A 113,799-nucleotide genomic window follows, 5' to 3' on the forward strand; every position below is an offset into this window, starting at 1 on the left:
CAAAACAGAGGGCGAAAGCGTCAAATACGACCTTAAGTGTCGCTTACACAACAGGCATTACTGGGCGGGTGTGGGCGTGACTTCGTATCCGGCCAGGAACAGGTCAATGGCGGACTCGATCACGCTGGCCTGGTTGGCGGCGTCCAGGGTAGGTTGGCCGAGGGTAATTTGCGGCCAGAATGCGAAGGCTTTGAGCAGACTTTGGATCTGATGGGCGGCAAATGCCGGGTCGGTGCAGGAGAGACGGCCGTCTTCCTGGGCGGCGCGCACCCACTGGGTAAAGCCTTCTTCGCGCTGGCTCAGGCGGGTAACCATGTCTTGCGCACGTTCCGGCGAATGAATGGTAGCCGCGATGGCGACTCTGGCGAGATCGAGGAAGTTGGCGTCCGACATCATCTTCATCTTTGCCTCCAGCAATCCGCGCAATTGCTCACGCAGCGGGCGGTCGCTGGCATAGCAGACGTCAAGCTGAGCGACGCTGCTGGCCCAGAGCTGGTGGAGAATCTCGGCGAACAACTCTTCCTTGCTGGGAAAGTGGTTGTACACCGTGCGCTTCGAAACGCCGGCGGTGGCGGCGATCTTGTCCATGCTGGTGACCTCGAAACCGTTATCGCGAAACTCAGCGATGGCAGCAGCCACGATGGCTTGGCGTTTACGGTCGGTGAGGCGTTGAGGGGCAGTCATGGATGGCGCTCAGCTCTTGAAGGAAAATTACACTCGGTAGTTTACTTGCTCCCTGTTTTGTTGCAATCTTGAAACTACACTGTGCAGTGTAATTTATGAGCGGACCGTAGGAGTCACTCTGCAATGGCCACCATCTCACCCCGCGTCGACCGCACGTCTGCAGCGCTCAAGCCAGCAGAGCAGGGCAAGGCGCACTTCAGCAACGACGCCCCTGTGCAACATGGCGGGCTTGGCAAAACGCTGCGTATTTTTTGGAACATGGTGTTTAACAAGCCGCGCACCACGCGACCGGTGGGGGCGATTCCGGTAGAGCCGCTGACGCGCGAGCAACTGTTGGCGGCGCCTGATCACAGCGTATTTCGCTTGGGGCATTCCACTGTATTGCTGAAAATGCGCGGTAAGTTCTGGGTGACCGACCCGGTGTTCGCCGAGCGTGCCTCCCCATTCAGTTGGGCCGGCCCCAAACGCTTCCATCAGCCGCCGATCAGCCTTGAAGAGCTGCCTGATCTCGAAGCGGTGATTCTTTCCCACAACCATTACGACCATCTGGACCGCAAGGCTGTCGTCCAATTGGCCAACAAGACCCGTCATTTTCTAGCACCGCTTGGCGTGGGTGACATTTTGATCAAGTGGGGTGTCGACGCCAGCAAGGTTCGCCAACTGGACTGGTGGCAGGGCACCGAGGTAGACGGCATCCGTTTTGTGGCCACGCCGGCGCAGCACTTTTCCGGGCGTGGCCTGTTTGATGCCAATCAGACCCTATGGTGTTCGTGGGTGATGATCGACGGTGCGCGGAGGATTTTCTTCAGCGGTGACACGGGTTACTTCGATGGCTTCAAGCGCATCGGCGAGCAATACGGCCCGTTCGATCTGACGCTGATGGAAACCGGTGCTTACAACGTTGACTGGCCCCATGTGCACATGCAGCCGGAGCAAACCCTACAAGCGCACATCGACCTCAAGGGCCGCTGGTTGCTGCCGATCCATAACGGTACCTTCGACCTGGCGTTTCATGCCTGGCATGAACCGTTTGACCGCATCATGGCGCTGGCTTGGGAGCGTAATGTGTCGATCACTACGCCACCCATGGGCCAGGCGTTCAGCTTGAATCAGCCTGAGCGTGGGTATGCATGGTGGCTGGAAGTTGAAACTCAAAAAGATGTACAAGAGCAGCTTTTGAGCTGATGGAAGAGGTGTGGGAAAAAGGAGTTTTCATGTTGTTTCAGGGCTGCGACACACGCCAGTGAAGGATGCGATGATCCCCGGAAAATCACGGTTCAGGGGGTAGTTTTGGTGGAAAAAAATGCAGTAAACATCCGCGAACAGAGGCGGTTTGCCAGTTAGGGCAGCCGCTGGCTGCACTCATGGATATAGCCGGTCGGGCAACGTCGTGCCACGCTCCGTCCTCTGAGCAGCCCCCTCCCCGCAACATCGCTTTTTGTGGCGATCCACACGTTCAAGTCCATCCCAGGGATGGCGTCCTGATCCCCGGATATAACGCGCCGGCCCTGCCGATAAAACCCGTGCGTGACCCCTCATTGACGCTGATTGCCTTGAGCGGCATCGAACCCGAGGGACCGGTGATGGTGGAGGTGCCTCTGGTGCAGAACAACAGCACTTTTACTGCCCTCAGCATGCTGGCTGGCCGGCGCGTAGGTTTTGCCGACCGATATGAGCGCAACGGTGATCAAGAACCCCTCAAGCATCGGGCGCCGTTCCTGCGAGCGTTGGAGCAATTACGACAGGCCGGGGCGCTCCTTGTACCGGTGTCTGCACAACAGGTCGATGGCTCGCTGCAATTCGACCTCCACACGCGTAATGAAATCGACGACCTTATGACTGAGCATCGGCTGGATGCGCTGGTCTCGGACAGTCAGAGTGCCGCGTTCCATCAGGCGTGTTGGAGTGGATACCCAAGGCTGGGCGAGCCTTTGGGAGCCGGGGCTACGTTGTGGTTCTACGGTGCAAGATGGTCGAAGGATTCACTGGCAGTCCTGGTGCAGGGGTATCGCAGTGTTCGTGGCCATGCAGATGCACGGTAGGGGCTGACTGTGGCGTCGGGCAATCCAACTCGTTGATCTCCCTACGTAGCGCGCGCCGGCATGAGACCTGGTTAAAGGTGCCGGCTGGTCCGCTGACTTGGATAGGCTTTACGCACCATTCGGCTGGGCATTGGGAGAGTCTATTGATACGGTGGTTGAGCCCATCAGCCGAGACATGATGCCCTGTGCCGCGGGTTCAGGTGGCGTGATATCAAGGCGGCGCGCACTCATTCCCCAGCCCGGCGCAAAGCCTGGGAAAAATACCAGCCCTTCAGCCTCCAGCCGAAACGCCAGCGCCAGGCGCGTTGCATCATCGCTGTCACCCTGGCTTTCAAACCGTTGAATAGCCTCCACCGCCACACCGACATGACGGGCCAGGTCTTCCCGACTCCAGCCCAGCATCGCGCGGGCCTGTGCGCTGTGTTTGGCGGTGAATTGGTGCAGGACGATCTGCTGTTCTACGAAAGAGCTCATTGCCAGAGAGGACATGGGGTTTCTCCAGGGTTCGACGGGGGAGGACAAACTATACTGTGTTTTTGTACAGTTGTTTTGACCGCTCATCAACTGGATTTTTTCGATGGCTTTTTACCACTGACTATTCCAACCCCGGCGCCTCCCGAATAATCAGGTGATCCAGGTTCTCGATATCCGCGCTGAACACCCCGAACGTTTGCTCGGGATTCTTCTTGCTGGGCACATGCTTGAGCTCTGGCGTCACCCCGTAGAAGAAGCAATACAGCGCACGCTCACTGTCCACTGCCGCCTTGATCTGTTCTAGGAACGCCGTGCGCTTGCGGTAGTTTTCGATGAGTTTTTTGCTCAGATAAACGTTGACCGAGTAGGGCTTCTTGTCGAGCCACACCTTCTTTTCGAAGTCGATGCGAAAGCTGCTGGTGTAGTCCTTGATCGCCTTGATCTTGCCCCAATAGATCAGGCCCTTGCTGTCTTGCAGGTATTCGATCTTCTTGAAAAACGTCCAGTAGGTCGCGGTGTGATCGCCGATTTTCAGCGGCATGCGCTTGAGCGTGTCCTTGTCGTCGATGTTGGACACGTAACATTCCACCGGGTGGGCGAATACGCTGGTTTTATCCGGGGTGGTGTCGCTGGAACTGACGGACGTGCTGGTTCGGTTTGAAGGTGTTTTCGCAGGTGACGCTGGGATTTGAGCTTCGGCACCGGTCACCGGAGTGTTGCGCGGGTACGTTCGTCGGGTCAGTACAAATTCCGACGGGAAATGGTCTTCGCGCTCGTCTTCAGTTTCCCCCGCAGCGCCCCTGTGCGTGCTGGCATAGCGGCAGCCCTCGATATGCTGGGTGCTGGTTTTGTTCTTGAAGTGCGGCGTGCGCACATAGTTGACGTTTTTTGCATTGAATGTGCTCAACGCATTGCCCGTATCGAACGTCCCTCGGCACGCATCGTTGGGGCAGAGGAAATGGTCAGTGTCGGAGTCGTATACGGTAGTTTCGTCGAAATTCAGGTCACGCACGTCGTAGATCGACAGCTTGTCATCGAGACTCAAACTGTAGGCCGTGTCGAATTTCATGAGGCTCGGGTCCGTGAGAAGTTTCGCTATTAATAGCGGGATCCCATGTAAATATCAGCAAGAACCTGCAACCCGCCGCCCACTCAGGAAACACAAGGTGCCACCCACAGCTGTCAGTGCGCCCAAGGCATAGAACATGCTGGTGGGCGCCGCATTGATCAGCAAGTACCCACAAATCACCGGGCTCAACGCTCCGCCAAAGGCGGCCAGGTTCTGTGCACCGTAGTAACTGCCGCGCAGGGTGTCGGGGGCGATGGTGTCGATGAACAGGAACTCCGAGGGGTAGATGATCATCTCGCCCAAGGTGAATACAAACATCGCCAGGCACCAGGTGACCAAGCTGTCCGCCAGGCTGAAACCGATCAACCCGGCAATGAACAGCAACGTCCCCAGCACGATCCAGTAGCGCAGTTGTTCACGCTTGAGAAACCGGCCTATCTGGTACTGCATCAAAATCACCGTAATGGCATTGCATGCCAGCACCGCCGAGAGAATCTTCAGAGCCTGCGCAGGCTTGTAGGCCACCAGCAGAAATTGTGACAGATACAGGGTGTAGCGCCCGTGGACAATGGTGCTTAACAGGCTGCCACCGGTGAACAGAATCAATGTACGGTCGCTACGCAATGTGCGCAGGGTGCTGAGAAAGCTCAGCGGTTTGTTGCTTTCGTCCCGTTGAGTCGGTGGGATGCCGATCATCAGGAACACACTGCAGAAGGCAATTGCGCTGGCGATCAGGAACGGCGCCAACTGCATGTGCCCCGCAATTACTACACCCACCATGGGGCCCGTGGCGTAGCCGACGTTGGTAAGGGTGTAGCGCAGGGAAAACACCTTGGCACGCTCACCCACTGGCAGGTTTTCGCTGATGATCGCTTTGGAGCCAATCAGGAACAGCGCCGACGCGGCTTCGGTGATTACCAGGGTCAGTGTGGTCAGGTAGAGGTTGCTGGCAAAGGTCAGCAACAGAAAACCGATGGCGCTGGAGAGCATGGCCAGGATCAGCAGCTTGCGCTTTTCCAGGCGGTCGATGATGTAGCCGCCGTACAGGCCCAGCAGCGTGGCGATAAACACGGCGACCCCCATCAGCAGACCGATGTCCTGCTGGTTGAGGCCCAGTCGCGTGCTCAGCAGCAGGGCCAGTAATGGGCTGGTCATGGCGCGGCTGACCACGATGGTCACCGAGCAAATCATCAGGCGGCGGATTACCAGGGAGTAGGTGGCCACGGTGGGGCGGATGTCCTTGTTATCTTTTTTGAACAACAAAAATCCAGTGTGGGAGGGGGCTTGCCCCCGATAGCGGTGTACAGCCAAGCATCAGGTGACAGAACCACCGCCATCGGGGGCAAGCCCCCTCCCACATTTTTTTAGACCGAGTTATTGGCCAGCGTTAATGGTGATCTTCTCGACCGCCCCTTGCTCCAGATCCCACTTCTTCAAAATCTTGCCGTAGGTCCCATCATCAATCATGCCCTGCAGCGCCTCACTGATCGCGGTCACCAGTTCAGTGTTGCTTTTCTCGATCCCCAGCCCGGTGAACTGCTTGGAAATCGCCAGCCCAACCGGCTTGTACTTACCTTTATCCAACGACATCAGATAAGGAATCGTCTCGCTGCCCTGCATTGCGGCATCCAAACGGTTCTGCTGCAACTGCGCCCGCGCATCCGCCGAACCTTCAGTCCCGATCACCACGATTGCCGGTTTACCCGCCGCTTCGCAGTTTTCCTTGCTCCACGCGGCAATTTCCGACGGCCAAGTAGTCCGGCGACTGGTGCCGACTTTTTTACCGCACAGGTCAGTCAGTTCCTTGATCTCTTCACGCTTGGCCAGGGTGTACAGCTGCGGGCCACTGGTGAAGTAGTCGACAAAGGTTACGGATTTCTGGCGTTCGGCGGTGTCCGACATGCCCGACAGCACGATGTCCACGCGCTTGGTGGTCAGGCCGCTGAGCATTTGCTCGAAGCCGGTTTCCTGCCACTTGATCTTCACGCCCAGGCGCTCGGCCAGAGCGTTGCCCAGGTCGAAGTCAAAGCCTGTGAGTTTATTGGTGGCCGGGTCCTTGAAATCCATCGGCGGGTAGTTCGGCACGATAGCCGCGCTGATCTCACCCTTGTCCTTGATGGCCGCCGGCAAGGCCGCGAATACACAGGTGGAGGCCATCAGGCCTGCGAGCATCGTTGGGATAAACAATTTTTTCATGGGGGCGTTCTCGTTAGTTTTTTAGTTAAGTGCGAACGGCAGAAATAAAGCTTTGGGTACGCGGGTTTTGTGGGCTTATTAGAATTTCTTCGGGGCTGCCGGCTTCCACAATCTGGCCGGCGTCCATAAACACCATGCGGTTGGACACTTCACGGGCGAAGCCCAATTCATGGGTGACAACGATCATGGTCATGCCGGTGGTGGCCAAATCGCGCATCACCGACAGCACTTCTCCTACCAGCTCCGGGTCGAGGGCTGACGTGGGTTCGTCGAACAACATCAGCTTGGGACGCATCGCCAGCGCACGGGCAATCGCCACGCGTTGCTGCTGGCCGCCGGATAATTCCACCGGATAGGCATTGCGTTTGTCCGCCAGGCCCACGCGGGCCAGCAGTTCCAACGCATCTTCGATGGCTTCCTTAGGCGAGCGCTTGAGCACCTGGCACGGGCCTTCGATGATGTTTTGCAACACGGTCATATGCGGGAACAAATTGAAGCGCTGGAACACCATGCCGGTGGCCAGGCGCTGTCGGGCGATCTGCGATTCGTTCATCTCATGCAGCTTGTTGCCGACGACCCGGTAACCCACCAGTTCGCCGTCGACCCACAGGCCGCCCTTATCGATTTTTTCCAGTTGGTTGACGCAGCGCAGCAGCGTGCTTTTACCCGACCCGGACGGGCCGATGATGCACATAACTTCGCCTTGCTCGACTTCGATATTGATGTCGCGCAGCGCGTGATACTGGTCGTAATACTTGTTCAGGTTGACGGCCTTGACGATGCTTCTCATGGGGCAAATCTCCTCAACCCAAACTTACGAACGCTTGCCGGCGCCGCGAGCGAAACGACGCTCCAGACGGCTCTGGCCAAATGAAAGAACAGTCACCACCGCCAAGTACCAGATACCGGCAACGATCAGCAGCTCCATGACCCGGGCGTTGGCGTAGTAGATGTTTTGCGCGTTGTGCAGCAGCTCCGAGTACTGGATGACGCTGGCCAGGCTGGTCATTTTCACCATGCTGATGAACTCGTTGCCTACAGGCGGAATGATCACGCGCATGGCCTGCGGCAGAATGATCCTACGCAGCGCTTGCAAGCTCGGCATGCCGATGGACTTGGCGGCTTCGTACTGGCCCGTGTCCACTGACAGCAAACCGGCGCGCACCACTTCGGCGGTATAGGCACCCTGGTTGATGCTGAGGCCGAGCAGGGCGGCCACGAACGGCGTCATCAGGTCAACGGTGTCGATGCTGAACAGGCCGGGAATCGCGATTACCGGGAAAATCAGCGCCAGGTTGAACCACAGCAACAGCTGCAAAATCAGCGGTGTACCGCGGAACAGCCAGGTGTAGGTGATGGCCACATAGCGCAGGATCGGGTTGGCCGACATGCGCATGATTGCCGTGATCACGCCGATCACCACACCCAGCGCCATCGCCAGAATCGACATGACGATGGTATTCACCAGGCCCCATAGAATGGCCTCAGACGTGAGGAACTGACCGATGTAGGACCATTCGATCTGGCCATTGGCGAAGGCGCGCAACAGTGCGGCCAACACAATCACGATCAACGTGGCAAACAACATCCGTCCGTAATAGCGGCGCGGCACGTGTTCGTACTGGGTTATGTCGAACTGGTTCTCGGACAGCTTGCGCTCTATTTCCAAGCGCTCGGCCGGGGTTTGGTTCATGGTGATTCTCCAAAACTGATGACGCTACTACTGATGTACTCGGTCCAAATGTGGGAGCGGGCTTGCTCGCGAAAGCGTCAGCCCCCGCACCACACCTCTGACAGGCTTAAATCCGAAAGCCCTGATAGCTCTCAGCCCACTGCTGCTGAGCCGCCAATGCAATCTTCAAACGCCCAATCTGCTCTCGAACCCGCTCCGGTGCCGTCCCACCCCAGCCACTGCGTGCCGCAATCGCCGCTTCCAGGGTCAAGCAATCCCGCACCTCAGGCAGCAGCCGAGCATCCACCTCGGCCAACATCGCCGGTGAGGCTTCCCACAACTCAATCTCATGCTTCTCACAGGCTTGTACCAACGCGCCGGTAATCTCATGGGCCTCCTTGAACGGCACACCACGGGTGGCTAGCCAATCCGCCACCTCGGTCGCCAAGGTAAAACCCATCGGTGCCTGGCGCCGCAGCTCGTCCACCTGGACTTTCATGGTCGCCACCATCCCCGCCATGGCTGGAAGTACCAGCAGCAACGTGTCCACGCTGTCCAACACGCTGTGTTTGTCTTCACTCAAATCGCGGTTGTACGACAGCGGCAAGGATTTGAGCGTCGACATCAACCCGGTCAGGTTGCCAATCAAACGCCCAGCTTTGCCCCTGGCCAGTTCGGCAATGTCCGGGTTCTTTTTCTGCGGCATGATCGAGCTGCCGGTAGCGTAGGCATCGTCCAACACCACCCAGCGAAACTGCCGCGACGACCAGAGGCAAAACTCCTCCGACAGCCGCGAAATATTCACACCCAGCATGCCCGCCACAAACAGGAACTCCGCCACATGGTCGCGGCTGGCCACAGCGTCGATCGAGTTTTCACACGGCCCGGTGTAGCCCATTTCCTTGGCCGAATGCTCCGGCCGCCGCGCAATCGCCGAGCCCGCCATGGCTGCGGCGCCCAATGGCGACAACGCCGTACGTGCATCCCAATCCACCAGACGCTGCACATCGCGCAGCATCGACTGGGCGTGAGCCAGTAAGTGGTGGGCGAACACGATGGGTTGCGCCTGCTGCAAATGGGTGAAGCCAGGGCAGATGCTCTCGATATGCTGCTCGGCCTGTTCCACCAGCGCCTGCTGCAAACCCAACACTTCAGTGGTGATGGTGCGTGCATGGTCGCGTAGGAAAAGGCGCAAATCGTTGGCGGTTTGATCATTACGCGAACGCCCGGCGCGCAGCTTGCCGCCCAAGGCGCCCAGGCGTTCGGTCAAGACGCGTTCGATAAAGGTGTGTACGTCCTCGTCATCCTGGGTTGGATGCAGGCGGCCAGCGGCGAAGTCTTCACCGATGCGGTCCAGGGCTTCGAGGGTGCGCAAGGTCTCCGATTCATCCAGCAAACCGGCGCGCTGCAATTCACGGGCATGGGCACGGGAGCCGGCCAGGTCGTAGGGCGTCAGGCGAAAATAGCGCTCTGGGCAACGCGACAACGCGGCCAACGCAGCAGACGGACCGGTCTTGAAACGAGCGCCCCAAAGGCGGTCGGTGGGCTGAGACATGGGTATTCCTCACGCTTGTTTTTAGAAGAGTCGGAGGCAGTAAAAAAAGGTTTTCAACTAAACTGAATCAGCGTCTGACGCGCCGTATTCAAGGTTGCCAAGGGCGGATGTTTATGTTCATTATCGCCGCCTGGCTATGTTCAAGGATTGGGTTGAAGCCTGTTGAATATGGTACTTGAGGTCAACGCGTATTATGGAAACTCCACTTTCCACTTCTGGAAACCTGCCACCCAAACCGGGCACAAGACCACCGCTGCAACTGAGCGGACTGGACTTCAAATTGCTGCGGGTATTCATGGCCGTGGTCGAAGCCGGCGGCTTCAGTGCTGCGCAAAACGAGCTGAACGTGGGGCTGGCGGCCATCAGTAAACAGATCTCTGACCTCGAGATTCGTATCGGCATGCGCCTGTGTACACGGGGTCGAGAAGGCTTCGGGCTGACCGAAGAAGGGAAGTTAGTGTATCAAGCGTCCATCGAGTTATTTACCTCGGTGGACAGTTTCAGAGACAAGCTTAGTTCGGCGCAAAACGAGCTTATTGGTGACCTTAGTGTCGGGGTTATTGATAACACCGTGTCGGATGTTAATTCCCCGCTTATTACCGCATTGGGGAAATTACATGGCGAATCACCAAAAATAAGATTGCGCCTACAGGCTTCACAGTTGGACGAAGTTGAACGCGGCGTGGTGGAAGGCCGGTTAATCGTCGGTATCGTTCCCGTGTACCAGCGCCGTGAAGAGTTCGATTACTTCCCGCTGTACGAAGAAAAGGCTCACGCCTACTGCGCCGTAGGACACCCGCTTTTTACTGCGAGCGACATTACGCCGGAGGTGCTGCGCCAATATGAAGTGGTCAACCATCGTTATGCGATCCATCGCGACAAGACTAACTTCGTCAATTACGACAGCCAGTCCGCCTCCGCCTCGCAAGTCGAAGCCGTCGCGATCCTGATCCTTACTGGCCGTTTCCTCGGTTTTTTGCCCGAACACTACGCCAAGCCCATGGTAAGAGAAGGGCGCCTTCGCGCACTGTGCCCGGAGCAAGTTCACCTGAGCACCGCCTTCAACCTCATCCTGCGCCACAACGCCCCGCGCAGCCCGATGGTAAAAGCCTTTGCGACGGCGTTGGGCGTAGACCTCAAAACCTATGTCTGATCAACCTGTGGTGAGCGGGCTTGCCCCGCGCTGAGCTACGCAGCAGTCCCAATAAAAACGCCGCATACTGTCAGACAGCATGCGGCGTTTGGTTTTAGGGCCGCTACGCGCCCCAGCGCGGGGCAAGCCCGCTCACCACAATGGTCAGCACAGCGCTTTCGTCCGCTTCTTCTTCGCATGAAAATGCCGAAACACCCCGCGCAGCCCGATGGTAAAAGCCTTTGCGGCGGCGTTGGGCGTAGACCTCAAAACCAGTGTCTGACCAACCTGTGGTGAGCGGGCTTGCCCCGCGCTGGGCTGCGCAGCAGTCCCAATAAAAACGCCGCATGCTGTCAGACAGAATGCGGCGTTTGGTTTTAGGGCCGCTACGCGCCCCAGCGCGGGGCAAGCCCGCTCACCACAATGGTCAGCACAGCGCTTTCGCCCGCTTCTTCTTCGCATGAAAATGCCGAAGCGTCCCACGCAGCCCGATGGTAAAAGCCTTTGCGACGGCGTTGGGCGTAGACCTCAAAACCTGTGTCTGATCAACCTGTGGTGAGCGGGCTTGCCCCGCGCTGGGCTGCGCAGCAGTCCCAATAAAAACGCCGCATGCTGTCAGACAGAATGCGGCGTTTGGTTTTAGGGCCGCTACGCGCCCCAGCGCGGGGCAAGCCCGCTCACCACAATGGTCAGCGCAGCGCTTTCGCCCGCTTCTTCTTCGCATGAAAATGTCGAAAATGCGCATCCTGCGCCGCCGCCAACAACTCCCGGTCCCCGCGCGTATCTCCCCAGGCCCGGAGCCGATACTCCCCCAGGTCTCCGTACACCGCCTCAAGCCGCAGCACCTTGTTCTCACACCGGCAGTTATTTCCAGTGAGCTTGCCGGTCAACACCCCGTCGACTACCTCAAGCTCGGTGCCAATCAACTTGATCCCAAGTCGATTGGCAAACGGCTGCAACACTAACGCAGGCGAAGCCGAACACAATGTCACCTCCGCGCCGGAGCCCAACTCCTGCTCCACCGACAACACCCCGGCCGGGCGCATCAACCGCGCCCAATTGCGCTGGCAATACTCCTCGGCCTTCTGTTGCACCCACGTCTTCTCCACCCCTGTCATAAACGTGCGGATCAACTGCGCTTTCAACTCATCCCGGCTGATCTGCCGAACCAAAAAGCGCAGCCCGGGCACCGCCAGCTTGACCATCCGGCCATAGAACTCGCCGGTACCAAAGGCAAACTTGAGGAAGGGCACGAAACTGTCGTGGTGGGTCAGGGTGCCGTCGAAGTCAAAGACGGAAAGTACTTTGGCGTCAGCGGGGCCGGCTTCGAGCATGTCTGGGTTCACGGGTTGGCCTCGGTCCTATCTAGTATTTTTTTGAGCGTGCATCAGGTGTGACAGCAGGAGTTTACTCCCGTGCCAATCTTCCGACCTTGGCGTAAAGCCCCTCGGTGAAAGCCTCCCGGTCACTCGACCGGTGACAACGCTGATGGCAATTGGGGCACAAGGCTACAGCATTGGTGATGCGATCCGAACCCTTCTGGGCTAGGTGCTTGACGTGATGTACTTCAAGAAATGGCAAACCGTCGACCTCAAACGGCGCGTTAGAGCCGCAGCCTTCGCAGACGCCCTCGGCCTCTTTCAGTACCCAAGCGCGTACCTTTGGGTCTCGAACAAAAGCGGTGCTGACGGTCGAGACCTTCTGCGGCTGGGCAATGCCGTCCGGTCGCTGAGTGAAAGGTTGCTGCTGCAGTTTGGACGCACGACGGATAAGCGTTTGCTCGTCTGCTGTTTGGGCGGCGTCTTCGGATTCGAATACACCCTGCGCGGCAAGTGCTTGGCGGATGCGTTGCTCCACGCCTGTGCCCACGTTCTTCGCAGGCTTATAGCCTTCGATGCGGTCCCGGCCCATACGCACAAGCAAGGTGGAGATGTTTTGCATGCGGAGTTCGATGTAGCCCTTTGCACGGCCTGCCACTGGGCCTTCGCGCAGGAGGCGGTTTTCGAGGGCTTTGTTGAACGGTTGGCCGCTCTTTTCCCAGGCCAGCATCTTCAAGTACGCCTCGACCGCAGCTGCCAACTCCGCGTCGCTCCAGTCCGTTTTGTCTTTCGTAATGTCCATACAACCGCCGAGGGTAGAAAACCCTCGGACGATACTGAGTAGCCATTATTGCGTCTACGAAATTTCCTACGAGCCAGAAGGATTTGGCGGTTAGCTACTTTGGTAAATTCGCTGCTTTGTAAGGAGAGTCTTTAGTGAGCTCGCATAAAAAAGCCCCGAACAAGTCAGGGCTTTTTGGTGTTGCTGTGCTAAGGAATCAATCCCAGCTCAGCGCACCGCCAGTCTGATACTCGATCACACGGGTTTCGAAGAAGTTTTTCTCTTTCTTCAAGTCCATGATTTCGCTCATCCACGGGAACGGGTTAGTGGTCCCTGGATACTCTTCTTTAAGACCGATCTGCGACAGACGACGGTTCGCGATGAACTTGAGGTAATCCTCCATCATCGCCGCATTCATGCCCAACACGCCGCGAGGCATGGTGTCGCGCGCGTATTCGATCTCCAGCTGGGTCCCTTGCAGGATCATCTGGGTCGCTTCTTCTTTCATCTCGGCATCCCACAAGTGTGGGTTTTCGATTTTGATCTGGTTGATCACGTCGATACCGAAGTTCAGGTGCATCGACTCATCGCGCAGGATGTACTGGAACTGTTCCGCCACGCCGGTCATTTTGTTGCGGCGGCCCATGGAGAGGATCTGGGTGAAGCCGCAGTAGAAGAAGATGCCTTCCAGCACGCAGTAGTAAGCAACGAGGTTGCGCAGCAGTTCTTTGTCGGTCTCAACGGTGCCGGTTTCGAACTTCGGATCGGAGATCGAACGGGTGTACTTCAGGCCCCAGGCTGCCTTTTTGGCGACCGATGGAATCTCGTGGTACATGTTGAAGATCTCGCCTTCATCCATGGCCAGCGATTCGATGCAGTACTGGTAGGCGTGGGTGTGGATTGCTTCTTCGAAGGCCTGGCGCAGGATGTACTGGCGGCACTCCGGGTTGGTGATCAGGCGGTACACGGCCAGCACCAGGTTGTTGGCAACCAGGGAGTCGGCCGTGGAGAAGAAGCCCAGGTTACGCATGACGATACGGCGTTCGTCGTCGGTCAGGCCTTCGGGGTTTTTCCACAGGGCGATGTCGGCGGTCATGTTGACCTCTTGCGGCATCCAGTGGTTGGCGCAGCCGTCGAGGTACTTCTGCCAGGCCCAGTCGTACTTGAAGGGCACGAGTTGGTTGAGGTCGGCGCGGCAGTTGATCATGCGCTTTTCGTCAACGGCGACGCGGGCAGAGGCGCCTTCCAGCTCGGCGAGGCCTTCGGCGACGTCGAGTTTGTCCAGGGCAGCCTTGGCGCGCACGATGGCGGCGGAGTCACTGGCGGTGACGGCGCGTGCTTCGATGGCGGCAGCTGCGCCAGCACCGTCGAGGCGGTCCATGTTGGCTTCGGTGGCGTGGCCGGCGTTGGCGCCTTTGGTGGCTACTTCGCCTTCTTCTTCTTTGTCGAATTCGTCCCAGCTCAGCATGACGTGTCGTCTCCTGCGTGAGGGCTCAAAGGTGCCCGTGTGAAACCGGATGGTTGGGTGTTCACACGGCCCTAGGGCCGCGGTGGATCTTAAGGAATCGTTTGTTGCAGCAGCTAGCGCAGGCATTAAACGGAATAGGGTTACGGGTACTCTGCTTGAGGCTTGAGGTGCGCAGCGGTAGGTGCAAGCTCGCGCGGAGGCCTCAGGTCTGGCTCTTCGTCCCAGTGTAAAGGGATATTGCAGGCCCGATTTACCCGCGCATTATAGGGAAAAATTCGGTTTTGTGTTGCGGTGGATGGTCACGGGCGAGGGCCAAAATGGCGTGGTTTTCGGCCAAAGCGTGTGTTTGCGAGGCTTTGCTGGGGTTGGTTTTTTTTGAGGAGCGATGAGCGGCTTTTTGCGGGTGGGGGCAGGGGACGGGACGTAGGGCGTAATAGAGAGGTGCGGCGGTTGACGCTATCGGGAGCAAGCTCCCTCCCACACCTGGACTGCGTGGTGCCTCAAGCCGGTTCTTTGCCGCAAGAACGATTTCTTGCGGCGAATAAGATCTGGGTGTTTTCTAACTGACTAAGTTGTTAGCCGTTAGAGCAACCGTTGCCCATAATCTTGTAATTAAGAATATGGCGTTGACCCTGGGAATCTTCATATTCCATCTTCGCAGGTACAACTTCACATACATTCGGAACTTCGCTCATGGACAATACTTTGGCAACGTCCAAGTGGGTGCTGTAGGTGTAATCTTCAACAATCGGGGCGTTCTGGCCGGCCAGCTCGGTCGGGGCTTCGTCGGCCAGGGCGGCGGTGGCGCACAAGCTGCTGAGGGCCATAACTACGAGAGCTTTCATTTCTTTACTTACCTTCTTCAGGGCGAAAGGGGTCACGGGGCCCTTGTGAGGCCACGTGTGTAACTTAGGATTGGTTAGTTCGGATTAACGTTGCCTTCGTGGGGGCTGTTACGTTGTTAATCACTGCCGTGTAAACCACGGCGTCGTGTTGACGGAGTTGATTTTAGGCCTGCGGGTTATATTCATATACCCGTGCTTTTGATAAACACTATTGGCGGTTTTTGTAACAATCCCTTGGTAAAGGTTTTTTCACACAGCGCCAGAAGCCTTGCAGCCCTTGGCCCAGAGCCCTGTCAGCCGATACCAGGGCAATGTGTAGGGGCTTGTTACTACCATCGTCGAATGGTTCTATGGGATCGCCCCGGCTACAACAGGGCATACAAAAACAACTATTGTCACCGAGGTAAGAAAGATGAGTGCGGCTTCCCTGTACCCCGTTCGCCCCGAAGTAGCAGCCAACACGCTGACCGATGAGGCGACCTACAAGGCCATGTACCAGCAGTCGGTGGTCAACCCCGACGGTTTCTGGCGTGAGCAAGCCAAGCGTCTTGACTGGATCAAGCCTTTCACCACGGTGAAGCAGACCTCGTTCGACGATCACCATGTCGACATCAAGTGGTTCGCCGATGGCACCCTGAACGTGTCCTATAACTGTCTGGACCGTCACCTCGCCGAGCGTGGCGACCAGATTGCGATCATCTGGGAGGGCGATGACCCTGCCGAGAGCCGCAACATCACTTACCGCGAGCTGCATGAAGAAGTCTGCAAGTTCGCCAACGCCCTGCGTGGCCAGGACGTGCACCGCGGCGACGTGGTGACTATCTATATGCCGATGATCCCCGAAGCCGTGGTTGCCATGCTGGCGTGTACCCGCATCGGTGCGATTCACTCGGTGGTGTTTGGTGGTTTTTCGCCGGAAGCCCTGGCCGGTCGCATCATCGACTGTAAGTCGAAGGTGGTGATCACTGCCGACGAAGGCATTCGCGCCGGTAAGAAGATTCCGCTCAAGGCCAACGTCGACGACGCACTGACCAACCCGGAAACCAGCAGCATCCAGAAGGTCATCGTATGCAAACGCACCAATGGCCAGATCAAGTGGAACCAGCATCGCGACATCTGGTACGAAGACCTGATGAAAGTGGCGGGCACTGTATGCGCGCCAAAAGAAATGGGCGCCGAAGAAGCCCTGTTTATCCTCTACACCTCCGGTTCCACCGGTAAGCCTAAAGGCGTGCAGCACACCACCGGCGGCTACCTGCTTTACGCCGGCCTCACCCACGAGCGCGTGTTCGACTATCGCCCGGGCGAAATCTACTGGTGCACTGCCGACGTCGGCTGGGTCACCGGCCACACCTATATTGTCTATGGCCCGCTGTCGAATGGCGCGACCACGGTGTTGTTCGAAGGCGTGCCTAACTACCCGGACATCACTCGGGTGGCGAAGATCGTCGACAAGCACAAGGTCAACATCCTCTACACCGCGCCGACCGCCATTCGCGCAATGATGGCCTCCGGCACCGCAGCCGTTGAAGGTGCTGACGGCAGCAGCCTGCGCCTGCTCGGTTCCGTTGGCGAGCCGATCAACCCGGAAGCGTGGGATTGGTACTACAAGAACGTCGGTCAATCCCGTTGCCCAATTGTCGACACCTGGTGGCAGACCGAGACCGGCGGCAACATGATGAGCCCGCTGCCGGGCGCCCATGCGCTCAAGCCAGGCTCGGCTGCACGGCCGTTCTTCGGCGTGGTGCCGGCGTTGGTGGATAACCTGGGCAACCTGATCGAAGGGGCTGCCGAAGGCAACCTGGTGATCCTCGATTCGTGGCCGGGCCAAGCGCGTACGCTGTTTGGCGATCATGACCGTTTCGTCGATACCTACTTCAAGACCTTCCGTGGCATGTACTTCACCGGTGACGGCGCGCGCCGTGACGAGGACGGTTACTACTGGATCACGGGGCGTGTGGATGACGTGTTGAACGTTTCCGGCCACCGCATGGGCACTGCCGAGATTGAAAGCGCCATGGTTGCCCACCCTAAAGTGGCTGAAGCAGCGGTGGTTGGGGTGCCGCATGACATCAAGGGGCAGGGCATTTATGTGTATGTCACCCTCAAAAATGGCGAAGAGCCAAACGAAGCGCTGCGCCTGGAGCTGAAAAATTGGGTGCGTAAAGAAATCGGGCCGATTGCTTCGCCGGACGTGATCCAGTGGGCTCCGGGCTTGCCGAAGACCCGCTCGGGCAAAATCATGCGCCGTATCCTGCGCAAGATCGCCACGGCTGAGTACGACGGGTTAGGCGATATCTCCACCCTGGCGGATCCAGGTGTAGTGGCGCATTTGATTGAAACCCACAAGACCATGAACGTCGCTTAAGGCGAGGTTGGTTGGACAAAGCCCCATTTGGTGTGAGCCGAGTGGGGCTTTTTTATGTTCGCTTCGAGCCGGTGGGGATCCAGTGTGGGAGGGGGCATGCCCCCGATTGCAGTGGGTCGGTGAATACAGCTGTCAAGGGTCTACCGCCATCGGGAGCAAGCCCCCTCCCACGTTTGGATCTGCGCCACCCGAATAAATATCGGTTTATCGCGTAGGAGGTTTCTGAATGTTACCGAGCGGGGCAAATGTGTAACCCCATGTCCACACATGAGGCAAAGCGCTACGCCCGTGCCCCGAAAAACCCCATTCCAGACACCCCAAGAAATAAGATTAAACGCCAGACTTGCCGTGCCAGAAGGGTTTGCGAATAATAGGCCCGCAATTTGCAGCGTCTACAGGTTTAATGTCTTTTGTCTCTGCATAAAATCCAGGGGCTGTCAATGAGCTGGAACCGCTTTCTCTGTGCTTCTGTAAATTGTTGTCGCATTGAGGAAATATCGGCTTCCGGCCTGTCGTTAGAATGCCGATCACTCGCTCGTCGTCGCCGATGTTGAATTGGTGTCGGACGCAGCACCGCTATTCGGTTTCACCTTCGCCGCATCGTGGGCCATGGCTCATACTGCTGTTTTGCCCTATACCGATGGAGTCCCAAGATGAAGAAACTCGTGCTGTTGGGCGCCCTGGCGCTGTCCGTGCTGTCCATGCAGGCCTTCGCTGAAGGCAAGCCTCTGAAAATTGGTATCGAAGCGGCTTACCCTCCGTTTGCCTCGAAGGCGCCGGATGGCAACATCGTTGGTTTTGACTACGACATCGGCAACGCCCTGTGCGAAGAGATGAAGGTCAAATGTACGTGGGTCGAGCAAGAGTTCGACGGCCTGATCCCTGCGCTCAAAGTGCGCAAGATCGACGCCATCCTGTCGTCCATGTCCATCACTGAAGACCGCAAGAAGTCCGTTGATTTCACTAATCGCTACTACCTGTCCCCAGCACGCCTGGTGATGAAGGAAGGCACCGCTGTCAGCGACAGTCTGGATGAATTGAAAGGCAAGAAGATCGGCGTGCAACGTGGTTCGATCCACGACCGCTTCGCTCGTGAAGTCCTGGCTCCAAAAGGCGCTGACATCAAGGGTTACAGCACCCAGAACGAAATCTACCTGGATGTGGCCGCTGGCCGCCTCGACGGTACCGTGGCCGACGCCACCCTGCTGGAAGACGGTTTCCTGAAGACCGACGCTGGTAAAGGCTACGCGTTCGTTGGCCCATCCTTCACTGACGCCAAATACTTCGGCGACGGCATAGGCATCGCGGTACGTAAAGGCGACAAGGAAAACCTGGACCGCATCAACGCTGCTATCGCTGCGATCCGTGCCAACGGCAAATACAAAGAAATCGAGAAAAAGTACTTCAACTTCGACATTTACGGCCCAGAAGCCCAGTAAAACGTCGCAGCGGTCTGTCCTAAATGGCGCAAGCAACAGAATTCCTGCGGTTTGCGCCATTTTTTCATCCCCCTTTTCGAGGACCTGAATCATGTTGAAAGGCTACGGGGCCGTCATCCTCGATGGCGCATGGTTGACGCTTCAGCTCGCCTTGTCGTCCATGGCCTTGGCCATTGTTCTGGGTCTGATCGGGGTCGCGTTACGCCTGTCGCCGGTGCGCTGGTTGGCCTGGCTGGGTGACTTGTACTCCACGGTGATCCGCGGGATCCCTGACCTTGTGCTGATCCTGCTGATTTTCTACGGCGGCCAGGACTTGCTCAACCGCGTCGCGCCGATGCTCGGCTACGACGACTATATCGACTTGAACCCTTTGGCCGCCGGTATCGGCACTCTGGGGTTCATCTTTGGCGCCTACCTTTCGGAAACTTTCCGTGGCGCCTTCATGGCCATCCCCAAGGGACAGGCCGAAGCCGGCCTTGCATATGGCATGAGCAGTTTCCAAGTGTTTTTCCGGGTGATGGTGCCGCAGATGATTCGGCTGGCGATCCCTGGTTTCACCAACAACTGGCTGGTACTCACCAAGGCCACCGCGCTGATCTCGGTGGTAGGCCTGCAAGACATGATGTTCAAGGCCAAGCAGGCGGCAGATGCCACCCGCGAGCCTTTTACCTTCTTCCTCGCAGTGGCGGCGATGTACCTGGTGATCACCAGCGTATCGTTGCTGGCGCTGCGCTATCTTGAGAAGCGCTACTCGGTAGGCGTAAGGGCGGCTGATCTATGATCTTCGACTACAACGTCATCTGGGAGGCCATGCCGCTGTACCTTGGCGGCCTGCTGACTACCCTGAAATTACTCGCCATCTCGCTGTTTTTCGGCCTGCTCGCCGCCTTGCCCCTGGGGTTGATGCGTGTGTCCAAGCAGCCGGTCGTGAACGGTGTGGCCTGGCTCTACACGTACGTGATCCGCGGCACGCCGATGCTGGTGCAACTGTTCCTGATCTACTACGGTCTGGCGCAATTCGAAGCGGTGCGCGAAAGCTTTATGTGGCCCCTGCTGTCCAGCGCCACGTTCTGTGCGTGCCTGGCCTTTGCGATCAACACCAGCGCCTACACCGCCGAGATCATTGCCGGTAGCCTCAAGGCCACGCCCAATGGCGAGATCGAAGCGGCCAAGGCGATGGGCATGTCGCGCTATAAGCTGTACCGCCGCATCCTGCTGCCGTCGGCCTTGCGCCGTGCGCTGCCGCAGTACAGCAACGAAGTGATCATGATGCTCCAGACCACGAGCCTGGCCTCCATCGTCACCCTGATCGACATCACCGGCGCCGCACGCACGGTGAACGCCCAGTTCTACTTGCCGTTTGAAGCCTATATCACCGCTGGCGTCTTCTACCTGTGCCTGACCTTTATCCTGGTGCGCCTGTTCAAGTTGGCCGAGCGCCGCTGGCTGAGCTACCTGGCTCCACGGAAGCACTGATATGGAACGTATCGACCACCTGTTGCCCTGGGGCCACCTGGGCTGCGAGCGCCAACTGAGCGTGTTCCGTTTCGGCAGCGGCGAGCGCAAGGCCTATATCCAGGCCAGCCTGCACGCCGATGAACTGCCCGGCATGCGCGCCGCCTGGGAACTGAAAAAACGCCTGACAGAACTGGAACAGCAAGGCGCCCTTAACGGGGTGATTGAGCTGGTGCCGGTGGCCAATCCGATGGGACTGGGCCAGTTGTTGCAAGGCAGCCACCAGGGGCGTTTCGAAGTAGGCAGTGGCAAGAATTTCAACCGCGATTTCGTCGAGTTGAGCGAACCGGTTGCCGCATTGCTTCAAGGCAAGCTGGGGGATGATCCCCATGCCAATGTGCGCCTGATCCGTCAGGCCATGATCGATGCGCTCAGCGCCTTGCCCGAGCCGAGCAGCCAGTTGCAAGGCATGCAGCGCGTCTTGCTGAGCCACGCGTGCACCGCCGATATCGTCCTCGACCTGCATTGCGACGCCGAAGCCGCGCTGCATATGTACGCGCTGCCCCAGCATTGGCCCCAGTGGCGTTCGCTGTCGGCGCATCTGAATGTGAAGGTCGGCTTGTTGGCGGAGGATTCCGGTGGCAGCTCGTTTGATGAAGCCTGCTCGCTGCCATGGTTGCGCTTGTCCCGGATGTTTCCGGACGCTCAGATCCCGTTGGCGTGCCTCGCGACGACGTTGGAACTGGGCGGTCAAGCCGACACCGGGCGTGATGAAGCAATCTTCCACGCCGAGGGCATCCTCGCATTCCTTGCCGAGCAAGGCCTGATCAACGGCGAATGGCCGGCTGCGCAACACGAAGCGTGCGAAGGCATGCCGTTTGAAGGCACCGAGTTGCTCTTCGCGCCCCACGCCGGTGTGATCAGTTACCTGCGCAAAGCCGGAGACTGGGTGGACGCCGGCGAACCGATTTTTGAAGTGATTGACCCCCTGCAAGACCGCGTGAGCGTTATCTGCGCCGGTACGTCGGGGGTGTTGTTTGCCGTTGAACGGCTACGTTATGCCCAAGCGGGTTTCTGGCTGGCCAAGGTGGCGGGGCGCGACGCGCTGCGACACGGGCGCTTGCTCAACGACTGACCACCTGTTTTTGTGAGAACCGACCGCATGTACAAACTTGAAGTCCAAGACCTGCATAAACGCTATGGCAGTCATGAAGTGCTCAAAGGCGTTTCCCTGGCCGCTGCGGCCGGTGATGTGATCAGCATCATCGGTTCCAGTGGTTCGGGCAAAAGTACCTTTTTGCGCTGCATCAACCTGCTGGAGCAACCCCACGCCGGCAAGATTCTGCTCAATAACGAAGAGCTGAAACTGGTGGCCAACAAGGACGGCGCCCTGAAGGCCGCTGATCCCAAGCAGCTGCAACGCATGCGTTCGCGCCTGTCCATGGTGTTCCAGCATTTCAACCTGTGGTCGCATATGACCGCGCTTGAAAACGTGATGGAAGCCCCGGTGCACGTGTTGGGCATGTCGAAGAAAGATGCCCGTGAAAAGGCCGAGCACTATCTGGCTAAAGTCGGCGTGGGCCATCGTAAGGATGCGTTCCCTGGCCATATGTCCGGCGGCGAGCAGCAGCGTGTGGCGATTGCCCGTGCCTTGGCGATGGAACCTGAGGTGATGCTGTTTGACGAACCGACTTCGGCGCTGGACCCGGAACTGGTCGGCGAAGTGCTCAAGGTGATGCAGGACCTGGCCCTGGAAGGCCGCACCATGGTGGTGGTCACCCACGAAATGGGCTTTGCCCGCGAAGTGTCGAACCAGTTGGTGTTCCTGCACAAAGGGATTGTTGAAGAACGCGGCAACCCGCGGGAAGTGCTGGTGAACCCGCAGTCCGAGCGGTTGCAGCAGTTCCTGTCCGGCAGCTTGAAATAATTCCTCCCACATGGATCTCTACATTGGGGTTCTACAGTTGGATCTTTATCGTTTTTAAGCTTTGTGTTGGTTTACGGGCTAGCATTGGCCCTTGTCTTCATTACTGTTACAGGCTTCGGATAGCACTCCATGACCGCCCATAAAATTGGTTTCCTGATTTGGCCCAGCACAAAGGCACTCACGCTTGCGCTGGCTGAGGAGGCCTTACGCGTTGCTCAGCGGGTGCATCCGGATGTGGTTTACGAGCTGTCGTTTTTGCTCGCGGAGCCTGCCACCGAAGGCGCCTGGCAATTGCCGGGCGAACCTTGGGCCGGCAAGCTCGAAGGCTTTCAGAAACTGTTTCTGCTGGCCGACGAGCCGCCAACGGTTATTGCCTCGCAACTGAGCACGGCCCTCAAGCAATTGGTGCGGGCCGGGTGTGTGATCGGTGGTTTGTCGGCCGGCGTGTACCCGTTGGCCCAGCTCGGTCTGCTCGACGGTTATCGCGCCGCCGTGCACTGGCGCTGGCAGGATGACTTCGCCGAACGTTTTCCCAAGGTGATCGCCACCAGCCACCTGTTCGACTGGGACCGTGATCGCCTGAGCGCCTGCGGTGGCATGTCGGTACTCGACTTGCTGCTGGCGGTACTGGCCCGCGACCACGGCGCCGAACTGGCGGGTGCAGTCTCCGAAGAACTGGTGGTGGAGCGCATCCGCGAAGGCGGCGAACGCCAGCGGATTCCTCTGCAAAACCGCCTGGGTTCCAGCCATCCTAAGCTGACCCAGGCCGTGTTGCTGATGGAAGCCAATATCGAAGAACCGCTGACCACTGACGAAATTGCCCAGCACGTCTGTGTGTCGCGACGACAACTGGAGCGGATCTTCAAGCAGTACCTCAACCGAGTCCCCAGCCAGTATTACCTGGAGCTGCGTCTGAACAAGGCCCGCCAAATGCTGATGCAAACCAGCAAGTCGATCATCCAGATCGGCCTGTCCTGCGGCTTCTCCTCAGGGCCACACTTCTCCAGCGCCTACCGCAACTTCTTCGGCGCCACCCCGCGTGAAGACCGCAATCAACGGCGCAGCAGCAGCCCGTTCGAGTTGTCATCGGTGCCGTCCGAACGCGGCTGAAACCGGGTTGTCACGAACAGGTACGCGACTGTCTCACTCCTCCATGGGTTCCGGTGTGCCGGGCGGGGTTATGTCCTCCATGTTTTCGTCGTATGTCGCTTCCTCCACCCCCAACTCATAACCCGTCTGCCGGTAATAGGTACGCAAGATCGTCAGGCTTTCGGGAGACAGGGGGTTGCCGCTCACATCCGAGTCATCGTCGAGCGGCAGTGGCATTCCCAGCAGGTCGTCCGGCAAGTGCTCGATCAGGTTGTCGCTCAGGTCTACGGCCCGCAGGCGCGGTAGGCTGAAGATCCCCGTGGGTATGTCGCGCAGCCTGCAGTTGTGCAGGTACACCATCGTCAGTCGCGTCATGTTGCGCAGGTCCGGCGCTTGGGTGAGGGTGTTGTCGCTCAGATCCAAGTAAGTGAGCTCCGTCAGGCGTGATAGCTGCTCGATGCTGTTCGGCGTCAGGCGGATCTGGTTATTGCTGAGCTTGAGCAGGCGCAATTGCTTGAGTTCGAACACTCGGTCGGGAATCCGCTGCAGGGCGTGCTGCTCCACTGTAAGCGCAGTCAGGTTTGGGAACGCCTGCAGGAATTCGCCTACGCGAACATGGCGCTTGTCGCCCGTCAGTTCCATCAGCGTCACATGTTCCAGGCGCGCATTCAGGGCTGGCAGATCTCCGGAAAGCTGGCCGTTGAAGATCAGCTTGTGAGTGTTTCGGGCGGGCCATTCGTTTTCATCCAGATCGGTTTCTCTGCGCCAGCAGCGCAGTATCAATTCCTTGAATGCCAGGCGACGCACCTGCTCCTCGGCGCGGGCATTTTCAATCAGCAGGGGGTTGGCCAGTTGGTCCATGGCGGGGACGTTGAGTACCCATTCCTCCAGGTCGCTGTCGAGCCGCTCGTATTCGGCACTCAGGCGGCTGATTTGCGCGTCGGCTTCCTCCAGTTCGCCGGGTAGCTCAAAAAAGATGCGCTTGGTGTCTCGCTCCGTGAGGCTGGGGTAGAGCGCGTTGATGCGCTGCAATTGTGCATCGGGAATGCTGGCATTCCAGTGTTCGCCCTTGGCTTGGCAATAGCGCTTGATCGCGTGCAAGGTCGAGGGCGACAACGGGTTGGCCGACAGGTCGAATGCGTTGCTGGCCGCCCGCGGCAGTTCGAAGGCCTCTTCAGGCAGCTCGCGCAAAGCGTTCTGGCTCAAGTCCACGCGGGCACGCAATACCGCCGGCTGAATCAGCGAGCGGGGCAGTTCGCTCAAGCCAGTGTTACGCAGTGACAGGCTGACCAGGTTGGGCAGCTGGTTGAAATCCGGCAGTCGCGCCAGCGGGTTGTTATCGAGGTTCAGGTGCTTGAGCTCACGCATGCCCTGCAAGGCTTGCTGCGCGGATGGCGACAATTGCAGCGTGCAGCGGTCCAGCACCAGGTACGACAGGTTTGGCAGGTGGCCGAGTCGCGGCAGTTCACTCAGTGCATAGTTTTCGATATGCAGCGCAGTCAGCGCCGGGAAACTGCGCAGGAACGCATCCAGACCCAACGGTGAGCCCAAGCCCTTTAAGGCGAGCACGGACACATGATTGAACGAGGTGCGCAGGGCGGGCAAATCGCCGCTCACCGGGAGGAAAAGGCTGAATTCGTAGCTGAGCATCGGCAGCCCGAAGTTGACATCGCCCGAGGTGATATCGCGTCGCCAGCCTGCCTCAAGGGCAGCGATAAATCGGTGGCGCAGGGCTTGTTCCTCGGCGGTGACGCTGCTGTCGTTGGCCCAGCCAAGGCAATCCTGACGGATGGTGGGAAATTCGTTCTCCAGCCGACTCATCTCGACGCGACCGGCTGCCAGGTCCCCTGGCAGGCCAAAAATGAAGCGGTTGATTTGGTCACCGTTGAACGAGGGGAACAGTCTTTTGGCCTGCTCCGCGTCGACCCTGGCCGGGATCGCTTCCAAGTAGTGTTGGGTACGCTGGAAGTAGGCTTTGACGCGCTCCAGTGTCGGCTCGGACAACGGGTTGTTGGACAGGTCGAAATGCCGAGTGATGTCGACGGGCAAATCGAACAGGGCGGCAGGCAACTCGCTGATCCTGTTATTGGACAGCATCGCCAGCGTCAGGTGGCTGCGACTTAGCAATCCTTCGGGCAGTTGCTCGATGTCGGTGTTGGCCAGGTCCAGGTATTGCAACTGCGGCATCTGTTCCACATTGGGAGTCAGCGTCAGGGGGTTGTTGTACAGGTCAAGGGTCAACAGGCGCGTCATGTTGTTGATGACCGCATGGCTTTGCTCGGTGAGGCGGATGTTGCAGCTACTCAGGATCAATTCGTTGAGCGTGTTCATCGAGGCCAGGCTGGGCGGCAGTTCGTCCACGGCAAGATTGCGGATGTTCAGCCGACGCAAGCTTGGAAAAAGCTGCAGGAATCCGTCGATTTCCATGCGTTGGTGCGCACCCTGCAATTCCAGGTGAGAGACATGTTCGAAGCGTGCACTCAGGGTGGGCAACTCACCCAGCAGGGGGGCTGACAGTCGCAGGATATGACCGTTGATGGCTGGCGGCTCATAGAAGTTATCGAGCTCGGTTTCCTGGCGCCAGGCTCGCCGTAGTTGGTGGGCGAACAAATTGCGGTCGCGCCGCAGGTATTCATATTGGAGCGCGCTCAGCGTAGCGCCGGTTGTGGGGTGTACACGGGGTGTCTGGGATTCCCATACCACCAGGTTCAGGTCCAGTTGGATGTATTCGTTGCGCAACCGGGTTAAGGCCAGTTGTGCACCGCCGGGGGTATTTTGCAGGGCGGCGATCATGTCGCGGATTCTTGCACGCGACAGTTGCGGGCGCAGCGTCTGCAGTTGTTGTTCGAGCGAGGGGCCGCGGCTGGGTCCCGGCACCTCGGGAATGGCTGGCGGGTAACCGTCCATGCCGCCGCGCAAACGCATGACATTGGGGTCGTAGCTGGGTTTGTTGTGCGGGTCGCTCTTTAATATGTCGCGCAAGGTAGGGCGATCCACCGGGGCATCGCCGATCGCCTGCTTGAGGCGTGGGCCCTGGCCGATATGAAGTTGCAGCGCATTGCGCGCACTGTCAGGCAGGGCCTGCAGGACGGCGGTGTAGAAATCGGTGCTGCCAAACAGTGCGGTCTGGCCGTTCTCGGGGATGAATTGGCCGTCCGGTGTGGCCACCAGCGTACGTTTGGTCGGCGCGTAAGTAGGCCCGATGGCGTCGAGCAACTCGCCGTCAGCGCGGTATTGGCGCAGTTCCAGACGAATCCACTCGGGCCAGCCATTGAGGTTTTCCAGCGAATGCAGCGCCAGCCGGCAAGTGTCCGGATTTTCCACAGCGTCCAGATACAGGCCTTCATAGGCGCGTGTGGTGCGCACTTCATGCAACGACCATTCGGCCAGTTCGGTCAGGCGCGTTGGTACGTTGCCAGCGTCGATCGACTTGAGCTCCTCGCCACTGGCACCGGCCAGTAACTCCTCGGCAACCGGCGTCGGCAGGCCGGGGCGCGAGGCACTGTCGATGAGCTTTTGCACACGAGGGTCGCTGGTGCGGTCCTGGCCGCGGTAGCGTGAGTCGAACAGTGAGAAGCGCTTGTCCTGGGCAATACGCGCAAGTTTCTTGCGCAACGCGGCTGCGCGGGTGCGGCTGGAGGCGGGAGGCAGGCCGAATTCTTCTTCCAGTAGTTCCTTGCGCTCCGGCTCATTCAGGCTGTCGATCAGGGTGGGCAGCAGGTCGCCGTTGCGCAATTGCTCCTCAAGTACCTGCACAGTGCTGGCCCCGGATTCTCCGAGGAACTCCCACAGGGTGTTGCCGCTGGCATCCACCACCCGCAAGGTCTTGCCGGAGGGCCACAGGCCATAGCTGATCAGCAACTGCAATTGGGTCTGCGGATCGGCCTTGGCGTAGATCGCCGGGTCGTCGCTGTTCATCTGTGTCACAAACTCCTGCAACTGCTGGTCGATCTTGAAGCGCTTGAGGGTGTCGGCCAGTAGCGGTGGTGGCGGCTGCTGGGTGCTGTGCGTTTTGCGCAACGTGTTGTCATGGGTAGCGCTGCTGTCGCGGACCTGCGCTAATTGCGCGTCGCTCAACGAATCGGTCTGGTAACCGAGGCGGCGCATCAGCGTAGTGCTATCCCAGCTCAAGGGGTTTTCCAGCTCGGTGACCCAGGCGCCCTGTCCGTTGGTCATCACGGCCGGACGGTAAGCCGAAGGTCGCGTGGGGTGCTGGATGAAATAGCGGTCGGCGTCTTTCTGCACGTGATAGCGCTCGCCATTGAGGCTAAGGATGTTTTTGTCTGCGTGCAGGTGCAGGCCTTGCGCGTCCGGGCGTGCCTCGGCGGGCAGTGTCACGTCCTGGCGATAGGGGCTGAGGTCGGGTTGCCACAGACGGCGCTGACTGTTGGGCCGCTCGACCGGTTGCAAGCGCTCGATGAAGGCCAGCAGCTGCGCGGGCAATGCTTCGCGCACCAGTCCTTCGATGATGGGCAATCCGGTGGCGAACAGGCCCAGTTGGACCATCTGCTCCAGCAGGCCCAAAGCATGGCCAAGGGCTTCATGTCGCAGGCCCTCAGCCCAGTCGATGATGCCTTCGAAGGCCTCGTCGAGCACCTGATAGGCGGTATACGCCAGCATCAGTGCGCCCAGCGGCGGCACGAACGGCAGTGCCACGAAGGCAACGATCTGCAGCAGGGTATCGCCGATTTTTTTCAGGAATTCCCAGCGTTCCCAACGTGCGTTCTGGTCGACCTTGGCGGTGGAGACCGCGCGGCTCTGCGCGTCTGCCAGCAGCTTGCTCAGGTGCATCTGGAATAGATGCGCGAAGAGGTCACCGTTGATCCTGAGGCTGCGAAATTGCAGCTGGGGGCTCTGGGTCGGGGTGTCACGCCAACTGGGCAGTGGATCGCCCTGTTTATGCGCATGCCAGGTGACTTGGCTGAGGCGTTGATTGAGGTTGGCGAAGAACACCGCAGCGTCTTCATGGCGGACAAAACGGCTGAAGAACCCTTGAAAGTCCTTCGAGCGCAACCGGGCGACCAGGCTCTGCATGAACGCGGCACTGCTGGGGTAGTGTTTGATCGGGTGTTGCGGATCGTCGGGGATATAGGCGATCAGCGGGGCTGTATCGCGGCTGTTCTCCAGATCCGGAGCGAACAGCACCACGCCAGTGAGGCGACAATCCATGATGAATAAATCATGGGCCATCAGCGGCGGGCAGCCGTTGTGCGTGGCGTCGCCGTTTTCGATCAGATTGAGTACCGCGGTGTGGCTGGCGGCGGGCAGCTCGTCCTTGAGCAAGGCCATGTACAGAGCGAATTTCAGCGCGCTCAAGTGGCTTTGTTTGAGCCAGTGCTCCAGGGCGTTGCGCGCCACGGGGTTGCCCAGGTCGAGGTACTCGTCCAGGTAGCGTTGGTATTGGCCGCCGATGTCCAGGCGCCGGCAGAGCTGGGTGAATTGCGCGACGCTGATCTTCGCGTCGAGGTCGGGCAGGGGGCTGAACTGCCCTGTGGCCGTGGGTTGCGTGCTGAAGCCGGAGTGCTGCGCGTAGGTCTCGTCGGCTTCGAAGTTGTGCAGCGCCGCTTCCAGCAGTGAGACCGACCAGGTTCTGGCCGCGCCCTGCTTGACGGTAAAACCGACAACGGTCAACGGGACGTACAGTTGCAGGTAGGTGTTGCGCACATCAGTGTCGATGCCGAACTCGTCCTTGAGTGCCGCGTGCAGGCGTTCGGCGCCGAACTGCTCCGGGCTTTTCAGTGCCGCCAGAGCCTTGTCCACGAGGTTCTGCGCGGTCCAGGCGGCGGCGTTGAGTTCTTTGAGCTGTGCATGTTGCGACTCGGTTGCACGGGTATACCAGTCGGCAATCAACGGCGTGCAGGCTTTCAACGCCACGCGCTTGGCGGCACTGGCCGTGCCCAACCAAGGAGGGATAGCGTCGCGGAGAATGTCGAGGTGTGGTGTTTGGGTTTCAGGATGCTGCGCCATGGGCCGTTCCTTGATGGCTTTTGAGGAGGCTCAGCAAAACAGCGCGGGCTTGTCGTTGGGCGGTAGACAGTTAGCGCAGCGCGCTGGGGCTGATTTGCGAAGATCCTGTCATCCCCTGCCCACGAGGCCTACGCACGGTTTAAACTGCGCCTTTGCGACGCTATTTGTCGCATTGGCGTAAACCCGCTGAAAACGCGGGTTGGCGCTATAAGAAGTTGTCGCTTGGCGGCAAGGCCGCTCTGAAAACTGTCCTTACAATCCCTGCATCGCCCGCCAGTTCCAGGCAGGCGTTCCTCTTCAGGAGACTCCGATGTCCGTTGAGCAAGCCCCGGTGCAACGTGCCGATTTCGACCAGGTCATGGTTCCCAACTATGCACCTGCCGCATTCATCCCCGTGCGTGGCGCAGGCTCCCGTGTGTGGGACCAGGCGGGTCGCGAGCTGATCGACTTTGCCGGCGGCATCGCGGTCAACGTGTTGGGCCACGCCCACCCGGCGCTGGTCGGTGCGTTGACCGAACAGGCCAACAAGCTGTGGCATGTCTCCAACGTGTTCACCAATGAGCCGGCCCTGCGCCTGGCCCATAAGCTGATCGACGCCACCTTTGCCGAGCGCGTGTTCTTATGTAACTCCGGCGCCGAAGCCAACGAGGCCGCGTTCAAGCTGGCCCGTCGCGTGGCGTTCGACCGTTTCGGTACCGAGAAGTACGAGATCATTGCCGCGCTGAACAGCTTCCACGGCCGTACCTTGTTCACCGTCAACGTTGGTGGTCAGTCGAAGTACTCCGATGGCTTCGGTCCTAAAATCACCGGCATCACCCACGTTCCTTACAACGACTTGGCTGCGCTGAAAGCCGCCGTGTCGGACAAGACCTGCGCCGTGGTGCTCGAACCGATCCAGGGCGAAGGCGGCGTACTGCCGGCCGAGTTGGCTTACCTGCAAGGCGCCCGCGAACTGTGCGACGCCAACAATGCGCTGCTGGTGTTCGACGAAGTGCAGACTGGCATGGGCCGTAGCGGCCACCTGTTTGCCTACCAGCACTACGGCGTGACGCCGGACATCCTCACCAGCGCCAAGAGCCTGGGCGGCGGTTTCCCGATCGCGGCGATGCTCACCCGCGAAGACCTGGCCAAGCACCTGGTGGTCGGCACCCACGGCACCACTTACGGCGGTAACCCGCTGGCGTGTGCGGTGGCCGAAGCGGTCATCGACGTGATCAACACCCCTGAGGTGCTGGCCGGCGTCAACGCCAAACACAACCAGTTCAAGGCGCGCCTGGAACAGATCGGCAAGCAGTACGGCATCTTCACCGAAGTGCGTGGCATGGGCCTGCTGATCGGTTGCGTATTGAGCGATGCGTTTAAAGGCAAGGCCAAGGACGTGTTCAACGCGGCCGAGAAAGAAAACCTGATGATCCTGCAAGCCGGTCCGGACGTGGTGCGTTTCGCGCCGAGCCTGGTGGTGGAAGAAGCGGACATCAACGAAGGCCTGGATCGCTTCGAACGTGCAGTAAAAACCCTGACACAAGCCTGATAACTACACCTTCTGCCGGCCGGACTGGGTCAAAAATGTGGGAGGGGGCTTGCCCCCGATGGCAGTCTGTCAGTTGATACATCCGGTGACTGATACACCGCTATCGGGGGCAAGCCCCCTCCCACATTGGAATATGGTTGTTCCAACTATGTCCGGTAATTTTCCCCTATGAGTTTTAGAGTTAAGGAGTGACACCATGCTGGTGATGCGCCCCGCGCAAATGGCTGATCTGGGCGAGGTACAGCGTCTGGCTGCGGACAGCCCGATTGGTGTCACCTCCTTGCCGGATGATGTGGAACGCCTCAGCGACAAGATCGCCGCCAGCGAAGCGTCCTTCGCGGCCGAGGTAAGTTTCAACGGTGAAGAAAGCTATTTCTTCGTGCTCGAAGACACCGAGACCGGCAAGCTCGCCGGTTGCTCGGCCATCGTCGCGTCGGCCGGCTACTCGGAGCCTTTCTACAGTTTTCGTAACGAGACCTTCGTGCACGCCTCGCGCGAGCTGAAGATCCACAACAAGATCCACGTGCTTTCCCAGTGCCACGACCTCACCGGCAACAGCCTGCTTACCAGTTTCTACGTGGTGCCCGAGCTGGTCGGTTCGCCGTGGTCGGAACTCAATTCCCGTGGCCGCCTGCTGTTCGTCGCCAGCCACCCCGAGCGCTTTGCCGACTCGGTGGTGACCGAGATTGTCGGCTACAGCGACGAGAACGGTGATTCGCCGTTCTGGGATGCCATCGGCCGTAACTTCTTCGACCTCAACTACGCCGCCGCCGAGCGTCTGTGCGGGCTGAAAAGCCGTACGTTCCTCGCCGAGTTGATGCCGCACTACCCAATCTACGTACCGCTGTTGCCGGACGAAGCCCAGGAAGCCATGGGCCAGGTGCACCCGCGTGCGCAGATTACCTTCGACATCCTGATGCGCGAGGGCTTCGAGACCGACCATTACATCGACATCTTCGATGGCGGCCCCACGCTGCATGCACGGGTTTCGGGGATTCGCTCTATTGCCCAGAGCCGCGTGGTTCCGGTGAAGATCGGCGAGATGGTCAAGGGTGTCGGCCGCCAATACCTCGTGAGCAACGCGCAGTTGCAGGATTACCGTGCGGTGATGCTGGAGCTGGACTACGCGCCCGGCAAACCGGTGACCCTGGACTTGGCAACTGCCGAAGCCCTGGGCGTTGGCGAAGGCGCGAGTGTGCGCTTGGTAGCGGTATAAAGACTGAGTTTCGCGGGTGGCTGACAACAGCGGCCCGTCTGAGGAGATAGCATGATCGTTCGTCCCGTACGCAGCAGCGATTTACCGGCCCTGATTGATCTGGCGCGCAGCACCGGCACCGGCCTCACGACCTTGCCGGCCAACGAAGAGCGCCTGACCCATCGGGTTGGCTGGGCGGAAAAAACCTTTCGCGGCGACGCCGGGCGTGGCGATGCGGACTACCTGTTCGTGCTGGAAAACGACGAAGGCCGCGTGGTGGGGATTTCCGCCATCGCTGGCGCCGTTGGCCTGCGTGAGCCTTGGTATAACTTCCGGGTGGGCCTGACCGTCAGCGCCTCCCAGGAACTGAACATTTACCGCGAGATTCCGACGCTGTTCCTGGCCAACGACCTCACCGGCAATTCCGAGTTGTGCTCGTTGTTCCTGCACGCCGACTACCGCAACGGCCTCAACGGCCGCATGTTGGCCAAGGCGCGCATGTTGTTTATCGCTGAGTTTCCGCAGTTGTTCGGCAACAAGATCATTGCCGAGATGCGCGGTGTGTCTAACGATGCCGGGCGTTCCCCGTTCTGGGAAAGCCTGGGGCGTCACTTCTTCAAGATGGAATTCAGCCAGGCCGACTACCTCACCGGCGTGGGCAACAAGGCGTTTATCGCCGAGCTGATGCCGAAGTTTCCGTTGTACAGCTGTTTCCTGTCGGAAGACGCGCGCAACGTGATCGGCAAGGTCCATCCGGACACCGAACCCGCGCTGAGCATGCTCAAGAGCGAAGGCTTCAGTTACCAGGGCTATGTCGATATCTTCGACGCCGGCCCGGCAGTGGAGTGTGAGACCAGCAAAATCCGTGCGGTGCGCGACAGCCAGTCGCTGGTATTGGCCATCGGCACGCCGGGGGACGACGCCACGCCGTTCCTGATCCATAACCGCAAGCGCGAAGAGTGTCGCATCACCGCCGCACCGGCCCGCCTGGCGGCAGGCACGCTGGTGGTCGATCCGCAGACTGCCAAGCGCCTGCAACTGGTGGTGGGTGATCAAGTGCGCGCTGTACCGTTGTCTGCTGCTCGGGAGTCGAAATAATGAATTCGCTGTATATCGCAGGTAGCTGGCTGTCTGGCCAGGGTGAGTTGTTTGAATCACGCAACCCGGTGACTCAAGACGTGCTGTGGGCCGGCAACGGCGCCACTGCCGAGCAGGTCGAGTCCGCTGTGCAGGCCGCGCGTCAGGCGTTCCCGGCCTGGGCCAAGCGTTCGCTGGAAGAGCGCATCAGCGTGCTGGAAACCTTCGCCGCGACCCTTAAACGTCGCGCCGATGAAATCGCCCGCTGCATCGGTGAGGAAACCGGCAAGCCGTTGTGGGAATCGGCCACTGAAGTCACCAGCATGGCCAACAAAATTGCGATCTCGGTGCAAAGCTACCGGGAGCGTACTGGCGAGAAGAGCGGCCCCCTGGGTGACGCCACCGCCGTGTTGCGCCACAAGCCCCACGGTGTGGTCGCGGTGTTTGGCCCTTACAACTTCCCTGGGCATTTGCCCAACGGGCATATCGTCCCGGCCTTGTTGGCGGGTAACACCGTGCTGTTCAAACCGAGCGAGTTGACCCCCAAAGTCGCCGAGCTGACCGTGCAGTGCTGGATCGAAGCCGGTCTGCCGGCGGGTGTGTTGAACCTGCTGCAAGGTGCGCGGGAAACCGGTATCGCGTTGGCGGCCAACCCAGGCATCGACGGTTTGTTCTTTACCGGTTCGAGCCGTACCGGCAATCACCTGCACCAGCAGTTCTCCGGACGCCCGGACAAAATCCTGGCCCTGGAAATGGGCGGCAACAACCCGCTGGTGGTGGGCGAAGTGGCCGATGTGGATGCGGCGGTCTACACCATTATCCAGTCGGCGTTTATCTCTGCCGGCCAACGTTGTACCTGCGCCCGTCGCCTGCTGGTGCCGGAAGGCGCCTGGGGCGATGCATTGCTGGCGCGGCTGGTGGCGGTGAGTGCGACGATTGAAGTCGGTGCGTTCGACCAGCAACCGGCGCCGTTCATGGGCTCGGTGATTTCCCTTGGCGCCGCGAAAGCGCTGATGGATGCCCAGGAGCTGATGCTGGCAAATGGCGCTGTCGCGCTGCTGGAAATGACCCAGCCGCAGGATCAGGCCGCTTTGCTGACCCCAGGCATCATCGACGTGACCGGCGTGACCGAGCGCGAAGACGAAGAACTGTTCGGCCCGCTGTTGCAGGTGATCCGCTACGCTGATTTTGAGGCGGCGATTGCCGAGGCCAACAACACCCAGTACGGCCTGGCCGCCGGTTTGTTGTCGGACTCCGAGGCGCGTTACCAGCAATTTTGGCTGGAAAGCCGCGCCGGGATCGTCAACTGGAACAAACAACTGACCGGCGCTGCGAGTACCGCACCGTTCGGTGGGGTGGGGGCGTCGGGCAACCATCGCGCCAGTGCGTATTACGCGGCGGATTATTGTGCGTACCCGGTGGCGTCGCTGGAGACCCCGAGCCTGGTGGTGCCTGCCACGCTAACCCCCGGCATTACGCTGATCTAAATGTGGGAGGGGGCTTGCTCCCGATCGCGGTGTGTCAGTTGATGAATCAGGTGATTGATCCACCGCTATCGGGGGCAAGCCCCCTCCCACAGGGGTTCAGTGGTGTATTCAAGTAATTCGATGCCTATAAAAACAGATGTTCGTGGAGCCTCGCCGATGAAATCCTATGAAGTCAATTTTGACGGTCTAGTGGGGCCGACCCATAACTACGGCGGTTTGTCCTTCGGCAACGTCGCGTCCCAGAGCAACAGCCAGCAGCATTCCAACCCCAAGGAAGCAGCGTTGCAGGGCCTGCAAAAAATGAAAGCCCTGATGGACATGGGCTTTGTGCAAGGCGTACTCGCGCCCCAAGAGCGCCCGGACGTGGCCGCCTTGCGCAGCCTTGGCTTCAGCGGGACCGATGCCCAGGTGATCCAGCAGGCGGCCAAGCAGGCCATGCCGTTGTTGGTCGCCAGTTGCTCTGCGTCGAGCATGTGGGTGGCCAACGCCGCCACGGTCAGCCCGAGCGCTGACACGGCGGATGGTCGCGTGCATTTCACCGCCGCCAACCTCAACTGCAAGTACCACCGCAGCATTGAACACCCGACCACCAGCCGCGTGCTGGGCGCGATGTTTGCTGACCAGAAACACTTTGCCCATCACGCCGCATTGCCGGCGGTGGCGCAGTTCGGCGACGAAGGCGCGGCCAACCACACGCGTTTTTGCCGTGAATATGGCGAGGCCGGGGTAGAGTTTTTTGTGTTCGGCCGCAGCGCGTTCGATCCCCGTTACCCGGCCCCCCAGAAATACCCGGCACGCCAGACCCTCGAAGCCTCACAGGCCGTCGCCCGTCTGCACGGTTTGAAAGACGACGGCGTGGTCTACGCCCAGCAGAACCCGGCCGTGATTGATGCGGGTGTGTTCCACAACGACGTGATCGCGGTGGGCAACGGCGAAGTGCTGTTCTATCACGAGGATGCGTTCCTCAATACCGAACAAATGCTCGCCGAACTGCAAGGAAAGTTGGGCAAAGTGGGCGGCAACTTCCAGTCGGTGTGTGTGCCGCGCGCCCAGGTCAGCGTCGAGGACGCAGTGCGTTCCTACCTGTTCAACAGCCAGTTGCTGACCCGACCTGACGGCTCGATGCTGTTGATCGTGCCAGAAGAGTGTCGCGCCAATGAGCGCGTGTGGCATTACCTGCAAGGCCTGACCGCTGCGGGTGGGCTGATCCGCGAAGTGAAGGTCTTCGACCTCAAGCAGAGCATGCAGAACGGCGGCGGCCCGGCGTGCCTGCGCTTGCGCGTGGCGCTGAACGAAACGGAACTGGCGGCGGTGAATCCAGGGGTTATCATGACCGCGCCGTTGTACGACACGCTTACCCAATGGGTCGACAAACACTACCGCGACAGCCTGCGTGAAACCGACCTGGCTGACCCGCAGTTGCTGCTTGAGTGCCGGACGGCACTGGATGAACTGACGCAAATCCTTAAACTGGGCTCGGTTTATCCTTTCCAGATCAATTAACGCCGCACGGCTGAGAACTATTTTATGACCACCGACACCCTGAAGCTGATCCTTGAAGACACCGACGGCACCCAGCTGGAAACCTCCTGCACCCGCGTCGCCGTGGTCTGGCAGGGCAAGGAAATCTGGATCCAGCACGACGGCCGTGGCCAACTGCTGATCGGTGTGGACGTCGAAGAAGGCGATGCCGAATACGCCAACCTGCTGATGCGCCCACTGGCCACCAACCTGATGAGCCTGCAACTGGAAATGGAACCGGCCGACGTTGAAGGTGATGACGACGATCACGTCCACGGCCCAGGCTGCAACCACTAAGGAAGCTGCGTATGCTCGCCCTCGGCAAATTGCTTGAACTGACCCTCGCCGGTCGTGAACCGGCGCAAAAAATTCAATCGACTGTCGACGGCGTGCAGATGCGCTGGCTCAGCGAGGGCGCGCTTGAAGTGCGTCCTCCTGAAGCACGGGACAATGGCAGCGACCTGCTGCTGTCGTCCGGCATCCATGGCAACGAAACCGCGCCGATCGAACTGCTCGACCGCTTGTTGCATGGCATCGCCCGTGGGGAGATCAAACCCCGCACTCGTATTCTGTTCCTGTTCGGCAACCCCGAGGCGATGCGCCGCGGCGAGCGTTACCTCGAACTGGACGTCAACCGGCTGTTCAACGGCCGTCACGAAAAAAACATCGGCCCCGAAGCCATGCGCGCCGCCGAGCTTGAACAACTGGCCCGTAGCTTCTTCAGCCAGCCTGGCCGTTCGCGCCTGCATTACGATTTGCACACCGCCATTCGCGGCTCGAAGATTGAGCAGTTTGCCCTGTACCCCTGGAAAGACGGGCGCCAGCATTCGCGTCGCGAACTGGCGCGTTTGAACGCTGCCGGCATGGAAGCGGTGCTACTGCAGAACAAGACGTCGATCACCTTCACGGCGTTTACCTACGAGCAACTGGACGCCGAAGCTTTCACCCTGGAACTGGGCAAGGCGCGGCCATTCGGGCAGAACCAAGGGGTGAATGTTTCCCGCCTGGAGCTGCGCCTCAAACAGATCATCGAAGGCACGGAGCCTGAGACTGACAGCCTGGACGGGTTGAAACTGTTCGCCGTGTCGCGTGAAGTCATCAAGCACAGTGATGCTTTCCTGCTGCACTTGCCGGCTGACGTGGAAAACTTTTCGGAATTGGAAAAGGGTTATCTGCTGGCCGAAGATGTGGCCAAGACGCGTTGGGTGATCGAGGAGGAGGGCGCACGCATCATCTTTCCCAACCCTAAGGTGAAGAATGGTTTGCGGGCAGGGATATTGATTGTGCCGACCACGGACGCTGGCCTGGCATAGGTCTCAAGGCGTAACCGGATGCAAATGTGGGAGGGGGCTTGCCCCCGATGGCGGTGTCTCAGCTACAGATGAGCTGAATGACACACTGCTATCGGGGGCAAGCCCCCTCCCACATTTTGTTTTGCAGTATTGCTTAGACCGCTACCGCCCGTGGCTCGCTACGACGGATCGCCCGTACCTTGTGCAGGGTATCTGCGCAGGTCTTCGCCGCTTCCTGGCCCTTGTGCACAAAGTGATCATGGAAGAACGCGTGGTGCTCGCTGCCCGCGTGGAAGTGATGCGGCGTCAGCGATACCGAGAACACCGGCACTTCAGTTTCCAGTTGCACCTGCATCAGGCCGCTGACCACCGATTGGGCGACGAATTCGTGACGGTAGATGCCACCGTCCACCACCAGCGCGGCGGCAACGATACCGGCGTAACGACCGGTCTTGGCCAGTAGCTTGGCGTGCAGGGGCATTTCAAAGGCGCCGCCGACTTCGAAGAAATCGATGTCCGATTCCTGGTAGCCCTGGGCGATCATTTCGGCGAGGAAGCCTTTACGGGATTGGTCGACAATATCCTTGTGCCAGCAGGCTTGGATAAACGCGACGCGCTCGCCGTAGTGGTTTTTGCTTTTGCTGTCGATAGCGGTGGGTTGCATGTTCTGACTCCTGTTTAAGAAAAAAACAGGGCGTTATGAATCGAATGGGATTTAAGGGTACGCATGCGTCAATAGGCGCGCGGCCCTTAGGTCTCAATCCCGTTCTCTCTTCATCCGGACTATGACCGTCGGCCCCGGGATCACACCGGGTCTGCTGACCTTGTCGCCGTCCCGCGTGAGCAGTTCGAGGCGCCAAGCGCTCGCGGGCTATACACATTGCGTGTAATTACCGCCGGTGGGGAATTACACCCCGCCCTGAGAACGTTGCCACCAGAACCCTGGCGGCGGGGAGATTTTTAACATGGTTTTTCAAAAACTGCACGGACGCCGTATCGATAACCTATATCGGTTTGTTTGGTTGGTATTCGATTGAATGTAAACGGGGCTTGATATTCCGGGGCTTTGCCCGCAGTAATCATCGATAAAAGGACGTACTTAACCTGTTAGAGGCCTGTTTCATGACCGTGATTGACCTGCGCAGCGATACCGTGACCCAACCCACCCCCGGCATGCTGGACGCGATGGCCACTGCCGTCAGCGGCGATGACGTCTACGGTGAAGACCCCAGCGTCAATCTGCTGGAAGCTGAATTGGCCAAGCGCCTTGGGTTTGCTGCGGCGTTGTTCGTGCCCACCGGCACCATGAGCAATCTACTGGCATTGATGGCTCATTGTGAGCGCGGCGAGGAATATATCGTCGGCCAGCAGGCCCACACCTACAAATATGAAGGCGGTGGTGCAGCGGTGCTGGGTTCGATCCAGCCGCAGCCGCTGGAAGTGCAGGCGGATGGCTCCCTGGATTTGAACCATGTACGGGACGCGATCAAGCCGGACGATTTCCACTTCGCCCGCACCCGCTTGCTGGCTCTGGAAAACACCATGCAAGGCAAAGTGCTGCCCTTGGAATACCTGGCCAAGGCGCGGGCGTTTACCCGTGAACATGGCTTGGCCCTCCATTTGGATGGCGCGCGAATCTATAACGCGGCGGTCAAGCTTGGGGTGGATGCGCGGGAGATCGCCCAGCATTTCGATTCGGTGTCGGTGTGCCTGTCCAAGGGGCTCGGTGCCCCCATCGGCTCGGTGCTGTGCGGCTCTACGATGTTGATCGCCAAGGCCCGGCGTTTGCGCAAGATGGTCGGTGGCGGTATGCGCCAGGCCGGTTCCCTGGCTGCGGCGGGGCTGTATGCCTTGGATCATCAGGTGCAACGCCTGGCTGATGACCACGCCAACGCTCAGTGGCTGGGCGAAGAGCTGCGCAAAGCGGGGTATGAGGTCGAGCCGGTGCAGACCAACATGGTCTACGTGCAGATCGGCGATCAGGCCCAGGCCTTGAAGGCCTTTGCTGCCGAGCGCGGGATCAAGTTGAGCGCCGCGCCACGCCTTCGTATGGTCACTCATCTGGATGTCAGCCGGGCGCAGATCGAGCAGGTGCTTGCGACATTCGTCGAATTTTCGCGCAAATGATCGTGCAGACCGTCTAATTGAGCGTCTCTATCGCATAAACACGCTGTACCCCCGGCAAAGGGCCGATATAATGCGGCCTTTTGCCGTCGCTCCGTCTGATGATGTTGCGCACTGGCCTTTGGCCGCAGCCTCCGTGGAAGAACCTAATGAAAAGCGCAGAAATCCGTGAAGCCTTCCTTCGCTTCTTCGAAGAGCAAGGTCACACCCGTGTCGCCTCCAGCTCTTTGATCCCAGGCAATGACCCAACCCTGCTGTTCACTAACGCGGGGATGAACCAGTTCAAGGACTGCTTCCTGGGCCAGGAAAAGCGCGCCTACACCCGCGCCACCAGCAGCCAGAAGTGCGTACGTGCCGGCGGCAAGAACAGTGACCTGGAAAACGTCGGCTATACCGCCCGTCACCACACGTTCTTCGAAATGCTGGGTAACTTCAGCTTCGGTGACTATTTCAAAAAAGATGCGATTACCTTCGCCTGGACCTTCCTGACCGGCGTGCTGAAGCTGCCAAAGGAAAAACTCTGGGTCACCGTCTACGCGACGGACGATGAAGCGTATGACATCTGGACCCAACAAATCGGTGTGCCTGCCGAGCGCATGATTCGCATCGGCGACAACAAGGGCGCGCCTTACGCCTCCGACAACTTCTGGACGATGGGCGATACCGGCCCATGTGGCCCTTGCACCGAGATCTTCTACGATCACGGCGCCGACATCTGGGGTGGCCCGCCGGGCTCGCCGGAAGAAGACGGCGACCGTTACATCGAGATCTGGAACAACGTATTCATGCAGTTCAACCGCACCGCCGATGGCGTGTTGCATCCGCTGCCAGCGCCGTCGGTGGACACCGGCATGGGCCTGGAGCGGATCAGTGCGGTGATGCAGCACGTTCACTCCAACTATGAAATCGACCTGTTTACCAACCTGCTGAGCGCGTCGGCGGCGGCCATTGGTTGCGCCAATGAGGGCCAGTCTTCGCTCAAGGTTGTGTCGGACCATATTCGTTCCTGCGGCTTCCTGATTGCCGACGGAGTGCTGCCGTCCAACGAAGGCCGTGGCTATGTGCTGCGCCGCATCATTCGTCGAGCCTGCCGCCACGGTAACAAGTTGGGCGCCACCGGCAGCTTCTTCTACAAAATCGTTGCCGCCTTGGTGGCTGAGATGGGCGAAGCGTTTCCAGAACTCAAGCAGCAGCAGGGCAACATCGAGCGCGTGCTCAAGGCTGAAGAGGAGCAGTTCACCAAGACGTTGGAGCACGGTCTGAAGATCCTGGAACAGGACCTGGCTGAGCTCAAAGGCACCGTGGTGCCGGGCGATGTGGTGTTCAAGCTTTACGATACCTATGGCTTCCCGATGGACCTGACCGCTGACATCGCCCGTGAGCGCGAGCTGACCATTGATGAAGCCGGCTTCGAGCGTGAGATGGAAGCCCAGCGCGTACGTGCTCGCTCCGCCAGCTCCTTTGGCCTGGACTACAACACCCTGGTCAAAGTTGATGTGCCTACCGAGTTCACTGGCTACAAGGCGACCCTTGGCTCGGCCAAGATCGTTGCCCTCTATAAAGATGGCAAGTCGGTCGACGTTCTAAATGAAGGCGACGAAGCCGTTGTGGTCCTGGACCAGACGCCGTTCTACGCCGAGTCGGGCGGCCAGATCGGTGACTGTGGTTTCCTGAGCTCGACATCGGGTCGTTTTGAAGTGCGTGACACCACTAAGACCGGCGGTGCGTTCCTGCATCACGGCGTGTTGGTGCTGGGCAACTTGACGGTCGGCGCGCCAGTGGACACGCAGGTCGATGCCGAAGTACGGCATGCAACCGCCTTGAACCACTCGGCCACTCACTTGCTGCACGCTGCATTGCGTCAGGTGCTGGGTGAGCACGTCCAACAGAAGGGTTCGTTGGTCGATAGCCAGCGTCTGCGTTTCGACTTCAGCCACTTCGAAGCGATTAAGCCGGAGCAGATCAAGGCCCTGGAAGATATCGTCAATGCACAAGTGCGCAAGAACACCCCGGTTGAAACCGAGGAAACCGATATCGAGACCGCCAAGGCCAAGGGCGCCATGGCACTGTTCGGCGAGAAGTACGGCGACAACGTGCGCGTACTGAGCATGGGCGGCGACTTCTCGGTGGAACTGTGTGGTGGTATCCACGCCAACCGCACGGGCGACATTGGCCTGCTGAAGATCATCAGTGAAGGCGGTGTGGCCTCCGGTGTGCGACGTATCGAGGCGGTGACTGGCGCTGCGGCCCTGGCCTACCTCAATGCGGCCGAAGAACAACTCAAGGAAGCGGCCAGCCTGGTCAAGGGCAGCCGCGACAACCTGATCGACAAGCTGTCCGCCGTGTTGGAGCGCAACCGTGCTCTGGAAAAACAGCTGGAGCAGTTGCAGGCCAAGGCAGCCAGTGCGGCGGGCGACGATCTGTCGTCTTCTGCGGTGGACGTCAAGGACGTGAAAGTCCTGGCGGCGCGCCTGGATGGTCAGGATGGTAAGGCGCTGTTGGCCCTGGTCGATCAGTTGAAGAACAAGCTCGGCCGCGCAGTGATCCTGCTCGGCGGTGTCCATGAGGATAAGGTCGTTCTGGTTGCCGGTGTAACCAAAGACCTGACTGGCCAACTCAAGGCCGGTGATTTGATGAAGCAAGCCGCCGCGGCGGTGGGCGGGAAGGGCGGTGGTCGTCCGGACATGGCGCAAGGCGGTGGTGTCGATGCCGGTGCTCTGGATGCGGCCCTGGCCCTGACCGTGCCGTTTGTCGAGGCAGGTATTTAAGGCGCTGTTAACTGGCCCGTGGTCTAGTCGCGGGCTTGTTCGGTGCTGGTTGATTGGATATTTAGGCGCCCCTTTACGGGCTGAGGCGGCTTAGAAATGGCTTTGATCGTACAGAAATTTGGAGGCACCTCGGTCGGCTCTGTCGAAAGAATCGAGCAGGTTGCCGACAAGGTTAAGAAATTCCGCGATGCTGGCGACGACCTGGTGGTGGTGCTGTCGGCCATGAGCGGCGAGACCAATCGCTTGATCGAGCTGGCCAAGGCAATCAGTGGCGACCAGCAACCGCTCCCGCGTGAGCTGGACGTGATCGTCTCTACTGGTGAGCAGGTGACCATCGCCTTGCTGGCCATGGCCCTGAACAAGCGTGGCGTTCCTGCGGTGTCCTACACGGGCAGCCAGGTGCGTATCCTCACCGACAGTGCGCACACCAAGGCGCGCATTCTGCAGATCGATGATCAGAAAATTCGCACTGATCTGAAAGCTGGCCGCGTGGTAGTTGTAGCGGGCTTCCAGGGTGTGGATGAACACGGCAACATCACCACCCTCGGGCGTGGTGGTTCGGACACTACCGGCGTGGCTCTGGCGGCAGCTCTCAAGGCTGATGAGTGCCAGATCTACACCGATGTGGATGGCGTCTACACCACTGACCCGCGTGTCGTTTCCGTGGCCCAGCGTCTGGACAAGATCACCTTCGAAGAGATGCTGGAAATGGCCAGCCTCGGTTCCAAGGTTTTGCAGATCCGCGCGGTGGAGTTCGCCGGCAAGTACAACGTTCCGCTGCGCGTATTGCACAGCTTCAAAGAGGGTCCGGGCACCCTCATTACTATTGATGAAGAGGAATCCATGGAACAGCCGATCATTTCCGGCATCGCTTTCAACCGCGATGAAGCCAAGCTGACGATCCGTGGCGTGCCAGACACCCCGGGCGTGGCCTTCAAGATTCTGGGCCCGATCAGTGATGCGAATGTTGAAGTCGACATGATCGTGCAGAACGTCTCGCACGATAACACCACCGATTTCACGTTCACTGTGCACCGCAACGAGTACGATGCGGCATTGAAAATCCTGGAGAACACCGCGAGCGAGATTGGCGCCCGTGAAGTGGTCGGCGATATCAAGATTGCCAAGGTGTCGATCGTGGGTGTGGGCATGCGTTCCCATGCCGGCGTTGCCAGCCGTATGTTTGGGGCTCTGGCCAAGGAAAGCATCAATATCCAGATGATCTCCACGTCTGAAATCAAAGTCTCGGTAGTGATCGAAGAGAAGTACCTGGAGCTTGCTGTGCGCGCGCTGCATACCGCGTTTGAGCTAGACGCTCCGGCCCGACAGGGCGAGTGATGTAGTGCCAGGAAGGCGCGGTCTACCGCGCCTTTCCTTTTTTTGTAGGGCGCATGGTCTTTTGTGTGCGCTCGACAATACTTAGGTCGTTAGGGCTATGACTCTCGGGTCGTAGGTCGAACGCCTTTTTTTTGCAGACTGTTGTTCCTGAAATGAAATGCGTGAGGAGAAAGGTATGCTGATTCTGACTCGTCGGTGCGCAGAAAGCCTGATTATCGGTGATGGCGAAATCACCGTGACCGTGCTCGGCGTCAAAGGCAATCAAGTACGTATCGGGGTTAATGCTCCGAAAGAGGTAGCGGTCCACCGCGAGGAAATCTACCTGCGGATCAAGAAAGAGAAGGACGAAGAACCAAGCCTTTAATTTTTATCGTTTTTTATGTTTGCAAACGGGGAGGAACGTGGTTAATATACGCCCCGTGTTGCGGAGAGCTGGCCGAGTGGCCGAAGGCGCTCCCCTGCTAAGGGAGTACACCTCAAAAGGGTGTCGGGGGTTCGAATCCCCCGTTCTCCGCCATTATTTGCTTAGTACGTTGCAATCTGGTTTTTTCGGTAAGTTGTTGAAAATTAACGAAAAAATAGCTTTACATAGAGATTGAACGGCCTATAATGCGCGGCAACAAATGCACTCGTAGCTCAGCTGGATAGAGTACTCGGCTACGAACCGAGCGGTCACAGGTTCGAATCCTGTCGAGTGCACCATTTAAGAGTTAGTTGCAGTAATGCGGTTAACTTGGCTTCAACCAGTTGTGATCTGGTCTAAAAACACAATCTGCACTCGTAGCTCAGCTGGATAGAGTACTCGGCTACGAACCGAGCGGTCACAGGTTCGAATCCTGTCGAGTGCACCATACAAACAAAAAGCCCGCCTAGTGCGGGCTTTTTGCCGTCTGGGGTTTGTGTCGGACTTTATCTTTTTCTCCTTCCTTGTGTGTTTTCCCTTCGCGCCGTGGCGTCGCAGTTCTAAGATGCAGCCAATACTCAGCTTTGGCTCGCAAGCGCTTGTTCTTTCCAGTTTTTTGACATTTAAGATGGTCGGTCGGTGTATCATTGCGCCCGTCAGCCCCGCCGGGGCTTGTGGAATACCTCCATGGACTTACCCAGTAGTTACTCAGTACCCCGCTTTACCAATCATGAATTGACTGATTGATCCTTCCGGCGTGCCCCGCTGCTGGGAGTGGAGTTCGCCTATGACCGAAGTAGAAGTAAAGAAAACACAAGAAAGCCTGCAAGATCGCTTGGCTCAAGTCATTGAGCTGCTGCAGCGCCAGCGCGTGGTCGAAGACCTTACGCATCGCCAGGAAGGTCCAAACCACGACCGCGTCGAAAACCTGGTTCACCGGCAAAACCTCGTCGAATTGCAGCGCAAGCTCGATGATCTGCACTCCGCCGACGTTGCCTACATTCTCGAAGCCTTGCCGCTCGATGATCGACTGACCCTCTGGCAGTTGGTCAAGGCCGACCGCGACGGCGACATCCTGCTCGAAGTATCCGATTCTGTTCGTGAAACCCTGATCGCCGACATGGACGATCACGAGCTCCTGGCTGCGGCCAGGGAAATGGACGCCGACGAACTGGCTGACCTGGCCCCTGAGCTGCCCCGTGATGTTGTCCATGAGCTGATGGAGGCACTCGACGGCCAACAGCGTGAGCGCGTGCGCTCCGCGTTGTCCTATGACGAGGACCAGGTCGGCGCGCTGATGGACTTCGAGATGGTCACCATCCGAGAGGATGTCAGCCTTGAAGTGGTGTTGCGTTACCTGCGTCGTTTGAAAGAGCTGCCGAGTCATACCGACAAACTGTTCGTGGTTGACTACGAAGGCATTCTCAAGGGCGTGCTGCCGATCAAGCGGCTGCTGGTCAACGATCCTGAAAAAAGGGTTGCTGACCTGATGGCGAGCGATACCGTCAGTTTTCATCCGGACGAAGACGCCTACGACGCGGCGCAGGCTTTTGAGCGCTACGACTTGATCTCGGCGCCCGTGGTCGACAAGAACGGCAAGCTGATCGGCCGTCTGACCATCGACGAAATCGTCGACCTTATTCGTGAAGAGAGTGAAACCGAAGTCCTCAACATGGCGGGTTTGCGTGAAGAGGAAGATATTTTTGCGTCGGTCTGGCGTTCGCTGCATAACCGCTGGGCCTGGCTGGCGGTGAACCTGATCACGGCATTTATAGCCTCTCGTGTGATTGGGCTTTTTGAGGGGTCTATCGAAAAACTGGTGGCTTTGGCTGCGTTGATGCCGATTGTGGCAGGTATTGGCGGTAACTCCGGTAATCAGACCATTACTATGATCGTACGCGCCATGGCGCTGGATCAGGTGAGTACCGCCAACTCTTCGCGCCTGCTGCGCAAGGAGCTGGCAGTGGGTCTGATCAACGGCCTGGTATGGGGTGGTGTGATTGGTCTGGTGGCTTACTTGCTCTATGGCAGCTGGTCGCTGGGGGTGGTGATGACCGCCGCTATGACGCTCAACTTGCTCCTGGCAGCGCTAATGGGTGTGCTGATCCCCATGACCCTGGCGCGCCTCGGCCGAGATCCAGCCATGGGCGCCAGCGTGATGATCACCGCCATGACCGACAGTGGCGGCTTCTTTATCTTCCTGGGTCTGGCGACGATCTTCCTGCTCTGATCCCTTCCGACGGTGGGGGCAAATTTGCCCCCCAGCCTCGCATTACCTTTCTAAATTCCAGGCAAAAAAAAGCCAGCACATGGCTGGCCTCGGCTTTCAGTTGCAGATCAATTGGCTTCTGCGGCCGCCTCTACGTCGTGCGCGATAAGCGAGACGAGGGCATTTTGCTGGCGATGGGAGAGCTGACGAAAACGCTGCAGCAGTTCGCGTTCATGCAGTGACAGCTCAGGACTATCCAGGCGCATGCTCAACTCGTCACCTAGCGCACCTTCCTGAATAAGGCTCTGTTCCAGGCGCGCGATGATTTCGGAGTTCATGCTGCGGTGATGATTGCGAGCCACCTCGGCAATGCGTTCCCGCATTCCGTCTGGCAGACGTACGACGAACTTGTCAGCCGTACGGCTGGAATAAATTGCCTGTTTCAATGGGCGCATATATTTAACCGGTTAGTTCAGGGGAGCGGTTTCTGGAATTGGCCGCAAGCGATGAGAGTTAAGACAAGACTCACGACCAAAGTTCAACCCGAATTGCAAAGAGGCCGCATCATGCCTCAGATTTGCCAGTTCCTTGGCGTCAATTCTGTGACAAATATTGAACTGCCTAAAGGCTTTATGCCAGCACTGATTTGCATTTTTGCGGACTGGTTGGAAAACTTTTCTGCGAGAGGGACGCTTGACGATCTTCCCGTAGAACGGGCCGCAACGGGGCGTTCGGGCGGCACATCGTATAGCAAAGTGGCCTTTTGCCCCTGCGTTTAAGACTAGTGGCAATTTGCCGATTTACTAGGGCGAGGCGACATAAGGTAGGACGAGGGGGGAGGGGGTCAGCGCAAAACCGGGTCGAATTTGATGCGGCGACCCATAACAAGGGCCAGCAGTAGAATGCAGGCGCAGACACCGCTCGCAATCAGTGCGTTGAGTTGAGTGTCCTGGGATTCGGCACCCAACCCGTAGATGCCAGTGATAGTCGTCAGGCACAGAAAAAGCCAGGCAGTTTTGGTCATGAGCGGTTACCTTAAAAAACCCAGTGTTCGGAGGCCGGTGCGGCCTGAGTGCCTTGAGTCAAGCGTACCGGGGATTGCGCGTTCGGCGTCATGACTGCCAGCTGCGGGCGTTGTTGCAAGTGGTGCGGAACAGCCTGGCTGATCTGTGCTGGGTCATTATCGCCCGCCGACTGAAAATGGAATGTGACCAGCGTAGCCAGAGCGATGGCGTTAAGGGTTAACAAAAGGGCACTGTTCATGGTCATGTTCTCCGCTTAACGCCGTGGCTGAAGGGGTGGTATGGGAGAAGTATTGCAGGTGTCGTGCCAACCTATTAATTCAATAAAATCAATGGTTTAGGTCTTTATAAAGATGTCAAAGGCTTGCAATTTGCAATGCTGGCATTTTGGGGGAGTGCATTTTGCACGATTAGCCTGAGTGCCCGTATTTGCGGGTCGAAACCGCGACCTCCGGGGCGCGGATCCTCCTACACTCAAAAAGCCCACGGACGACATGACAAAACCTAACTCGGCCGTTAACATGCACGCCGTCCGTCGCAATGCCCTTGGCCCGACGGCTGTCATTTGTCCCAGTAGCTCAATTGGATAGAGCATCCCCCTCCTAAGGGGAAGGTTGGCCGTTCGAACCGGCCCTGGGACACCAGTTCCAAAGCCCCGCACAGACTATTCTGGGCGGGGCTTTTTTGTGCGTGCTCGGTCTTTTCAAACAACAATCGAACCTTGCCGCCGATCAATGTTCACAGCAGGTGCTGTCGGGTATTTTTCGCGATGGTGTACCTCTTACGACGCCCCGTGTCGTCTGAGCTGTTCAAGCAAATTAATCCCCGGAAACAGCTCATACCGCCTGTCCGGAACCGGCCACCCAGGACTATCATGCCGATAGCCCTGTCTCTCACTGCAAGGAGCCGCTCGGAACGCCGATGCGTCAGATCTGGAAATCTTTTCGAGCCCTTTATTTCGCGTCCTTGATGATGCTGATCGGCTCTGGCCTGCTCAGTACCTACCTGGCCTTGCGTCTGGCGGCCGACCATGTCGACAGCCTATGGGTGGGTGCGCTGATGGCGGCCAACTACTTTGGCCTGGTTTTGGGCGGCAAGATCGGGCACCGCTTGATTGCGAGAGTCGGGCACATCCGTGCCTATGCCACCTGCGCCGGTATCGTCGGCGCGGCGGTGCTGGGCCATGGCCTGATCGACTGGTTGCCGGCCTGGATCGTGCTGCGGATGATCGTCGGCCTCGGAATGATGTGCCAGTACATGGTCATCGAGAGCTGGCTCAATGAGCAGGCGGATGCCAAGCAGAGGGGCGTGGTATTCAGCGGCTATATGATCGCGTCCTACCTTGGGCTGGTGCTGGGTCAATTGATCCTGGTCATGCATCCCCAGCTTGGCCTTGAGTTGCTGATGCTGGTAGCGCTGTGCTTTGCCCTGTGCCTGGTGCCGGTGGCCATGACTCGACGTATTCACCCGGCGGCCTTACACCCCGCGCCGATGGAGCCGCGTTTCTTTATCAAGCGCGTGCCCCAGTCGCTGAGTACAGTGTTGGGTGCGGGGTTGATTGTCGGTTCGTTTTACGGTTTGGCGCCGCTTTATGCGTCCCAGCAGGGGCTCACGACGGAGCAAGTCGGCCTGTTCATGGGTAGCTGCATTTTTGCCGGACTGCTGGTGCAGTGGCCTCTGGGCTGGTTGTCGGATCGTTATGATAGGGCGCTGTTGATTCGTTGTTTTGCCTTGTGCCTGGCGGTAGCGGCCTTGCCGCTGGCGATCATGACTCAGGTGCCGCTGGAAGTGCTGTTTGTCGCGGGCTTCCTGTGTTCGCTGGTGCAGTTCTGTCTGTACCCGCTGGCGGTGGCGTTTTCCAATGACCATGTGGAAGGCGATCGTCGAGTATCGCTGACCGCCATGCTGCTGGTGACTTATGGCGTTGGTGCGAGTATCGGGCCGTTGCTGGCAGGCGTGATCATGAAGATGTTCGGCAGCCAAATGCTGTATGCCTTCTTCAGTCTGTGTGCGTTGATCCTGGTATGGCGCATCCGGCCGAAGGCGGTGACCAATTTGCATCAAGTGGAGGACGCCCCCCTGCATCACGTGGCGATGCCCGACAGCATGTCGAGTTCGCCGCTGGTGGCCGCGCTTGATCCACGGGTCGATGAGCAAGTGGTGCAGGAGCAGATGCAGAATGTCCCTGATCCTGAGCCTGAGCCGGAAACTGATCCCCAGCCGCCAGTAGATGAGCCAGCCTTTGTCGGTCCGCCGGAACCTCTGGGGCCGGAAGAGCATCCGCATGACTTGAGCAGGGCGCGCCCCTGAAAGCAAAAACGGGCAGATCCCCAAAGGATCTGCCCGTTTTTTTGCCGCGATCTTTAATGATTAAAAATCGTCGTCCTTGTCGAAGCGCCGCGCTTCTCGCTGCAGTTGATACACAAAACGTTCGACTTGGCGCTGCACCAGGCCACTCATATTGTGGAAGCGCACGCCGGCAAAGGTGGTGTTTATCTTCTCTTCGAAGTGCAGGTAACGCAGCTCGACCGAAGTGGTCATGCTGCCAAACGGCAGGGCGGCGATAAAGCGGTCGTAGACCTGGCCCAGTTGCAAGCGTTCGGAGATGTCGCCTTCAAAGCGCAGTTTGCAGCCGGTGGCGGAGATATCGAGCAATTTGCCGTTGACCGGCGCCTTGAGTTTTTCGCCGCCGAGCTCGATGTTCACCAGTTGTGCCAGCTTCAGCGCGGCGCGAAATGCATTGCGGCGCTGATGGTAGACCACCTCGTCCGGCAGGCTGCCGGTGTAGATACGGTGGCCATCTTTTTCGCTGATTTTGAGGTTGCCGGTGCTTTCCCAGGCGACGCGCACGCCGTCGTGGAAGCCTTCGATACGGAAGGGTTCGCCGTTTTCGAGGTGGCGTTCGCCATCACGGGGGATCATTTCGTCCAGCGCCAGCGTGCTGCTGTCACGGTTGACGTCCACCAGATAGCTCTGGAAGCGCTGGCTGCGCTCATGGAAGGTGATGATCAGCGGGTCATGGCTGTCTTGCAGCATCCGCAAGGTGCCTGCGATTTCCAGAGGCGTGGTGAGCACCTTGGGTGGCTGCGGCGCATCTTCCGCATTAAGGGCGTTGAACACGGTTCTTCCATCTCCAGACAAAATACGACTACACGCAAGAACCGGCATTTTGCCAGCATGTGGCGCGCCTTGGATAGGGCGCACAGTAAACTGGCGTCAGGCTTGGCTGCGGGTGCTTGGCTTGACCAGGCGCGAGGTTGATCCCTGGGCGTTATACAGTGCCGGCGGCTCTCCGCCGTGGAGTATGCGCAACTGGTTGGCAGTCGTGGCTTGCTGAAGCTGGATCGACTGACCGTTAAGCAGGTTGGCTTCCTGGCACTGGGCGAGCAATTGGTTGAGTTCTTTGCTCTGGCTCAGGAGCTGATCGCCGACCGAGGAGTGGCTGGCCAGTTGCGCCAAGCCGTCGTGGTCTGCCGGCAGGCCAAGGCTGATCAGGATCTGGCTGCGTTTTTTGCCGTGCTGTTCCAAGAGGACAATCAGCGACTGTTTGCGCGCCAGAATTTCTTCCAGCAACGGCATATCCCGGCCGTAAAGGGCCAGTGATTCCTCTCTTAGCAGCTCCAGCAATTGTTGCGTCGGCGCTAGATCATCAATGATCAGTTGCAGCAAATGTTCGTCGTGATGCATGGCTGGCCTTGGGTTTTAAGCGTCCAAAAGCCCTGCGCAGGCCTTTGCCTAGCGCTCGGCTTCGAAATTAAGCAGCTTGCTGGCTACACGGTTGCTGTCGACTTTATAGCTGCCATCGGCGATTGCCTGTTTCAATTCGGCCACACGGGCTTTATTGACCACGGGTTGATCGCGCAGCGAGTCAGTGACCTTCTGCAACTGTTGAGCCTCATTGCTCAGGTGTACGGATTCCCCGCTCTGGCTGGCCTGTTCTGCCTTGACGGGCAGCGCCGGGGCCTTGGCTTCTACGCTGTCCTTGGTGCTGGTGGTGCGCGTAGTGCCTGACGTCGTCGGGGAGTTATTCAAACGGCTGAAATCGATGACCATGATAAAAAAACCTCTGGGTATTTGGACGCTTGCCATGTTTTCGGCCATACCCGGACAAACTTTAGGCGCGAATGACAATAAATCTCCGCACGGGACTTCTCGTGCACAGTGTAGGAAAACCCAGCGTCCTGTACCAGTAATCTATAAAGCGACCTCGACTTGCCCTGGGGCTGTCACCCGCGCCTTGATCACGCGGTTGGAGTTGAGGTTCTTGACTCGAATCTGTTCGCTCATGCCGCCGTTGGACAGTGCTTCGCCAGGCATTTTCACATTCAATCCTCCGCTGCTCGCGGAAATCACCACCTGATCGCCCTTGCGAATGACCTCGGCCTGTTCCAGATGCACCAGCGTAATCACCTGATCGGTGACCACTGGTCGGGTCAATTTCTGCCCGATGGCCTGGTCCACTGATGTGAGATAGCCCTGGTTGATCAGGCTGATGTCGCGTTCACGCAGCACAACGTCTTCAAAACCAATGATACCGGTGCGTTTCAGCGGTCGGGCCACCACCACTACATCGCGGAATAGCTTGACCTGTGCCGGCACAAACACCGTCCAGGGCGAGGCGCCATCGCAGCGCACCCGCACCGTCACGCGGCCGATAGGCTGGGCAGGGCTTTCCAGGGTCGCTGTCAATTCCTTGTCGCACATAGGCATGCGCAGGCGCGGGTCCAACTGGTTGACCTGGATTTCATAACGGCCCGGTGTCTGGGTGGTCGCCAGATAATCTTCTACAGTGAACTCAAGAAAGCCCTGAGTGACGCCGATAAGTAGATCAGGCAAGGTGACGTTATCTGCGCGGGCCGTGGCGCCGAGGCAGGAAGCAAGCAATGCCACCGAGGCGCAGAGCAATCTGCGGTACTGTGGGAATCGAAGGCGTCGGGAAACTGTCGTTTTAATATCCATGGCCAATAAATAGCAAAGCTCGTGCCGTTTAGTGTTGGGTGCGCGTCGCACCTTCAAGGTTTTAGCGTAGGAGTCTGGGCATGGCAGGAGTAATGGATTCAGTAAACCAGCGCACACAGCTGGTAGGGCAGAATCGCCTGGAGTTGTTGCTTTTTCGCCTGGATGGCAAACAGCTGTACGGCATCAATGTGTTCAAGGTGCGGGAAGTGCTGCAATGTCCCACGCTGACGATCATGCCCAAGTCCAGCCCTGTGGTGTGTGGCGTAGCCAACATCCGTGGCGCGACCATCCCGATTCTTGACCTGGCCCTGGCCACCGGTTCGGCTGGCCTGCAGGACCGCGAGAACCCGTTCGTAATCATCACCGAGTACAACACCAAGACCCAGGGCTTCCTGGTGCGCTCGGTGGAGCGCATCGTCAACATGAACTGGGAAGAGATTCATCCGCCGCCCAAGGGCACTGGCCGCGACCACTACCTCACGGCGGTGACGCGGGTCGATAACCAGTTGGTGGAAATCATCGACGTGGAGAAGATCCTCGCCGAAGTTGCGCCGACCTCGGAATCGATTTCCGTGGGCGTGGTGGATGCCGAAACGGCGCATAAGGCGGTCTCGCTGCGTGTGCTCACGGTGGATGACTCCTCGGTGGCACGCAAGCAGGTGACCCGTTGCCTGCAAACCGTCGGCGTGGAAGTGGTGGCGCTTAATGATGGTCGCCAGGCGCTGGATTACCTGCGCAAGCTGGTGGATGAAGGCAAGAAACCGGAAGAAGAATTCTTGATGATGATCTCCGACATCGAGATGCCGGAAATGGACGGCTACACCCTCACGGCTGAGATACGCAGCGATCCACGCATGCAAAAATTGCATATCATCCTGCATACTTCGTTGTCGGGCGTATTCAATCAGGCGATGGTCAAGAAGGTCGGTGCCGATGACTTCCTGGCCAAATTCCGTCCTGATGACCTGGCATCCCGGGTAGTCGACCGGATCAAGGCAGCAGATCACAGCTAAGGGCTTGTTGCCCTGGCGGTCTTACGATTTTAGAGGCGGTATCAGTGTCTACGGGTAATTTGGATTTTGAACAGTTCCGGGTCTTCCTGGAAAAAGCCTGTGGCATATTGCTCGGTGAAAACAAGCAATACCTGGTATCCAGCCGTCTTAACAAACTGATGGAGCAGCAGGGCATCAAGTCCCTGGGCGAGTTGGTTCAACGGATCCAGGGGCAGCCGCGCAGTGGTCTCAAAGAAATGGTGGTCGATGCCATGACCACCAACGAAACCCTTTGGTTTCGTGATACTTACCCCTTTGAAGTGCTCAAGAGCAAAGTGCTGCCGGAGGCTATCAAGGCCAGCCCGGGCCAGCGTTTGCGCATCTGGTCGGCAGCCTGCTCCTCGGGGCAGGAACCGTACTCTATCTCGATGTCCATTGATGAGTTCGAGCGGACAAACATGGGTCAGTTGAAGGCCGGGGCACAAATTGTTGCCACTGACCTGTCCGGCACCATGCTCACTAATTGCAAGACCGGCGAGTACGACAGCCTGGCTCTGGGACGTGGGTTGTCCCAGGAACGCCTGCAACGTTACTTCGACCCGAAAGGGGCGGGGCGTTGGGCGATCAAGGCGCCAATCAAGAGCCGCGTTGAGTTCCGCTCGTTCAACCTGCTTGATAGCTACGCCAGCCTTGGCAAGTTCGACATGGTGTTTTGCCGCAACGTGCTGATCTACTTTTCGGCCGAAGTGAAGAAAGACATCCTCTTGCGCATCCACGGCACCCTCAAGCGTGGCGGTTACTTGTTCCTCGGTGCTTCCGAGGCGCTCAATGGCCTGCCGGATCATTTCCAGATGGTGCAGTGCAGCCCTGGGATCATCTACCAGGCCAAGTAATAAAGCGTACGCGGTCAAGAATGTGGGAGGGGGCTTGCCCCCGATAACGGTGGTTCAGTTGATGCATCTATCACTGATACACCGCTATCGGGGGCAAGCCCCCTCCCACATTTTTTTTGTGCGGCAATCCTCAGGATAGCGGCAAGCCGGATTGCCGCTTTACTGGCGCTACGCGGAGACCCGTTGCCGCTTTTCTGGCATTGCCGCCGGCAATATTCCCGTAAACCCTTGATTCATGGGCTTTTCAGAAACTGGCATGCGCTTTGCTATAACCCAGTTAACGAACAGCAGGTCAGCCTAAAGGTTTCCGCCATGAGCATCAGCTTCGATAAAGCGCTCGGTATCCACGAAAAAGCCCTGGGCTTCCGCGCCCAGCGTGCTGAAGTCCTGGCCAACAACATTGCCAACGCCGATACCCCGAACTACAAGGCTCGGGACCTGGACTTCTCCGCCGTGCTTGCCGCACAGCAGGACAAGACCAAGAACGGCACCTTCGCCTTGAACATGACCAACAACCGTCATATCGAAGCACAAGGTCTGAGCAGTGGTGACGAGTCGCTGCTGTATCGCACGCCGATGCAGCCGTCGATCGACCAGAACACCGTCGACGCCCAGCTGGAGCAATCGGCCTACGCCGAGAACTCGGTGAACTTCCAAGCCAGCTTTACGCTGCTCAACAGCAAATTCAAAGGGCTGATGTCGGCCCTTCGTGGAGAGTAAGCCATGTCCCTGTCCAGTGTTTTCAATATTGCCGGTAGTGGCATGAGCGCCCAGACCACGCGTCTCAACACCGTCGCCAGTAACATCGCCAACGCCGAGACTGTGTCTTCGAGCATTGACCAGACCTACCGTGCGCGTCACCCGGTCTTCGCCACCATGTTCCAGGGCGGCCAGAACGGCGGCAGCGATTCGTTGTTTCAGGAGCAGGGCGCAGCAGGCTCTGGCGTGCAGGTGCTCGGCGTGGTCGAAGACCAGAGCAACCTCGAAGCCCGCTACGAGCCGAACCACCCGGCTGCGAACGAAAAAGGCTACGTGTACTACCCGAACGTCAACGTGGTCGAGGAAATGGCCGACATGATTTCCGCCAGCCGCTCGTTCCAGACCAATGCGGAAATGATGAACACCGCCAAAACCATGATGCAGAAGGTCCTGACCCTGGGTCAGTGATAAGGGGCGCCAAATAATGGCCATCGTTGATACGTCTACTAATTCGGCAGTCCAGGACCTTTTCAATTCCAAGGTCAGCACTGCAACAAACAATGTCGCGAGTACGGCTGCTGCTGCTACCGGCAATCAGTCGTTGGGTAAAGATGCATTCCTGCAGCTGCTCGTCACCCAGCTGAAAAACCAGGACCCGCTGTCGCCTCAGGACAACGGTGCATTTGTGGCCCAACTGGCCCAGTTCAGCAGCCTGGAAGGCATCAACACCCTCAACGACTCGGTGAATGCAATTTCCAGCAACTTCAGCTCCTCCCAGGCGCTGCAGGCTTCGTCGCTGGTTGGGCGTTCGATCATCACCCAGACCGACAAGGCCCTGGTGGATACGAGCAAGAGCATGAACGGTTCGGTAGCTGTGACTGCAGCCACCGGCAACGTCGCCATCAAGATCACAGACAAAGATGGCAACTTGGTGCGCACCATTGATATGGGTGCCCAGAGCGCAGGCACCGCGAGCTTCATCTGGGATGGCAAGAACGATGCGGGTGAGGTGGCTCCGGCGGGCACCTACACCTTCGCGGCCACGACCAAGAATGACGCGGGCGATTCAGTGGCCCTGGCCACTTCGTTGCCGGCAACGGTGACCAGCGTGACTTTGAGCAAGACCGGTGGCGAGATGCTGCTGAACCTTGCGGGTGGCATGGGCAGCGTCAAGCTGTCGCAAATTCAGACTATCGGTACATAGAGCCGGCTAACTACGGCAGAGGGAGAGAAACATGTCTTTTAATATCGGCCTTAGCGGCCTCTATGCGGCCAACAAACAATTGGACGTGACTGGCAACAACATCGCCAACGTCGCGACCACTGGCTTCAAGTCGTCCCGTGCGGAATTCGCCGACATCTACGCCGCGTCCAAATTGGGCACCGGCCAGAACAGCATCGGCAATGGTGTGAACCTGGCGGCGGTGTCCCAGCAGTTCACCCAAGGTGACGTCAACAACAGCGGCGGCGTGCTGGACATGGCGATCCAGGGCGGTGGCTTCTTCGTGCAGAAGGGCAGCGACGGTTCGCTGGAATACACCCGTAGTGGTGCGTTCCGTGCCGACAAAGACGGCTATATCACCAACAACACCGGCACCTCGCGCCTGCAAGGCTACGCAGCGGATGAAGACGGCAAGATCATCAAGGGTGGCTTGACCGACCTGCAACTGAACTTGTCTTACCTGCCGCCGAAGGCGTCCACCAAAGTGGATTCCACCAGTAACCTGAACTCGTCGGAGCCGGTGATCAATCAGACCGACAAGCCGTTCAACCCAAGCGACACCACCACCTTTACCACTCAGTACAGCACCACCTTGTACGACTCCCAAGGCAACTCGCACGCCATGGTGCAGTACATGGTGAAAACCGACGCCAACGAATGGAATGCCTACACGTTGATCGATGGTCGTAACCTGGATGGTTCCAAGCCGACAACGACCGGCACCACTGCACCTGTGCCATCGACCATCACTTTTGATGGTGCCGGTAAGCTTAAAGATGTTGTTACCGGTGGCGTGAGCAGCAAGACATTGACGCTCACTGGCTGGGTCCCAGGATCGGTGACCGATGGCAATTGGACGCCAAACGAAGCGACCGCCGGGCCAATTGCCGTGAATATGGGCAATATCACCCAGTACAACTCTGCCAGCTACCGCAACCCACCGACTACCGACGGCTACGCCACCGGCCAGATCACCGGCCTGAAAATCGACGGCAACGGCGTCATGTTCGCCACGTTCAGCAACCAGCAGAGCAAGGCCATTGGCCAGATCTCCCTGGCCAGCTTCAACAACGAACAGGGCCTGCAGCCTGCGGGCAGTACCGCTTGGAGAGAGACCTTCTCCTCGGGCCAGCCGGGTTACGACACCCCGCAATCCGGGACCCTGGGTTCGATTGTGGCCAACTCCCTGGAGAACTCCAACGTCAACCTGACCAACGAGCTGGTAGACCTGATCAAGGCCCAGAGCAACTATCAGGCGAACGCCAAGACCATCTCCACCCAGAGCACCATCATGCAGACCATCATTCAGATGACCTGATGCGGTAATGCTCCACAAGAAGCCCCTCGTGAGAGGGGCTTTTTTGTGGATGTAAGAAAAGTGTGTTTGAAACGGTCCCCACGGGTGAGAGCGATCAAACCGCAGGCAAAAGAAAACCCCCGACCAGCCCAGAGGGTTGATCGGGGGTTTCGAGTAAGCGCTATTGGGCGCTTACCTGCTCAGCTTATTGGCAAGCTTCGCAATCCGGCTCATCAATCGCGCAGGCCTTTGGCACGGGTGCCGGACCGGCTGGAGCAGCGAGTACCGAGTCATCACCATGGTTGCCGCTGGATACAGCGTTCAGCTTACCGGTGTTGATGGTCGACTTCTCGGTGCTGGTTGCGGCCAGGGCACGGAGGTAGTAAGTGGTTTTCAGGCCACGGTACCAAGCCATGCGGTAGGTCACGTCCAGCTTCTTGCCCGAAGCGCCAGCGATGTACAGGTTCAGGGACTGAGCCTGGTCGATCCACTTCTGACGACGGCTAGCGGCGTCAACGATCCACTTGGTGTCCACTTCGAAGGCGGTCGCATAGAGCTCTTTGAGTTCTTGCGGGATGCGCTCGATCTGCTGCACGGAACCGTCGTAGTACTTCAGGTCGTTGATCATGACCGAGTCCCACAGGTCGCGAGCCTTGAGGTCGCGAACCAGGTACGGATTGATCACGGTGAATTCGCCCGACAGGTTCGATTTCACATACAGGTTCTGGTAGGTCGGTTCGATCGACTGGGACACGCCGGTGATGTTGGCGATGGTCGCGGTCGGTGCGATGGCCATGATGTTGGAGTTACGAATACCTTTCTGCACGCGGGCACGTACCGGCGCCCAGTCCAGGGATTCTTCCAGGTCAACATCAATGTACTTCTGGCCACGTTGCTCGATCAGGATCTGTTGCGAGTCCAGCGGCAGGATGCCTTTGGACCACAGCGAACCCTGGAACGTCTCGTAGGCACCGCGCTCGTCGGCCAGGTCGCAGGACGCCTGGATCGCGTAGTAGCTGACCGCTTCCATGGACTTGTCGGCGAACTCGACCGCTGCATCCGAACCGTAAGGAATGTGCTGCAGGTACAGCGCGTCCTGGAAGCCCATGATGCCCAGGCCAACCGGGCGGTGCTTGAAGTTGGAGTTCTGCGCCTGTGGCACCGAGTAGTAGTTGATGTCGATTACGTTATCGAGCATGCGAACTGCGGTGTTGACGGTGCGCTCCAGCTTGGCAGTGTCCAGCTTGCCGTTGACGATGTGGTTCGGCAGGTTGATCGAACCCAGGTTGCAAACGGCGATCTCGTCCTTGTTGGTGTTCAAGGTGATCTCGGTGCACAGGTTCGAGCTGTGAACCACGCCCACGTGCTGCTGCGGGCTGCGCAGGTTGCATGGGTCCTTGAAGGTCAGCCATGGGTGGCCGGTTTCGAACAGCATGGACAGCATCTTGCGCCACAGGTCTTTGGCCTGGATGGTCTTGAACAGCTTGATCTTGCCTGGGTACTGGGACAGGGCTTCGTAATACTCGTAGCGTTCTTCGAAAGCCTTGCCGGTCAGGTCGTGCAGGTCCGGCACTTCGGATGGCGAGAACAGGGTCCACGGGCCGTCATCGAAGACACGCTTCATGAACAGGTCAGGGATCCAGTTGGCGGTGTTCATGTCGTGGGTACGACGACGATCATCACCTGTGTTCTTGCGCAGCTCGATGAACTCTTCAATGTCCATGTGCCAGGTTTCCAGGTAGGCACACACAGCGCCTTTGCGCTTGCCGCCCTGGTTGACCGCTACCGCGGTGTCGTTCACGACTTTCAGGAACGGTACGACGCCCTGGGACTTGCCGTTGGTGCCCTTGATGTACGAACCCAAGGCCCGCACCGGCGTCCAGTCGTTGCCCAGGCCGCCTGCGAATTTGGACAACATGGCGTTGTCGTGGATCGCGTGGTAGATGCCCGACAGGTCATCCGGCACGGTGGTCAGGTAGCAGCTCGACAGCTGTGGACGCAGGGTGCCGGCGTTGAACAGCGTCGGGGTCGACGACATGTAGTCGAAGGACGACAGCAGGTTGTAGAACTCGATCGCACGGTCTTCTTTGTGTTTCTCTTCGATCGCCAGGCCCATGGCCACGCGCATGAAGAACACTTGCGGCAGTTCGAAGCGGATACCGTCCTTGTGGATGAAGTAACGGTCGTACAGGGTTTGCAGGCCCAGGTAAGTGAACTGCTGGTCGCGCTCGTGATTGATCGCCTTGCCGAGTTTTTCCAGGTCGAAAGTGGCCAGGATTGGGTTCAGCAATTCGAACTCGATACCCTTGGCGACGTAGGCAGGCAGGGCCTTGGCATACAGGTCGGCCATTTCGTGGTGGGTGGCGCTGTCGGCCACGCCCAGGAAGCCCAGGCCTTCGGCACGCAGGGTGTCCATCAGCAGGCGCGCGGTCACGAACGAGTAGTTCGGCTCGCGTTCAACCAGGGTACGGGCGGTCATCACCAGGGCGGTGTTGACGTCGGTCAGGGCCACGCCGTCGTACAGGTTCTTCAGGGTTTCGCGCTGGATCAGGTCACCGTCGACTTCTTCCAGGCCTTCGCAGGCCTCGGTGATGATGGTGTTCAGGCGGCCCAGGTCCAGCGGTGCAAACGTACCATCGGCCAGGGTGATACGGATCGACGGGTGAGCTTGTACGGCGGCTTCTTCGGCCGGGGAGCGCACGGCGCGCTCTTTGGAGCGGGCGTCACGGTAGATCACGTAGTCGCGCGCAACTTTTTGCTCGCCGGCACGCATCAGGGCCAGTTCGACCTGGTCCTGGATTTCTTCGATGTGGATAGTGCCGCCCGACGGCATACGACGTTTGAAGGTCGCGGTGACTTGTTCGGTCAGGCGGGCAACGGTGTCGTGGATGCGCGACGAAGCGGCAGCGGTGCCGCCTTCAACTGCAAGAAACGCTTTGGTGATAGCGACGGTGATTTTGTCATCGGTGTAAGGAACGACAGTGCCGTTACGCTTGATCACGCGCAGTTGCCCTGGTGCAGTGGCGGACAGATCCATATTCGAATCTGCTGCCAGCGGCACGGAGCCCTGCGGGTTCTCGCGAGTTGTGTCGGTTTGCATGGGGGGTTGTCTCCACATTCTATATTTATTTGGGCACCATCACGGTGCCCACCGTTCCGTCCTGAAGCACTTACAGCAGGCGTTGGCCTGGCATAACAACTTCGGGACAGGAGGAAGGGGGGCTGTTCGCGCCGCTTCCATGCCGAAGTCTTCGGTTCGGGGCTTTAATGCCCTTGGCCGTATTCCTGGTGGGTGACAGTTGCCAGGTTCAAGCACTGCAACACCCGTACCGTTTTCTGCTATTGGAGCTTGAAAACGGCTGCCATCCGCTTGAGCGGTTTGGGCTTTCAAAAAATGCTTGGGTTCGACCAAACAGGAGCAAGAAAGGGCTTGAGTTTCTTGTCTGACTTGTGTTGGGTCTTTTCGCTCAAAACCCTACATGTAGGGTTTTTTTAGCGCCGAGGTACAAGATAATGCGTTTTGGGGGGCTTAGCAACGCACGACCTGTGGATAACGCTGTGGGTAAAATGTGTATGAAACGTGGAACGCCCGTGTAGGCCGCAGTACTGCTGGATTCGGCCGTTTGTCACCGAATATTCCAATATAAAAACAGCCGGTTGGATTTTTGAGGGCGCGAACCCTACCACAAAAAAACGCGATCACCGAATGGATTTACCGGCTTGTGTTCCAGGGTTGGGGCATGGCTACAATCGGCCTTCAATAGAGGCAGTATTGTGCTTCCCGTACATGACAATAATTAGAATCGAGGTAGCGCATGGAGCAAGAAGCCTGGCAAATCCTGATCGTCGAGGACGACGAGCGATTGGCCGAATTGACCCGTGAGTACCTGGAAAGCAACGGCCTGCGTGTTTCGGTTGAAGGCGATGGCGCCCAGGCCGCAGCGCGTATCATCGCCGAGCAACCAGACCTGGTGATCCTCGACCTGATGCTGCCCGGCGAAGATGGCCTGAGCATCTGCCGCAAGGTGCGCGAGCGCTACGAGGGCGTGATCCTCATGCTTACCGCGCGCACCGACGACATGGACCAGGTGCTGGGCCTGGACATGGGCGCCGACGACTACGTATGCAAACCCGTGCGCCCCCGGCTGTTGCTGGCGCGTATCCAGGCGCTGCTGCGGCGCAGTGAGCCCGCCGAATCCGCAACGGTAGAAAACCAGCGCCGCCTGGAATTCGGCCCGTTGGTGGTAGACAACGCCCTGCGCGAAGCCTGGCTGCACGACGGCAGTATCGAACTTACCAGCGCTGAATTTGACCTGCTGTGGCTGCTGGTGGCGAATGCCGGGCGCATCCTGTCCCGCGAAGAAATCTTTATCGCCCTGCGCGGTATCGGCTATGACGGCCAAGACCGGTCCATCGATGTACGCATCTCACGAATTCGCCCGAAAATCGGCGACGATCCGATCCATCCGCGTCTGATCAAGACCATTCGTAGCAAAGGCTACTTATTCGTCCCTGAAGCCGCCGCCGATATGTCGCTGTGAACTCGATCTTCCTGCGTATCTACGGCGGCATGTGCGCGGCGCTGATCCTGGTCGCGCTGTTGGGCGTACTGGCCTTGCACCTGCTTAACGAGGTGCGCAGCGGCCAATACCGCGAGCGCCTCGCCCATGGCACCTTTGCCTTGATGGGCGACAACCTGCAACCCATGAGCGCTATCGAACGCCAACGTGCCTTGGCGGTGTGGGAGCGCTTGCTGGGGATCCCCCTGGAACTGCGCAGCCTCACCGACGCACAGTTGGACCTCAGCCAGCGCAACAGCCTGCAACGCGGCCAGGTTCTGGTGCAGCAGACCGGCCCTCACGCCGCCCGTGTTCTGCGCCTGGTCAGCGATAAAGAGCAATGGGTGCTGACGGGCGAGGTGCAGCAGATCAGCGAACAACTGGCCCGTGCGACCATTTACCTGCTGGCTGACGAATTGGTGCGCTTCCCCGTGGCCGAGCAGCCGCAAAGGTTGGCGGATATAAAAGAAGCCAAGGGCTTTGGGTTCGAAATGCACCTGATGACCCTCGACCAGGCAGATATGGACGACGACCAGCGCCGCCGCGTGTCGGAGGGCGATACGGTGATGGCCCTGGGCAAGGGGGGCGACTCGATCCGCGTGTTCTCCGGCATTGTCGGTACGCCCTGGGTGCTGGAACTCGGTCCGCTGTATCAAATGAACCCGTACCCGGTGCAGTGGCTGGTCCTGATTGCTTTGATTGGCCTGACCTTGATCGGCTTGATCGTCTATCTGCTGGTGCGTCAGCTTGAGCGCCGGCTGCGTGGCCTGGAGGCGGCCGCGACACGCATTGCCAAGGGGAATCTGGAAGTGCGCGTGCCGGCCCGGGGAGCGGACTCGGTGGGTCGCCTCGCCGCGGCCTTCAATGGCATGGCCGAGCACTTGCAGCAATTGCTGGCGATCCAGCGCGAACTGGTACGTGCGGTGTCCCACGAACTGCGCACGCCGGTAGCGCGCCTGCGCTTCGGATTGGAGATGATCGGCGACGCTGCTACCCCAGAGGCCCGGCGCAAGTACCTGGAAGGCATGGACAGCGATATCCAGGACCTCGATGGCCTGGTGGATGAAATGCTCACCTACGCAAGGCTGGAGCAGGGCGCACCCGAGCTGAGTTTTCAGCGAGTGGACCTTGATGCGTTGCTTGATCAGGTGATTGGCGAATTATCGCCACTGCGCCCACAGGTGACTGTGGCGCGGGGTATCTGCTTGTCATCGGCCCACTGGGATAACGCCTGGGTCGACGCCGAACCCCGCTATTTACACCGTGCCCTGCAAAATCTGGTGAGCAATGCCATGCGCCACGCGCAGAGCCAAGTGCTGATCAGTTATCAGGTGGGTCAGGTGCGCTGTCGAATCGATGTCGAGGACGATGGCCCCGGTGTGCCGGAAAACGCCTGGGAGCGTATTTTTACACCCTTCCTGCGGCTCGACGACAGCCGCACCCGAGCGTCCGGGGGCCATGGCCTGGGCTTATCGATTGTACGGCGGATTATCTATTGGCACGGCGGGCGCGCATTGATCAGCAAGAGCAACAACCTGGGTGGGGCGTGTTTCAGTTTGAGTTGGCCGAGGGGGCAGGATAAAACCTGACCTATCAGGCGCTGATGCTCACCAGGCTCAAGAGCTGCCCATCATTCACCGCAAACTGCCCAACCAACTCTTTGCCATGGCACCACTCATCCGACAAGTCAGTCAGCAGCCGCAGCTTTATATGCCCGGCCTCGGTCCACTCCACCACCTCGGCATGCTCAAAGTAGAAGCGCTTGTGCACAATCGGGTAAAGCGCCTTGAACAGGCTCTCTTTGACCGAAAAAGTCAGCGTCACCAGCAGGGCAATCTGCTCTCGCGCCACACCGCCCATACGCTGCAGCTCGTCGGCTGTCAGAATTTCCCCGGCCAGACGCTCCGCGCGCTCCAGCGTGAGTACATTTTCCAGGTCCATCCCCAACCCGCGCCATTGCGCCTTGTACCCGACAATCGCCGCGGCATGCCCGGTGCTGTGTGTGATCGAGCCACTGATGTGCGCGGGCCAGACCGGCGCACGGTCTTCGCCGATAGCCGGGATGCAGTCAAGCTGATCGAGGTGTTGCAGAGCGGCGCGGGCGCACAGGCGACCGGCCAGAAACTCGGCTTGGCGCTTGGCCACTGAGCGCTGGATGCTCGCCGGTGCCGGCACTGCGCAGCGTTGGAAATCACCGGCTGCCAACAATGCCGGGTTGAAGTGAGTGCCGAGAAACACTGTTCCCGGTAATGGTTCGGGCAGTGGCCAATGGGCGTCGAGTGGTGTGCAGCAAGCGGGCAGAAGATTCATGGGCGGTATTTTGCCGAGTTGAGGCGCCAGAGGATAGCCCGCGGCGGCGCACCGCCTGTTCAGGGGGAGTTCAGGGGCTTTTGCGTAGGCTGACCTCAACAGCCAAACGCGTATGAGGTAACACCATGACTGCGATCAAAAAGCTGATGTTGGCGTTGACCATGCTCAGTGCCACCGCAGGGGTCCAGGCCTCTGATGGTGACTTTGCCGCATTCGGCCGCGAGAAAACCAAGAAAACCAGCACCTTGATTCAACGTGTCAGTTTCGAAGACGCGAGCAGTCAGCCTACGCCTTGGGGCCAGTCCCTGGGCCTTGCTACCCCACAGCCAGCCTACCGCACCGGTTACGCGCACCTGAGTGGCCAGTTCAATGGCATTAAACTGCGCCCGCAAGACCTGCAGGGCCGCTATGATGTCCCCCTGTCGGACAGTTGATTTGCTTTGGAGAGCCTTATGAAATTGCTGGTGGTGGAAGATGAGGCGCTGCTGCGTCATCACCTGTTTACCCGCCTGACCGACAGCGGCCACGTGGTCGAAGCTGTGGCCAACGCCGAAGAGGCGCTTTACCAGGTCGGTCAATTCAACCATGACCTGGCGATTATCGACCTGGGCCTGCCCGGCATGGGCGGCCTGGACCTGATCCGCCAACTGCGCAGCCAGGCCAAAACGTTTCCGATCCTAATCCTCACCGCGCGCGGCAACTGGCAGGACAAGGTCGAAGGCCTGGCCGCCGGCGCTGACGACTACGTGGTCAAACCATTCCAGTTCGAAGAGTTGGAGGCGCGCATGAATGCCTTGCTGCGCCGCTCCAGCGGGTTTACCCAATCGACTATCGTTGCCGGGCCCTTGCTGCTGGACCTCAACCGCAAGCAAGCGTCCCTCGACGAACAGCCACTGGCGCTGACCGCCTACGAATACCGCATCCTTGAATACCTGATGCGCCATCACCAGCAAGTTGTCGCCAAAGACCGCTTGATGGAACAGCTTTACCCCGACGACGACGAGCGCGATCCAAACGTCATTGAAGTCTTGGTCGGCCGCCTGCGCCGCAAGCTGGAAGGCCCCACAGGGTTCAAGCCGATCGACACCGTGCGTGGCCTGGGCTACCTGTTCAATGAGCGCTGCCGTTGATCCGCTCGTTACGTGTGCGTTTGATGCTGGCGGCAGCGACCCTGGCCGTGTTGTTCATGCTGGGCTTGTTGCCGGCCATGCAGGGCGCTTTCAGTCTGGCGTTGCAGGACTCCATCGAACAGCGCCTGGCGTCGGACGTGACGACGCTGATCTCCGCCGCGCGGGTCGAAAACAACCGCCTGCTGATGCCTGCGCAGTTGCCGGACGAACGTTTCAACCTGACCGATAGCCGTCTGCTCGGCTATATCTACGACCGCGAAGGCCACTTGGTGTGGCGCTCGAGGGCTACCCGGGAAGAAAACATCAACTACAAGCCGCGCTATGACGGGCGAGGCAATGAATTCGCCAGGATTCGCGAAGCGGACGGCCAGGAGTTCTTCGTCTATGACGTGGAGGTCAAGCTGCTCGGCGGCAAGAGCGCGGCGTTCAGTATCGTCGCCCTGCAACCGGTGCGCGAATACCAACTGACCCTCGAAGGCCTGCGCGAAAACCTCTACTTGGGCTTCGGCGCGGCGTTGCTGGTGCTGCTGACGTTGCTGTGGCTGGGCCTGACCTGGGGCCTTCAAGCCCTGCGGCGGCTGAGTCAGGAGCTTGACCAGATCGAAGGCGGCACCCGCGAAAGCCTGTCCGAACAGCACCCACGTGAATTGCTGCGCCTTACCGGCTCCCTCAACCGCTTGCTGCACAGTGAGCGTGAACAACGTACGCGATACCGCGACTCCCTCGATGACTTGGCTCACAGCCTGAAAACCCCGCTCGCCGTGTTGCAAGGCGTGAGTGAAGACATGGCCAAGCGCCCAGAAGACCGCGATCAGGCATGGGTGCTGCAATCGCAGATCGAACGCATGAGCCAGCAGATCAGCTACCAGTTGCAGCGCGCCAGTTTGCGCAAAAGCGGCCTGGTGCGCCATCAAGTGCGCCTGGAGCCGGTGCTGCAAAGCCTGTGCGATACCTTGGGCAAGGTCTACCGCGACAAGGGGGTCAGGGTGTCCTTTGAATTGCCGCACGCCTGCGATGTGCCGATCGAGAAGGGCGCCTTGCTCGAATTGCTCGGCAACCTGCTGGAAAACGCCTATCGGCTGTGCCTGAGTGAAGTGCGCGTTAGTCTGGTCGAGAACCTCGAAGGCATTGAGTTGTGCATAGAAGATGACGGACCAGGCGTGCCGCCAGATCAGCGCGCGCGGATTTTGCAACGGGGCGAGCGGCTGGACCGCCAGCATCCGGGGCAGGGGATTGGGTTGGCGGTGGTCAAGGACATCATAGAAAGCTACGGCGCGCGACTGACCCTGGGAGATTCACCGCTGGGTGGCGCGGCGTTCAAGATCCACTTTCCATCTGTGTGATCTTCAGTGGCTGGGCTGACCCTATCGGGGGCAAGCCCTCTTCCGCATTTTGAATTTATTCAAGCATCAAACTTTGTAAACGCAGTCAAAGGTGGGAGGGGGCTTGCCCCCGATGAGGCCCTCACACACAACGCCTCTCTAAATCTCCCGTGCGCGATAGGCCCCCGGCGTTAACCCTGTCCACTTCTTGAACGCCCGATGAAATGCCGACGGTTCGGAAAATCCCAACTGCTCGGCAATCTCCTGCAACGACAAATCCGCCCGTCCCAGATGGTAGATGGCGATGTCCCGCCGCAACTCATCTTTGAGCGCCTGAAAGCTGGTGCCTTCTTCGCGCAAATGCCTGCGAAGGGTTTGTGGGCTGATGTGCAAGTGCTGAGCGACGGCTTCCAGATCCGGCCACGGCGTGCGATCGCGGCTCAGTAGGCGTCGCAACTGACTGCTCAAGCTATCGCCTTCATCCGGGCGTGACAGCAGGTCAGCGGGAGAGCGCTCCAGAAAGTGCTTGAGGGTGCGCTCATCCTGCAGCAGCGGCATGTTCAGGTAGCGGGCAGGGAACACCAGGCTACTGTCCGGCGAACCGAACACCCGGTCGCAGGGGAACAGCAGGTCATATTCGCTGGAGTGGGCCGGCATCGGGTAGCTGAACGTGGCCTGGTGCAGTCGGATGCGCTGGCCGATCAGCCAACTGCCCAGGCGGTGCCAGATCACCAGCAGGCATTCGCTGAGGAAGTGATCCGGGTCCCACAGTTGGGAGTCATCCAGGCTCAGGCGGGCCATTTCGCCTTCCCGTGTGAGCTGCCAACGCGGGCCTTGTGGGAATAGGCTATAAAATAATAAGCCGCGTTCCAGGGCTTTCTCCAGCGTGCGGCAGTGGATCAACGCATGGCACATCATGGCGAAAGTGCCACGTTTGCTCGGACCGTCGGCAAAGCCCAGGTATTCGTCGTCCAACGCCAGCCAAAGCATCTGGAGCAACCGGGTAAATTGCTCCGGCGCAATGCGGGCGCGAGGTTCAGTCAACTGCTCGGGGGTGATGCCCAACTGTTGCAGCAAGCCCGAATAATCGTAACCGGCCCGACGCGCTCCGCCCAGGGCGGCCCGTGCGTAGTGACTGGCGATGGTGCGTTCACGCATGCGGGGCCCTCGTCCATGGAATGGCGGATGGTAGTCAGCACCTGGCAAGGCGACAAGGCGGATATCCGCCAAATTGTAGGACGCGATTGGGTGCGGTGGCGGAAATTCGCCAACCGATTTGGCGCCTGGCGAGGCGTCTGAAAACGATCAGCCCTGATGCCTAAAGGCCTTTAGGGCTTTTGAGCAAAGTGGCACGGCGTTTGCGATAAGGATTACAGCGCAGGCCTGGACCTACAGGCTTCGCAAACAACAAATCCCTCCAGTGCAGGAGGGTTCGCAATTCAAGTGTCGTGGGCAATGGCGGATATTTGCCACACGGGACGATTGAGGAATTTTGCAATGACGACTCGTCAGCCAATCTACAAATCCCTGTATTTCCAGGTGATCGTTGCTATCGTTATCGGTATTTTGCTCGGTCACTTCTACCCGCAGACCGGTGTGGCCCTTAAGCCACTGGGTGACGGGTTTATCAAACTGATCAAAATGGTCATCGCCCCGATCATCTTCTGCACCGTTGTCAGCGGCATCGCTGGCATGCAAAGCATGAAATCGGTCGGCAAAACCGGCGGCTACGCGCTGCTGTACTTCGAAATCGTTTCCACCGTCGCCCTGTTGATCGGCCTGATCGTGGTGAACGTCGTGCAACCGGGCGCCGGCATGCACATCGACGTAGCGACCCTGGACGCTTCCAAAGTCGCTGCCTATGTGACTGCTGGCGCAGACCAGAGCATCGTAGGCTTCCTGCTTAACGTGATCCCGAACACCATCGTCGGCGCCTTCGCCAACGGCGACATCCTGCAAGTGCTGATGTTCTCGGTGATCTTCGGTTTTGCCCTGCATCGCCTGGGTGCCTACGGCAAGCCGGTGCTGGACTTCATCGATCGCTTCGCCCACGTGATGTTCAACATCATCAACATGATCATGAAGCTCGCGCCACTTGGTGCCCTGGGCGCCATGGCGTTCACCATCGGTGCCTACGGTGTAGGTTCCCTGGTGCAGTTGGGCCAACTGATGATCTGCTTCTACATCACTTGCCTGTTGTTCGTGCTGGTGGTGCTGGGCGGTATCTGCCGCGCTCACGGTTTCAGCGTCATCAAGCTGATCCGCTACATCCGTGAAGAGCTGCTGATCGTATTGGGTACTTCCTCCTCCGAGTCCGCACTGCCACGCATGCTGATCAAGATGGAGCGTCTGGGTGCCAAGAAATCCGTAGTAGGTCTGGTAATCCCGACTGGCTACTCCTTCAACCTTGACGGTACTTCGATCTACCTGACCATGGCTGCCGTGTTCATCGCTCAAGCGACTGACACCCACATGGACATCACCCACCAGATCACTCTGCTGCTGGTGCTGCTGCTGTCCTCCAAAGGCGCTGCTGGCGTGACCGGTAGTGGCTTCATCGTTTTGGCTGCAACCTTGTCGGCTGTAGGCCACCTGCCGGTTGCCGGCTTGGCGCTGATCCTGGGTATCGACCGCTTCATGTCCGAAGCCCGCGCACTGACCAACCTGGTCGGTAACGCCGTTGCCACCATCGTTGTGGCTAAGTGGGTCAAGGAACTGGACACCGACAAGCTGCAAAGCGAGCTGGCGTCTGGCGGTACCGGTATCTCCGAAACCCGCGAAATCGATGACCTGGGCGTGGCCGAAGGCCCTGCACCTGTCGTCAAGTAAGCCGCTGAAGGCGTGAGCCCACGCTAGCAGCTATACGCAAACGCCCCGACTGGTTCGGGGCGTTTGCGTTTCTGCTCGGCCACTTTTGAATCGCTTTGCTTTACAGTAAATGAATACTTCATCAACAACGCTGGCGGGAGACTGAATGGACAGTGTGGATTTGAATGTCCTGCGCAGCGTGCTGGAATGGCGCCGCGCTGGACAGCGAGTGGTGTTGTACAGCGTGGTCCAGACTTGGGGCAGTGCACCGCGTCCGCCGGGGGCAATGCTAGCCCTGCGGGGCGACGGCGTGGTGATTGGCTCGGTTTCCGGTGGTTGCATCGAGGATGACTTGATCGCGCGGTTGCAGGACGGCCGCTTGCCTGATGACGGCCCGCCGGTACAACTGGTGACCTACGGCGTTACACGCGACGAAGCTGCGCGTTTTGGGCTGCCGTGCGGCGGCACGCTGCGCTTGACCGAGGAGAGGGTGGATGACTGGGGCTGGGTAGAGAAGTTACTGGCGCGCTGCGAGGATCATCAGATTGTTGCTCGGGAGCTAAACCTGGCAACCGGCGAAGTGACCCTGAGCGGCGCGAGCAAGACTGATGTGGTGAGTTTCGACGGTGAACGCTTGCGCGCCATCTATGGACCACGCTGGCGCCTGCTGCTGATCGGCGCCGGGCAACTGTCGCGCTATGTGGCGGAAATGGCGCGTTTGCTGGATTTCGAAGTGCTGATCTGCGACCCGCGCGAAGAGTTCGTGTATGGCTGGGAAGAGCAACAGGGCCGCTTCGTGCCGGGTATGCCTGATGAGGCAGTGTTGAATATCCAGACCGACGAACGCACGGCGATTGTCTGCCTCACACACGACCCGCGCCTGGATGACATGGCGTTGCTGACGGCGTTGAATTCCAATGCCTTCTATATCGGCGCGCTAGGTTCAAGGGTCAATACCCAGAAGCGCCGTGAAAACCTCGCCGCACTGGGTTTGTCGGCGGAGGCGATTGCCCGCTTGCATGGGCCGATTGGTTTGCATATCGGCAGCCATACGCCGGCGGAAATCGCGCTGTCGCTGATGGCGGAAATTGTCGCAATCAAGAACGGCGTGGCGCCTATGCAGAAAAAGCCTTTGCCGGTGGTAGCTGAGTGACCGTGACGGCGATTGTGCTGGCGGCAGGGCAGGGCAGCCGCTTCCGCGCAGAAGCTGGGGCCGACCAGGATAAACTGCTGGCGCTCTGTGTAGGTCGCGATGGCGTGACGCGACCGGTGATCGAGCAGGTGCTGTTGAATCTGCCGGAAGACGTAGTGGAGCGCTGGGTGGTGACCTCGCCAGATCGTTCGGAGGTCATTCGGTTGGCGAAGGTGTATGGCTGCAAGGTCTTGCTGCTGCAGTCGGCTGGCATGGGCGACAGTATTGCCGCAGCTGTCGCGGCCAGTGCTTCGGCGCAGGGTTGGCTGGTGGTACTGGGGGATATGCCGTTTATTCAAGCGTCGACGATCGAGCGCGTGATAGACGGCCTGGATAGCATCAATGTGCCGGTACATGCCGGTCAGTATGGCCATCCGGTTGCATTTGCCCGTGCATTTGGGCCCGCCTTGATGGCGCTGAGTGGCGATCGTGGTGCCAAAGCGTTATTTGTACAGGCTGTTTTGAAGGAGGTGCGGGTGGATGATCCCGGTGTTTTGTGGGATGTGGATGTGCCCGCGTTGTTGCATTACCGCTGACCGGCAGACAAAAAAAGCCCCGCCTGATCACTCAGGCGGGGCTTTTTAGTGGCTGATGGAATCAGACGAGGGGTTTAGGCTCGTGCTCTTCTTCCAGGGCCTTGTGCTCTACCACTGCTTCAGCAACCGGAGCAGGCGCTTCGACAGCTTCGACTACAGCCGGAGCGGCGGCAGCAGCAGCAGCAGCGGCAGCAGCAGCGGCGGCTGCCTCAGCTTCCTTGCGGCGACGACGCACTTCACGTGGATCGTTCGGCGCACGGCCGTTTTCGCTCAAGGCGCTGGCAGGAGCAGCTTCAACCACGGGTGCTTCAACTTCAGCAACAACCGGGGCTTCAACAGCCACTGGTGCAGGCTCGGCAACCACGACTTCAACCACCGGTGCTGGCGCTTCTTCTACAACAGGCGCTGGCGCGGGAGCTTCAACCGGGGCGGCAGGTTCGGCAGTCCATTGGAAGGCGGTCTGTTCTTCGCGAACTTCACGCACCGCTGGGGCAGCCTCTTCGACAGCCGGAGCTTCAACTACGGCTTCAACCACTGGCTGAGGTTCAACAACCGGCGCAGGTTCAATGGCGACCGCTTCGGTTTCTGGCTGGGCGTCGCGAACCGGGGCTACTTCCACTTCCGGAACTACTGGGGCTTCGATCGGGGTAGTTGCCTCAACAGCGGGGGCCTCAACGACCGGTGCTTCAACCGCTGGGGTCTCGGCAACTGGTGCTTCTACAGCAGCGGTTTCTTCAACGGCTGCAGTAGCGCGTTCAGCTTGCTCGTGAGCCTGGGCTTCAGCAGGAGCGCTGATGACCGAGCTGGCAACGGCAGCAGTAACGGCCAGGCCGGCAGCCAGTTCGGCACCCGTCGTTTCGTTAGCTTCGTTGGTTGCGCCCTCAGCGTTCTCGCCGGTCTCTTCCGAGCCTTCGATTACGTTGCCGTTGGCATCACGCTGGCGCTCGCGACGGTTGCTGCGACGACGCTGACCACGGGAGCGGCGGCGAGGACGATCGCCTTCGGCGTTGTCCTGACCATCTTCCTGCAGTTGCTCTTCGCCGGTCAGTACTTCTTCCTCTTCGCTGGCGGAAGCAGCTTGCTCGGCGCGTGGTTGACGCTCTTCACGCGGAGGGCGCGGCTGGCGCTCTTCACGGGGGGCGCGTTCTTCACGCGGCTGGCGGGCCGGGCGCTCTTCGGTAGTCGCAGCAGCGGCAGCAGCAACGGCTGGCGCAGCGTCCAGCGGCTCACGCAGTTCACGTACGCGTTCCTCACGCTCGCCACGTGGCTTGCGATCTTCACGCGGAGCACGTGGGGTGCGAGGTGCGCGCTCTTCACGCGGTGCGCGTTCTTCACGGGCTACGGCTGGTGTTTCTTCACGGGCTTCACGAGGCGCACGCTCTTCACGTGGCGCGCGTTCTTCACGCGGTGCCCGTTCTTCGCGCGGCTTGCGCTCTTCGTCACGGCGACCGTTGCGGTTGCGGCTCTGCTGACGGCCGTTGCGACGTTCTTCGTTACGTGCCGGGCGCTCGGAGGCTGGTTTTTCAACTACAACCGGGGCCACAGGCTCTTCTTTGGTAGCGAACAGGCTGACCAGCGATTTCACCAGGCCTTTGAACAGGCTCGGCTCAGGCATGGCGGCTGGTGCAGCAACTGGTGCGGCAGCTTCAACCGGCACTGGTGCGTTGGCACGGGCTGGCGCGGTTTTCACGGCAGCTTCCTGGCGAACCAGAGTGCGGGTCGCGGCGGCTGGCTGGACTTCTTCCACTTCGGCAGCGGCAGCAGCGATTTCGTAGCTGGACTGGCCGCTGTGGGCTTCCGGGCTGTCGTCACGCAGGCGCTGTACTTCGAAGTGCGGCGTTTCGAGGTGATCGTTCGGCAGGATGACGATACGGGCACGGGTGCGCAGTTCAATCTTGGTGATCGAGTTGCGTTTTTCGTTCAGCAGGAAAGCGGCGACCGGGATCGGCACTTGCGCGCGGACTTCGGCGGTGCGGTCTTTCAGGGCTTCTTCTTCGATCAGGCGCAGGATCGCCAGGGACAGCGATTCAACGTCACGGATGATGCCGGTGCCGTTGCAACGCGGGCAGACGATGCCGCTGCTCTCGCCCAGGGATGGACGCAGGCGCTGACGGGACATTTCCAGCAGGCCGAAGCGCGAGATGCGGCCGACTTGCACGCGGGCACGGTCAGCTTCCAGGCATTCGCGGACTTTCTCTTCCACGGCGCGCTGGTTCTTGGCTGGGGTCATGTCGATGAAGTCGATCACGATCAGGCCGCCGATGTCACGCAGGCGCAGTTGGCGGGCGATTTCTTCAGCCGCTTCCAGGTTGGTCTGCAGGGCGGTTTCTTCGATGTCGCTACCCTTCGTGGCGCGCGCCGAGTTGATGTCGATGGACACCAGTGCTTCGGTCGGGTCGATCACGATGGAGCCACCGGAAGGCAGTTCGACGACGCGCTGGAAAGCGGTCTCGATCTGGCTTTCGATCTGGAAGCGGTTGAACAGCGGAACGCTGTCTTCGTACAGCTTGATCTTACTGGCGTACTGCGGCATCACCTGGCGGATGAAGGTCAGGGCTTCGTCCTGGGCTTCAACGCTGTCGATCAGCACTTCGCCGATGTCCTGGCGCAGGTAGTCGCGGATGGCGCGGATGATCACGTTGCTTTCCTGATAGATCAGGAACGGCGCGGAACGATCCAGGGACGCTTCTTTGATAGCGGTCCACAGTTGCAGCAGGTAGTCGAGGTCCCACTGCATTTCTTCGCTGCTGCGGCCCAGGCCGGCAGTGCGAACGATCAGACCCATGTCGGCCGGTGCGATCAGGCCGTTCAGCGCTTCACGCAGTTCGTTGCGTTCTTCGCCTTCGATGCGGCGGGAAATGCCGCCAGCACGTGGGTTGTTCGGCATCAGCACCAAGTAACGGCCGGCCAAGGAGATGAAGGTGGTCAGGGCGGCGCCCTTGTTGCCACGTTCTTCTTTTTCGACCTGGACGATGACTTCCTGGCCTTCGCTCAGGACGTCCTTGATGTTCACGCGGCCTTCGGGGGCTTTCTTGAAGTATTCGCGGGAGATTTCTTTGAGGGGCAGGAAGCCGTGGCGCTCGGAGCCGAAATCGACAAAGGCAGCCTCAAGGCTTGGTTCGATGCGAGTAATACGGCCTTTATAGATGTTGGCCTTCTTTTGCTCGCGTGCACCGGATTCGATGTCCAGGTCGTAGAGGCGTTGGCCATCTACCAGTGCAACACGCAACTCTTCGGGTTGAGTTGCGTTAATCAGCATTCTTTTCATGTTGTACCGTCGGTTTCCGGGCTGCCGGAAACGGCGTTCGGCACACACGACTTCTCACGGTCGGTGTCAGGTGCGTCAAGAGTGGTTGGCCACTCCAGTGTCCAGCAAAATCGGCCAATTGGGCCGGTATCGCGACGGACGCGTCCTGCTTGTTAGCGGTGGTGACAAAGGCACCACTTCAACAAAAGCTAAGGTCAGGAGGAGGAATCAACCGGCGACTGTGGACGAGATGAAGCGTCTAAATATAAGCCTAGTGCTACACGGTCCGACGGTTGTGCATCTCCACCCTACACGTATCCCTGATAATTCGGGTGCTGCCGCGCGCAGAATCCGCAGCGGGTTGGCATTTACCGTGTACTCCAATGGGGAGTTCACGCTCATGGCTAAACAAGACTGAATGTGGGCGACTGCGCTCTCACTCAGCTCTTAACAGGCGTTGTTTCCGAAGCATTCGCCGTGGTCTGGCACAAGACTGACTGCACTTTGTGAACTGGCCGTAAATATCGGCGCAGAATGCGAGTATTTACTCTGCTTTCTGCACTCGCTTCAGGCCTCATGTCACCTGCGCTTGTTACAATCTCGAACCTTCCAGGGTGGCGAAAGCCCCGTAGGACGGCCTCGCGTCCTGATGAATTGCGATGGTCAGGGCCGGCAGATTGCCGCAAGTCCTCTGTCCAGGCCGCTTTTGGCGGCGTTCGCGACTATAGCAGCAATGATTAAGTGCTTCAATTCCATAAAAAATTGTTATCATCGCCGCCATGACGACTACCGCCCCCCAGACCCCCAGCGTCCAGCTGCTTGAGGTCTCGCCGGAATATGCCGGCCAACGCATCGACAACTTTCTCCTGGCCAGGCTCAAAGGCGTGCCCAAGACCTTGATTTACCGCATCTTGCGTAAAGGCGAGGTGCGCGTGAACAAGGGTCGTATCAAGCCCGAGTACAAGCTTCAGGCGGGCGATATCGTCCGTGTGCCGCCAGTGCGTGTGCCTGAGCGGGACGAGCCTGTTCCCCTCGCTCAAGGGCTGCTGCAGCGCCTTGAGGCGTCGATTGTCTTTGAAGACAACAAACTAATCGTGATCAACAAGCCCTGTGGCATTGCTGTGCATGGTGGCAGCGGCCTAACGTTTGGGGTGATCGAAGCCTTTCGCCAGTTGCGCCCGGATGCCAAGGAACTGGAACTGGTCCATCGCCTGGATCGCGATACTTCCGGCCTGTTGATGATCGCCAAGAAGCGCAGCATGTTACGGCACCTGCACACCGCCCTGCGGGGTGATGGCGTGGACAAGCGCTACATGGCGTTGGTGCGTGGCAACTGGGCCAGCTCAATCAAAAGCGTTCGCGCGCCGCTTCAGAAGAGCAATCTGCGCTCGGGCGAGCGCATGGTCGAAGTGGACGAGGAGGGTAAAGAAGCCCTGACCCTGTTCAAGGTGCTGCGCCGCTTCGGTGACTTCGCCACCCTGGTCGAGGCCAAACCGGTCACAGGGCGTACCCACCAGATTCGCGTGCATACCTTGCATGCGGGCCATTGCATTGCCGGTGATACCAAGTACGGCGACGAAGACTTTTCCAAGGAAATTAGAGACTTGGGCGGTAAGCGCCTGTTTCTCCATGCCTACATGCTGACTGTACCGCTGCCTGATGGTGGCGAGCTGAAGTTGCAGGCGCCTGTCGATGAGATGTGGGCCAAGACCGTGGAGCGTTTGAGTGTCGCACCTTGATTACAAGCTGCTGATTTTTGATTGGGATGGGACGCTGGCCAACTCCATTGGTCGCATTGTCGAGTCGATGCACGTGGCGTCCACCCGTTCAGGCTTTGCGTTATGCAGCGATCAGGCGGTCAAGGGCATTATTGGTCTGGGGCTGCCTGAAGCCATCCGTACCCTTTATCCCGAAATCAGTGACGCTGAACTGATAGCGTTTCGCGAGCATTACGCCGATCACTACATTGCGCTGGAGGCAGAGCCTTCGCCGCTGTTTGAGGGCGTTGTGCAATCGTTGGCGGCGTTCCGGGCGCAGGGCTACCACTTGGCAGTTGCTACCGGCAAGGCTCGTCGCGGGCTGGATCGGGTGCTCAAGGCTCATGGTTGGGAAGATTACTTCGACATCACCCGTGCTGCGGATGAAACCGCCAGCAAACCTCACCCTCTGATGCTGGAGCAGATCCTTGCCCATTGCGGCGTGTCGCCGCGTGAGGCGCTGATGGTGGGTGATGCTTCCTTCGATCTGATGATGGCGCGCAACGCCGGCATGGACAGCGTTGCAGTCAGCTATGGTGCCCAGTCCGCTGAGGCGTTACAGCAATACGAGCCTAGGGTCACGATTGATCATTTTTCTGAATTGCAGGCCTGGCTCGGTCGGGCTCAATAAGTCTTTGCTGGGGTTGATGGCATGAGTGATGAGTGGAAAGCGCCTGAAAAGGCTGAAAGCGGTGACGACAAGAGTTGGAAGCTGCTGGAGAAGACGCTCCTGGCCAGCGTCCAGGAGCAGCGTCGTGCGCGGCGCTGGGGGATTTTCTTCAAGCTGCTGACCTTTACTTATCTGTTGCTCATGCTGGCGCTGTTCAGTCCGCTGATGGATATGGAAAAGAGCGCAACCCGTGGCGCGAACTACACCGCGCTGATCGAGGTGCGCGGTGTAATTGCCGACAAGGAGCCGGCAAGCGCCGATAACATCGTCGGCAGCCTGCGTGCTGCGTTCGAAGATCCCAAGGTCAAAGGGGTGATACTGCGCATCAACAGCCCGGGCGGCAGCCCGGTGCAATCGGGTTATGTGTATGACGAGATTCGCCGCCTGCGTGGCCTGCACCCGGATATCAAACTGTACGCCGTGATTTCCGATCTGGGTGCTTCGGGTGCTTATTACATCGCCAGTGCCGCTGATCAGATCTATGCCGACAAGGCCAGTCTTGTGGGCTCCATTGGTGTGACGGCGGCCGGTTATGGGTTTGTTGGCACTATGGAGAAGCTGGGTGTTGAGCGCCGCACCTACACCTCGGGCGAGCACAAAGCGTTTCTGGATCCGTTCCAGCCGCAAAAGCCCGATGAAACCCAATTCTGGCAGAGCGTGCTGGATACCACTCATCGCCAGTTCATCGCCAGCGTGAAGCAGGGGCGCGGGGATCGTCTGAAGGATAAAGATCATCCTGAGCTGTTCTCGGGGCTGGTGTGGTCCGGTGAGCAGGCGTTGCCGCTGGGTTTGATCGATGGCCTGGGCAGTGCCAGTTCGGTGGCGCGGGATGTGATTGGCGAGAAGGAGTTGGTGGATTTCACGGTTGAGGAATCGCCGTTTGATCGCTTCTCCAAGAAGCTCGGTGCCAGCGTGGCTGAGAAGCTGGCGCTGTACATGGGCTTCCAGGGGCCGACGCTGCGCTAATATCTCAAGTCTGTCGTAGGTCAAAATGTAGGAGGGGCGGTGCGACGATTCGACTTGCCCCCCCCCCGATAGCGGTGGATCAGTCAATCCAAGGTTGGCTGATACGCTTCTATCGGGGAAAACCCTCTCCCGCATTTGGTTTGCGGTGTTCTTAAGGGACTTGCACGCCTTCGCTGAGTAGCATATCTACCAAGCGAATCAGCGGTAAGCCGACAAGGCTGGTCGCATCTGGCCCGTCGGTGCTTTGGAATAAACTCACGCCCAGCCCTTCCGCCTTGAAGCTGCCCGCGCAGTCATATGGTTGTTCGACACGCAGGTAGCGCTCGATGCGCGCTGCATCCAGCTCGCGCATGTGCACGGTAAAGGGCACGCAGTCGACCTGGCAGTGCCCCGTCTCGCTATTCAGCAGGGCCAGGCCGGTGAGGAAACTGACACGCTTGCCGCTGGCGGCCAATAACTGCTCACGCGCATTTTCGAAAGTGTAAGGTTTGCCGATGATGCGGCCTTCCAGTGCGGCGACCTGGTCTGAACCGATGATCAGGTGTCCTGGGTGGCTGGCGGCGAGGGCGCGCGCCTTTGCTTCGGCCAGGCGCTTGACCAGCTCGATGGCGGACTCATTTGCAGCATGGCTTTCGTCGATATCCGGCGAGCTGCAGATGAATGGCAGGTGCAGGCGACTGAGCAATTCCCGGCGATAAACCGAGCTGGAAGCGAGTAATAAAGGCAGCATGTACGACTCCTCAAGGCAGTCGCCGATTCTAGCGGGGCGACCGGCTGACGCACAGGGCTGAATTTCCTTTGACATGGCTGGGTGCATCCCTATAATGCTGCGCCTATGTTGAATGACCCGATTCCACCTCACGTTGACCCGCGCAAATTGGCTGATCGTGGCACTTCCCTTCAAGGTGAATTGCTGCTGGGCGATTTGGAGAGACTCTGCGACCCGCTTTCCGACACTGTCGGTACGGTGCAGGCCAAATTCGTTTTTGAACGAGATGAACGTAAATCTGTGGTAATCCACAGCTTTATCGACACCGAGGTCAAAATGGTTTGCCAGCGTTGTCTTGAGCTGGTCACCCTGCCCATCCACAGCGAGTGCAGTTATGCCGTGGTAAAGGAGGGTGCGAATACCCAGTCGTTGCCGAAAGGTTATGACGTGCTGGAACTGGGCGAAGATCCTTTGGATCTGCATGCACTGATCGAGGAAGAGCTTCTGCTCGCCTTGCCCATTGTGCCTGCTCATCATCCGGAAGAATGCCAGCAGCCGGAGGGTCTCGATGACGAGGCCGAGCCGAGCGAGGACGAGGTAACGCGGTCCAACCCGTTCAGTGTATTGGCGCAGTTAAAGCGTGACCCAAACGTTTAGGAGTTAATCAATTATGGCTGTTCAGCAGAACAAAAAATCCCGTTCCGCCCGTGACATGCGTCGTTCGCACGATGCCCTGACGGCGAGCACTCTGTCTGTAGAAAAAACCACCGGTGAAATTCACCTGCGTCACCACGTATCGCCAGAAGGCGTATACCGTGGCCGTAAAGTGATCGACAAGGGCGCTGACGAGTAATCACTTGTCTGCTCAAGTCATCGCGATTGACGCAATGGGCGGGGACTTCGGTCCCCGCAGCATTGTTCAGGCCTGCATTGCCAGCCTGATTGCTACGCCCTCGCTGCACCTGACCCTCGTCGGTCAACCCTCACTCATTGAAGAATTGATCGCCAGCCATCCGGTTGTGGATCGCGCGCGCCTGACGATTACGCCGGCCAGCGAAACCATCAGCATGGATGACAAGCCTGCTTCGGCCCTGCGCGGCAAGCCTGACTCTTCAATGCGAGTGGCCTTGGAGTTATTGCGTGATGGCAAGGTGCAAGCCTGTGTCAGTGCAGGTAACACCGGGGCGTTGATGGCACTGTCACGGTATGTGCTCAAGACGCTGCCTGGCATAGACCGGCCCGCGATGGTCGCGGCGATTCCAACGCAGAAAGGCTACTGCCAACTGCTGGACTTAGGTGCGAACGTGGATTGCAGTGCCGAGCACTTGTTCCAGTTCGCCGTGATGGGCTCGGTGGCCGCAGAAGCGCTGGGTATAGCCCGGCCGCGTGTGGCCTTGCTGAATATCGGCACTGAAGACATCAAGGGCAATCAGCAGGTCAAGCTTGCCGCCAGTCTGTTGCAGGGCGCGCGGGGCTTGAATTACATCGGTTTTGTCGAGGGTGACGGTGTTTACCGCGGCGAAGCGGATGTGGTGGTCTGCGATGGGTTTGTCGGCAATATCCTGCTTAAATCCAGCGAAGGCCTGGCGACCATGATCGCTGTGCGCATTGAGACGTTGTTCAGGCGTAATCTGGTATCGCGCATCGTAGGTGCTCTGGCGCTACCGTTGATGCGGCGTCTGCAGGCCGACCTGGCTCCGGCGCGGCACAATGGTGCGAGCTTTCTGGGGTTGCAGGGGATTGTGGTGAAGAGTCACGGTTCAGCCGGTGTTGAAGGCTTTCAAAGTGCTATTGCGCGGGCCTTGATCGAGATTCAGGAAAACCTGCCGCAACGCTTGCACGGCCGTCTTGAGGATCTGTTGCCTTAGGCGAATTGGCTCGGGAGTGCTTAAATGTGACCGGCCAGTTCAATTGACCATCCAATCTGTCAGTTTCGCGCGCTCCCATAGTCGGCGCGCGCATTTTTGACGACCAGATCATTAGGGGCTTGTTACATGTCTACATCCCTCGCATTCGTCTTTCCAGGGCAGGGTTCGCAGTCCCTCGGCATGTTGGCCGAGCTGGGCGCGCAATACCCGCTGATCCTGGATACCTTCAAGGAAGCTTCCGAGGCCCTGGGTTACGACCTGTGGGCGCTGACCCAGCAGGGGCCGGAAGAGCAGCTCAATCAAACCGATAAAACGCAACCGGCCATCCTGACCGCTTCGATCGCCTTGTGGCGCCTGTGGCTGGCCGAAGGTGGCACGCGCCCGGCGTTCGTCGCCGGTCACAGCTTGGGCGAATACAGCGCCTTGGTTGCTGCGGGCAGCCTGACCCTCGCCGAAGCGGTCAAGCTGGTCGAGCGTCGTGGTCAACTGATGCAGGAAGCCGTTCCGGCCGGGCAGGGCGGCATGGCCGCTATTCTGGGTCTGGACGACGCCGTGGTGATCGAAGCCTGCGCCGAAGCGGCCCAGGGCGAAGTGGTCAGCGCAGTGAATTTCAACTCCCCTGGCCAGGTGGTGATCGCCGGTGCCAAGGCGGCAGTCGAGCGCGCCATCGAAGGCTGCAAGGCGCGTGGCGCCAAGCGTGCGCTGCCGTTGCCGGTGAGCGTGCCGTCCCACTGCGAGCTGATGCGCCCGGCGGCCGAGCGTTTTGCCGAGTCCATCGCAGCCATCAACTGGCAGGCACCGCAAATTCCCCTGGTGCAGAACGTCAGCGCGGCCGTGGCGGTCGACCTCGACACGCTCAAGCGGGACCTGCTGGAGCAACTCTACAAGCCTGTGCGCTGGGTCGAGTCGGTCCAAACCCTGGCCGCCAACGGCGCCACCGAGCTGGTCGAGTGCGGCCCAGGCAAAGTCCTGGCTGGTCTGAACAAGCGTTGCGCCGACGGCGTGTCGACTGCCAACCTCAATACCCCGGATGCCTTCGCTGCCGCTCGTGCGGCGCTGGCCTGATCCCCGAACTTAGGAGAAGCCTGCATGAGTCTGCAAGGTAAAGTTGCACTGGTTACCGGCGCGAGCCGTGGCATTGGCCAGGCTATCGCCCTGGAACTGGGCCGTCAGGGTGCCGTTGTGATCGGCACCGCCACTTCCGCTTCGGGCGCCGAGCGTATCGCCGCGACCCTGAAGGAAAATGGCGTTCAAGGCACTGGCCTTGAGCTGAACGTGACCAGCGATGAGTCTGTGGCTGCTGTATTGGCCGAGATCACTGCACAGTTCGGCGCACCGGCTATTCTGGTGAACAATGCCGGTATCACGCGCGACAATCTGATGATGCGTATGAAAGACGACGAGTGGTACGACGTGGTCGATACCAACCTGAACAGTCTGTTTCGCCTGTCCAAGGGCGTTTTGCGCGGCATGACCAAGGCTCGTTGGGGTCGAATTATCAATATTGGCTCCGTAGTGGGTGCCATGGGCAACGCAGGCCAAGTAAACTACGCAGCTGCCAAGGCTGGTCTGGAAGGTTTCAGTCGTGCTTTGGCACGTGAGGTCGGCTCGCGGTCGATTACGGTCAACTCGGTGGCCCCAGGGTTCATTGACACCGATATGACCCGCGAACTGCCGGAAGCACAGCGTGAAGGCTTGCTGACGCAGATTCCGCTGGGCCGTCTGGGCCAGGCTCAAGAGATCGCGAATGTGGTCACTTTCCTGGCATCCGACGGTGCGGCATACGTGACTGGGGCTACAATCCCGGTGAACGGCGGGATGTACATGAGTTAAATTGTGACGGATCGCTTCAAAAAAATGTCATACGAGCTGTCTAAAATCCGTTATAAAGCTGCAACTTAATTTATAGGCAGGTGGCGGACCGGGTACAGGGTGAAGCTTTCAGTTGAAAAGCTGAAAAGGCTTTCTATACACTTACCCACTGGCCAGCTGCCTGAATTTGTCCATTAGGAGTTAAACAAGGTATGAGCACCATCGAAGAGCGCGTCAAGAAAATCGTTGCCGAGCAACTGGGCGTCAAAGAAGAAGAAGTGACCAACACTGCTTCCTTCGTAGAAGACCTGGGTGCCGATTCCCTTGACACCGTTGAGCTGGTGATGGCTCTGGAAGAGGAATTCGAGACCGAAATCCCGGACGAAGAAGCTGAAAAAATCACTACTGTTCAAGCTGCTATCGACTACGTTACTGCCCACCAGGCGTAATAGTTTGTAGTCGTCGCTTGCTGTTAGGGAAAACCGCACTGCTGTAACGGCGTGCGGTTTTTTCTTTAGCGGTGATGAAAAAGTAAGCTCTGAAGCAAAGTGTCGTCATTAGAAAAAGGAGAGTGCTGTGTCGCGTAGACGCGTCGTAGTCACCGGTATGGGTATGTTGTCGCCACTGGGTACGGATGTGCCGAGCAGTTGGCAGGGCATTCTGGCTGGCCGCAGTGGTATTGGTCTGATCGAACACACGGACCTTTCTGCCTATTCCACCCGTTTTGGCGGCTCGGTAAAGGGGTTCAATGTCGAGGAATACCTCTCGATCAAAGAGTCCCGCAAACTCGACCTGTTCATTCAATACGGCCTGGCAGCCGGTTTTCAGGCAGTGCGTAACGCCGGCCTGGAAGTCACTGATGCCAACCGTGAGCGCATCGGCGTGGCGATGGGGTCTGGTATTGGCGGTCTGACCAATATCGAAGAAACCAGCCGCACGTTGCACGATACTGGCCCTCGACGAATTTCACCGTTCTTCGTGCCTGGCTCGATCATCAATATGATTTCCGGCTTCCTGTCCATCCACCTGGGTGCACAGGGACCGAACTACGCCATCGCTACTGCGTGCACCACCGGCACGCATTGCATCGGCATGGCAGCGCGCAACATTGCCTACGACGAAGCCGACGTGATGATCGCCGGCGGTGCCGAAATGGCAGCCTGCGGCCTGGGTATGGGCGGCTTTGGCGCGTCCCGTGCGCTATCGACCCGCAATGACGAGCCGACCCGCGCCAGCCGTCCGTGGGACAAGGGTCGTGACGGCTTCGTACTGTCCGATGGTGCTGGTGCCCTGGTGCTGGAGGAGTTGGAGCACGCTAAGGCGCGCGGAGCCACCATCTATGCCGAGCTGATCGGCTTTGGCATGAGCGGCGACGCCTACCACATGACCTCGCCACCGTCTGACGGTGCCGGCGCTGCGCGCTGTATCACCAACGCATTGCGTGATGCGAAGGTCAATGTCGATCAGGTGCATTACATCAACGCCCATGGCACTTCGACCCCGACCGGTGACTTGGCGGAAGCTGAGGCCATCAAGTCGGTGTTCGGCGAGCACGCGTACAAGCTGGCTGTCAGCTCCACCAAGTCCATGACCGGTCACCTGCTGGGTGCGGCGGGCGCGGTCGAGGCGATCTTCAGCGTGATGGCCATCAAGGATCAGGTCGCTCCGCCGACCATCAACCTGGATGAGCCGGATGAAGGCTGCGACCTGAACTTCGTACCGCACGAGCCGCAACAGATGCCGATCGACGTTGCGATCTCCAACTCGTTCGGATTTGGTGGCACCAACGGTTCCCTGGTGTTCCGCCGGTACGCCGAGTGATGCACAGCTGGGTCGACGGTCAGCCAGCGGACAGCGTGCCCCTGAAAGATCGCGGCCTGGCGTATGGCGATGGCCTGTTCGAGACCGTCGCCGTGAAGGCCGGGCAGCCCCTGCTACTCGACCGCCACCTGCAGCGCCTTGATGAGGGCTGCAGGCGCTTTGCGTTCGTGGTCGATCTCGGGTTGATCCGCAACGAAGTGCTTGCCTATGCCGCCGCCCTCGGTGACGGTGTCCTCAAGCTGATCCTTACCCGTGGCGACAGCCTGCGCGGTTACGGCATCAATCCCGACGCACCTGTGCGCCGTATCCTGCAGGGCAGTCCGCCCGCCACCTATCCCCACGCCCATGGAGCCGACGGCATTCGCCTGTTTCCGTGCGCTACCCGTTTGGCCGAGCAGCCTTTGCTGGCCGGGCTGAAGCACCTTAACCGCCTGGAGCAGGTGATCGCGCGTGCCGAATGGCAAGATGTCGAACATGCCGAAGGTTTGATGCTGGATAAGTCCGGCCGCGTCATTGAGGGCGTATTCAGCAATCTGTTTCTCGTGCGTAACGGCTTGTTACTAACCGCCGATCTGAAGCGTTGCGGCGTCGCGGGCGTGATGCGTGCCGAGATCCTGGACCAGGCACAATTGCTGGGCATCCCGGTGGCCGTGGCCGACATCACTGTCGAGCAACTGCGGCAGGCCGACGAAGTCTTTGTCTGTAACAGCGTGTATGGCATTTGGCCGGTGCGCGGCTGTGCTGCGATGAGCTGGCCGGTTGGGCCGCTCACCCGTAAACTGCAGGGCATTGTTCGCGCGCTATTGGATATCTGAGTTGATACGAAAACTGGTTGTACTGCTGCTGATCGGTCTGTTCTCGGCGGCTTTGCTGTTGGGGGGCTGCGCCTGGAAATACGACGCTGCCTTGAAGCAGCCGCTGAATCTGACCCAAGAGCAGTTGCTCGATGTGCCGGCAGGGGCGACTCCGACCGGCACCTTCAACCGACTGGAAGCCGACGGCGTGATCGATGGAGCCTTCTGGCTGCGTCTGTATTGGCGCTTCAACCTCGACGGCCAACCGCTGCATAGCGGCGAATACCGCATGACGCCCGGCATGACCGCCGAAGGCCTGATCGGCCTGTGGCAGCGTGGCGACGTGGTGCAATACAGTCTGACACTGGTGGAAGGCTGGAACTTCCGCCAAGTGCGTTCGGCCCTGACCAAGCATGAAAAGATCGTACAGAGCCTCTCCGGCCTGAGTGACAGCGAAGTGATGGAGAAACTTGGTCACCCTGGGGTGTTTCCCGAAGGGCGATTCTTCCCGGATACGTATCGATTCGTGCGCGGCATGACCGACGTCGAATTCCTTAAAAAAGCTTACAACCGCCTGGACGACGTACTGGCCCAGGAATGGAGCAAGCGCGCCCCCGATGTGCCGTACACCGACCCTTATCAAGCGCTGATCATGGCGTCTCTGGTGGAAAAAGAGACCGGTGTGCCTGAGGAGCGTGGCCAGATTGCCGGTGTGTTCGTCCGCCGTCTGAAGATCGGCATGCTGCTGCAGACCGACCCTACGGTGATCTACGGCTTGGGTGAGCGTTATAACGGCAAGTTGACGCGCGCTCACCTCAAGGAATCCAACCCTTACAACACCTACATGATTGCCGGGCTGCCGCCGACGCCAATTGCCATGGTCGGCCGCGAGGCTATCCATGCCGCATTGAACCCGGTGCCTGGCAGCAGCCTGTATTTCGTCGCCCGTGGCGATGGCAGTCATATTTTCTCCGATGACCTGGGTGCGCATAATGCCGCCGTGCGTGAGTTCCAGCTCAAACGCCGTGCCGATTACCGCTCGAGTCCGGCACCGGTGGTAAAACCGCCGGAAGATGCAACGCCGCCAACGGAAGCGCCCGCCGAGCCCGTGCTGGACACCACCGCGCCGCAAAGCCCGCAATGACTCTGACTAAGGACTGCCTGTGACTGGCTTGTTTATTACCCTGGAAGGCCCGGAAGGCGCCGGCAAAAGCACCAACCGCGATTACTTGGCAGAGCGCTTGCGTGCCGAAGGCATCGAGGTGGTGTTGACCCGTGAGCCCGGCGGTACGCCTTTGGCCGAGCGCATCCGTGAAGTGTTGCTGGCCCCAGGCGAAGAACAGATGAACCCGGACTCCGAGCTGCTACTGGTGTTCGCTGCCCGGGCACAACATCTGGCCGAAGTGATTCGCCCGGCCCTGGCCCGCGGTGCCGTGGTGATTTGCGACCGGTTTACCGATTCCACCTACGCCTACCAGGGCGGCGGCCGCGGCTTGTCATTGGCGCGCATCGCTACCCTGGAAACGTTCGTGCAAGGTGATTTGCGTCCTGACCTGACCCTGTTGTTCGACTTGCCCGTAGAAGTGGGCATGGCTCGCGCCAGTGCTCGTGGTCGTCTCGATCGCTTCGAACTCGAAGGCCAGGCGTTCTTCGATGCTGTGCGCAGCGCGTTTCTCAAACGTGCTCAGGTCGAACCTGCTCGCTATCACCTGCTTGACGCATCCCAGCCGTTGGCCAATGTGCAGCAGGCCATCGACGGCTTGTTGCCAACACTGTTGGAGCGCGCCCGTGGCTGAAGCCTACCCGTGGCAGGACAGTCTCTGGCAACAGTTAGCCGGCCGCGCCCAGCACGCTCATGCCTACTTGTTGCATGGGCCAATCGGTATTGGTAAACGGGCCCTTGCCGAGCGCCTGATGGCCAGCCTGCTGTGCCAGCGTCCGGTTAACTTGGAGGCTTGTGGCGAGTGCAAATCCTGCCTGTTGCTCAAGGCTGGCAGCCATCCGGACAATTACCTGCTGGAGCCCGAGGAAGCCGACAAGGCGATCAAGGTCGACCAAGTGCGTGATCTCGTCAGCTTCGTGGTGCAAACCGCGCAGATGGGCGGGCGCAAGGTGGTGCTGATCGAGCCGGTAGAAGCGATGAACATCAACGCCGCCAACGCCCTGCTCAAAAGCCTGGAAGAACCCTCCGGCGATACTGTGCTGTTGCTCGTGAGCCACCAGTCAAGCCGCCTGTTGCCGACCATCCGCAGCCGCTGCGTGCAGCAGGCCTGTCCGCTGCCAAGCGAGGCGATAAGCCTGCAATGGCTGGCGCAGGCACTGCCAGACTGCTCCGCCGATGAACGTGTCGAACTACTGACCCTGGCCGCCGGTTCGCCCTTGGCGGCCGTGAAGCTGCAAGCCCAAGGCGTGCGTGACCAGCGCGCGCTGGTGGTGGATGGGGTTAAAAAACTGCTCAAGCAGGAACTGTCTGCGACACAACTGGCCGAAAGCGCCTGGAAAGACATTCCTCTGTTGCTGCTGTTCGACTGGTTCTGCGATTGGTCGAGCCTGATCCTGCGGTACCAGTTGACCCAGGATGAAAATGGCTTGGGCCTGCAGGACATGCGCAAGGTGGTGCAGTATCTCGCGCAGAAAAGCGCCCAGGACAAGGTGCTGTCCATCCAGGACTGGATCCTCGCCCAGCGCCAGAAAGTGCTCGGCAAGGCCAACCTCAACCGTGTGCTGTTGCTTGAAGCGCTGCTGGTGCAGTGGGTGGGCTTGCTCGGCCGCCGTTAATTTCCGTGGCCGACGGATGTATCGTCGGCCAGACACTTTCCGTGACTCAAGTTGTAACTTCCTATGCTCGTAGATTCCCACTGCCACCTTGATCGTCTTGACCTCGCCCAGCACGGCGGCTCCCTCGATGCCGCCCTGGAAGCGGCTCGCCAGCGCGGAGTCGGGCATTTCCTGTGCATCGGGGTCAGCGCTGACAACGCCGCCGACGTCAAAGCCTTGGCTGATCGTTATGCCGACGTGGATTGCTCAGTGGGTATCCACCCGCTGGACCTCAAGCCTGGCGAGGCCCCGGCCCTCGACTGGCTGCTGGGCGAACTCAACCATCCGCGTGTAGTGGCCATCGGCGAGACCGGCCTGGATTACCACTACGAACCCGAAGCTGCCGAGTTGCAGCAGGCATCCTTTCGCCTGCATCTGCAAGCCGCCCAGCAGACGGGCAAACCGGTGATTGTCCATACCCGCGGCGCCCGTGCCGACACGCTCACCTTGCTGCGCGAGGCCGCGTTACCCCAGGCCGGTGTATTGCACTGCTTCACTGAAGACTGGGACATGGCCAAGGCGGCGTTGGACCTGGGTTTCTATATCTCCCTGTCGGGCATCGTCACTTTTCGCAATGCCGACGCGTTGCGTGACGTGGCCCGCCAAGTCCCGGCCGATCGCCTGTTGGTGGAAACGGACTCGCCGTACCTGGCGCCCATCCCCCATCGCGGCAAGCCGAACCTGCCGGAGTACGTGCGTGATGTGGCGGATTACCTGGCGATGCTGCGGGGTGAGTCCTACGAGCGTTTTGCGCAACAGACTACCGAGAACTTCAAGCGCCTGTTTCCATTGGCTCACGTCGCTTCGTAGATCCAGGGTCAAATCGCGGGCAAAAAAAACCCGGGTTCTGGGGGGTGAATCCGGGTTAAGACCATTAGGAGTAAAGCAAGGGCACACAGTCCGTCGGTACCCAGGTCGGCGCTTCACTTGGGGGAGATGTCACGCCGACAGTTCAAGTATTGATCAGTATCTGATTCAGTCCAGTCGCGACTGATCGTTTTTTAAACAGATTTGGAATACACGCGCTTCGCTTGAGTTCTCATTAGGCCGGTGCACGGGTGCAGTTGTTGCGTATTATTTCTGACTGATAGCCATGAAATCGTTGGCAGTCTGAAAGTAAAGTGCATGGCGGGTTCACATAGACGTTGCCCAACGACCGTTCAGTCGGGATAATCCCTCGCACTGGGTAAATCGTATCGCCATGTAATCTTGGTCATGCGCAACCCTCCCTATTCCGACCTTTGCAGACCTCTTCCTCATGCACAAAGAACCCCGTAAGGTCCGTGAGTTTCGCCGCCGTGAGCAGGAAATTCTCGATACCGCACTCAAATTGTTCCTCGAACAAGGCGAAGACAGCGTCACCGTCGAGATGATCGCGGATGCCGTGGGTATCGGCAAAGGCACGATCTACAAGCACTTCAAGTCCAAGGCGGAGATCTACCTGCGCCTGATGCTCGACTACGAGCGCGACTTGAACGAGCTGCTGCATTCGGCCGATGTCGATAAAGACAAGGAAGCGTTGTCCCGCGCCTACTTCGAGTTCCGTATGCGTGATCCGCAGCGCTATCGCCTGTTCGACCGCCTGGAGGAGAAGGTCGTCAAGGGCCATCAGGTGCCAGAGATGGTCGAAGAGCTGCACAAGATCCGCGCCTCGAACTTCGAACGCCTGACCCTGTTGATCAAGGGCCGTATCAGTGAAGGCAAGCTTGAAGACGTACCTCCTTATTTCCACTATTGCGCGGCTTGGGCCTTGGTGCACGGCGCCGTGGCGCTGTACCACTCGCCATTCTGGAGCAATGTGCTGGAAGATCAGGAAGGTTTCTTCCAGTTCCTGATGGACATTGGCGTACGCATGGGCAACAAGCGCAAGCATAGCGCCGAGCCAGCAGCCGTAGAGTCTTCGCCCGTTGAGACGCCGGCGTCGTAATCTTTACTGCCAGGCGTAGTACCCCAGGAATATACTCAGGCAAGGACCTTGCTAAAAGCTGATTTATCAGTCAGTTTTTAGCGCGCCCGAATCATCCTCTGCCGGAGTGATCCATGATCGTTGATCGTCAAGGCAGGCGTTTTCGCAATTTGCGGATCAGCCTGACTTCAGCCTGCAACTACGCGTGTACCTACTGCGTGCCCAACGGCAAGCGGCTGGTGGCTGCCCAAGACGAACTCTCGGCCGAGGCCATGGCCCGTGGCGTGGCTTACCTGATCGAAGCGGCGGGCATCGACCGACTGCGCATCACGGGTGGCGAGCCGCTGGTCAGCCCCAAGCTGGAAGCCTTCATGAGCGCAGTCGGTGGCATGGGGCTCAGCGATATCAGCTTGACCACCAACGGCCAGTTGCTGGCGCGTAAACTGCCGCTGTTGGTGGATGCCGGCATTCGGCGTATCAACGTCTCTCTCGATACCTTGGACGCGGACGCCTTCCGCAGCATCGCCCGTGGCGGCGACCTTGCCACCGTGCTCGATGGCATGGACCAAGCGCGCGCTGCAGGAATCAAGATCAAGGTCAACATGGTGCCGTTGCGCGGCCAGAACCTCGACCAAGTGATGCCGCTGCTCGACTACTGCCTGGAGCGTGGTTACGAACTGCGATTTATCGAGTTGATGCGCATGGGCCACCTGGCCAAGGATTCCAACGCGTTCCTGCAGCAATTCGTCAGCCTGCAGCAACTGCTCAGCCTGATTGGCGAACATCACGAATACCTGCAAGCCAATGCACCGGTGGACGCAACCGCAGTTCGCTACGAGGTGCCGGGCAAAGGCTACTTTGGCGTGATCGCCAACGAGAGCGTTCCATTCTGCCGTACCTGCTCACGGTTGCGCCTTTCGTCCACCGGCTGGCTGCATGGCTGCTTGTCTTCCAGCAACCGCCACTATGTCGGCGACCTGCTCGACAAACCGCGCCACCAGGCACTGCCGGCGCTGCAAGGCTTGCTGATGAAAGCCCTGGGCGACAAACAGGAAGTGGCATTTTCCGGCGGCGCGACGATCATGAAGATCATCGGCGGCTAACGCTATCCCCAGATTACACATCACCCAATATTGGAGTTGCCTTCAAGCTGGCGCAGAACCTGCATCTCACGTCCATTCGCCGGTTTTCCGTCACCGGCTTCTGGAGGATTAGGATGCGTAATCTGGTTTTGTTGCTGGCGTCATTGACGCTGAGTGGTTGCATGACCGTCAGCGATATGGCCGAAGGCACCCGCTATCAGATGAGCGACGCCGGGTTGCTTGACCACAGTGATACCCGCCGTACCGCCTCGGTTCGCATACAGCCGGACTCCTTTGTTTTCATCGCGCAGGGTGCCTTCGTGCCGCCGGGCAGCGCCTATCCGCGACCGAACGTGGTGGCCGAAGAAGCCTTCAACGGATTCGTCGAATACTTCCCCATGGTGCGCCGCGCCCGTCAGCCCGAAGGTCTGGAGCAGGCGATGGCCGAAGCTCGTGCGGCGGGTGCCCATTACCTGCTGTACTGCCGATTCGCCAAGGCAGATGACCGCATCGGCAACGCCGACGAATGGGCCGATCAAGAGGCTCTGGACCGGGTAGGGCTAGACAGTGGCGTAATCCAGATCATGTTGATCGAGACCAGTACCCAGTATTTGATTGATACTGCACGCATTCGCAGTCGTGGCGGTTTACTGACGTTCCACGACAATCGGCCACAAGACTTGATTGCCCGCCCGCTGGCGCAGTACGCCCGAGGCCTGCTGGGTATGAGCGATCAGTAAGGCCAGATCAAAAAAAGGGAGAACCCCATGACCGATTCCGCCAAGGCCAACGACCTGTTGGCCCAACTGCCCAAAGGCAAGGGACCGGCGCCGGTGCACCTGTGGAACCCGGACTTCTGCGGCAACATCGACATGCGCATCGCCCGCGATGGCACTTGGTTCTACCAAGGCACGCCTATTGGGCGAAAGCCGATGGTCAAGTTGTTCTCCAATATCATTCGCCGCGATGGCGATGATTATTTCCTGATTACTCCCGTGGAAAAAGTCGGCATCACCGTCGACGATGCGCCCTTTGTCGCGTTAACCCTGGAGGTTGAAGGGCAGGGTGAAAGCCAGTTGTTGCGCTTCACCACCAACGTCGATGAACAGATCGAAGCCGATATCGAACACCCGCTGCGGGTGGTCATCGACCCCGTCACCCAGGAACCTGCGCCCTATCTACGGGTGCGTACCAACCTCGAAGCGCTGGTGCACCGCAACGTGTTCTATCAATTGGTCGAGCTTGCTGTAAGCCGTCCGATCAACGGTCAGAACTGGCTGGGCGTGTGGAGCGGTGGCGAGTTTTTCCCGATCGGCGTGGAACCTTGAGGCCGGTTTTTTCACCTTCTTGAAATAATAAGCTTGCTGCTAACGGGCGCTTTCGGTTATCAATTTGTACATGATTAGACATGTTCGATTTGATAAGAAAAAACGCGTCGTCGACGAGCTCATCCGCCGTATCGAGGGTGGGGTGATGGCCGACGGTTTCCTGCTGCCGGGCGAGCACCAACTAGCGGAAGAGTTTGCAGTCAGCCGCGGCACCCTGCGCGAAGCCCTGGCCGAACTCAAGCGGCGCAACTACATTGCGACCCAGAGCGGCGTCGGCTCCATCGTCACATTTGACGGCATGGTGCTCGATCAAAATAGCGGGTGGGCCCAGGCCTTGGCGGACAATGGCGCCTTGGTCACCACCGATGTCCTGCGCCTGGAAGCGGTGACGCGCCCCGACCTGTTCAGCCGGTTCGGCACCGATCAATTTATCGCCCTCGACCGCCGCCGGCGCACCACCGATGGTACCGCCGTGTCCCTTGAACGTTCGTTGATGCCCGCGTCCGGTGGCCTGGAAAGCCTGCCCCGCGTCGGCCTGATCGACAATTCCCTGACCATCACCCTGGCGGCCTACGGCTATGTCGGCGCCGAAGGTGACCAGTGGATCGGCGCCGAACCCCTCAGCGATGAAGACGCCCAACTGCTCGGTCGCCCGGCGGGGACCGTATTCCTCAAGGCATCGCGCACCACCTATGACCGGCGCGAGCGTTTCATGGAGCACGTCGAAAGCTTGCTTGACCCTCTGCACTTTCGCCTGCACCTGCAATTTGGATCGTCGAAATGACCTCGAATAACCGCGCCGTTGGCGCTTTCTACGGTCTCGCGCTGGGCGATGCCCTGGGCATGCCTACTCAGTCCCTCAGCCGCGAGCAGGTGCGACAGCGCTTCGGTGCTATCACCACCTTGGAAGATGCCGGTGCCGACCAACCTATCGCGCCGAACATGCCCGCCGGTTCCATTACCGATGACACCGAACAGGCAATTCTGGTCGGCGAGTTGCTGGTTGAAGGCCAAGGCAAGATTGAGCCCACCGTGCTCGCCCAGCGCCTGATCGACTGGGAAGCGGTGATGCGTGCCAAGGGTTCCCAGGACCTGCTCGGCCCGTCGACCAAGCGTGCCATCGACATGATCCTTGCCGGTCATACCCCGGAAGAGTCCGGTCGCTACGGCACCACCAACGGTGCTGCCATGCGCATCACGCCGGTGGGAATCGCCGCCGATGTCAGCGACCCGGCAGCGTTTATCCAGGCGGTCATCCAGGCGTGCCAGGTCACCCACAACACCACCTTGGGCATCTCCAGTGCAGCGGCGGTGGCGGCGGTGGTGTCAGCCGGTATCAACGGTGCGGATCTCGGCGAAGCGTTGAATATTGGCGCCCAGATCGCCCGACAGGCGGAAGGCCACGGTCATTGGATTGCTGGCGGGCGTATCTCCACCCGTATCAGTTGGGCGCGCACTCTGAGTGTCGGCAGCGGCGACAAAGCGTTGTTTGCTGAACTGCTCTACGAATTGATCGGCACCTCAGTCGCCTCCCAGGAGTCGGTGGTGGTGTCGTTTGCCCTCGCCCAGCAAGTGGCAGTGGGGGATATGAACGCCTTCGAGGCTTTGTGCCTGGCCGCCAGCCTTGGCGGTGACACCGACACCATCGCGGCGATTCTGGGTGCAATGCTCGGCGCCTGTTTAGGCATGCAGTGCTGGCCTGCGGCAATGATTGAACAGATCAAGGCCGTGAATGGGTTGGACTTGCAGCCGTTGGTTGAAGATCTGTTGAAAATGCGCTGAGTCAGGACAGTTGGGAAGACCGATTCACCTTGCACACCTGCCACAACCACAACAATACCGGCACCAGGAGCACCCCCTCATGAGCAGCACCTCTTCCGGCCAAAGCGCCGGACAATTGGAAACACGCGGCATCGAACCGGTCCCCGAAGGCGAGTGCAATGGCCATCCGCTGCAACTGTTCTGGGTGTGGTTCGCCGCCAACATCAGCATCCTCGGCTTGCCGCTCGGCGCGACGCTGGTGGCGTTCCGTGGCCTGGCAATCTGGCAGGCGATCATCGTGGCGATCCTCGGCGCAGCAGGCTCCTTCGCGGTGGTGGGCATCATCTCCATCGCTGGCCGTCGTGGTAGGGCTCCCAGCCTGACCCTGTCCCGCGCTATCTTCGGCGTGCGTGGCAATATCGGCCCAACGCTGGTGTCGCTGATGTCGCGCCTGGGCTGGGAAACCGTCAACACCACCACCGCCGCCTTTGTGCTGCTGTCGTTGTGCTCGATCCTGTTCGGGTCGCCGGTCGAGGCCAAAAGCGCGCCGGTGCTGACCCTGATCTTCATTGCCATCTTCGTGTTGCTGACCCTGTCCGTTTCCGGCCTGGGCCATGCCACCCTGCTGGTCATCCAGAAGTGGGCCACGTACGTGTTTGGTGCGTTGAATATCCTGGTCGGCGGCTTCCTCTGCGCCACCATCGACTGGAGCGCCGTGTTCAACGCCACACCCGCACCGCTGAGCGCAATGATCATCGGCATAGGCACCATGGCCGCCGGCACCGGTATCGGTTGGGCCAACGCCGGTGCCGACATGTCTCGCTACCAGCACCGCAGCGTCAAGGCCGTGCGTCTGGTGGCATCCGCCGCGTTTGGTGCGGGCATTCCGCTGGTACTGCTCATCACCCTCGGCGGCTTGCTGTCGGTGGGCAACAACGACCTGGCCTCGGCCACTGACCCGATCATCGCGATCCGCGACATGCTGCCTACCTGGATGGCCGTGCCGTACCTGATCACCGCGTTCGGCGGTTTGCTGCTGTCCAATAACCTGTCGGTATACTCGGCCGGTCTCACCACCTTGACCCTCGGCTTGAAGGTCAAGCGCGTGCACGCAGTGATCGTCGACATCGTCGCGATCTTCGCCGGTTCGATTTACTTCATGTTGATTGCTGACAGTTTCTACGGTCCGTTCATCACCTTCATCTCGTTGCTGGCGGTGCCGATTACCGCGTGGGTCGGGATCTTTGTGGTCGACCTGATCCACCGTCACTACTACAGCCCCAAGGATCTGCTGGACGTCAGCCCCAGCAGCGCCTACTGGTATCGCGGCGGTGTGGAGTGGCGTGCGTTCGGCGCGTGGGCCGTGGCGATTGTGCTGGGCTTTAGCTTCACCACCATCGGCACCACCGCCGAAAATATCTGGTTCGCCGGGCCGCTGTCCGACTCCTGGCTGGGCCACAACGGCCTGGGCTGGATCGTCACCTTTCTGGTGGCCGGCGGGATTTATGCCGTACTGGGCGGCGCGGCTGATCGTCGCCCAGCGTTAGTAGAGAGCCCCAATGTCTAGATTGCTGCACACCGGCCAGGTCATTGTTGACCTGGTCATGGCCCTCGATACCTTGCCCGCCACCGGCGGCGACGTGCTCGCCAAGTCCGCCGGTTTCGAAGCCGGCGGCGGCTTCAATGTGATGGCGGCGGCACGACGCAATGGGTTGCCGGTGGTTTACCTAGGGCGCCACGGCAACGGCCGTTTTGGCGACCTGGCCCGCGCGGCGATGCAGGCCGAGGGCGTGGAAATGGCCCAGGCGGCAAGTGAGGGCAAGGACACCGGGTTGTGTGTCTCGCTGACCGAGGCCACCACCGAGCGTACCTTCATCTCCCATATCGGCGCTGAAGGTGACTTGACTGCCGATGACCTGGCTCGCGTCGTTCCCCAGGCTGATGATTATGTATACGTCAGCGGCTACAGCCTGCTGCTGGAAGGCAAAGCGCAGGCGTTGCTCGATTGGTTACTGGCGTTACCCCGCGCGATCACCGTGGTGTTCGACCCGGGCCCGCTGGTCAAGGCGCCCGATTCTGCGCTGATGATTGCCTTGCTGCCACGTATCGACATCTGGACCAGCAATGGCCCGGAAGCCTTGGCGTTTACCCGTGCGAAAACACTGGCGGACGCACTGGTAGACCTCAATCGGCATCTGCCTGATGGCGCGCTGCTGGTGGTGCGTGATGGACCGAACGGCTGTTGGGTCAGTCGTCACGGACATGCCGACCATGTGCCAGGCTTTAAGGTGAGGGCGGTGGATAGCAATGGCGCGGGTGATGCGCATGCGGGGGTGTTTATCGCAGGTTTGGCCGCGGGTTTGACACCGTGTGAGGCAGCGCGTCGGGCGAATGCGGCGGCGGCGCTGGCGGTGACCCGTTGGGGTCCGGCCACCTCGCCTGGCACCGATGAAGTTGACGCTTTGCTCACTCACTGAGCGCGGAGCAGGCATGTGGAAGGGGGCGTGCTCCCGATTGCAGTGCATCAGCCCATGTACAGGTAGCTGACATACCGCTATCGGGAGCACGCCCCCTCGCACATTTGGTTGGTGTGGAGGCTACTGACCGGCGTCCAGTTTGCGCGCCTCATCCACTCCAGATGCCGTCAGCTTGATCGGCAAGTTCAGCGAGTATTCACCGGCGTCGTCGGTGGTCACATGCCCATCCTTGATAAACCCGCGGTCCTGTAGGAACGCCAACACACTGGCGACCTCCTTTTCGCCGCGGTAGTTATCCAGCACCTCCTTGCCCAAACCTTGTGGGTGGGCGTGCAGCAGGCGGGTGAGGACTTCTTTTTCAAGGTTTCTATCGACGTTCATGCGTACCTCTTCACTGGGAAATGATCGGGTGTTCATCTTGCGGTCGAGTGCTTAAGGCGCAGGTTGTTTCGGCGCGCCGGGCAGGTTCGAGTCGTCGCCTTTGTTGATCTTCGGCTCATTGATCGACGGGCCCATTTTACCGTTGCCGACTGCGGCAGGTGCCTGGCGCTCGGTGTCGTGGCCCTTGGTATGCGGGTCGGCGCCGTTGGCGTTATCAATGACTGCGCCACCATTGGTGTCCAGGCCGGTGCCCATGGATTTTTGCGATTCGGTGGTGGCGTCAGGCGTAGGATCGGTCGGGCCGGTGGTCGAGCTGGCAGCGACGGCGCTCAGCGATGCGGCGGACAGCAGGCCGGTGAGGGCGAAGGCAGCAAACTTGGAAGGCTTCATGAGGATATCTCCATAGAATTAATGTCCTTACCCTCTATTGGTCAGTTGCCGTTTGTTGATGGTGCCTTGATGGCGACGAACGGTATCAGCGCGCCTGTAAGATTTTGTGTGGCGCGGCCCCTCACCACTCCCGCCGCGCCACCCCCGGCTTTGTCGTGTGCGTGCGGGTGCTTGCAGCAGCGCAGGCCGGCGTAACTGCACGGCCCATGAAAATGCGCTGCAATCAGTCATCAAAGCGCCTTAGTATGTCGGCTTTGAAATTGCCCAAGGCTTGCCCATGACCATCGAGATTCGCCCCGCCGTGCCCAGCGATGCTGCGCAGATCCTGACGTTCATCACCGAACTCGCCGAGTACGAGAAAGCCCGGCATGAAGTGATCGCCAGCGTGGTGGATATCCAGCGCAGCCTGTTCAGCGAGGGCGCCACCGCCCATGGCCTGATCTGCTTGCGCGATGGCCTGCCGATTGGTTTTGCGGTGTTCTTTTTCAGCTATTCCACCTGGCTGGGCAGCAACTGCTTGTACCTGGAAGACCTCTATATCAACCCCGAGCAGCGCGGTGGCGGGGCGGGTAAGAAGTTGCTGCGCCACCTTGCCAAGATCGCGTTTGATAACGGCTGCGCGCGCTTCGAGTGGAGCGTGCTGGACTGGAACGAGCCGGCGATTGCCTTCTATAAATCCATCGGGGCCCAGCCTCAGGAAGAGTGGGTGCGCTATCGCATGGAAGGTGATGCATTACGAGATTTTGCCCTGGGCTGATTGTCATCCTGCCTACAAAACCGGCCAATCCAGGGCCGGTTTTTTATGTATAAGCTCACAATATGGGATGCAAATTTATATATTGAGATGTTTCTGGGTCTGGGTTTATAGTCGGCGGCATCAGCACTCACTACCAAAAATAAAACAGGTGAAGCGATGCAGGCACAACCGTTGTCACTCCCCGCCGTGCCCGAGCCCACTTACGGCGAGCGGCTCAAAGGCAAGGTGGTGATCATCACCGGCGCCGCTCAAGGCATTGGCGAAGCGATCGTCGCGTGTTTCCAGGCCCAGCAGGCGCGCCTGGTTATCGCCGATATTCAGGGTGAAAAAGTCGAGAAGGTGGCCGCCCATTGGCGCGAACGCGGTGCGCAGATTTACGCGCAAGCCGTCGACATCACTTCAAAAGAGCAATGGCAGGCGCTGGTCAATGTGGCCATCGAGCGCTTTGGTCGCGTGGATGTGCTGGTCAACTGTGCTGGCGTCAACGTGTTCTGCGACCCGCTGGAGATGACCGACGAAGATTGGCGCCGCTGCTTCGCCATTGATCTCGACGGCGCCTGGTTTGGCTGCCGCACGGTGCTACCGCACATGATTGAGCAGGGCGTCGGCAACATCATCAATATCGCCTCCACCCATTCCAGCCACATCATTCCTGGTTGCTTCCCGTACCCCGTCGCCAAGCATGGCTTGCTCGGCCTCACCCGCGCCCTTGGTATCGAATACGCACCCAAGGGCATTCGCGTTAACGCTATCGCGCCGGGCTATATCGAAACCCAACTCAACGTCGACTACTGGAACGGTTTTTCCGACCCCCATGCCGAGCGCCAGCGCGCCTTCGACCTGCACCCGCCCAAACGCATCGGCCAGCCGGTGGAGGTGGCGATGACTGCGCTGTTTTTGGCCACCGACGAGGCGCCCTTTATCAATGCTACCTGCCTGATGATCGATGGCGGGCGGTCTGTGATGTATCACGACTAGAACTTTTACCGCTCAATAACAATAAAAGGTGTCGTTCATGAAAAAAGCCCTACGCGTCCTTGCCGCCGCCGTTGCTTTAAGCAGCCTCAGCAGCCTCGCATCCGCCGAAGAAGTGAAGATCGGCTTCCTGGTTAAACAAGCCGAAGAACCCTGGTTCCAGACTGAATGGGCCTTCGCTGAAAAAGCCGGCAAGGAACACGGTTTCACCGTGATCAAAATCGCCGTGCCCGATGGTGAGAAAACCCTTTCCGCCATCGACAGCCTGGCCGCCAACGGTGCCAAGGGCTTTGTGATCTGCCCGCCGGACGTGTCCCTCGGCCCAGCCATCGTGGCCAAGGCCAAGCTCAATGGCTTGAAAGTCATGGCCGTGGATGACCGCTTCGTCGATGCCAAAGGCAACTTCATGGAGGACGTGCCGTACCTGGGCATGGCCGCTTTTGAAGTCGGTCAGAAACAAGGCGCCGCCATGGCTGCCGAAGCGAAAAAACGTGGCTGGGACTGGAAGGACACCTACGCGGTGATCAACACCTTCAACGAACTCGACACCGGTAAAAAACGCACCGACGGCTCGATCAAATCCCTTGAAGAGGCCGGCATTCCGAAAGACCACATCCTCACCGCTGCACTGAAAACCCTCGACGTCCCCGGCAGCATGGACGCCACCAACTCGGCGCTGGTCAAGCTGCCCAGCGGTGCGAAAAACCTGATCATCGGCGGCATGAACGACAACACCGTGCTCGGCGGCGTGCGCGCTACCGAAAGCGCAGGCTTCAAAGCGGCCAACGTGATTGGCATCGGCATCAATGGCACCGACGCCATCGGCGAACTGAAAAAGGCCGACAGCGGCTTCTTCGGCTCCATGCTGCCAAGCCCGCATATCGAGGGCTACAACACGGCGCTGATGATGTACGAGTGGGTCACCAAAGGGACCGAGCCACCGAAGTACACCGCGATGGATGAAGTCACCCTGATCACCCGCGCTAACTTCCAGGAAGAACTGACCAAGATCGGGCTGTGGAAATGAGTGCGGCGGCCCTGCGGTTTGAGGGTATCGGCAAAACCTTTCCCGGGGTCAAGGCGCTGGACGGCATCAGCTTCAGCGCCCAGCCGGGGCAGGTGCATGCCTTGATGGGCGAGAACGGCGCGGGCAAGTCGACGCTGCTGAAAATCCTCGGCGGCGCCTACATTCCCAGCAGCGGCACGGTGCAGATCGGCGAGCAGACCATGGCGTTCAAATGCGCTGCGGACAGCATCGCCAGCGGCGTCGCGGTGATCCACCAGGAGCTGCACCTGGTGCCGGAAATGACCGTGGCCGAGAACCTTTTCCTTGGGCACCTGCCGTCGCGCTTCGGCGTGGTCAACCGGAGCCTGCTGCGCAAGCAGGCCCTGGCGTGCCTTAAGGGTCTGGCCGATGAAATCGATCCTGAAGAAAAGCTCGGGCGCTTGTCCCTGGGCCAGCGCCAACTGGTGGAAATCGCCAAGGCGCTGTCCCGTGGCGCCCATGTGATCGCGTTCGACGAACCGACCAGCAGCCTGTCGGCGCGGGAGATCGACCGTTTGATGGCGATCATCACGCGCCTGCGGGATGAGGGCAAAGTGGTGCTGTACGTCTCGCACCGCATGGAAGAAGTGTTCCGGATTTGCAATGCCGTGACGGTGTTCAAAGACGGGCGTTACGTGCGCACCTTTGATGATATGAGTGCGCTCAGCCACGACCAGTTGGTGACCTGCATGGTCGGTCGCGACATTCAGGATATTTACGACTACCGCCCGCGAGAGCATGGCGAGGTCGCACTCAAGGTCGACGGGTTGCTGGGGCCTGGCCTGCGTGAGCCGATCAGTTTCGACGTGCGCAAGGGCGAGATTCTTGGCTTGTTCGGACTGGTCGGGGCAGGGCGCACGGAGCTGTTTCGTTTGCTCAGCGGGTTGGAACGCAGCAGCGCTGGCAGCCTTGAACTCTGTGGAGAGGCGCTGCAACTGCGTTCCCCGCGCGACGCCATCGCCGCCGGTGTGTTGCTGTGTCCCGAGGACCGCAAAAAGGAAGGCATCATTCCGCTTTCCAGCGTCGCCGAGAACATCAATATCAGCGCCCGTGGTGCCCATTCCTCGTTCGGCTGGTTGCTGCGCGAGCCCTGGGAGAAAGGCAACGCCGACCAGCAAATCAAGGCGATGAAAGTCAAAACCCCGGATGCGCAACAGAAAATCATGTACCTGTCCGGCGGCAATCAGCAGAAGGCCATTTTGGGGCGCTGGCTGTCGATGCCGATGAAGGTCTTGCTGTTGGATGAACCGACGCGGGGCATCGACATCGGCGCCAAGTCGGAGATCTACCAGATCATCCATAACCTGGCGGCCAGCGGCATTGCGGTGATCGTAGTGTCCAGCGACTTGATGGAAGTCATGGGTATTTCCGACCGCATCCTGGTGCTGTGCGAAGGCGCCCTGCGCGGTGAACAAACCCGTGAAAACGCCACCGAATCCAACCTGCTGCAGCTGGCCCTGCCGCGCCGCGTGACGAACTGAGAGACGACCATGAACACTCAAAACAACGCGTTGCCCACCGCACGCAAACCCTTCGACCTGCGCGCACTGCTCGACAACTGGGCGATGCTGTTGGCGGCGGTGAGCATCTTTGTGCTGTGCGCCTTGCTGATCGACAACTTCCTCTCACCGCTGAACATGCGCGGCCTGGGCCTGGCGATTTCCACCGTGGGCATCGCTGCGTGCACCATGCTGTTCTGCCTGGCGTCGGGGCACTTCGACTTGTCGGTGGGCTCGGTGATCGCCTGTGCCGGCGTGGTGGCGGCGATTGTGATGCGCGACACCGAGAGCGTCATGCTCGGCATCGGCGCCGCGCTGCTGATGGGCCTGATCGTCGGGCTGATCAACGGCATCGTCATCGCCAAGCTGCGGGTCAATGCGTTGATCACCACCTTGGCCACGATGCAGATCGTGCGAGGCCTGGCCTACATCTTTGCCGACGGCAAGGCAGTTGGCGTGTCCCAGGAGCAGTTCTTTGTGTTCGGCAACGGCCAGTTGTTCGGCGTGCCGGTGCCGATTTTGATCACCATCGTGTGCTTTGTGTTTTTCGGCTGGCTGCTGAACTACACCACCTACGGGCGCAACACCATGGCCATCGGCGGCAACCCGGAAGCGGCGTTGCTGGCAGGGGTGAACGTTGACCGCACCAAGATCCTGATCTTCGCCGTGCACGGTTTGATCGGCGCGTTGGCCGGGGTGATCCTTGCGTCGCGCATGACCTCAGGCCAGCCGATGATCGGGCAGGGTTTTGAGCTGACGGTGATCTCGGCCTGTGTACTGGGCGGGGTGTCGTTGAGTGGTGGGATTGGCATGATCCGCCATGTGATCGCGGGGGTATTGATCCTGGCGATCATCGAGAACGCAATGAACCTGAAGAACATCGACACGTTTTATCAATACGTAATCCGCGGTTCGATCCTGCTACTGGCGGTGGTCATCGACCGCATGAAACAACGCTGATCCCTCGCCACGTGAAGCTCAAACTGTGGGAGGGGGCTTGCTCCCGATTGCGGAGTGTCAGTCTGCACATTTGTCTCTGACACACCGCCATCGGGAGCAAGCCCCCTCCCACAGTTTTAATCGGCGGAGAATTTGAATACGGTGTTCTGGCTGTAAGTTTGTCCTGGGTTCATCAATACGTAATCCGCGGTTCGATCCTGCTACTGGCGGTGGTCATCGATCGCATGAAACAACGCTGAACCCTCGCCATGTGAAGCTCAAAATGTGGGAGGGGGCTTGCTCCCGATAGCGGAGTGTCAGTTTGCACATTTGTCTCTGACACACCGCCATCGGGGGCAAGCCCCTCCCACCTATAGATCTCAACTGTATTGACGGGCGGTATTTGCCATAATGCCCGCGCTTTCATACTTATAGGCCCGATATGCAGGAAAACGCCCACACCCCCGTCAAAGACGCCGCTCCCACCGGCACCCAGACCCTGCTGCGTGGCTTGGGCGTGGTGCAGGCAGTGGCGGCCGGTGCGCGGGATCTGAAAGAGATCGCCAAGCGCATCGGCACCACCCGCAGCACCACCCACCGCCTGGCCAGTTGCCTGGTGGATGAGCGTTACCTGCGCGTGGTGCCGCAAGTCGGTTACCTGCTGGGGCCAAAGTTGATTGAACTGGGCTTCCAGGCACGGGAAGAGCTGCCATTGGTGACCCTGGCGGTGCCGTATCTGGACGAGTTGTCGGCGCTGACCGGTGACACTATCCACCTGGCGATTCGCGAATTTGACGACGTGCTGTACCTGCACAAGAACCCCGGCCGTAATGGCCCGGAAATGCGCTCACGGGTCGGCCATCGCATGCCGTTGGCGCGCACGGGCGTAGGCAAGGCAATGCTGCTGGATGACACGGTGCAAGAGTGGCAACGCTTGTACGAAACCAGCCTGCCGGCGGGAGGAAAAAACCTGCAGTGGCCGCAGCACCCGGAGCAATCCTGGGCACAGTTCGAGCAGCGTATGCATGAATATGTGGTGGGCGGTTATGCGTTCGATCTGGAAGACAACGAACCGTCGATCCGCTGCGTGGCGGCACCGGTGCGCGATGCGAGCCGGCGAATCGTCGCCGGCATCAGCATCGCCAGTACCGTGCCTTATATGCCGCTGGAGAAAATGGCCGAGCTGATCCCTGTCATCAAACAAGTCGCAGCGCGGCTTTCAGCGGAGTTGGGCGCGAAGGTCTGATCAGACCTTCAGGGTCGCCATGTCGATGACAAAGCGGTACTTCACATCACCGGCGATCATGCGGGCATAGGCCTCGTTGATCTGGCGGATGTCGAGCATTTCGATGTCGCAGGTGATGCCATGCTCGGCGCAGAAATCCAGGACTTCCTGGGTTTCGGCAATGCCACCGATCAGCGAACCGGCCAGTACCTTACGGCCCAACACCAGTTTGGCTGCATTCACCGGCGGGTCCACTGGCTCGATCAAACCGACCAGGATGTGCACGCCGTCAAAGCGCAGCACGTCGAGGTAGGGGTTGAGGTCGTGCTGAACTGGGATGGTGTCCAGCAAGAAATCAAAGTGCCCGGCAGCAGCTTTCATCTGCTCGGCGTCGGTGGACACGATCACGTGGTCGGCGCCCTGGCGACGGCCTTCTTCAGCCTTGCTCGCGGAGCGGGTGAACAGCGTGACTTCCGCGCCCATGGCCTTGGCGAACTTGATGCCCATATGGCCCAGACCGCCCATGCCCAGGATCCCGACTTTATCGCCGGCCTTTACGCCGTAGTGCTTGAGCGGCGAGTAAGTGGTAATGCCGGCGCACAGGATCGGCGCGGCGCTGGCCAGGTCGAGCTTGGCCGGAATCTTCACCACAAAGTGCTCGCTGACCACGATGCTGTCGGAGTAGCCGCCCATGGTGTTGCTGCCATCCACACGATCCGGCGTGGCGTAGGTCATGGTCGGGCCTTCGAGGCAGTATTGCTCCAGGTCCGATTTGCACGCTTCACAGTGACGGCACGAATCGACCATGCAGCCTACGCCGACGAGGTCGCCGACTTTATGCGCGGTAACGCTGGCGCCGACGGCAGTGACCTTGCCGACAATTTCGTGGCCGGGCATCAGCGGGTACACAGCGATGCCCCATTCGTTGCGCGCCTGGTGGATGTCGGAGTGGCAGACGCCGCAGTACATAATCTCGATCGCCACGTCATCGGCGCGCGGGCTGCGGCGTTCAAACGACATGGGGGCGAGGGGAGTGGTGGCCGACTGGGCGGCATAACCGATGGCGGTATACATGGTGAAACCTCGCAAAAAGCAGTGACAAGTGAGGCGGGCCATTCTCCCCATCGACCGTCGAGGCGGCCATGGCGATTGCTCCGAGTCTCATGCCTATTCGTCCGGGAGTGCCCCTTGTTTGGATTTATGTGCCGCCAGACCTGCGATGATGCTCTCATCCCTTTTTCGCGAAGTTTTTTGCCATGTTGTTGACCCGCCATCTCGACGCCAACGCCACGTTGGTTTCCCTGATTGAGGGGCTCACGCCCTGTGACGGTTTTTCCCCTACCCATCTGCCCGGTGTGAAGGTGCTGCGCGCCAGTTGCGACGTGGCGCGCGGCCCGCAGATCTATGAGCCGAGCCTGATGTTCGTTGCCCAAGGCAGCAAACTCGCTTATCTGGGGCCGCGGACCCTGGAGTATGGCGCTGGGCATTACTTGATCCAGGCGATGCCCGTGCCGTTCGAGTGCGAAACATTCGCCATGGCGCCCGGAGCACCGCTGTTGGGTGTGTCGGTGGGTATCGACCGTGTGGTGTTGGGGGAGTTGGTGATGGCCATGGGCATGCAGGCTGGGCCGCCACCGACCCCGCAAACCCTGGAGTCGATGAGTTCGGTGGTGTTGGATGACGCCATGCGCGGTTGCGTCGAACGGTTGTTGCAGTGCCTGCACGATCCGCTGGAAAGCCGGATCATGGGTCCAGCGCGGGTGCGCGAATTGTTGTTCACCGCGCTGCGCGGGCCGCAGGCGGATGTGCTGCGTGCGTTGGTAGAGCAACAGGGGCAATTCTCGCGGATTGCCACGTCGTTGAGTCACCTGCATGCCCATTTCGCCGAGCCGCTCAATATCGAGACGTTAGCCGGGTATGCGCACATGAGTGCGTCGACCTTCCATGAGCACTTCAAGCGCTGCACCTTGCTGTCGCCGGTGCAGTACCTCAAGCGTCTGCGCCTGCTCAAGGCCCAGCAATTGCTGCTGGTGGAAGGCATGGGCGTAGCCCAGGCGGCGCACAACGTGGGTTACCAGAGCACGTCGCAGTTCAGTCGCGAATACAAGCGCTACTTCGAGCGCAACCCGGGGGAAGAGCGCGCGGCTTAGTAGTAACGTCGCGGGTCAGAATCGATCAGGCTGGCCAACTTGGTCAGGGCGAAGCGCAGCTCGTCCTGACTGGTGGGCGACATCAGTACCAGCCGTACACTGCGCGTCACCCCGGAACGTTCGGCCTGGAACTGAGTGCCACTGAGCACCAGCACCCCATTGGCCCGCGCCAGCATGGTGAATTCGTCGCTGGTCCAGGGTTCGGGCAGCGTCAGCCAGACATGGTAGGAGTACGGCTGGGTCTTGAGTTCGTAATTGGCGAAGATCTCCTGGGCAATCGCTTGGCGCCCGGCGGCTTCGTTGCGCTGGATACGGATCAGTTTTTTGTCCAGGCCTTCGGTGACGACATTGCTGGCCAGTTGCGCAGTCAGTGGCGACGGCATCCACACGCTGCTGCGGACCATCGACGTCAAGCGTGACAGTAGTTTTGGCGGGCTGTACAGGTAGCCGATGCGCAGCGCAGGCATCACCGACTTCGACAGGCTGGTCAGGTACACCGAACGGTCCGGGGCGAACGCCGACAGCGGTTTGATTGACGGGTCGGTGGCGAGAAAACCGTAGATGTCATCGTCGAGAATGATGAAGTCGAACTCTTCGGCCAGCGCCGCGATTTGCGCCCGACGCTTTTGCGACATGATCGCCGCCGTCGGGTTCTGGCAGGTTGCCACGCAGACCAGCATCGCCGGTTTTTCGCGCTGGCACAGTTCGCGCAGTGCCTCGGGGATGATGCCTTCGTCATCCATCGGCACGCCCCGCAGACGGCGCTCCAGGCCGTGGGCCAGGGAAATGATGCCGGGGTAGCAAAGCGCTTCGCAGAGCACCAGGTCGCCGGCGTTGGTCAGGGCGCTCATGGCCACCATCAAGCCATGCTGGGCCCCGGCGGTGATGATCACTTGCTGCCACTGCGCATCGGGCAACGAATGCCGCAACCACTGTGCACCCGCCTCGCGATGAGCCGGGTGGCCGCCATCGGGTGCGTAGTCCAGGGCGCGCGCGAAATCGGTGCTCTTGGCCATGCTCACCAATGCATCGCGCAGCCAGTATTCCAGGGTTTCGCTGTAGGGCTTGATGATCGACAGATCGAGCAGTTCGGACTGCCCAAGATTCAAGGGTACGGACGCGCTGTTACTCGCCGGCAGTTCCAACTGCTTTTGATTGAGCACATACGTGCCGCGGCCCACTTCACCCTGCACCAGGCGACGCCGCTGGGCTTCGCTGTACGCGCGGCTGATGGTGCCCGGTGTGACATTCAGCGTCGTGGCCAGCTCCCGCAGGGTCGGCAGGCGATCGCCTTCGTTCAATACGCCGTTGCCGATATCGCGTGCCAACGCATCGGCAATCGACAAATACATCGGCTGGCCGAATTCGCTTAGCTGGGGAACCCACATGAATGATCACTGCCCATCGTAGAAATGATGAATATCCGAGCATATCACATGGAGGTTAGGCAACTAATAAATCGACACAATTGGTGAATTGATTCGATTGATCCCGTGATTGAATCGATATTGATCGCTAGGTTCAGATATTTTTTGGTTTTTTAATCGCCTTATAAATCAAATAATTAAATGCGTAACGGCGCAAAAACAGGCACGTATAGCAAAAAAACATCCCGTAACAACCTCGCCAGCTATTGAATCAACTCAATTTTTTCAAATACACTCATCTCGAATCGAAGCAATCGACTCAATCTTCCCCTGTTCACTGCCCGGCCCCGCCGCGCCAAGTCGAGACATCATGGACACACTCAGAAAGGATCTATCCCTGTCAGCCGTCATCGCGGGCTTTATTGCCGTGATCATTTCTTATGCCGGCCCATTGATCATCGTGTTTCAGGCGGCCAAGGAAGCGCACCTGCCCAATGACGTGGTGTCTTCGTGGATCTGGGCGATTTCCATCGGCAGCGGCATCACTGGCCTGTTCCTCAGCTGGCGCCTACGGGTTCCGGTGATTACCGCGTGGTCCACACCTGGCGCGGCATTGCTCGTCTCGATGCTGCCGACGGTGACGCTGCCACAGGCCATCGGTGCCTATGTGGTGGCGTCGGTGATCATTGCCGTGGTGGGGTTGTCCGGCGCATTCGACAAGTTGATGAGTCGACTGCCCAAGGCCATCGCCGCTGCCATGCTTGCCGGCATTCTGTTCCGCTTCGGCGCCGAGCTGTTTACCTCGATCAAGCTGCAACCCGCGCTGGTATTGTCGATGATCGCGGCCTACCTGATCTTCAAACGCCTCTCGCCGCGCTACGCAATTCTTTCGGTGTTGATTATCGGCTGTGCAGTCGCCGCCTCGTTTGGAGAGTTGAACAGCACGGCAATTACCATCGCCGTGGCGCACCCGGTGTTTATCGCGCCGGAGTGGAGTTGGCACGCCATCATCAACATCGGCCTGCCGCTGGCGCTGGTGACGCTGACCGGGCAGTACGTGCCGGGCATGGCAGTGTTGCGCACTTCGGGCTACAACACCCCGGCGCGCTCGATCATTTCGGTGACGGCGATCGGTTCGGTGCTGATGGCACCGTTCGGTTCCCACGGCTTCAACCTCGCCGCGATCACCGCTGCCATCTGCACCGGCCGCGAAGCCCACGAGGACCGCGACAAACGCTACATCGCCGGGATCGCCTGCGGGGTGTTCTACATCCTGATGGGCACCTTCGGCGCGACCCTGGCTTCGGTGTTTTCCGCCTTGCCTAAAGAGTTGATTGCATCTCTCGCCGGGTTGGCCCTGTTCGGTGCGATCAGCGCCGGGCTGACCGGTGCCATGGCCGACGAGAAGCAACGGGAAGCCGCGTTGATCACCTTCCTGGTCACCGCCTCGGGCATGAGTTTCCTCGGCTTGGCCGCGGCGTTCTGGGGCTTGATCTTTGGTCTCGCCGCCCACTTCGTGCTGACCTACACCCGAGAAAGCAAGGCCATCGCGATGGCTGAGGGCAGCCGTCCATGACCGCACGTTACGATTTCATAGTGGTGGGCGGTGGCATCGCTGGCGTGTCGGCGGCGTATGAGCTGGCGGCCCACGGCAGCGTTTTCCTGCTGGAGCAGGAGCAGCAACTGGCCTATCACACCACTGGCCGTTCGGCGGCGATCTCCATGGAAAGCTACGGCAACCAGCAGATCCGCTCGCTGACCTGCGCTTCCCGAGGCTTTTTCGAGAACCCGCCCGAAGGCCTGGCCGAACACCCGCTGTGGTCGCCACGCGGTGCCTTGATCGTGGCGCAAGCGCAGCGGGTGGACAAACTGGCTGCGCGGTTTACCGCAGTGCTCGGGCAAGTGCCCACGGCAAAGTTCCTCGACGACAAACAGGTGCTCGAACTGGTGCCCTACCTGGCCGAAGGCGCCTGGAGCGCAGGCATCTATGAGCCCAGCGCGTTCGACCTGGATGTGCACGGCATTCATGGCGCCTACCTCGGCGGCCTGCGGGTGCGCGGCGGTGTGGTCAAGCGCGAAGCCGAAGTGGTGCGCGGCGAACACCGCAACGATCACTGGACCTTGCACACCGCTGACGGCCAACGGTTGGAGGCGGCGATCGTGGTCAACGCCGCCGGTGCCTGGGCTGATGAGTTTGCCCAGCGTTGCGGGGTGCCCAAGGTTGGTGTGCGGCCGTTGCGCCGCACGGTGCTGGCGGTGGATCCGCAGTGCGACGTGCACCACACGCCGTACCTGGGCACGGTGGACGAAGACATTTTCATCAAGCCGGAAGCCGGGCGCCTGATTGTCTCGCCCTGCGATGAAAACCCGTCGCTGCCCTGTGACGCGCTGCCTGACGAGCTGGACCTGGCGATCACCATGGACCGTCTGCAAAGCACTACGCGCCTGCGTCCACGCTCGATCATCAACAAGTGGGCAGGCCTGCGTACCTTTGTTGCCGACCGGTCCCCGGTGCTCGGCCAGGATCCGCAACACGAGAGCTTTATCTGGCTAGCCGCCCTCGGTGGCTACGGGATTCAAGCCGCGCCAGCCATTGCCCGGCTGTGCAGTCACGCGGCGTTGGGCATCGCCATGCCGACCGATCTGGCGGCGCTGCAACTCAACTACCAGCATTTCTCCCCGGCGCGTTGCCGCGACGAGGCGTTTTCCAGCCTGGCCGTCAAACAGGTTGCCGATTTGCACTAACCCTCCACCCACTTCACAAGGAACGTCACCATGCAGACCAACGCTCAACACCAGTCCGTCGCCAAGCCTTTCCTGGGCGAAGAAAACGTGATCTTCACCGACAAGGCGCCGCTGCCCCTGGGCACGTATTCCCAAGGGATCAAGGTCAGTCACGGGCAAACCATCTACCTGTCGGCACAGACTCCCGTCTCGGCGCTGAACAACGAGGTGCTGGCCAAGGACTTCGAAGGCCAGTTGCGTCAGACCCTGGACAATCTGCAGCAAATGGCCGAGGTCGCAGGCGGCACTTTGGCGAACGTGGTCAAGGTCACGGCGTTCATCACGGACTTGAGCGAGTTCCCGACCCTCAACCGGGTGATGGAGGAGTACTTCACCCAGCCATACCCGGCGCGCACCACTGCCGGGGCCAGCGCCCTCGCGCGCAATACCCTGGTCGCCATCGACGCCATCATGGTGGTCTGAAGCCCACTCTCTGCGTGCAGTGCCCGTCGGTCCGGGGCAGTGGACCGACGTCGGCAGCAAAAGCACCCGCACCGCGTATTTTCAGGGGGTTGGTCATGAAACATTCGTACAGCGAGTATGTGTTGCAGTGCCTGGTCTGCGATCGCAGCTACCAGCCGCATGAGGTCAGCTACTACTGCCCTCATTGCAAAACCGACGGTGCCCTCGATGCGCTTTACGATTATTCGACGCTCAAGCGCGAATGGTCCAGGGACACCCTGGTCCATGATCACGCCCGAGGCATGTGGCGTTATGACCGGCTGATGCCATTGCGTTCGACGCAGTTCATCCCGCCGCTGCTGGTGGGGAATACGCCGCTGTATTCGCGCCCGGAACTGCTCGGTAGGGGCGCGCGGATCAAGGTCTATATCAAAGATGAATCGCGCCAGCCCACCGGCTCGCTGAAAGACCGCGCCAGCGCCCTGGCGGTGGCCCATGCCATGCAGTCCGGTGCACGCACCGTGGCGGTGGCCAGTACCGGCAACGCCGCCTCGGCCCTGGCCGGGATGAGTGCAAGCCTGGGCCTGCATAACGTGATTTACCTGCCCAAAAGTGCGCCCCGCGAGAAGCTCGCTCAGATGCAAGGCTATGGCGCCGAGATTGTACTGGTCGATGGCCAGTACGACGAAGCCTTCGAACAATGCCTCAACGCCTGTGAAACCCACGGTTGGTACAACCGCACCACCGGGATCAACTCGTACATGAGCGAAGGCAAGAAAACCGTGGCCTTCGAGATGTGCGAGCAGCTCAACTGGCAGGTGCCGGATCTGGTGTTCGTGCCGGTCGGTAATGGCTGCATTCTGGGCTCGGTCTACAAGGGGTTCTTCGACCTGCTGCAAATGGGCTGGATCGAGCGTATTCCACGGCTAATCGGCGTCCAGGCCGAGCACAGCAACTTTATGTACCGGGCCTGGCGCAGTGACCGGCCGATGCAGCAGATTGAACGCATTGCCCCCACCAGCCTGGCCAGCAGCATCAATGTGGCCTTGCCGCGCGACCGTCTCAAAGCCATGCGCGCCGTGACGGCCAGCGGCGGCGAGTTCATTTGCGTCAGCGATCCGAGCATTATCGCGGCGGCTTCCCGCCTGGCCGCCAGCACCGGTGTGTTTCCCGAGGCCGGCGCGGCGAGTGCCTTCGCCGGGCTGCTCAAGTACGCCGAAGCACACCCCGACACCCCGCAGACCGCCGTGATCCTGATCACCGGCAGCGGTTTGAAAGACACCTCCATTTTTCTCTCCAACTCGACCAGAGGCCAGACACGGGTGCAATCCCAGCCCCTGGCCGACCTGCTGACCTAGGAATCCCACCATGAGCCTGCAAAATTTCGACCCCGCCATTGCCCGCCTGATCGACCGTGAACGCAATCGTCAGGAAACCCACCTGGAGCTGATCGCTTCAGAAAATTATGTGAGCGACGAAGTGCTCCAGGCCCAGGGCTCGGTGCTCACCAACAAGTACGCTGAAGGTTATCCGGGCAAGCGGTATTACGGTGGGTGCAAGGTCGTCGACGAGATCGAAAACCTGGCCATCGAACGCGCCCGCAAACTGTTCAATTGTGAATACGTCAACGTTCAGCCGCACTCCGGGTCGCAGGCCAACCAGGCGGTGTTTCTCGCGGTGCTGGAACCCGGCGATACCATTCTGGGGATGTCCCTGGCTCATGGTGGTCACCTGACCCATGGCGCATCGGTGAATTTCTCGGGCAAGTTCTACCAGGCGTTTTCCTACGGCCTGGACCCTGACACCGAGACCCTGGACTACGCCGAAATGGAAGCCCTGGCCCGGCAGCACAAACCGAAGATGATCATCGCCGGGGCCTCCGCCTATTCGCGCACCCTGGACTTCCAGCGCTTTCGCAAGATCTGCGATGAGGTAGGCGCCTACTTGATGGTGGACATGGCGCATTACGCCGGTTTGATCGCGGCGGGCGTGTACCCGTCGCCGGTCGGCATTGCCGACTTCATCACCTCGACCACTCATAAAACCCTGCGTGGCCCGCGCGGCGGCTTGATCCTGGCTAAGGCGCAATACGCGGCGTTGCTTGATAGGACGATTTTTCCGGTCTACCAGGGCGGCCCGCTGATGCATGTCATCGCAGCCAAGGCTGTGGCGTTCAACGAGGCGCTTAGTGATGGGTTCAAGCATTACCAGCAACGGGTGATCGACAACGCCCGCACCATGGCCGACGTCCTTACCCGCCGTGGTTTGCGTGTGGTGTCGGGAGGCACCGATTGCCATATGTTCCTGCTTGATCTGCGCGCGATGAACATCACTGGCAAGGATGCCGAAGCGTTGCTGGAGAGTGCGCACATCACCTTGAACAAGAATGCGATTCCCAACGACCCGCAAAAACCGGCGATCACCAGCGGCATTCGCATCGGTACGCCGGCGCTGACCACCCGGGGCTTTGGGGAGGCGGAGTGTGCTGAAGTGGCAAACCTGATCGCCGACCTGCTGGAGCAGCCGAACAACGCGACGCTGCTGGAGAACACCCGGCGCCGGGTGATGCACCTGTGCGAGTGCTTTCCGGTTTATCTGCTGAGCTGACGCAAACAAAAAAGCCAACGCTTTTGGGCGTTGGCTTTTTGTGTTTCAGGCAATCGTCTTACATGTTCGGGTAAGTCGGTCCACCTGCGCCTTCCGGCGTGACCCACGTGATGTTCTGCGAAGGGTCCTTGATGTCACAGGTCTTGCAGTGCACGCAGTTCTGGGCGTTGATCTGGAAGCGCTTCTCGCCGTCTTCCTTGGTGATCACTTCATACACACCGGCCGGGCAGTAGCGCTGTGCCGGTTCATCGTAGAGCGGCAGGTTGGTGCCGATCGGGATGCTCGGGTCTTTCAACTTCAAGTGGCACGGCTGCTCTTCTTCATGGTTGGTACCAGAGATGAACACCGAACTCAGCTTATCGAAGCTCAGCTTGCCGTCTGGCTTGGGGTAGTCAATCTTCGTGCTGTCTTTGGCCAGCTTCAGGCAGGCGTAGTCCGGCTTGGTGTCGTGCAAGGTGAACGGCATCTTGCCACCGAGGATGTTCTGGTCGAACCAGTTGAAGCCCGCACCGAGGATCGGGCCGAACTTGTGCATCGCCGGGCCGAAGTTGCGGGTGGCGAACAGTTCTTCGTAGAGCCAGCTGGCTTTGAAGCTGTCGACGTAATTGGTCAGTTCATCACCGCCTTCGGACTCTGCCAGCAGGCGCTCGGCCACGGCGTCGGCGGCGAGCATGCCGGACTTCATGGCGGTGTGGCTGCCTTTGATCTTGGCCACGTTCATGGTGCCCAGGTCGCAGCCGATCAAAGCGCCGCCCTTGAAGACCATTTTCGGCAACGAGTTGATGCCGCCCTTGGCCAGGGCGCGAGCGCCGTAGCTGATGCGCTTGCCGCCTTCCAGGTACTGTGCGAGCACCGGGTGATGCTTGAGGCGCTGGAACTCATCGAACGGCGACAG

Annotated in this window: 103 protein-coding genes, 4 tRNA genes and 1 riboswitch (1 of these 108 running past the window's edge); of the genes, 76 read left to right on the forward strand and 31 right to left on the reverse strand. The window is 59.4% G+C overall.

All coding sequences use genetic code 11. From position 1 onward, the window contains the following. Positions 1–57: 57 nt before the first annotated feature. Complete coding sequence (locus tag ACKZ62_RS06175) at positions 58–684, reverse strand: TetR/AcrR family transcriptional regulator (protein ID WP_447096439.1); 627 nt, start codon at positions 682–684, stop codon at positions 58–60. 123 nt (positions 685–807) lie between these two features. Here ACKZ62_RS06175 and ACKZ62_RS06180 point away from each other — a divergent pair, with 123 nt between their 5' ends. Then, the gene (locus tag ACKZ62_RS06180; protein WP_447096440.1) at positions 808–1,869 is read left to right on the forward strand and encodes an MBL fold metallo-hydrolase; all 1,062 of its coding nucleotides are present in this window, start codon (positions 808–810) and stop codon (positions 1,867–1,869) included. A 338-nt stretch (positions 1,870–2,207) separates the two neighbouring features. Next, entirely contained in the window at positions 2,208–2,726 is a 519-nt protein-coding gene (locus ACKZ62_RS06185) for a hypothetical protein (protein WP_081797863.1), read from the forward strand. Positions 2,727–2,834: 108 nt separating this feature from the next. On the opposite strand, the gene ACKZ62_RS06190 is transcribed toward ACKZ62_RS06185, so the two are convergent. From ACKZ62_RS06190 to argH, 7 genes are all read right to left on the reverse strand, one after another. Then, complete coding sequence (locus ACKZ62_RS06190; protein ID WP_122756163.1) at positions 2,835–3,215, reverse strand: helix-turn-helix transcriptional regulator; 381 nt, start codon at positions 3,213–3,215, stop codon at positions 2,835–2,837. 106 nt (positions 3,216–3,321) lie between these two features. Continuing rightward, a complete protein-coding gene (locus ACKZ62_RS06195; protein ID WP_447096441.1) occupies positions 3,322–4,269 on the reverse strand; it encodes a hypothetical protein in 948 nt (315 codons plus the stop codon). A gap of 54 nt (positions 4,270–4,323) precedes the next feature. Next, positions 4,324–5,493: an MFS transporter gene (locus tag ACKZ62_RS06200; protein ID WP_447096942.1), complete on the reverse strand. Its 1,170-nt coding sequence runs from the start codon at positions 5,491–5,493 to the stop codon at positions 4,324–4,326. 150 nt (positions 5,494–5,643) lie between these two features. After that, positions 5,644–6,465, reverse strand: a complete 822-nt coding sequence (locus ACKZ62_RS06205; protein ID WP_032891075.1) for an ABC transporter substrate-binding protein — start codon at positions 6,463–6,465, stop codon at positions 5,644–5,646. A 25-nt stretch (positions 6,466–6,490) separates the two neighbouring features. Continuing rightward, positions 6,491–7,255: an amino acid ABC transporter ATP-binding protein gene (locus ACKZ62_RS06210; protein ID WP_010208290.1), complete on the reverse strand. Its 765-nt coding sequence runs from the start codon at positions 7,253–7,255 to the stop codon at positions 6,491–6,493. A gap of 24 nt (positions 7,256–7,279) precedes the next feature. Next, a complete protein-coding gene (locus tag ACKZ62_RS06215) occupies positions 7,280–8,158 on the reverse strand; it encodes an amino acid ABC transporter permease (protein ID WP_447096442.1) in 879 nt (292 codons plus the stop codon). A 106-nt stretch (positions 8,159–8,264) separates the two neighbouring features. Beyond that, positions 8,265–9,692 carry an argininosuccinate lyase gene (gene argH, locus ACKZ62_RS06220; protein WP_447096443.1) on the reverse strand — a complete coding sequence of 476 codons (1,428 nt, stop codon included), beginning with the start codon at positions 9,690–9,692 and terminating at the stop codon, positions 8,265–8,267. A gap of 193 nt (positions 9,693–9,885) precedes the next feature. Here argH and ACKZ62_RS06225 point away from each other — a divergent pair, with 193 nt between their 5' ends. Beyond that, positions 9,886–10,845 carry a LysR family transcriptional regulator gene (locus ACKZ62_RS06225; RefSeq protein WP_447096444.1) on the forward strand — a complete coding sequence of 320 codons (960 nt, stop codon included), beginning with the start codon at positions 9,886–9,888 and terminating at the stop codon, positions 10,843–10,845. Positions 10,846–11,513: 668 nt separating this feature from the next. Here ACKZ62_RS06225 and ACKZ62_RS06230 read toward each other — a convergent pair. The 4 genes from ACKZ62_RS06230 to ACKZ62_RS06245 form a co-directional block, all read right to left on the reverse strand. Beyond that, complete coding sequence (locus ACKZ62_RS06230) at positions 11,514–12,158, reverse strand: HAD-IB family hydrolase (protein WP_032891078.1); 645 nt, start codon at positions 12,156–12,158, stop codon at positions 11,514–11,516. A 73-nt stretch (positions 12,159–12,231) separates the two neighbouring features. Further along, entirely contained in the window at positions 12,232–12,945 is a 714-nt protein-coding gene (locus tag ACKZ62_RS06235) for an HNH endonuclease (RefSeq protein WP_447096445.1), read from the reverse strand. A 196-nt stretch (positions 12,946–13,141) separates the two neighbouring features. Further along, positions 13,142–14,392, reverse strand: coding sequence for a ribonucleotide-diphosphate reductase subunit beta (locus ACKZ62_RS06240; protein WP_093529834.1), 1,251 nt, complete (start codon positions 14,390–14,392; stop codon positions 13,142–13,144). 575 nt (positions 14,393–14,967) lie between these two features. Next, entirely contained in the window at positions 14,968–15,237 is a 270-nt protein-coding gene (locus tag ACKZ62_RS06245) for a DUF2790 domain-containing protein (RefSeq protein WP_032886743.1), read from the reverse strand. Between the two features lie 412 nt (positions 15,238–15,649). Between ACKZ62_RS06245 and acs the strand changes: the two genes are divergently transcribed. From acs to ACKZ62_RS06280, 7 genes are all read left to right on the forward strand, one after another. Further along, the gene (gene acs / locus ACKZ62_RS06250; RefSeq protein WP_032886744.1) at positions 15,650–17,605 is read left to right on the forward strand and encodes an acetate--CoA ligase; all 1,956 of its coding nucleotides are present in this window, start codon (positions 15,650–15,652) and stop codon (positions 17,603–17,605) included. Between the two features lie 653 nt (positions 17,606–18,258). After that, positions 18,259–19,044, forward strand: a complete 786-nt coding sequence (locus tag ACKZ62_RS06255) for an L-arginine-binding protein AotJ (protein ID WP_032886745.1) — start codon at positions 18,259–18,261, stop codon at positions 19,042–19,044. Positions 19,045–19,135: 91 nt separating this feature from the next. After that, on the forward strand, positions 19,136–19,825 hold the full coding sequence (locus ACKZ62_RS06260; RefSeq protein WP_032886746.1) for an ABC transporter permease: 690 nt from the start codon (positions 19,136–19,138) through the stop codon (positions 19,823–19,825). Beyond that, positions 19,822–20,520, forward strand: a complete 699-nt coding sequence (locus ACKZ62_RS06265) for an ABC transporter permease (protein WP_032886747.1) — start codon at positions 19,822–19,824, stop codon at positions 20,518–20,520. Before ACKZ62_RS06260 ends, ACKZ62_RS06265 begins: the two co-directional genes overlap by 4 nt. A gap of 1 nt (position 20,521) precedes the next feature. Then, positions 20,522–21,634, forward strand: a complete 1,113-nt coding sequence (locus ACKZ62_RS06270; RefSeq protein WP_447096446.1) for a succinylglutamate desuccinylase/aspartoacylase family protein — start codon at positions 20,522–20,524, stop codon at positions 21,632–21,634. 27 nt (positions 21,635–21,661) lie between these two features. Then, positions 21,662–22,426 (forward strand): ABC transporter ATP-binding protein, encoded by a 765-nt coding sequence (locus ACKZ62_RS06275; RefSeq protein ID WP_032886749.1) that lies wholly within the window; start codon positions 21,662–21,664, stop codon positions 22,424–22,426. A gap of 129 nt (positions 22,427–22,555) precedes the next feature. Continuing rightward, positions 22,556–23,536 (forward strand): GlxA family transcriptional regulator, encoded by a 981-nt coding sequence (locus tag ACKZ62_RS06280; RefSeq protein ID WP_095185706.1) that lies wholly within the window; start codon positions 22,556–22,558, stop codon positions 23,534–23,536. 33 nt (positions 23,537–23,569) lie between these two features. On the opposite strand, the gene ACKZ62_RS06285 is transcribed toward ACKZ62_RS06280, so the two are convergent. Further along, positions 23,570–29,482, reverse strand: coding sequence for a dermonecrotic toxin domain-containing protein (locus ACKZ62_RS06285; protein WP_447096447.1), 5,913 nt, complete (start codon positions 29,480–29,482; stop codon positions 23,570–23,572). A 310-nt stretch (positions 29,483–29,792) separates the two neighbouring features. Here ACKZ62_RS06285 and ACKZ62_RS06290 point away from each other — a divergent pair, with 310 nt between their 5' ends. The 7 genes from ACKZ62_RS06290 to astE all read left to right on the forward strand — a co-directional run bounded on the left by ACKZ62_RS06290 (position 29,793) and on the right by astE (position 37,606). Then, complete coding sequence (locus tag ACKZ62_RS06290; RefSeq protein ID WP_447096448.1) at positions 29,793–31,013, forward strand: aspartate aminotransferase family protein; 1,221 nt, start codon at positions 29,793–29,795, stop codon at positions 31,011–31,013. Between the two features lie 196 nt (positions 31,014–31,209). Further along, the gene (gene aruF / locus ACKZ62_RS06295; protein ID WP_032886753.1) at positions 31,210–32,229 is read left to right on the forward strand and encodes an arginine/ornithine succinyltransferase subunit alpha; all 1,020 of its coding nucleotides are present in this window, start codon (positions 31,210–31,212) and stop codon (positions 32,227–32,229) included. Positions 32,230–32,280: 51 nt separating this feature from the next. Beyond that, positions 32,281–33,306 carry an arginine N-succinyltransferase gene (astA, locus tag ACKZ62_RS06300; protein WP_032886754.1) on the forward strand — a complete coding sequence of 342 codons (1,026 nt, stop codon included), beginning with the start codon at positions 32,281–32,283 and terminating at the stop codon, positions 33,304–33,306. Further along, positions 33,303–34,772 carry a succinylglutamate-semialdehyde dehydrogenase gene (gene astD / locus ACKZ62_RS06305; RefSeq protein ID WP_447096943.1) on the forward strand — a complete coding sequence of 490 codons (1,470 nt, stop codon included), beginning with the start codon at positions 33,303–33,305 and terminating at the stop codon, positions 34,770–34,772. Before astA ends, astD begins: the two co-directional genes overlap by 4 nt. A gap of 156 nt (positions 34,773–34,928) precedes the next feature. After that, positions 34,929–36,275, forward strand: a complete 1,347-nt coding sequence (astB, locus tag ACKZ62_RS06310; protein WP_095185702.1) for an N-succinylarginine dihydrolase — start codon at positions 34,929–34,931, stop codon at positions 36,273–36,275. A 24-nt stretch (positions 36,276–36,299) separates the two neighbouring features. After that, positions 36,300–36,590, forward strand: coding sequence for a hypothetical protein (locus tag ACKZ62_RS06315; protein WP_003214319.1), 291 nt, complete (start codon positions 36,300–36,302; stop codon positions 36,588–36,590). 11 nt (positions 36,591–36,601) lie between these two features. Continuing rightward, on the forward strand, positions 36,602–37,606 hold the full coding sequence (astE, locus tag ACKZ62_RS06320; protein ID WP_032886757.1) for a succinylglutamate desuccinylase: 1,005 nt from the start codon (positions 36,602–36,604) through the stop codon (positions 37,604–37,606). Positions 37,607–37,739: 133 nt separating this feature from the next. Here astE and ACKZ62_RS06325 read toward each other — a convergent pair whose 3' ends face one another. Then, positions 37,740–38,249, reverse strand: a complete 510-nt coding sequence (locus ACKZ62_RS06325; protein ID WP_095185700.1) for a 6,7-dimethyl-8-ribityllumazine synthase — start codon at positions 38,247–38,249, stop codon at positions 37,740–37,742. Between the two features lie 97 nt (positions 38,250–38,346). After that, a riboswitch (FMN riboswitch) is annotated at positions 38,347–38,516 on the reverse strand. Positions 38,517–38,707: 191 nt separating this feature from the next. Here ACKZ62_RS06325 and ltaE point away from each other — a divergent pair. The 8 genes from ltaE to mgtE all read left to right on the forward strand — a co-directional run bounded on the left by ltaE (position 38,708) and on the right by mgtE (position 46,448). Then, positions 38,708–39,712 carry a low-specificity L-threonine aldolase gene (gene ltaE / locus ACKZ62_RS06330; RefSeq protein ID WP_032886759.1) on the forward strand — a complete coding sequence of 335 codons (1,005 nt, stop codon included), beginning with the start codon at positions 38,708–38,710 and terminating at the stop codon, positions 39,710–39,712. A 146-nt stretch (positions 39,713–39,858) separates the two neighbouring features. Continuing rightward, the gene (gene alaS, locus ACKZ62_RS06335) at positions 39,859–42,477 is read left to right on the forward strand and encodes an alanine--tRNA ligase (RefSeq protein ID WP_032886760.1); all 2,619 of its coding nucleotides are present in this window, start codon (positions 39,859–39,861) and stop codon (positions 42,475–42,477) included. Positions 42,478–42,573: 96 nt separating this feature from the next. After that, on the forward strand, positions 42,574–43,815 hold the full coding sequence (locus ACKZ62_RS06340; protein WP_032886761.1) for an aspartate kinase: 1,242 nt from the start codon (positions 42,574–42,576) through the stop codon (positions 43,813–43,815). 175 nt (positions 43,816–43,990) lie between these two features. Further along, a complete protein-coding gene (csrA, locus tag ACKZ62_RS06345) occupies positions 43,991–44,179 on the forward strand; it encodes a carbon storage regulator CsrA (protein ID WP_003175645.1) in 189 nt (62 codons plus the stop codon). Between the two features lie 62 nt (positions 44,180–44,241). Further along, positions 44,242–44,332: transfer RNA gene (locus ACKZ62_RS06350), tRNA-Ser, on the forward strand. Between the two features lie 108 nt (positions 44,333–44,440). Next, positions 44,441–44,517, forward strand: a tRNA-Arg gene (locus ACKZ62_RS06355). Between the two features lie 72 nt (positions 44,518–44,589). Then, positions 44,590–44,666: transfer RNA gene (locus tag ACKZ62_RS06360), tRNA-Arg, on the forward strand. A 339-nt stretch (positions 44,667–45,005) separates the two neighbouring features. Continuing rightward, a complete protein-coding gene (gene mgtE / locus ACKZ62_RS06365) occupies positions 45,006–46,448 on the forward strand; it encodes a magnesium transporter (protein ID WP_032886762.1) in 1,443 nt (480 codons plus the stop codon). A 107-nt stretch (positions 46,449–46,555) separates the two neighbouring features. On the opposite strand, the gene ACKZ62_RS06370 is transcribed toward mgtE, so the two are convergent. From ACKZ62_RS06370 to ACKZ62_RS06380, 3 genes are all read right to left on the reverse strand, one after another. Next, complete coding sequence (locus tag ACKZ62_RS06370; RefSeq protein ID WP_003175643.1) at positions 46,556–46,882, reverse strand: Arc family DNA-binding protein; 327 nt, start codon at positions 46,880–46,882, stop codon at positions 46,556–46,558. A 389-nt stretch (positions 46,883–47,271) separates the two neighbouring features. After that, entirely contained in the window at positions 47,272–47,451 is a 180-nt protein-coding gene (locus tag ACKZ62_RS06375; protein ID WP_442117837.1) for a PA3371 family protein, read from the reverse strand. An 11-nt stretch (positions 47,452–47,462) separates the two neighbouring features. After that, on the reverse strand, positions 47,463–47,690 hold the full coding sequence (locus ACKZ62_RS06380; protein WP_032886764.1) for a hypothetical protein: 228 nt from the start codon (positions 47,688–47,690) through the stop codon (positions 47,463–47,465). Between the two features lie 326 nt (positions 47,691–48,016). On the opposite strand from ACKZ62_RS06380, the gene ACKZ62_RS06385 reads away from it, so the two are divergent. Both ACKZ62_RS06385 and ACKZ62_RS06390 read left to right on the forward strand, forming a co-directional pair. Then, positions 48,017–48,093 (forward strand) — tRNA-Arg (locus ACKZ62_RS06385). Positions 48,094–48,370: 277 nt separating this feature from the next. Then, the gene (locus ACKZ62_RS06390) at positions 48,371–49,759 is read left to right on the forward strand and encodes an MFS transporter (RefSeq protein ID WP_095185681.1); all 1,389 of its coding nucleotides are present in this window, start codon (positions 48,371–48,373) and stop codon (positions 49,757–49,759) included. A gap of 60 nt (positions 49,760–49,819) precedes the next feature. On the opposite strand, the gene ACKZ62_RS06395 is transcribed toward ACKZ62_RS06390, so the two are convergent. The 4 genes from ACKZ62_RS06395 to flgA form a co-directional block, all read right to left on the reverse strand. Next, positions 49,820–50,569, reverse strand: coding sequence for a flagellar brake protein (locus tag ACKZ62_RS06395; RefSeq protein WP_032886767.1), 750 nt, complete (start codon positions 50,567–50,569; stop codon positions 49,820–49,822). Positions 50,570–50,665: 96 nt separating this feature from the next. Beyond that, the gene (locus ACKZ62_RS06400; protein WP_032886768.1) at positions 50,666–51,136 is read right to left on the reverse strand and encodes a flagella synthesis protein FlgN; all 471 of its coding nucleotides are present in this window, start codon (positions 51,134–51,136) and stop codon (positions 50,666–50,668) included. A gap of 48 nt (positions 51,137–51,184) precedes the next feature. Further along, the gene (flgM, locus tag ACKZ62_RS06405) at positions 51,185–51,502 is read right to left on the reverse strand and encodes a flagellar biosynthesis anti-sigma factor FlgM (protein ID WP_447096449.1); all 318 of its coding nucleotides are present in this window, start codon (positions 51,500–51,502) and stop codon (positions 51,185–51,187) included. Between the two features lie 141 nt (positions 51,503–51,643). After that, complete coding sequence (gene flgA, locus ACKZ62_RS06410) at positions 51,644–52,408, reverse strand: flagellar basal body P-ring formation chaperone FlgA (protein ID WP_032886771.1); 765 nt, start codon at positions 52,406–52,408, stop codon at positions 51,644–51,646. An 80-nt stretch (positions 52,409–52,488) separates the two neighbouring features. On the opposite strand from flgA, the gene ACKZ62_RS06415 reads away from it, so the two are divergent. The 6 genes from ACKZ62_RS06415 (at position 52,489) to flgE (ending at position 57,532) form a co-directional block, all read left to right on the forward strand. Beyond that, the gene (locus ACKZ62_RS06415) at positions 52,489–53,421 is read left to right on the forward strand and encodes a chemotaxis protein CheV (RefSeq protein ID WP_447096450.1); all 933 of its coding nucleotides are present in this window, start codon (positions 52,489–52,491) and stop codon (positions 53,419–53,421) included. 44 nt (positions 53,422–53,465) lie between these two features. Further along, the gene (gene cheR, locus ACKZ62_RS06420) at positions 53,466–54,293 is read left to right on the forward strand and encodes a protein-glutamate O-methyltransferase CheR (RefSeq protein ID WP_032886774.1); all 828 of its coding nucleotides are present in this window, start codon (positions 53,466–53,468) and stop codon (positions 54,291–54,293) included. A gap of 312 nt (positions 54,294–54,605) precedes the next feature. Then, positions 54,606–55,013: a flagellar basal body rod protein FlgB gene (gene flgB / locus ACKZ62_RS06425; RefSeq protein ID WP_032886775.1), complete on the forward strand. Its 408-nt coding sequence runs from the start codon at positions 54,606–54,608 to the stop codon at positions 55,011–55,013. 3 nt (positions 55,014–55,016) lie between these two features. Then, a complete protein-coding gene (flgC, locus tag ACKZ62_RS06430) occupies positions 55,017–55,460 on the forward strand; it encodes a flagellar basal body rod protein FlgC (protein WP_032886776.1) in 444 nt (147 codons plus the stop codon). 16 nt (positions 55,461–55,476) lie between these two features. Continuing rightward, a complete protein-coding gene (gene flgD, locus ACKZ62_RS06435; RefSeq protein ID WP_032886778.1) occupies positions 55,477–56,196 on the forward strand; it encodes a flagellar hook assembly protein FlgD in 720 nt (239 codons plus the stop codon). Positions 56,197–56,227: 31 nt separating this feature from the next. Beyond that, positions 56,228–57,532, forward strand: coding sequence for a flagellar hook protein FlgE (gene flgE, locus ACKZ62_RS06440; protein ID WP_032886780.1), 1,305 nt, complete (start codon positions 56,228–56,230; stop codon positions 57,530–57,532). A gap of 184 nt (positions 57,533–57,716) precedes the next feature. On the opposite strand, the gene ACKZ62_RS06445 is transcribed toward flgE, so the two are convergent. Further along, positions 57,717–60,611, reverse strand: coding sequence for a ribonucleoside-diphosphate reductase subunit alpha (locus ACKZ62_RS06445; protein ID WP_032886782.1), 2,895 nt, complete (start codon positions 60,609–60,611; stop codon positions 57,717–57,719). Positions 60,612–61,326: 715 nt separating this feature from the next. Between ACKZ62_RS06445 and ACKZ62_RS06450 the strand changes: the two genes are divergently transcribed. Both ACKZ62_RS06450 and ACKZ62_RS06455 read left to right on the forward strand, forming a co-directional pair. After that, entirely contained in the window at positions 61,327–62,052 is a 726-nt protein-coding gene (locus ACKZ62_RS06450) for a response regulator (RefSeq protein ID WP_032886784.1), read from the forward strand. Next, on the forward strand, positions 62,049–63,659 hold the full coding sequence (locus tag ACKZ62_RS06455) for an ATP-binding protein (protein WP_032886785.1): 1,611 nt from the start codon (positions 62,049–62,051) through the stop codon (positions 63,657–63,659). Before ACKZ62_RS06450 ends, ACKZ62_RS06455 begins: the two co-directional genes overlap by 4 nt. Positions 63,660–63,663: 4 nt before the next feature. Here ACKZ62_RS06455 and ACKZ62_RS06460 read toward each other — a convergent pair whose 3' ends face one another. Next, on the reverse strand, positions 63,664–64,380 hold the full coding sequence (locus tag ACKZ62_RS06460) for a 4'-phosphopantetheinyl transferase family protein (RefSeq protein ID WP_447096451.1): 717 nt from the start codon (positions 64,378–64,380) through the stop codon (positions 63,664–63,666). Between the two features lie 125 nt (positions 64,381–64,505). Here ACKZ62_RS06460 and ACKZ62_RS06465 point away from each other — a divergent pair, with 125 nt between their 5' ends. From ACKZ62_RS06465 to ACKZ62_RS06475, 3 genes are read left to right on the forward strand one after another with little or no spacing between them, the layout of a single operon-like run. Beyond that, positions 64,506–64,814 (forward strand): hypothetical protein, encoded by a 309-nt coding sequence (locus tag ACKZ62_RS06465; RefSeq protein WP_032886787.1) that lies wholly within the window; start codon positions 64,506–64,508, stop codon positions 64,812–64,814. An 18-nt stretch (positions 64,815–64,832) separates the two neighbouring features. Further along, the gene (locus tag ACKZ62_RS06470) at positions 64,833–65,510 is read left to right on the forward strand and encodes a response regulator (protein WP_032886788.1); all 678 of its coding nucleotides are present in this window, start codon (positions 64,833–64,835) and stop codon (positions 65,508–65,510) included. Then, positions 65,507–66,853: an ATP-binding protein gene (locus ACKZ62_RS06475; RefSeq protein ID WP_032886789.1), complete on the forward strand. Its 1,347-nt coding sequence runs from the start codon at positions 65,507–65,509 to the stop codon at positions 66,851–66,853. The genes ACKZ62_RS06470 and ACKZ62_RS06475 overlap by 4 nt, the downstream gene beginning before the upstream one ends. A gap of 138 nt (positions 66,854–66,991) precedes the next feature. Here ACKZ62_RS06475 and ACKZ62_RS06480 read toward each other — a convergent pair whose 3' ends face one another. Next, positions 66,992–67,990 (reverse strand): AraC family transcriptional regulator, encoded by a 999-nt coding sequence (locus ACKZ62_RS06480; protein WP_447096452.1) that lies wholly within the window; start codon positions 67,988–67,990, stop codon positions 66,992–66,994. A 339-nt stretch (positions 67,991–68,329) separates the two neighbouring features. Here ACKZ62_RS06480 and ACKZ62_RS06485 point away from each other — a divergent pair, with 339 nt between their 5' ends. The 3 genes from ACKZ62_RS06485 (at position 68,330) to ACKZ62_RS06495 (ending at position 71,368) form a co-directional block, all read left to right on the forward strand. After that, positions 68,330–69,661, forward strand: coding sequence for a dicarboxylate/amino acid:cation symporter (locus ACKZ62_RS06485; protein ID WP_032886791.1), 1,332 nt, complete (start codon positions 68,330–68,332; stop codon positions 69,659–69,661). A 145-nt stretch (positions 69,662–69,806) separates the two neighbouring features. After that, positions 69,807–70,793: an XdhC family protein gene (locus ACKZ62_RS06490; RefSeq protein ID WP_447096453.1), complete on the forward strand. Its 987-nt coding sequence runs from the start codon at positions 69,807–69,809 to the stop codon at positions 70,791–70,793. Continuing rightward, positions 70,790–71,368 carry a nucleotidyltransferase family protein gene (locus tag ACKZ62_RS06495; protein ID WP_447096454.1) on the forward strand — a complete coding sequence of 193 codons (579 nt, stop codon included), beginning with the start codon at positions 70,790–70,792 and terminating at the stop codon, positions 71,366–71,368. Before ACKZ62_RS06490 ends, ACKZ62_RS06495 begins: the two co-directional genes overlap by 4 nt. Positions 71,369–71,429: 61 nt before the next feature. On the opposite strand, the gene rne is transcribed toward ACKZ62_RS06495, so the two are convergent. Then, a complete protein-coding gene (gene rne, locus ACKZ62_RS06500) occupies positions 71,430–74,636 on the reverse strand; it encodes a ribonuclease E (RefSeq protein WP_447096455.1) in 3,207 nt (1,068 codons plus the stop codon). Between the two features lie 758 nt (positions 74,637–75,394). On the opposite strand from rne, the gene rluC reads away from it, so the two are divergent. Genes rluC through ACKZ62_RS06515 form a run of 3 tightly spaced genes read left to right on the forward strand, consistent with a single transcriptional unit; the run spans position 75,395 to position 78,008 of the window. Beyond that, positions 75,395–76,354: a 23S rRNA pseudouridine(955/2504/2580) synthase RluC gene (gene rluC, locus ACKZ62_RS06505; RefSeq protein ID WP_032886795.1), complete on the forward strand. Its 960-nt coding sequence runs from the start codon at positions 75,395–75,397 to the stop codon at positions 76,352–76,354. Next, a complete protein-coding gene (locus ACKZ62_RS06510) occupies positions 76,341–77,003 on the forward strand; it encodes an HAD-IA family hydrolase (protein ID WP_447096456.1) in 663 nt (220 codons plus the stop codon). Before rluC ends, ACKZ62_RS06510 begins: the two co-directional genes overlap by 14 nt. 21 nt (positions 77,004–77,024) lie before the next feature. Next, complete coding sequence (locus tag ACKZ62_RS06515; protein ID WP_122753532.1) at positions 77,025–78,008, forward strand: S49 family peptidase; 984 nt, start codon at positions 77,025–77,027, stop codon at positions 78,006–78,008. Between the two features lie 151 nt (positions 78,009–78,159). Here the strand turns inward: ACKZ62_RS06515 and ACKZ62_RS06520 are convergent, their stop codons facing one another. Beyond that, positions 78,160–78,738 carry a Maf family protein gene (locus tag ACKZ62_RS06520; protein ID WP_442117846.1) on the reverse strand — a complete coding sequence of 193 codons (579 nt, stop codon included), beginning with the start codon at positions 78,736–78,738 and terminating at the stop codon, positions 78,160–78,162. Between the two features lie 105 nt (positions 78,739–78,843). Here ACKZ62_RS06520 and ACKZ62_RS06525 point away from each other — a divergent pair, with 105 nt between their 5' ends. The 20 genes from ACKZ62_RS06525 to ACKZ62_RS06620 all read left to right on the forward strand — a co-directional run bounded on the left by ACKZ62_RS06525 (position 78,844) and on the right by ACKZ62_RS06620 (position 96,383). Further along, a complete protein-coding gene (locus ACKZ62_RS06525; RefSeq protein WP_447096457.1) occupies positions 78,844–79,374 on the forward strand; it encodes a YceD family protein in 531 nt (176 codons plus the stop codon). Between the two features lie 13 nt (positions 79,375–79,387). Then, a complete protein-coding gene (gene rpmF, locus ACKZ62_RS06530; RefSeq protein WP_008152339.1) occupies positions 79,388–79,570 on the forward strand; it encodes a 50S ribosomal protein L32 in 183 nt (60 codons plus the stop codon). A 4-nt stretch (positions 79,571–79,574) separates the two neighbouring features. Further along, positions 79,575–80,585 (forward strand): phosphate acyltransferase PlsX, encoded by a 1,011-nt coding sequence (plsX, locus tag ACKZ62_RS06535; RefSeq protein WP_122756359.1) that lies wholly within the window; start codon positions 79,575–79,577, stop codon positions 80,583–80,585. 126 nt (positions 80,586–80,711) lie between these two features. Beyond that, a complete protein-coding gene (fabD, locus tag ACKZ62_RS06540) occupies positions 80,712–81,650 on the forward strand; it encodes an ACP S-malonyltransferase (RefSeq protein ID WP_122756360.1) in 939 nt (312 codons plus the stop codon). Between the two features lie 24 nt (positions 81,651–81,674). Next, on the forward strand, positions 81,675–82,418 hold the full coding sequence (gene fabG / locus ACKZ62_RS06545; protein ID WP_032886802.1) for a 3-oxoacyl-ACP reductase FabG: 744 nt from the start codon (positions 81,675–81,677) through the stop codon (positions 82,416–82,418). Positions 82,419–82,609: 191 nt separating this feature from the next. Then, complete coding sequence (gene acpP, locus ACKZ62_RS06550; RefSeq protein ID WP_010566559.1) at positions 82,610–82,846, forward strand: acyl carrier protein; 237 nt, start codon at positions 82,610–82,612, stop codon at positions 82,844–82,846. A gap of 127 nt (positions 82,847–82,973) precedes the next feature. Continuing rightward, the gene (gene fabF / locus ACKZ62_RS06555) at positions 82,974–84,218 is read left to right on the forward strand and encodes a beta-ketoacyl-ACP synthase II (protein ID WP_122756361.1); all 1,245 of its coding nucleotides are present in this window, start codon (positions 82,974–82,976) and stop codon (positions 84,216–84,218) included. Then, the gene (gene pabC, locus ACKZ62_RS06560; protein WP_447096458.1) at positions 84,218–85,033 is read left to right on the forward strand and encodes an aminodeoxychorismate lyase; all 816 of its coding nucleotides are present in this window, start codon (positions 84,218–84,220) and stop codon (positions 85,031–85,033) included. The genes fabF and pabC overlap by 1 nt, the downstream gene beginning before the upstream one ends. A gap of 1 nt (position 85,034) precedes the next feature. Then, positions 85,035–86,156 (forward strand): endolytic transglycosylase MltG, encoded by a 1,122-nt coding sequence (mltG, locus tag ACKZ62_RS06565; protein ID WP_447096459.1) that lies wholly within the window; start codon positions 85,035–85,037, stop codon positions 86,154–86,156. A gap of 19 nt (positions 86,157–86,175) precedes the next feature. Further along, on the forward strand, positions 86,176–86,808 hold the full coding sequence (gene tmk / locus ACKZ62_RS06570) for a dTMP kinase (RefSeq protein ID WP_122756364.1): 633 nt from the start codon (positions 86,176–86,178) through the stop codon (positions 86,806–86,808). Then, the gene (locus tag ACKZ62_RS06575) at positions 86,801–87,790 is read left to right on the forward strand and encodes a DNA polymerase III subunit delta' (protein WP_032886809.1); all 990 of its coding nucleotides are present in this window, start codon (positions 86,801–86,803) and stop codon (positions 87,788–87,790) included. The genes tmk and ACKZ62_RS06575 overlap by 8 nt, the downstream gene beginning before the upstream one ends. Positions 87,791–87,853: 63 nt before the next feature. Beyond that, positions 87,854–88,639: a TatD family hydrolase gene (locus ACKZ62_RS06580; RefSeq protein ID WP_095185663.1), complete on the forward strand. Its 786-nt coding sequence runs from the start codon at positions 87,854–87,856 to the stop codon at positions 88,637–88,639. Positions 88,640–89,087: 448 nt separating this feature from the next. Further along, positions 89,088–89,756 (forward strand): TetR/AcrR family transcriptional regulator, encoded by a 669-nt coding sequence (locus ACKZ62_RS06585; RefSeq protein ID WP_095185662.1) that lies wholly within the window; start codon positions 89,088–89,090, stop codon positions 89,754–89,756. 113 nt (positions 89,757–89,869) lie between these two features. Beyond that, positions 89,870–90,838: a GTP 3',8-cyclase MoaA gene (locus ACKZ62_RS06590; RefSeq protein ID WP_095185661.1), complete on the forward strand. Its 969-nt coding sequence runs from the start codon at positions 89,870–89,872 to the stop codon at positions 90,836–90,838. A gap of 113 nt (positions 90,839–90,951) precedes the next feature. After that, positions 90,952–91,557 carry a DUF4823 domain-containing protein gene (locus ACKZ62_RS06595; protein ID WP_032886814.1) on the forward strand — a complete coding sequence of 202 codons (606 nt, stop codon included), beginning with the start codon at positions 90,952–90,954 and terminating at the stop codon, positions 91,555–91,557. Positions 91,558–91,584: 27 nt separating this feature from the next. Further along, a complete protein-coding gene (locus tag ACKZ62_RS06600) occupies positions 91,585–92,145 on the forward strand; it encodes a DUF1285 domain-containing protein (protein WP_095185659.1) in 561 nt (186 codons plus the stop codon). Between the two features lie 70 nt (positions 92,146–92,215). Next, on the forward strand, positions 92,216–92,929 hold the full coding sequence (locus ACKZ62_RS06605) for a GntR family transcriptional regulator (protein WP_032886816.1): 714 nt from the start codon (positions 92,216–92,218) through the stop codon (positions 92,927–92,929). After that, complete coding sequence (locus ACKZ62_RS06610) at positions 92,926–93,927, forward strand: ADP-ribosylglycohydrolase family protein (protein ID WP_032886817.1); 1,002 nt, start codon at positions 92,926–92,928, stop codon at positions 93,925–93,927. The genes ACKZ62_RS06605 and ACKZ62_RS06610 overlap by 4 nt, the downstream gene beginning before the upstream one ends. A gap of 79 nt (positions 93,928–94,006) precedes the next feature. After that, the gene (locus ACKZ62_RS06615) at positions 94,007–95,473 is read left to right on the forward strand and encodes a purine-cytosine permease family protein (RefSeq protein WP_032886818.1); all 1,467 of its coding nucleotides are present in this window, start codon (positions 94,007–94,009) and stop codon (positions 95,471–95,473) included. Further along, positions 95,466–96,383: a PfkB family carbohydrate kinase gene (locus ACKZ62_RS06620; RefSeq protein ID WP_447096460.1), complete on the forward strand. Its 918-nt coding sequence runs from the start codon at positions 95,466–95,468 to the stop codon at positions 96,381–96,383. Before ACKZ62_RS06615 ends, ACKZ62_RS06620 begins: the two co-directional genes overlap by 8 nt. A 120-nt stretch (positions 96,384–96,503) precedes the next feature. Here the strand turns inward: ACKZ62_RS06620 and ACKZ62_RS06625 are convergent, their stop codons facing one another. Then, the gene (locus ACKZ62_RS06625; protein WP_032886820.1) at positions 96,504–96,764 is read right to left on the reverse strand and encodes a hypothetical protein; all 261 of its coding nucleotides are present in this window, start codon (positions 96,762–96,764) and stop codon (positions 96,504–96,506) included. A 51-nt stretch (positions 96,765–96,815) separates the two neighbouring features. After that, complete coding sequence (locus ACKZ62_RS06630; RefSeq protein ID WP_032886822.1) at positions 96,816–97,154, reverse strand: hypothetical protein; 339 nt, start codon at positions 97,152–97,154, stop codon at positions 96,816–96,818. A 277-nt stretch (positions 97,155–97,431) separates the two neighbouring features. Here ACKZ62_RS06630 and ACKZ62_RS06635 point away from each other — a divergent pair, with 277 nt between their 5' ends. The 6 genes from ACKZ62_RS06635 (at position 97,432) to ACKZ62_RS06660 (ending at position 103,615) form a co-directional block, all read left to right on the forward strand. Continuing rightward, positions 97,432–97,911, forward strand: a complete 480-nt coding sequence (locus ACKZ62_RS06635; RefSeq protein WP_032886823.1) for a GNAT family N-acetyltransferase — start codon at positions 97,432–97,434, stop codon at positions 97,909–97,911. A gap of 156 nt (positions 97,912–98,067) precedes the next feature. Continuing rightward, the gene (locus tag ACKZ62_RS06640; RefSeq protein ID WP_032886824.1) at positions 98,068–98,889 is read left to right on the forward strand and encodes an SDR family oxidoreductase; all 822 of its coding nucleotides are present in this window, start codon (positions 98,068–98,070) and stop codon (positions 98,887–98,889) included. A gap of 37 nt (positions 98,890–98,926) precedes the next feature. After that, positions 98,927–99,913: a substrate-binding domain-containing protein gene (locus ACKZ62_RS06645; RefSeq protein WP_095186531.1), complete on the forward strand. Its 987-nt coding sequence runs from the start codon at positions 98,927–98,929 to the stop codon at positions 99,911–99,913. After that, positions 99,910–101,412 carry an L-arabinose ABC transporter ATP-binding protein AraG gene (gene araG / locus ACKZ62_RS06650; protein WP_122681216.1) on the forward strand — a complete coding sequence of 501 codons (1,503 nt, stop codon included), beginning with the start codon at positions 99,910–99,912 and terminating at the stop codon, positions 101,410–101,412. The genes ACKZ62_RS06645 and araG overlap by 4 nt, the downstream gene beginning before the upstream one ends. A gap of 9 nt (positions 101,413–101,421) precedes the next feature. Beyond that, a complete protein-coding gene (araH, locus tag ACKZ62_RS06655) occupies positions 101,422–102,390 on the forward strand; it encodes an L-arabinose ABC transporter permease AraH (RefSeq protein ID WP_122681215.1) in 969 nt (322 codons plus the stop codon). Between the two features lie 421 nt (positions 102,391–102,811). Then, positions 102,812–103,615 (forward strand): IclR family transcriptional regulator, encoded by an 804-nt coding sequence (locus tag ACKZ62_RS06660; protein ID WP_032887414.1) that lies wholly within the window; start codon positions 102,812–102,814, stop codon positions 103,613–103,615. On the opposite strand, the gene ACKZ62_RS06665 is transcribed toward ACKZ62_RS06660, so the two are convergent. Then, complete coding sequence (locus ACKZ62_RS06665) at positions 103,616–104,668, reverse strand: NAD(P)-dependent alcohol dehydrogenase (RefSeq protein WP_032887416.1); 1,053 nt, start codon at positions 104,666–104,668, stop codon at positions 103,616–103,618. It lies immediately after the preceding gene. A gap of 182 nt (positions 104,669–104,850) precedes the next feature. Between ACKZ62_RS06665 and ACKZ62_RS06670 the strand changes: the two genes are divergently transcribed. Then, positions 104,851–105,744, forward strand: coding sequence for an AraC family transcriptional regulator (locus ACKZ62_RS06670; protein ID WP_032887418.1), 894 nt, complete (start codon positions 104,851–104,853; stop codon positions 105,742–105,744). On the opposite strand, the gene ACKZ62_RS06675 is transcribed toward ACKZ62_RS06670, so the two are convergent. Continuing rightward, a complete protein-coding gene (locus ACKZ62_RS06675; RefSeq protein WP_095185323.1) occupies positions 105,741–107,132 on the reverse strand; it encodes an aminotransferase-like domain-containing protein in 1,392 nt (463 codons plus the stop codon). The genes ACKZ62_RS06670 and ACKZ62_RS06675 overlap by 4 nt on opposite strands. A gap of 349 nt (positions 107,133–107,481) precedes the next feature. Between ACKZ62_RS06675 and ACKZ62_RS06680 the strand changes: the two genes are divergently transcribed. From ACKZ62_RS06680 to glyA, 5 genes are all read left to right on the forward strand, one after another. Then, positions 107,482–108,687 carry a benzoate/H(+) symporter BenE family transporter gene (locus ACKZ62_RS06680; RefSeq protein WP_447096461.1) on the forward strand — a complete coding sequence of 402 codons (1,206 nt, stop codon included), beginning with the start codon at positions 107,482–107,484 and terminating at the stop codon, positions 108,685–108,687. Beyond that, positions 108,684–109,856: an NAD(P)/FAD-dependent oxidoreductase gene (locus ACKZ62_RS06685; RefSeq protein WP_181639467.1), complete on the forward strand. Its 1,173-nt coding sequence runs from the start codon at positions 108,684–108,686 to the stop codon at positions 109,854–109,856. Before ACKZ62_RS06680 ends, ACKZ62_RS06685 begins: the two co-directional genes overlap by 4 nt. A 30-nt stretch (positions 109,857–109,886) precedes the next feature. Continuing rightward, positions 109,887–110,318 carry a Rid family detoxifying hydrolase gene (locus ACKZ62_RS06690; RefSeq protein ID WP_447096462.1) on the forward strand — a complete coding sequence of 144 codons (432 nt, stop codon included), beginning with the start codon at positions 109,887–109,889 and terminating at the stop codon, positions 110,316–110,318. Between the two features lie 95 nt (positions 110,319–110,413). Then, positions 110,414–111,655: a threonine synthase gene (gene thrC, locus ACKZ62_RS06695; protein WP_447096463.1), complete on the forward strand. Its 1,242-nt coding sequence runs from the start codon at positions 110,414–110,416 to the stop codon at positions 111,653–111,655. Between the two features lie 10 nt (positions 111,656–111,665). Beyond that, entirely contained in the window at positions 111,666–112,904 is a 1,239-nt protein-coding gene (gene glyA / locus ACKZ62_RS06700) for a serine hydroxymethyltransferase (RefSeq protein WP_179180006.1), read from the forward strand. 58 nt (positions 112,905–112,962) lie between these two features. Here the strand turns inward: glyA and ACKZ62_RS06705 are convergent, their stop codons facing one another. Continuing rightward, positions 112,963–113,799, reverse strand: the 3' portion of a protein-coding gene (locus ACKZ62_RS06705; protein ID WP_447096464.1) for an electron transfer flavoprotein-ubiquinone oxidoreductase. It continues 828 nt past the right edge of the window; the window shows 837 of its 1,665 coding nt (coding positions 829–1,665); the start codon falls outside the window, past its right edge — the gene reads right to left on this strand; it ends in the stop codon at positions 112,963–112,965.

It is taken from the genome of Pseudomonas sivasensis (assembly GCF_052938085.1).

Excerpts from the sequence above, each read along its gene's own strand:
- ACKZ62_RS06175 (WP_447096439.1), bottom strand. The coding sequence starts at position 684 with ATGACTGCCCCTCAACGCCTCACCGACCGTAAACGCCAAGCCATCGTG.
- ACKZ62_RS06180 (WP_447096440.1), top strand. The coding sequence starts at position 808 with ATGGCCACCATCTCACCCCGCGTCGACCGCACGTCTGCAGCGCTCAAG.
- ACKZ62_RS06190 (WP_122756163.1), bottom strand. The coding sequence starts at position 3,215 with ATGTCCTCTCTGGCAATGAGCTCTTTCGTAGAACAGCAGATCGTCCTG.
- ACKZ62_RS06195 (WP_447096441.1), bottom strand. The coding sequence starts at position 4,269 with ATGAAATTCGACACGGCCTACAGTTTGAGTCTCGATGACAAGCTGTCG.
- ACKZ62_RS06205 (WP_032891075.1), bottom strand. The coding sequence starts at position 6,465 with ATGAAAAAATTGTTTATCCCAACGATGCTCGCAGGCCTGATGGCCTCC.
- ACKZ62_RS06210 (WP_010208290.1), bottom strand. The coding sequence starts at position 7,255 with ATGAGAAGCATCGTCAAGGCCGTCAACCTGAACAAGTATTACGACCAG.
- ACKZ62_RS06215 (WP_447096442.1), bottom strand. The coding sequence starts at position 8,158 with ATGAACCAAACCCCGGCCGAGCGCTTGGAAATAGAGCGCAAGCTGTCC.
- argH (WP_447096443.1), bottom strand. The coding sequence starts at position 9,692 with ATGTCTCAGCCCACCGACCGCCTTTGGGGCGCTCGTTTCAAGACCGGT.
- ACKZ62_RS06225 (WP_447096444.1), top strand. The coding sequence starts at position 9,886 with ATGGAAACTCCACTTTCCACTTCTGGAAACCTGCCACCCAAACCGGGC.
- ACKZ62_RS06230 (WP_032891078.1), bottom strand. The coding sequence starts at position 12,158 with ATGCTCGAAGCCGGCCCCGCTGACGCCAAAGTACTTTCCGTCTTTGAC.
- ACKZ62_RS06235 (WP_447096445.1), bottom strand. The coding sequence starts at position 12,945 with ATGGACATTACGAAAGACAAAACGGACTGGAGCGACGCGGAGTTGGCA.
- ACKZ62_RS06240 (WP_093529834.1), bottom strand. The coding sequence starts at position 14,392 with ATGCTGAGCTGGGACGAATTCGACAAAGAAGAAGAAGGCGAAGTAGCC.
- ACKZ62_RS06245 (WP_032886743.1), bottom strand. The coding sequence starts at position 15,237 with ATGAAAGCTCTCGTAGTTATGGCCCTCAGCAGCTTGTGCGCCACCGCC.
- acs (WP_032886744.1), top strand. The coding sequence starts at position 15,650 with ATGAGTGCGGCTTCCCTGTACCCCGTTCGCCCCGAAGTAGCAGCCAAC.
- ACKZ62_RS06255 (WP_032886745.1), top strand. The coding sequence starts at position 18,259 with ATGAAGAAACTCGTGCTGTTGGGCGCCCTGGCGCTGTCCGTGCTGTCC.
- ACKZ62_RS06260 (WP_032886746.1), top strand. The coding sequence starts at position 19,136 with ATGTTGAAAGGCTACGGGGCCGTCATCCTCGATGGCGCATGGTTGACG.
- ACKZ62_RS06265 (WP_032886747.1), top strand. The coding sequence starts at position 19,822 with ATGATCTTCGACTACAACGTCATCTGGGAGGCCATGCCGCTGTACCTT.
- ACKZ62_RS06270 (WP_447096446.1), top strand. The coding sequence starts at position 20,522 with ATGGAACGTATCGACCACCTGTTGCCCTGGGGCCACCTGGGCTGCGAG.
- ACKZ62_RS06275 (WP_032886749.1), top strand. The coding sequence starts at position 21,662 with ATGTACAAACTTGAAGTCCAAGACCTGCATAAACGCTATGGCAGTCAT.
- ACKZ62_RS06280 (WP_095185706.1), top strand. The coding sequence starts at position 22,556 with ATGACCGCCCATAAAATTGGTTTCCTGATTTGGCCCAGCACAAAGGCA.
- ACKZ62_RS06285 (WP_447096447.1), bottom strand. The coding sequence starts at position 29,482 with ATGGCGCAGCATCCTGAAACCCAAACACCACACCTCGACATTCTCCGC.
- ACKZ62_RS06290 (WP_447096448.1), top strand. The coding sequence starts at position 29,793 with ATGTCCGTTGAGCAAGCCCCGGTGCAACGTGCCGATTTCGACCAGGTC.
- aruF (WP_032886753.1), top strand. The coding sequence starts at position 31,210 with ATGCTGGTGATGCGCCCCGCGCAAATGGCTGATCTGGGCGAGGTACAG.
- astA (WP_032886754.1), top strand. The coding sequence starts at position 32,281 with ATGATCGTTCGTCCCGTACGCAGCAGCGATTTACCGGCCCTGATTGAT.
- astB (WP_095185702.1), top strand. The coding sequence starts at position 34,929 with ATGAAATCCTATGAAGTCAATTTTGACGGTCTAGTGGGGCCGACCCAT.
- ACKZ62_RS06315 (WP_003214319.1), top strand. The coding sequence starts at position 36,300 with ATGACCACCGACACCCTGAAGCTGATCCTTGAAGACACCGACGGCACC.
- astE (WP_032886757.1), top strand. The coding sequence starts at position 36,602 with ATGCTCGCCCTCGGCAAATTGCTTGAACTGACCCTCGCCGGTCGTGAA.
- ACKZ62_RS06325 (WP_095185700.1), bottom strand. The coding sequence starts at position 38,249 with ATGCAACCCACCGCTATCGACAGCAAAAGCAAAAACCACTACGGCGAG.
- ltaE (WP_032886759.1), top strand. The coding sequence starts at position 38,708 with ATGACCGTGATTGACCTGCGCAGCGATACCGTGACCCAACCCACCCCC.
- alaS (WP_032886760.1), top strand. The coding sequence starts at position 39,859 with ATGAAAAGCGCAGAAATCCGTGAAGCCTTCCTTCGCTTCTTCGAAGAG.
- ACKZ62_RS06340 (WP_032886761.1), top strand. The coding sequence starts at position 42,574 with ATGGCTTTGATCGTACAGAAATTTGGAGGCACCTCGGTCGGCTCTGTC.
- csrA (WP_003175645.1), top strand. The coding sequence starts at position 43,991 with ATGCTGATTCTGACTCGTCGGTGCGCAGAAAGCCTGATTATCGGTGAT.
- mgtE (WP_032886762.1), top strand. The coding sequence starts at position 45,006 with ATGACCGAAGTAGAAGTAAAGAAAACACAAGAAAGCCTGCAAGATCGC.
- ACKZ62_RS06370 (WP_003175643.1), bottom strand. The coding sequence starts at position 46,882 with ATGCGCCCATTGAAACAGGCAATTTATTCCAGCCGTACGGCTGACAAG.
- ACKZ62_RS06375 (WP_442117837.1), bottom strand. The coding sequence starts at position 47,451 with ATGACCAAAACTGCCTGGCTTTTTCTGTGCCTGACGACTATCACTGGC.
- ACKZ62_RS06380 (WP_032886764.1), bottom strand. The coding sequence starts at position 47,690 with ATGAACAGTGCCCTTTTGTTAACCCTTAACGCCATCGCTCTGGCTACG.
- ACKZ62_RS06390 (WP_095185681.1), top strand. The coding sequence starts at position 48,371 with ATGCGTCAGATCTGGAAATCTTTTCGAGCCCTTTATTTCGCGTCCTTG.
- ACKZ62_RS06400 (WP_032886768.1), bottom strand. The coding sequence starts at position 51,136 with ATGCATCACGACGAACATTTGCTGCAACTGATCATTGATGATCTAGCG.
- flgM (WP_447096449.1), bottom strand. The coding sequence starts at position 51,502 with ATGGTCATCGATTTCAGCCGTTTGAATAACTCCCCGACGACGTCAGGC.
- flgA (WP_032886771.1), bottom strand. The coding sequence starts at position 52,408 with ATGGATATTAAAACGACAGTTTCCCGACGCCTTCGATTCCCACAGTAC.
- ACKZ62_RS06415 (WP_447096450.1), top strand. The coding sequence starts at position 52,489 with ATGGCAGGAGTAATGGATTCAGTAAACCAGCGCACACAGCTGGTAGGG.
- flgB (WP_032886775.1), top strand. The coding sequence starts at position 54,606 with ATGAGCATCAGCTTCGATAAAGCGCTCGGTATCCACGAAAAAGCCCTG.
- flgC (WP_032886776.1), top strand. The coding sequence starts at position 55,017 with ATGTCCCTGTCCAGTGTTTTCAATATTGCCGGTAGTGGCATGAGCGCC.
- flgD (WP_032886778.1), top strand. The coding sequence starts at position 55,477 with ATGGCCATCGTTGATACGTCTACTAATTCGGCAGTCCAGGACCTTTTC.
- flgE (WP_032886780.1), top strand. The coding sequence starts at position 56,228 with ATGTCTTTTAATATCGGCCTTAGCGGCCTCTATGCGGCCAACAAACAA.
- ACKZ62_RS06445 (WP_032886782.1), bottom strand. The coding sequence starts at position 60,611 with ATGCAAACCGACACAACTCGCGAGAACCCGCAGGGCTCCGTGCCGCTG.
- ACKZ62_RS06450 (WP_032886784.1), top strand. The coding sequence starts at position 61,327 with ATGGAGCAAGAAGCCTGGCAAATCCTGATCGTCGAGGACGACGAGCGA.
- ACKZ62_RS06460 (WP_447096451.1), bottom strand. The coding sequence starts at position 64,380 with ATGAATCTTCTGCCCGCTTGCTGCACACCACTCGACGCCCATTGGCCA.
- ACKZ62_RS06465 (WP_032886787.1), top strand. The coding sequence starts at position 64,506 with ATGACTGCGATCAAAAAGCTGATGTTGGCGTTGACCATGCTCAGTGCC.
- ACKZ62_RS06470 (WP_032886788.1), top strand. The coding sequence starts at position 64,833 with ATGAAATTGCTGGTGGTGGAAGATGAGGCGCTGCTGCGTCATCACCTG.
- ACKZ62_RS06480 (WP_447096452.1), bottom strand. The coding sequence starts at position 67,990 with ATGCGTGAACGCACCATCGCCAGTCACTACGCACGGGCCGCCCTGGGC.
- ACKZ62_RS06485 (WP_032886791.1), top strand. The coding sequence starts at position 68,330 with ATGACGACTCGTCAGCCAATCTACAAATCCCTGTATTTCCAGGTGATC.
- ACKZ62_RS06490 (WP_447096453.1), top strand. The coding sequence starts at position 69,807 with ATGGACAGTGTGGATTTGAATGTCCTGCGCAGCGTGCTGGAATGGCGC.
- rne (WP_447096455.1), bottom strand. The coding sequence starts at position 74,636 with ATGAAAAGAATGCTGATTAACGCAACTCAACCCGAAGAGTTGCGTGTT.
- rluC (WP_032886795.1), top strand. The coding sequence starts at position 75,395 with ATGACGACTACCGCCCCCCAGACCCCCAGCGTCCAGCTGCTTGAGGTC.
- ACKZ62_RS06515 (WP_122753532.1), top strand. The coding sequence starts at position 77,025 with ATGAGTGATGAGTGGAAAGCGCCTGAAAAGGCTGAAAGCGGTGACGAC.
- ACKZ62_RS06520 (WP_442117846.1), bottom strand. The coding sequence starts at position 78,738 with ATGCTGCCTTTATTACTCGCTTCCAGCTCGGTTTATCGCCGGGAATTG.
- ACKZ62_RS06525 (WP_447096457.1), top strand. The coding sequence starts at position 78,844 with ATGTTGAATGACCCGATTCCACCTCACGTTGACCCGCGCAAATTGGCT.
- rpmF (WP_008152339.1), top strand. The coding sequence starts at position 79,388 with ATGGCTGTTCAGCAGAACAAAAAATCCCGTTCCGCCCGTGACATGCGT.
- fabD (WP_122756360.1), top strand. The coding sequence starts at position 80,712 with ATGTCTACATCCCTCGCATTCGTCTTTCCAGGGCAGGGTTCGCAGTCC.
- fabG (WP_032886802.1), top strand. The coding sequence starts at position 81,675 with ATGAGTCTGCAAGGTAAAGTTGCACTGGTTACCGGCGCGAGCCGTGGC.
- acpP (WP_010566559.1), top strand. The coding sequence starts at position 82,610 with ATGAGCACCATCGAAGAGCGCGTCAAGAAAATCGTTGCCGAGCAACTG.
- pabC (WP_447096458.1), top strand. The coding sequence starts at position 84,218 with ATGCACAGCTGGGTCGACGGTCAGCCAGCGGACAGCGTGCCCCTGAAA.
- ACKZ62_RS06580 (WP_095185663.1), top strand. The coding sequence starts at position 87,854 with ATGCTCGTAGATTCCCACTGCCACCTTGATCGTCTTGACCTCGCCCAG.
- ACKZ62_RS06585 (WP_095185662.1), top strand. The coding sequence starts at position 89,088 with ATGCACAAAGAACCCCGTAAGGTCCGTGAGTTTCGCCGCCGTGAGCAG.
- ACKZ62_RS06590 (WP_095185661.1), top strand. The coding sequence starts at position 89,870 with ATGATCGTTGATCGTCAAGGCAGGCGTTTTCGCAATTTGCGGATCAGC.
- ACKZ62_RS06595 (WP_032886814.1), top strand. The coding sequence starts at position 90,952 with ATGCGTAATCTGGTTTTGTTGCTGGCGTCATTGACGCTGAGTGGTTGC.
- ACKZ62_RS06600 (WP_095185659.1), top strand. The coding sequence starts at position 91,585 with ATGACCGATTCCGCCAAGGCCAACGACCTGTTGGCCCAACTGCCCAAA.
- ACKZ62_RS06605 (WP_032886816.1), top strand. The coding sequence starts at position 92,216 with ATGATTAGACATGTTCGATTTGATAAGAAAAAACGCGTCGTCGACGAG.
- ACKZ62_RS06610 (WP_032886817.1), top strand. The coding sequence starts at position 92,926 with ATGACCTCGAATAACCGCGCCGTTGGCGCTTTCTACGGTCTCGCGCTG.
- ACKZ62_RS06615 (WP_032886818.1), top strand. The coding sequence starts at position 94,007 with ATGAGCAGCACCTCTTCCGGCCAAAGCGCCGGACAATTGGAAACACGC.
- ACKZ62_RS06620 (WP_447096460.1), top strand. The coding sequence starts at position 95,466 with ATGTCTAGATTGCTGCACACCGGCCAGGTCATTGTTGACCTGGTCATG.
- ACKZ62_RS06625 (WP_032886820.1), bottom strand. The coding sequence starts at position 96,764 with ATGAACGTCGATAGAAACCTTGAAAAAGAAGTCCTCACCCGCCTGCTG.
- ACKZ62_RS06630 (WP_032886822.1), bottom strand. The coding sequence starts at position 97,154 with ATGAAGCCTTCCAAGTTTGCTGCCTTCGCCCTCACCGGCCTGCTGTCC.
- ACKZ62_RS06635 (WP_032886823.1), top strand. The coding sequence starts at position 97,432 with ATGACCATCGAGATTCGCCCCGCCGTGCCCAGCGATGCTGCGCAGATC.
- ACKZ62_RS06640 (WP_032886824.1), top strand. The coding sequence starts at position 98,068 with ATGCAGGCACAACCGTTGTCACTCCCCGCCGTGCCCGAGCCCACTTAC.
- ACKZ62_RS06645 (WP_095186531.1), top strand. The coding sequence starts at position 98,927 with ATGAAAAAAGCCCTACGCGTCCTTGCCGCCGCCGTTGCTTTAAGCAGC.
- araG (WP_122681216.1), top strand. The coding sequence starts at position 99,910 with ATGAGTGCGGCGGCCCTGCGGTTTGAGGGTATCGGCAAAACCTTTCCC.
- araH (WP_122681215.1), top strand. The coding sequence starts at position 101,422 with ATGAACACTCAAAACAACGCGTTGCCCACCGCACGCAAACCCTTCGAC.
- ACKZ62_RS06660 (WP_032887414.1), top strand. The coding sequence starts at position 102,812 with ATGCAGGAAAACGCCCACACCCCCGTCAAAGACGCCGCTCCCACCGGC.
- ACKZ62_RS06665 (WP_032887416.1), bottom strand. The coding sequence starts at position 104,668 with ATGTATACCGCCATCGGTTATGCCGCCCAGTCGGCCACCACTCCCCTC.
- ACKZ62_RS06670 (WP_032887418.1), top strand. The coding sequence starts at position 104,851 with ATGTTGTTGACCCGCCATCTCGACGCCAACGCCACGTTGGTTTCCCTG.
- ACKZ62_RS06675 (WP_095185323.1), bottom strand. The coding sequence starts at position 107,132 with ATGTGGGTTCCCCAGCTAAGCGAATTCGGCCAGCCGATGTATTTGTCG.
- ACKZ62_RS06680 (WP_447096461.1), top strand. The coding sequence starts at position 107,482 with ATGGACACACTCAGAAAGGATCTATCCCTGTCAGCCGTCATCGCGGGC.
- ACKZ62_RS06685 (WP_181639467.1), top strand. The coding sequence starts at position 108,684 with ATGACCGCACGTTACGATTTCATAGTGGTGGGCGGTGGCATCGCTGGC.
- ACKZ62_RS06690 (WP_447096462.1), top strand. The coding sequence starts at position 109,887 with ATGCAGACCAACGCTCAACACCAGTCCGTCGCCAAGCCTTTCCTGGGC.
- thrC (WP_447096463.1), top strand. The coding sequence starts at position 110,414 with ATGAAACATTCGTACAGCGAGTATGTGTTGCAGTGCCTGGTCTGCGAT.
- glyA (WP_179180006.1), top strand. The coding sequence starts at position 111,666 with ATGAGCCTGCAAAATTTCGACCCCGCCATTGCCCGCCTGATCGACCGT.